Source organism: Massilimicrobiota sp. SW1139, from assembly GCF_012027715.1.
In the GTDB taxonomy this organism is placed as follows: domain Bacteria; phylum Bacillota_I; class Bacilli_A; order Erysipelotrichales; family Coprobacillaceae; genus Allocoprobacillus; species Allocoprobacillus merdigallinarum.
The window spans coordinates 1-108,834 of sequence record NZ_SJOR01000005.1 but is presented as its reverse complement, the minus strand read 5'-3'; the positions used below and the strand labels follow the sequence as shown (position 1 = coordinate 108,834).

112 protein-coding genes, 2 pseudogenes and 1 other annotated feature are annotated in these 108,834 nt (G+C 31.2%); of the genes and pseudogenes, 83 read left to right on the top strand and 31 right to left on the bottom strand.

Annotation, left to right across the window (positions count from 1 at the left end):
- Positions 1-451: pseudogene (locus E0K96_RS04850) on the top strand (M17 family metallopeptidase); the annotation flags it as partial.
- Between the two features lie 22 nt (positions 452-473).
- Here the strand turns inward: E0K96_RS04850 and E0K96_RS04845 are convergent.
- The 3 genes from E0K96_RS04845 to E0K96_RS04835 all read right to left on the bottom strand — a co-directional run bounded on the left by E0K96_RS04845 (position 474) and on the right by E0K96_RS04835 (position 2,754).
- On the bottom strand, positions 474-1,268 hold the full coding sequence (locus E0K96_RS04845) for a MurR/RpiR family transcriptional regulator (protein WP_168081597.1): 795 nt from the start codon (positions 1,266-1,268) through the stop codon (positions 474-476).
- Between the two features lie 58 nt (positions 1,269-1,326).
- The gene (locus E0K96_RS04840) at positions 1,327-1,905 is read right to left on the bottom strand and encodes an RDD family protein (RefSeq protein WP_087305200.1); all 579 of its coding nucleotides are present in this window, start codon (positions 1,903-1,905) and stop codon (positions 1,327-1,329) included.
- Positions 1,906-2,028: 123 nt separating this feature from the next.
- Positions 2,029-2,754, bottom strand: coding sequence for a glucosamine-6-phosphate deaminase (locus E0K96_RS04835; protein WP_168081595.1), 726 nt, complete (start codon positions 2,752-2,754; stop codon positions 2,029-2,031).
- A gap of 297 nt (positions 2,755-3,051) precedes the next feature.
- Between E0K96_RS04835 and E0K96_RS04830 the strand changes: the two genes are divergently transcribed.
- Both E0K96_RS04830 and E0K96_RS04825 read left to right on the top strand, forming a co-directional pair.
- On the top strand, positions 3,052-4,413 hold the full coding sequence (locus E0K96_RS04830; RefSeq protein ID WP_240924436.1) for a PTS sugar transporter subunit IIC: 1,362 nt from the start codon (positions 3,052-3,054) through the stop codon (positions 4,411-4,413).
- 218 nt (positions 4,414-4,631) lie between these two features.
- Positions 4,632-5,183, top strand: a complete 552-nt coding sequence (locus tag E0K96_RS04825; RefSeq protein ID WP_087305194.1) for a DUF5714 domain-containing protein — start codon at positions 4,632-4,634, stop codon at positions 5,181-5,183.
- A gap of 52 nt (positions 5,184-5,235) precedes the next feature.
- Here the strand turns inward: E0K96_RS04825 and E0K96_RS04820 are convergent, their stop codons facing one another.
- Positions 5,236-6,198 (bottom strand): alpha/beta hydrolase, encoded by a 963-nt coding sequence (locus E0K96_RS04820; protein WP_240924434.1) that lies wholly within the window; start codon positions 6,196-6,198, stop codon positions 5,236-5,238.
- A 66-nt stretch (positions 6,199-6,264) separates the two neighbouring features.
- On the opposite strand from E0K96_RS04820, the gene E0K96_RS04815 reads away from it, so the two are divergent.
- The 19 genes from E0K96_RS04815 to mscL all read left to right on the top strand — a co-directional run bounded on the left by E0K96_RS04815 (position 6,265) and on the right by mscL (position 20,234).
- Positions 6,265-6,831 carry a GNAT family N-acetyltransferase gene (locus tag E0K96_RS04815; protein WP_168081591.1) on the top strand — a complete coding sequence of 189 codons (567 nt, stop codon included), beginning with the start codon at positions 6,265-6,267 and terminating at the stop codon, positions 6,829-6,831.
- 46 nt (positions 6,832-6,877) lie between these two features.
- The gene (locus E0K96_RS04810; RefSeq protein ID WP_168081589.1) at positions 6,878-7,084 is read left to right on the top strand and encodes a hypothetical protein; all 207 of its coding nucleotides are present in this window, start codon (positions 6,878-6,880) and stop codon (positions 7,082-7,084) included.
- 109 nt (positions 7,085-7,193) lie between these two features.
- Positions 7,194-7,796 carry an L-threonylcarbamoyladenylate synthase gene (locus tag E0K96_RS04805; RefSeq protein WP_168081587.1) on the top strand — a complete coding sequence of 201 codons (603 nt, stop codon included), beginning with the start codon at positions 7,194-7,196 and terminating at the stop codon, positions 7,794-7,796.
- Complete coding sequence (gene rpiB / locus E0K96_RS04800) at positions 7,793-8,233, top strand: ribose 5-phosphate isomerase B (RefSeq protein ID WP_087245160.1); 441 nt, start codon at positions 7,793-7,795, stop codon at positions 8,231-8,233. The genes E0K96_RS04805 and rpiB overlap by 4 nt, the downstream gene beginning before the upstream one ends.
- 2 nt (positions 8,234-8,235) lie before the next feature.
- Complete coding sequence (locus tag E0K96_RS04795) at positions 8,236-9,477, top strand: serine hydroxymethyltransferase (protein WP_168081585.1); 1,242 nt, start codon at positions 8,236-8,238, stop codon at positions 9,475-9,477.
- A gap of 114 nt (positions 9,478-9,591) precedes the next feature.
- Positions 9,592-10,215, top strand: coding sequence for a uracil phosphoribosyltransferase (upp, locus tag E0K96_RS04790; protein ID WP_168081583.1), 624 nt, complete (start codon positions 9,592-9,594; stop codon positions 10,213-10,215).
- A 163-nt stretch (positions 10,216-10,378) separates the two neighbouring features.
- Positions 10,379-10,744, top strand: coding sequence for an ATP synthase subunit I (locus tag E0K96_RS04785; RefSeq protein ID WP_168081581.1), 366 nt, complete (start codon positions 10,379-10,381; stop codon positions 10,742-10,744).
- Positions 10,745-11,410, top strand: coding sequence for a F0F1 ATP synthase subunit A (locus E0K96_RS04780; RefSeq protein ID WP_087245156.1), 666 nt, complete (start codon positions 10,745-10,747; stop codon positions 11,408-11,410).
- 57 nt (positions 11,411-11,467) lie between these two features.
- The gene (gene atpE / locus E0K96_RS04775) at positions 11,468-11,710 is read left to right on the top strand and encodes an ATP synthase F0 subunit C (RefSeq protein WP_087296957.1); all 243 of its coding nucleotides are present in this window, start codon (positions 11,468-11,470) and stop codon (positions 11,708-11,710) included.
- A 37-nt stretch (positions 11,711-11,747) separates the two neighbouring features.
- Complete coding sequence (gene atpF, locus E0K96_RS04770; protein ID WP_129737553.1) at positions 11,748-12,251, top strand: F0F1 ATP synthase subunit B; 504 nt, start codon at positions 11,748-11,750, stop codon at positions 12,249-12,251.
- The gene (locus tag E0K96_RS04765) at positions 12,251-12,781 is read left to right on the top strand and encodes a F0F1 ATP synthase subunit delta (protein ID WP_168081579.1); all 531 of its coding nucleotides are present in this window, start codon (positions 12,251-12,253) and stop codon (positions 12,779-12,781) included. The genes atpF and E0K96_RS04765 overlap by 1 nt, the downstream gene beginning before the upstream one ends.
- Before the next feature lie 8 nt (positions 12,782-12,789).
- The gene (gene atpA, locus E0K96_RS04760; RefSeq protein WP_087245152.1) at positions 12,790-14,313 is read left to right on the top strand and encodes a F0F1 ATP synthase subunit alpha; all 1,524 of its coding nucleotides are present in this window, start codon (positions 12,790-12,792) and stop codon (positions 14,311-14,313) included.
- 3 nt (positions 14,314-14,316) lie between these two features.
- Positions 14,317-15,165, top strand: coding sequence for an ATP synthase F1 subunit gamma (gene atpG, locus E0K96_RS04755; protein WP_087296960.1), 849 nt, complete (start codon positions 14,317-14,319; stop codon positions 15,163-15,165).
- Between the two features lie 14 nt (positions 15,166-15,179).
- Positions 15,180-16,586: a F0F1 ATP synthase subunit beta gene (gene atpD / locus E0K96_RS04750; RefSeq protein WP_168081577.1), complete on the top strand. Its 1,407-nt coding sequence runs from the start codon at positions 15,180-15,182 to the stop codon at positions 16,584-16,586.
- Positions 16,573-16,980, top strand: coding sequence for an ATP synthase F1 subunit epsilon (gene atpC / locus E0K96_RS04745; protein WP_087296962.1), 408 nt, complete (start codon positions 16,573-16,575; stop codon positions 16,978-16,980). Before atpD ends, atpC begins: the two co-directional genes overlap by 14 nt.
- An 87-nt stretch (positions 16,981-17,067) precedes the next feature.
- Positions 17,068-17,376: a PTS sugar transporter subunit IIB gene (locus E0K96_RS04740; RefSeq protein WP_168081575.1), complete on the top strand. Its 309-nt coding sequence runs from the start codon at positions 17,068-17,070 to the stop codon at positions 17,374-17,376.
- Between the two features lie 98 nt (positions 17,377-17,474).
- Positions 17,475-18,254, top strand: a complete 780-nt coding sequence (locus E0K96_RS04735; protein WP_168081573.1) for an N-acetylmuramoyl-L-alanine amidase family protein — start codon at positions 17,475-17,477, stop codon at positions 18,252-18,254.
- 61 nt (positions 18,255-18,315) lie between these two features.
- Positions 18,316-19,746, top strand: a complete 1,431-nt coding sequence (locus tag E0K96_RS04730) for a polysaccharide deacetylase family protein (protein WP_168081571.1) — start codon at positions 18,316-18,318, stop codon at positions 19,744-19,746.
- 92 nt (positions 19,747-19,838) lie between these two features.
- Positions 19,839-20,234: a large conductance mechanosensitive channel protein MscL gene (mscL, locus tag E0K96_RS04725; protein ID WP_168081569.1), complete on the top strand. Its 396-nt coding sequence runs from the start codon at positions 19,839-19,841 to the stop codon at positions 20,232-20,234.
- A gap of 43 nt (positions 20,235-20,277) precedes the next feature.
- Here the strand turns inward: mscL and E0K96_RS04720 are convergent, their stop codons facing one another.
- The 5 genes from E0K96_RS04720 to E0K96_RS04700 form a co-directional block, all read right to left on the bottom strand.
- Positions 20,278-20,514: a TFIIB-type zinc ribbon-containing protein gene (locus E0K96_RS04720; RefSeq protein ID WP_087304435.1), complete on the bottom strand. Its 237-nt coding sequence runs from the start codon at positions 20,512-20,514 to the stop codon at positions 20,278-20,280.
- 75 nt (positions 20,515-20,589) lie between these two features.
- The gene (locus E0K96_RS04715) at positions 20,590-21,960 is read right to left on the bottom strand and encodes an aldehyde dehydrogenase (protein ID WP_168081567.1); all 1,371 of its coding nucleotides are present in this window, start codon (positions 21,958-21,960) and stop codon (positions 20,590-20,592) included.
- Positions 21,950-23,119, bottom strand: coding sequence for an iron-containing alcohol dehydrogenase (locus tag E0K96_RS04710; RefSeq protein WP_168081565.1), 1,170 nt, complete (start codon positions 23,117-23,119; stop codon positions 21,950-21,952). Before E0K96_RS04710 ends, E0K96_RS04715 begins: the two co-directional genes overlap by 11 nt.
- Before the next feature lie 11 nt (positions 23,120-23,130).
- Positions 23,131-23,589, bottom strand: coding sequence for a hypothetical protein (locus E0K96_RS04705; protein WP_087936134.1), 459 nt, complete (start codon positions 23,587-23,589; stop codon positions 23,131-23,133).
- Positions 23,590-24,025: 436 nt separating this feature from the next.
- Positions 24,026-24,367, bottom strand: a complete 342-nt coding sequence (locus E0K96_RS04700) for a DUF4299 family protein (RefSeq protein ID WP_165352240.1) — start codon at positions 24,365-24,367, stop codon at positions 24,026-24,028.
- Between the two features lie 163 nt (positions 24,368-24,530).
- Positions 24,531-24,729 (top strand) — a binding site (T-box leader).
- On the opposite strand from E0K96_RS04700, the gene metG reads away from it, so the two are divergent.
- Together metG and E0K96_RS04690 are read left to right on the top strand one after the other, a co-directional pair.
- Positions 24,692-26,686, top strand: a complete 1,995-nt coding sequence (gene metG, locus E0K96_RS04695; RefSeq protein WP_255374749.1) for a methionine--tRNA ligase — start codon at positions 24,692-24,694, stop codon at positions 26,684-26,686. (Overlaps the previous feature by 38 nt.)
- A gap of 85 nt (positions 26,687-26,771) precedes the next feature.
- Positions 26,772-29,177, top strand: a complete 2,406-nt coding sequence (locus E0K96_RS04690; RefSeq protein WP_168081563.1) for a YwqG family protein — start codon at positions 26,772-26,774, stop codon at positions 29,175-29,177.
- Between the two features lie 36 nt (positions 29,178-29,213).
- On the opposite strand, the gene E0K96_RS04685 is transcribed toward E0K96_RS04690, so the two are convergent.
- On the bottom strand, positions 29,214-30,170 hold the full coding sequence (locus E0K96_RS04685) for a hypothetical protein (RefSeq protein ID WP_087936136.1): 957 nt from the start codon (positions 30,168-30,170) through the stop codon (positions 29,214-29,216).
- A 125-nt stretch (positions 30,171-30,295) separates the two neighbouring features.
- Here E0K96_RS04685 and E0K96_RS04680 point away from each other — a divergent pair, with 125 nt between their 5' ends.
- From E0K96_RS04680 to E0K96_RS04670, 3 genes are all read left to right on the top strand, one after another.
- Entirely contained in the window at positions 30,296-30,940 is a 645-nt protein-coding gene (locus tag E0K96_RS04680; RefSeq protein WP_168081560.1) for a YggS family pyridoxal phosphate-dependent enzyme, read from the top strand.
- A gap of 114 nt (positions 30,941-31,054) precedes the next feature.
- Positions 31,055-31,531, top strand: a complete 477-nt coding sequence (locus E0K96_RS04675) for an HD domain-containing protein (protein ID WP_240924433.1) — start codon at positions 31,055-31,057, stop codon at positions 31,529-31,531.
- An 88-nt stretch (positions 31,532-31,619) separates the two neighbouring features.
- Positions 31,620-33,125, top strand: a complete 1,506-nt coding sequence (locus tag E0K96_RS04670; protein ID WP_168081558.1) for an RNA-binding domain-containing protein — start codon at positions 31,620-31,622, stop codon at positions 33,123-33,125.
- Positions 33,126-33,159: 34 nt separating this feature from the next.
- Here the strand turns inward: E0K96_RS04670 and E0K96_RS04665 are convergent, their stop codons facing one another.
- Positions 33,160-34,476: an amidohydrolase gene (locus tag E0K96_RS04665; protein ID WP_168081556.1), complete on the bottom strand. Its 1,317-nt coding sequence runs from the start codon at positions 34,474-34,476 to the stop codon at positions 33,160-33,162.
- 148 nt (positions 34,477-34,624) lie between these two features.
- Here E0K96_RS04665 and E0K96_RS04660 point away from each other — a divergent pair, with 148 nt between their 5' ends.
- From E0K96_RS04660 to E0K96_RS04635, 6 genes are all read left to right on the top strand, one after another.
- Positions 34,625-35,056, top strand: a complete 432-nt coding sequence (locus E0K96_RS04660; RefSeq protein WP_168081554.1) for a MarR family winged helix-turn-helix transcriptional regulator — start codon at positions 34,625-34,627, stop codon at positions 35,054-35,056.
- Positions 35,057-35,138: 82 nt separating this feature from the next.
- On the top strand, positions 35,139-39,359 hold the full coding sequence (locus E0K96_RS04655) for a 2-hydroxyacyl-CoA dehydratase (protein WP_168081552.1): 4,221 nt from the start codon (positions 35,139-35,141) through the stop codon (positions 39,357-39,359).
- Between the two features lie 165 nt (positions 39,360-39,524).
- Complete coding sequence (locus E0K96_RS04650) at positions 39,525-40,646, top strand: betaine/proline/choline family ABC transporter ATP-binding protein (protein ID WP_168081550.1); 1,122 nt, start codon at positions 39,525-39,527, stop codon at positions 40,644-40,646.
- Entirely contained in the window at positions 40,646-42,211 is a 1,566-nt protein-coding gene (locus E0K96_RS04645) for an ABC transporter permease/substrate-binding protein (protein WP_168081548.1), read from the top strand. Before E0K96_RS04650 ends, E0K96_RS04645 begins: the two co-directional genes overlap by 1 nt.
- Positions 42,212-42,415: 204 nt before the next feature.
- Entirely contained in the window at positions 42,416-43,030 is a 615-nt protein-coding gene (locus tag E0K96_RS04640; protein WP_168081545.1) for a cell division protein FtsQ/DivIB, read from the top strand.
- 77 nt (positions 43,031-43,107) lie between these two features.
- Complete coding sequence (locus tag E0K96_RS04635) at positions 43,108-44,073, top strand: alpha/beta hydrolase (RefSeq protein WP_240924432.1); 966 nt, start codon at positions 43,108-43,110, stop codon at positions 44,071-44,073.
- A gap of 55 nt (positions 44,074-44,128) precedes the next feature.
- Here E0K96_RS04635 and E0K96_RS04630 read toward each other — a convergent pair whose 3' ends face one another.
- From E0K96_RS04630 to E0K96_RS04620, 3 genes are read right to left on the bottom strand one after another with little or no spacing between them, the layout of a single operon-like run.
- Positions 44,129-44,941 (bottom strand): HAD family hydrolase, encoded by an 813-nt coding sequence (locus E0K96_RS04630; RefSeq protein ID WP_168081541.1) that lies wholly within the window; start codon positions 44,939-44,941, stop codon positions 44,129-44,131.
- Positions 44,934-45,968 (bottom strand): M42 family metallopeptidase, encoded by a 1,035-nt coding sequence (locus E0K96_RS04625; RefSeq protein ID WP_168081539.1) that lies wholly within the window; start codon positions 45,966-45,968, stop codon positions 44,934-44,936. Before E0K96_RS04625 ends, E0K96_RS04630 begins: the two co-directional genes overlap by 8 nt.
- Positions 45,969-45,980: 12 nt before the next feature.
- Positions 45,981-46,409, bottom strand: coding sequence for an Rrf2 family transcriptional regulator (locus E0K96_RS04620; RefSeq protein ID WP_087244651.1), 429 nt, complete (start codon positions 46,407-46,409; stop codon positions 45,981-45,983).
- A gap of 151 nt (positions 46,410-46,560) precedes the next feature.
- Here E0K96_RS04620 and E0K96_RS04615 point away from each other — a divergent pair, with 151 nt between their 5' ends.
- The 5 genes from E0K96_RS04615 (at position 46,561) to E0K96_RS04595 (ending at position 50,956) form a co-directional block, all read left to right on the top strand.
- Positions 46,561-49,008, top strand: coding sequence for a YhgE/Pip domain-containing protein (locus E0K96_RS04615; RefSeq protein WP_168081537.1), 2,448 nt, complete (start codon positions 46,561-46,563; stop codon positions 49,006-49,008).
- A 115-nt stretch (positions 49,009-49,123) separates the two neighbouring features.
- The gene (bilQ, locus tag E0K96_RS04610; protein WP_087244649.1) at positions 49,124-49,537 is read left to right on the top strand and encodes a bilirubin utilization transcriptional regulator BilQ; all 414 of its coding nucleotides are present in this window, start codon (positions 49,124-49,126) and stop codon (positions 49,535-49,537) included.
- Between the two features lie 2 nt (positions 49,538-49,539).
- Positions 49,540-49,866 carry a hypothetical protein gene (locus E0K96_RS04605; RefSeq protein ID WP_087244648.1) on the top strand — a complete coding sequence of 109 codons (327 nt, stop codon included), beginning with the start codon at positions 49,540-49,542 and terminating at the stop codon, positions 49,864-49,866.
- An 11-nt stretch (positions 49,867-49,877) separates the two neighbouring features.
- Positions 49,878-50,426: a hypothetical protein gene (locus tag E0K96_RS04600; RefSeq protein ID WP_087244647.1), complete on the top strand. Its 549-nt coding sequence runs from the start codon at positions 49,878-49,880 to the stop codon at positions 50,424-50,426.
- A gap of 83 nt (positions 50,427-50,509) precedes the next feature.
- Positions 50,510-50,956, top strand: a complete 447-nt coding sequence (locus tag E0K96_RS04595) for a hypothetical protein (protein WP_087304459.1) — start codon at positions 50,510-50,512, stop codon at positions 50,954-50,956.
- 98 nt (positions 50,957-51,054) lie between these two features.
- Here the strand turns inward: E0K96_RS04595 and E0K96_RS04590 are convergent, their stop codons facing one another.
- The gene (locus E0K96_RS04590; protein WP_087304460.1) at positions 51,055-51,738 is read right to left on the bottom strand and encodes a YjjG family noncanonical pyrimidine nucleotidase; all 684 of its coding nucleotides are present in this window, start codon (positions 51,736-51,738) and stop codon (positions 51,055-51,057) included.
- Positions 51,739-51,834: 96 nt separating this feature from the next.
- Between E0K96_RS04590 and rnmV the strand changes: the two genes are divergently transcribed.
- Positions 51,835-52,371 carry a ribonuclease M5 gene (gene rnmV / locus E0K96_RS04585; protein ID WP_168081535.1) on the top strand — a complete coding sequence of 179 codons (537 nt, stop codon included), beginning with the start codon at positions 51,835-51,837 and terminating at the stop codon, positions 52,369-52,371.
- Between the two features lie 14 nt (positions 52,372-52,385).
- On the opposite strand, the gene E0K96_RS04580 is transcribed toward rnmV, so the two are convergent.
- Both E0K96_RS04580 and E0K96_RS04575 read right to left on the bottom strand, forming a co-directional pair.
- Positions 52,386-52,961, bottom strand: a complete 576-nt coding sequence (locus E0K96_RS04580) for a hypothetical protein (RefSeq protein ID WP_087304461.1) — start codon at positions 52,959-52,961, stop codon at positions 52,386-52,388.
- A 92-nt stretch (positions 52,962-53,053) separates the two neighbouring features.
- Positions 53,054-53,563, bottom strand: coding sequence for a transcription repressor NadR (locus E0K96_RS04575; protein ID WP_087244642.1), 510 nt, complete (start codon positions 53,561-53,563; stop codon positions 53,054-53,056).
- 140 nt (positions 53,564-53,703) lie between these two features.
- On the opposite strand from E0K96_RS04575, the gene E0K96_RS04570 reads away from it, so the two are divergent.
- The 19 genes from E0K96_RS04570 to E0K96_RS04480 all read left to right on the top strand — a co-directional run bounded on the left by E0K96_RS04570 (position 53,704) and on the right by E0K96_RS04480 (position 69,720).
- Positions 53,704-53,997, top strand: a complete 294-nt coding sequence (locus tag E0K96_RS04570) for a hypothetical protein (RefSeq protein ID WP_168081533.1) — start codon at positions 53,704-53,706, stop codon at positions 53,995-53,997.
- A 27-nt stretch (positions 53,998-54,024) separates the two neighbouring features.
- Positions 54,025-54,612 (top strand): hypothetical protein, encoded by a 588-nt coding sequence (locus E0K96_RS04565; protein WP_168081531.1) that lies wholly within the window; start codon positions 54,025-54,027, stop codon positions 54,610-54,612.
- Positions 54,609-54,881, top strand: coding sequence for a hypothetical protein (locus tag E0K96_RS04560; RefSeq protein WP_168081529.1), 273 nt, complete (start codon positions 54,609-54,611; stop codon positions 54,879-54,881). The genes E0K96_RS04565 and E0K96_RS04560 overlap by 4 nt, the downstream gene beginning before the upstream one ends.
- A 42-nt stretch (positions 54,882-54,923) precedes the next feature.
- Entirely contained in the window at positions 54,924-55,250 is a 327-nt protein-coding gene (locus E0K96_RS04555) for a LytR/AlgR family response regulator transcription factor (RefSeq protein ID WP_168081527.1), read from the top strand.
- Positions 55,251-55,275: 25 nt separating this feature from the next.
- Entirely contained in the window at positions 55,276-55,830 is a 555-nt protein-coding gene (locus E0K96_RS04550) for a DUF2812 domain-containing protein (protein ID WP_168081525.1), read from the top strand.
- Between the two features lie 132 nt (positions 55,831-55,962).
- Positions 55,963-56,778: a 16S rRNA (adenine(1518)-N(6)/adenine(1519)-N(6))-dimethyltransferase RsmA gene (rsmA, locus tag E0K96_RS04545; protein WP_168081523.1), complete on the top strand. Its 816-nt coding sequence runs from the start codon at positions 55,963-55,965 to the stop codon at positions 56,776-56,778.
- Between the two features lie 26 nt (positions 56,779-56,804).
- A complete protein-coding gene (locus E0K96_RS04540) occupies positions 56,805-57,551 on the top strand; it encodes a sporulation peptidase YabG (protein WP_087244636.1) in 747 nt (248 codons plus the stop codon).
- A 5-nt stretch (positions 57,552-57,556) separates the two neighbouring features.
- Entirely contained in the window at positions 57,557-58,417 is an 861-nt protein-coding gene (gene ispE, locus E0K96_RS04535) for a 4-(cytidine 5'-diphospho)-2-C-methyl-D-erythritol kinase (protein WP_168081521.1), read from the top strand.
- A 125-nt stretch (positions 58,418-58,542) separates the two neighbouring features.
- Positions 58,543-59,943 carry a bifunctional UDP-N-acetylglucosamine diphosphorylase/glucosamine-1-phosphate N-acetyltransferase GlmU gene (gene glmU, locus E0K96_RS04530; RefSeq protein WP_168081519.1) on the top strand — a complete coding sequence of 467 codons (1,401 nt, stop codon included), beginning with the start codon at positions 58,543-58,545 and terminating at the stop codon, positions 59,941-59,943.
- Positions 59,944-59,961: 18 nt separating this feature from the next.
- Entirely contained in the window at positions 59,962-60,918 is a 957-nt protein-coding gene (locus E0K96_RS04525; RefSeq protein ID WP_087244634.1) for a ribose-phosphate diphosphokinase, read from the top strand.
- 570 nt (positions 60,919-61,488) lie between these two features.
- Positions 61,489-62,247 carry a TatD family hydrolase gene (locus E0K96_RS04520; protein ID WP_168081517.1) on the top strand — a complete coding sequence of 253 codons (759 nt, stop codon included), beginning with the start codon at positions 61,489-61,491 and terminating at the stop codon, positions 62,245-62,247.
- 12 nt (positions 62,248-62,259) lie between these two features.
- Complete coding sequence (locus E0K96_RS04515; protein ID WP_168081515.1) at positions 62,260-63,198, top strand: 3D domain-containing protein; 939 nt, start codon at positions 62,260-62,262, stop codon at positions 63,196-63,198.
- A 62-nt stretch (positions 63,199-63,260) separates the two neighbouring features.
- A complete protein-coding gene (gene deoC, locus E0K96_RS04510; RefSeq protein ID WP_168081513.1) occupies positions 63,261-63,929 on the top strand; it encodes a deoxyribose-phosphate aldolase in 669 nt (222 codons plus the stop codon).
- Positions 63,930-64,039: 110 nt separating this feature from the next.
- Positions 64,040-65,329, top strand: a complete 1,290-nt coding sequence (locus tag E0K96_RS04505) for a PepSY domain-containing protein (protein WP_168081511.1) — start codon at positions 64,040-64,042, stop codon at positions 65,327-65,329.
- Between the two features lie 89 nt (positions 65,330-65,418).
- A complete protein-coding gene (locus E0K96_RS04500; protein ID WP_168081509.1) occupies positions 65,419-65,934 on the top strand; it encodes an RNA polymerase sigma factor in 516 nt (171 codons plus the stop codon).
- 3 nt (positions 65,935-65,937) lie between these two features.
- Positions 65,938-66,900, top strand: coding sequence for a PepSY domain-containing protein (locus tag E0K96_RS04495; RefSeq protein ID WP_168081507.1), 963 nt, complete (start codon positions 65,938-65,940; stop codon positions 66,898-66,900).
- Between the two features lie 43 nt (positions 66,901-66,943).
- A complete protein-coding gene (locus E0K96_RS04490) occupies positions 66,944-67,636 on the top strand; it encodes a polyphosphate polymerase domain-containing protein (RefSeq protein ID WP_168081505.1) in 693 nt (230 codons plus the stop codon).
- 14 nt (positions 67,637-67,650) lie between these two features.
- Positions 67,651-68,322, top strand: a complete 672-nt coding sequence (locus tag E0K96_RS04485) for a DUF4956 domain-containing protein (protein ID WP_168081503.1) — start codon at positions 67,651-67,653, stop codon at positions 68,320-68,322.
- Positions 68,323-68,325: 3 nt separating this feature from the next.
- The gene (locus E0K96_RS04480; RefSeq protein ID WP_168081501.1) at positions 68,326-69,720 is read left to right on the top strand and encodes a CotH kinase family protein; all 1,395 of its coding nucleotides are present in this window, start codon (positions 68,326-68,328) and stop codon (positions 69,718-69,720) included.
- A gap of 35 nt (positions 69,721-69,755) precedes the next feature.
- Here E0K96_RS04480 and E0K96_RS04475 read toward each other — a convergent pair whose 3' ends face one another.
- Positions 69,756-71,225, bottom strand: coding sequence for a family 1 glycosylhydrolase (locus E0K96_RS04475; protein ID WP_168081499.1), 1,470 nt, complete (start codon positions 71,223-71,225; stop codon positions 69,756-69,758).
- 289 nt (positions 71,226-71,514) lie between these two features.
- Between E0K96_RS04475 and nagB the strand changes: the two genes are divergently transcribed.
- Positions 71,515-72,264, top strand: coding sequence for a glucosamine-6-phosphate deaminase (gene nagB, locus E0K96_RS04470; protein ID WP_168081497.1), 750 nt, complete (start codon positions 71,515-71,517; stop codon positions 72,262-72,264).
- A complete protein-coding gene (locus E0K96_RS04465) occupies positions 72,251-73,567 on the top strand; it encodes a 6-phospho-beta-glucosidase (RefSeq protein WP_168081495.1) in 1,317 nt (438 codons plus the stop codon). The genes nagB and E0K96_RS04465 overlap by 14 nt, the downstream gene beginning before the upstream one ends.
- 47 nt (positions 73,568-73,614) lie before the next feature.
- Here the strand turns inward: E0K96_RS04465 and E0K96_RS04460 are convergent, their stop codons facing one another.
- From E0K96_RS04460 to E0K96_RS04450, 3 genes are all read right to left on the bottom strand, one after another.
- Complete coding sequence (locus tag E0K96_RS04460) at positions 73,615-75,213, bottom strand: potassium/proton antiporter (protein ID WP_168081493.1); 1,599 nt, start codon at positions 75,211-75,213, stop codon at positions 73,615-73,617.
- Between the two features lie 148 nt (positions 75,214-75,361).
- Positions 75,362-75,898: a hypothetical protein gene (locus E0K96_RS04455; protein WP_168081492.1), complete on the bottom strand. Its 537-nt coding sequence runs from the start codon at positions 75,896-75,898 to the stop codon at positions 75,362-75,364.
- A 16-nt stretch (positions 75,899-75,914) separates the two neighbouring features.
- On the bottom strand, positions 75,915-77,372 hold the full coding sequence (locus E0K96_RS04450) for a PstS family phosphate ABC transporter substrate-binding protein (protein WP_240924430.1): 1,458 nt from the start codon (positions 77,370-77,372) through the stop codon (positions 75,915-75,917).
- A gap of 192 nt (positions 77,373-77,564) precedes the next feature.
- Here E0K96_RS04450 and E0K96_RS04445 point away from each other — a divergent pair, with 192 nt between their 5' ends.
- Entirely contained in the window at positions 77,565-78,098 is a 534-nt protein-coding gene (locus E0K96_RS04445) for a hypothetical protein (RefSeq protein WP_168081491.1), read from the top strand.
- 23 nt (positions 78,099-78,121) lie between these two features.
- Here the strand turns inward: E0K96_RS04445 and E0K96_RS04440 are convergent, their stop codons facing one another.
- Positions 78,122-78,499 (bottom strand): CoA-binding protein, encoded by a 378-nt coding sequence (locus tag E0K96_RS04440; protein ID WP_087244617.1) that lies wholly within the window; start codon positions 78,497-78,499, stop codon positions 78,122-78,124.
- Positions 78,500-78,661: 162 nt separating this feature from the next.
- Here E0K96_RS04440 and mnmG point away from each other — a divergent pair, with 162 nt between their 5' ends.
- Both mnmG and rsmG read left to right on the top strand, forming a co-directional pair.
- Positions 78,662-80,515 (top strand): tRNA uridine-5-carboxymethylaminomethyl(34) synthesis enzyme MnmG, encoded by a 1,854-nt coding sequence (gene mnmG, locus E0K96_RS04435; protein WP_168081489.1) that lies wholly within the window; start codon positions 78,662-78,664, stop codon positions 80,513-80,515.
- A 9-nt stretch (positions 80,516-80,524) separates the two neighbouring features.
- A complete protein-coding gene (gene rsmG, locus E0K96_RS04430) occupies positions 80,525-81,229 on the top strand; it encodes a 16S rRNA (guanine(527)-N(7))-methyltransferase RsmG (RefSeq protein WP_168081487.1) in 705 nt (234 codons plus the stop codon).
- A gap of 102 nt (positions 81,230-81,331) precedes the next feature.
- On the opposite strand, the gene E0K96_RS04425 is transcribed toward rsmG, so the two are convergent.
- Entirely contained in the window at positions 81,332-81,649 is a 318-nt protein-coding gene (locus tag E0K96_RS04425) for a type II toxin-antitoxin system RelE/ParE family toxin (RefSeq protein ID WP_168081485.1), read from the bottom strand.
- The gene (locus tag E0K96_RS04420; RefSeq protein ID WP_168081483.1) at positions 81,649-81,924 is read right to left on the bottom strand and encodes a type II toxin-antitoxin system Phd/YefM family antitoxin; all 276 of its coding nucleotides are present in this window, start codon (positions 81,922-81,924) and stop codon (positions 81,649-81,651) included. The genes E0K96_RS04425 and E0K96_RS04420 overlap by 1 nt, the downstream gene beginning before the upstream one ends.
- 287 nt (positions 81,925-82,211) lie before the next feature.
- On the opposite strand from E0K96_RS04420, the gene E0K96_RS04415 reads away from it, so the two are divergent.
- The 11 genes from E0K96_RS04415 to E0K96_RS04365 all read left to right on the top strand — a co-directional run bounded on the left by E0K96_RS04415 (position 82,212) and on the right by E0K96_RS04365 (position 93,296).
- Positions 82,212-83,066 (top strand): zinc ribbon domain-containing protein, encoded by an 855-nt coding sequence (locus E0K96_RS04415; RefSeq protein ID WP_168081481.1) that lies wholly within the window; start codon positions 82,212-82,214, stop codon positions 83,064-83,066.
- A 97-nt stretch (positions 83,067-83,163) separates the two neighbouring features.
- The gene (locus tag E0K96_RS04410; RefSeq protein WP_087936537.1) at positions 83,164-83,925 is read left to right on the top strand and encodes a DeoR/GlpR family DNA-binding transcription regulator; all 762 of its coding nucleotides are present in this window, start codon (positions 83,164-83,166) and stop codon (positions 83,923-83,925) included.
- Positions 83,926-83,934: 9 nt separating this feature from the next.
- Positions 83,935-86,283: a glycyl radical protein gene (locus tag E0K96_RS04405; protein ID WP_168081479.1), complete on the top strand. Its 2,349-nt coding sequence runs from the start codon at positions 83,935-83,937 to the stop codon at positions 86,281-86,283.
- Positions 86,246-87,187 (top strand): glycyl-radical enzyme activating protein, encoded by a 942-nt coding sequence (locus E0K96_RS04400; protein WP_224759503.1) that lies wholly within the window; start codon positions 86,246-86,248, stop codon positions 87,185-87,187. The genes E0K96_RS04405 and E0K96_RS04400 overlap by 38 nt, the downstream gene beginning before the upstream one ends.
- Positions 87,188-87,202: 15 nt before the next feature.
- Positions 87,203-87,883 (top strand): fructose-6-phosphate aldolase, encoded by a 681-nt coding sequence (locus E0K96_RS04395; RefSeq protein WP_087297917.1) that lies wholly within the window; start codon positions 87,203-87,205, stop codon positions 87,881-87,883.
- Positions 87,884-87,933: 50 nt separating this feature from the next.
- Positions 87,934-88,593, top strand: a complete 660-nt coding sequence (locus E0K96_RS04390; RefSeq protein WP_087936535.1) for a DNA alkylation repair protein — start codon at positions 87,934-87,936, stop codon at positions 88,591-88,593.
- Positions 88,594-88,651: 58 nt separating this feature from the next.
- Positions 88,652-88,870 carry a hypothetical protein gene (locus E0K96_RS04385; RefSeq protein ID WP_129738343.1) on the top strand — a complete coding sequence of 73 codons (219 nt, stop codon included), beginning with the start codon at positions 88,652-88,654 and terminating at the stop codon, positions 88,868-88,870.
- 39 nt (positions 88,871-88,909) lie between these two features.
- Positions 88,910-89,941 carry an aldo/keto reductase gene (locus E0K96_RS04380; protein ID WP_129738341.1) on the top strand — a complete coding sequence of 344 codons (1,032 nt, stop codon included), beginning with the start codon at positions 88,910-88,912 and terminating at the stop codon, positions 89,939-89,941.
- A gap of 72 nt (positions 89,942-90,013) precedes the next feature.
- Positions 90,014-90,856 carry a Cof-type HAD-IIB family hydrolase gene (locus E0K96_RS04375; RefSeq protein WP_087304715.1) on the top strand — a complete coding sequence of 281 codons (843 nt, stop codon included), beginning with the start codon at positions 90,014-90,016 and terminating at the stop codon, positions 90,854-90,856.
- Positions 90,857-90,991: 135 nt separating this feature from the next.
- The gene (locus E0K96_RS04370; protein WP_168081477.1) at positions 90,992-91,759 is read left to right on the top strand and encodes a ParB/RepB/Spo0J family partition protein; all 768 of its coding nucleotides are present in this window, start codon (positions 90,992-90,994) and stop codon (positions 91,757-91,759) included.
- A gap of 217 nt (positions 91,760-91,976) precedes the next feature.
- Positions 91,977-93,296, top strand: a complete 1,320-nt coding sequence (locus E0K96_RS04365; protein ID WP_168081475.1) for an MATE family efflux transporter — start codon at positions 91,977-91,979, stop codon at positions 93,294-93,296.
- A gap of 85 nt (positions 93,297-93,381) precedes the next feature.
- Here E0K96_RS04365 and E0K96_RS04360 read toward each other — a convergent pair whose 3' ends face one another.
- On the bottom strand, positions 93,382-94,413 hold the full coding sequence (locus tag E0K96_RS04360; protein WP_168081473.1) for a lactonase family protein: 1,032 nt from the start codon (positions 94,411-94,413) through the stop codon (positions 93,382-93,384).
- A 163-nt stretch (positions 94,414-94,576) separates the two neighbouring features.
- Between E0K96_RS04360 and E0K96_RS04355 the strand changes: the two genes are divergently transcribed.
- From E0K96_RS04355 to E0K96_RS04340, 4 genes are all read left to right on the top strand, one after another.
- Positions 94,577-95,068 (top strand): Lrp/AsnC family transcriptional regulator, encoded by a 492-nt coding sequence (locus E0K96_RS04355; RefSeq protein ID WP_087244899.1) that lies wholly within the window; start codon positions 94,577-94,579, stop codon positions 95,066-95,068.
- Positions 95,068-96,246 carry an aminotransferase class I/II-fold pyridoxal phosphate-dependent enzyme gene (locus E0K96_RS04350; RefSeq protein ID WP_168081471.1) on the top strand — a complete coding sequence of 393 codons (1,179 nt, stop codon included), beginning with the start codon at positions 95,068-95,070 and terminating at the stop codon, positions 96,244-96,246. The genes E0K96_RS04355 and E0K96_RS04350 overlap by 1 nt, the downstream gene beginning before the upstream one ends.
- A complete protein-coding gene (locus tag E0K96_RS04345) occupies positions 96,239-96,646 on the top strand; it encodes a PTS sugar transporter subunit IIB (RefSeq protein ID WP_087936529.1) in 408 nt (135 codons plus the stop codon). Before E0K96_RS04350 ends, E0K96_RS04345 begins: the two co-directional genes overlap by 8 nt.
- Positions 96,647-96,741: 95 nt before the next feature.
- Complete coding sequence (locus E0K96_RS04340; RefSeq protein WP_168081469.1) at positions 96,742-97,596, top strand: EamA family transporter; 855 nt, start codon at positions 96,742-96,744, stop codon at positions 97,594-97,596.
- Between the two features lie 19 nt (positions 97,597-97,615).
- Here the strand turns inward: E0K96_RS04340 and E0K96_RS04335 are convergent, their stop codons facing one another.
- The 3 genes from E0K96_RS04335 to tgt are packed head-to-tail and all read right to left on the bottom strand — an operon-like array spanning position 97,616 to position 100,425.
- Complete coding sequence (locus E0K96_RS04335) at positions 97,616-98,266, bottom strand: epoxyqueuosine reductase QueH (RefSeq protein ID WP_168081467.1); 651 nt, start codon at positions 98,264-98,266, stop codon at positions 97,616-97,618.
- Positions 98,266-99,291 (bottom strand): tRNA preQ1(34) S-adenosylmethionine ribosyltransferase-isomerase QueA, encoded by a 1,026-nt coding sequence (gene queA, locus E0K96_RS04330; protein ID WP_087244894.1) that lies wholly within the window; start codon positions 99,289-99,291, stop codon positions 98,266-98,268. Before queA ends, E0K96_RS04335 begins: the two co-directional genes overlap by 1 nt.
- On the bottom strand, positions 99,292-100,425 hold the full coding sequence (gene tgt, locus E0K96_RS04325) for a tRNA guanosine(34) transglycosylase Tgt (protein ID WP_087304722.1): 1,134 nt from the start codon (positions 100,423-100,425) through the stop codon (positions 99,292-99,294).
- Positions 100,426-100,549: 124 nt separating this feature from the next.
- Here tgt and E0K96_RS04320 point away from each other — a divergent pair, with 124 nt between their 5' ends.
- On the top strand, positions 100,550-100,747 hold the full coding sequence (locus E0K96_RS04320; RefSeq protein WP_087244892.1) for a DUF6199 family natural product biosynthesis protein: 198 nt from the start codon (positions 100,550-100,552) through the stop codon (positions 100,745-100,747).
- Between the two features lie 463 nt (positions 100,748-101,210).
- Positions 101,211-102,119, top strand: coding sequence for a phosphatase PAP2 family protein (locus E0K96_RS04315; RefSeq protein WP_206080592.1), 909 nt, complete (start codon positions 101,211-101,213; stop codon positions 102,117-102,119).
- A 19-nt stretch (positions 102,120-102,138) separates the two neighbouring features.
- On the opposite strand, the gene E0K96_RS04310 is transcribed toward E0K96_RS04315, so the two are convergent.
- Positions 102,139-103,080: a TIGR03943 family putative permease subunit gene (locus E0K96_RS04310; protein WP_168081465.1), complete on the bottom strand. Its 942-nt coding sequence runs from the start codon at positions 103,078-103,080 to the stop codon at positions 102,139-102,141.
- On the bottom strand, positions 103,080-104,192 hold the full coding sequence (locus E0K96_RS04305; protein ID WP_168081463.1) for a CobW family GTP-binding protein: 1,113 nt from the start codon (positions 104,190-104,192) through the stop codon (positions 103,080-103,082). Before E0K96_RS04305 ends, E0K96_RS04310 begins: the two co-directional genes overlap by 1 nt.
- A 152-nt stretch (positions 104,193-104,344) precedes the next feature.
- Between E0K96_RS04305 and E0K96_RS04300 the strand changes: the two genes are divergently transcribed.
- The 3 genes from E0K96_RS04300 to E0K96_RS04290 are packed head-to-tail and all read left to right on the top strand — an operon-like array spanning position 104,345 to position 108,367.
- Positions 104,345-104,773 (top strand): MarR family winged helix-turn-helix transcriptional regulator, encoded by a 429-nt coding sequence (locus tag E0K96_RS04300; RefSeq protein ID WP_168081461.1) that lies wholly within the window; start codon positions 104,345-104,347, stop codon positions 104,771-104,773.
- A 10-nt stretch (positions 104,774-104,783) separates the two neighbouring features.
- Positions 104,784-106,508, top strand: a complete 1,725-nt coding sequence (locus E0K96_RS04295; protein ID WP_168081459.1) for an ABC transporter ATP-binding protein — start codon at positions 104,784-104,786, stop codon at positions 106,506-106,508.
- Positions 106,508-108,367, top strand: a complete 1,860-nt coding sequence (locus tag E0K96_RS04290) for an ABC transporter ATP-binding protein (RefSeq protein ID WP_168081457.1) — start codon at positions 106,508-106,510, stop codon at positions 108,365-108,367. The genes E0K96_RS04295 and E0K96_RS04290 overlap by 1 nt, the downstream gene beginning before the upstream one ends.
- Positions 108,368-108,386: 19 nt before the next feature.
- Here the strand turns inward: E0K96_RS04290 and E0K96_RS04285 are convergent.
- A pseudogene (locus E0K96_RS04285) lies at positions 108,387-108,834 on the bottom strand (M17 family metallopeptidase); the annotation flags it as partial.

Genomic DNA, 108,834 nt, shown 5'->3' with positions numbered 1-108,834 from the left:
AGAGGTCGTAAGTACTGATGCAGAAGGACGACTGATCTTATGTGATGCTATCACGTATGCACAAAGACTAGGAGCTAGTCATCTTATTGATTTAGCGACTCTTACAGGAGCATGCGTAGCTGCTTTAGGAGATGTTTATACAGGTGTTTTCGCTAATGATGATGCCTATTATCAAGAATTTGAAGAAGCTATGAAAGCAGCGGATGAAAAGGGATGGCGATTACCAATGGATGATGAATATTTCGCAAAAATTAAATCAAATAGCGCAGATTTCAAAAATTCTATGGGAAAACCTGGTGCAGGAGCAAGCATTGCGGCTAATTTCTTGAATGCTTTTGTAGAAGAAGGTACAAAATGGATTCACCTAGATATTGCAGGAACAGCGGACAATGATGGTACTGGTGCAACAGGAGCTATGATAAGAAGTGTTGTTAATATGTTTAGTAAATAAAAACCGAGATTTTTCTCGGTTTTTAAGTATTCTTTTGTTGTATGTAGTTAGAATATTCTATACATATCATATCAGCAATCATAGTCAGCGCATAAGGGTGACTAGAATAATCTTTTCTCCTTTTATAACAAATATACTTATCTACATAAGGAAGATTAAGATTATCAGCAGATGTTATCATGACAATCTTAGGTTTAGATTTATTATTTTTAAAAGGTATTGTTCTAGAGAAAACACGATTAAAATATGTTCCTGTATCAGAAAAAATGATAATTAAAGTATCTTCATGAGAATGAGATATGTAATCTATTTGATCAGCAAATTTAATTCTTGTAAAAATCATTTTCTCACTTGTTTGAAGATCATATTGCATATTTAAGGCAACATTTTGAGAATGCATATATCCAAATGCAGCAACGTGTTTATATTGATATATATCAATAACGAGCTCTTTGATCTGTTTATCTAATTCTGTAGAATAAAGCATATTTAAATTATCTATAACTGATAAAGTATATGATTTAGATAAACTTTGTTCATCAAAACTTTTGAAATCAAATTTATGATGTGCATGCTGGTATTCAAGAGGAATTTTTGCTATTTGGGTTTTTAAAGAATTAAAATCATTAAGGCCAATCTCTCTACAGAAACGTGAAACACTAGAATTAGAAACATAACATGTTTTTGCAAGTTCAGATATAGAGAAATCCTCTAGATTCCTAATGTTTTCTATTAAGAATTTTGCTATTTTATAATTATTAGAATCTTTAGGTTCACTATTAATTGTTGATAAAAGTATGATAACGAGATTAAACATAAAAAATCCCTCCTTAATTTGACATGATTATATCATGTAGAAAAGGGATTTCACAACATTAATTTTTAATGACTATTGTTTTTGCTATCTTATCATGAAAAGATTGTGATTTTTTATTAAAATAAGCATAAATAATAGAAATAAGTGTTAAACCATAGGCAATATATTGAAGAATTTGAGCAACTTGCATAAATCCAAAAAATTCAATGAGCTTTCTAATATATGAACTTGTTACAACAATACCACCTTCTAAAAGAGTTGATCCAATCAGTTCTCTTTTTAACATACATGCTAAATTTATATCTTCTCTTTCTTCAGTAACAACTTTGACTTTGCATATTTTTTTACCAATTGTTTGACCTTTCCAAAGATATGTAGGAATAACTATATAATAGAAAACACCTACAAATATTCCAAATAGACCTAAAAATAAACCGATAGAGAAAGAATAGTGTGATAAATCAAACATATATGGCTTTAAATAATCACCATCTCTTAAATAAAATGTTATAGGTATAACAACAATCATATGGGTAATATACCAATCTATAATCATTGCAACACATCTTCTTACTCTTGTTTCTATAATATCCATCTTTGTTTCAGGTTTTATTTTTTGTTTTTTCTTTTTTGACATAATCATCACTCCATAACATGATTATATCAAATATAAATATATTATTTTTTATTTTTCCAAAATTTGGAAAGTATATACGTAAAAAATGACTATAAACTTTGCAGAGTTTATAGTCATCAATAATTACATTCTATGTTCTGGGTAATCTTTCATATCTAATAGAGAAGCAGCATCTTTATCACAAATAATAGTAAAGTTAGGATGAAGTTTTAAAATAGTAGATGGTAATTCATCAGAAATTGGCGAATCTAACATTTGTTTTAAAATTTCAGCTTTTTCTTTACCAGTTACAATCATAACAAGATGTTTAACTCTCATCAAACTTTTTGGTCCCATAGATAATGTGATAGGAAGATGTTCTTTTGCTGGATAAGTTGGATTTGCAGCATTTTTTGTTTTTCTATCCATAGGGTAAGTATAGCTATCCATTGGTGTACATCTTGGACAGTTACTACAGAAATGTCCATCCCAACCTAAACCAATTAACATCACATCTAAACCACCATGTTCTCTGATATCCCAATCATAAGTTTCCCAGTTTTCCATAGTCGTTGTATGAATATGATCTTCTGGAATATGTGCATCTTTGAAAAATAATTCTTGCATTTCATCCCAGTTAGGACCATATTTTTTATCTTGATATGGAGCTTCATCAAATAGATAATAATGAATATTTTTAAACTTATCTTGATCTTTAACTTCTGGAATCATCATTTGATAAAGCATTTTAGGAGAACGACCTGCTGTTAAAGAAATATTAACTCTCTTATCTTGCATCATAGCTCCTAATAAGATGTGCATTGCACTTTCACTCATTTTCTTTTCAGATTCTTCAATAATTAATTTCATATTTTTTCCTCCTTATGAATCTGTATATCATAAGAAGATAACACTAACACACACCACTCATTATAGATTATATATTTATTTTGTCAATCAACAATTTAAGAAAATAATACAAATTTTCGATTAAATTTGTTAAATATACAAAAACAATTATAATATTATATATGATTATAATTATAATAATCAATATATTTCCAAAAGTTGGAAATGTTTTCAATTATATGGAAAAATGGTGTCAAATTTTGTGTTTTTTTATATAATCAAAACAGTTAAATGAAAGGGGAGATTGATATGAATTTTATGGAAAAGTTTAATGAACTTGCGAATCGTACCTTAGTCCCTGTAGCTAATAAGTTGGGAAACCAAATTCATTTGGCTTCTATTCGTGATGGTATGGTTGTAGCAATTCCATTGTCTATTCTAGGTGGGGTTTGTTTAATTATTTCAACACCGCCATTTACTCCAGATACATTGCCAAACTGGGGATTTATTAGTGACATGTTGATGGGTTGGTATAATTGGGCTCAAACATATAAAGCAGCTTTACAAGTACCTTACAACATGACAATGGCGTTAATGGGGTTATTTGTATGTTTTGCAATTTCTTATAATCTTGCAAAAAGATACGATATGGCACCATTGAATGCATCTATTGTGACTACTGCAGTATTTTTAATTGTATCTGCACCTTCTATGTCTGCTGTTCCAGCTAGTGTGATTCAAGAAGGAACTGCTGTAACTGATATGTTAACTCAAGCAGGAAGTTATATTCCAACAACATTCTTGGATGCTAAAGGTATTTTTACAGGAATTATTTGTTCTATAGGCTGTGTAGAAATTATGCGCTTCTTACTTAATAAGAACATTAGATTCAAAATGCCTGAAGGGGTACCACCTGCAATTACATCATCATTTGATGCAATTATTCCTTTATTTGTATGTGTTATAATTTTCTATGTAATATCATTAATTGTACAAAACTTTAGTGGTGAATTATTACCAAGTATGATTATGACAATATTGGCACCTGCAGTATCAGGATTAGATTCATTAGTAGGTATTTGTTTAATTACTATTATTGCACAAGTATTCTGGTTCTTTGGTTTACATGGTGCAAGTATTACTCAACCAATTAGATTACCATTTATGCAAATGTATTTAATGGCTAATATTACTGCATTTAGTGCAGGTGAACCTATTGTACATTTCTTTACGCAACCATTCTGGTCTTATGTTATTACATTAGGTGGTGGAGGTGCCACTTTAGGATTATGTCTGTTGTTATTAAGATCTAAATCAGTAGAATTAAAGACATTAGGTAAATTATCTATAGGTCCAGCAATATTCAATATTAACGAACCAATTATCTTTGGTTTACCAATGGTATTAAATCCATTGATGATGATACCATTTATATTTGTACCAGTTGTTAACTCTATTATTGCTTATGGTTTAATGGCAGTTAATTGGGTAGGTAAAGGTGTTATTGAAACACCATGGACAACACCAGCACCATTAGGAGCTGCATTAGGATGTATGGATATTAAAGCGGCATTTATGGTTATTGGATTAATTATATTAGATATGGTTTTATATTATCCATTCTTTAAATTAATGGAAAAACAAAAATTAGAAGAAGAAGCTTCAAAAGCAAATTCATAATCAAAAGAAGATAAACGACTAACACACATTATAACCGTACTTTTTGTACGGTTTTTTAATTCAATAAAAGCTCTTCAGGTATTGTTTGTTTTTTGATATTCGTTTTAGAAATCGAACGATATTTATGATTTGTTTTACTGTACATATACAACTTTTTCTTTTTGAATTTATTGAATGTCTAAGAATGTTTATATACAATAAAGAGAGAGGTGAGATTTATGGATGAAAATATGCAAATAATCAAAGATATATGTTTAAAAGAAACAAGTCAAAATCCAATAAAAATTGTGAAGAAATTGATGAAAATTGAAAATATACCAATTCATGGACCTGTTCATCATATTATTGATGGATATGCTTTTTTGACTGCTATGCATAATGTAGGAGTTGAATTTGATTTTCCAAAAGCCTTAGATGAACTAGAAGTCAGAGGAAAGAAAATGCCAGGAGCAACTTGTGGACAATGGGGAATTTGTGGATCAAGTTCTTCTGTTGGTGCAGCTTTAGCGATTATTCATCAGACAACACCTTTATCAGATAATGAATATTATAAAGATAATTTAAAACTGACTTCATTAGCACTTGGCAACATAGCTGAAGTTGGAGGACCAAGATGTTGTAAAAGAAATGCTTATCTTTCGTTAAAAACAGCTATCAAATTCGTTGAAGAAACGTATGGTATTCTATTAGAAGATACTGATGAAAAATGTGAGTTTTCTCATTTGAATCAACAATGTATCAAAGAAAGATGTCCATTTTATCATCATTAACAGATATAAGAATTTATTATTAAAAGAAAAATGACTGAAAATCAGTCATTTTTTACTCTTTAACGTATTTATTCATAAATTCAATAATTGTGCTTTCACATAATTGAGGATCAACCAAATAGCTTTGCGCATGACCAGCACCCTCAACAATCAATAAATCTTTATCAGCACTACATGCATTATAAAGATCATAAACCATATAGGTTGGTACAAAATTATCACGATCACCATGTATAAATAAAGTTGGTGTTTTAGATTTTTTAACTTGTTCAATTGTTGAAGCTTCTTTGAAGCTATATCCTACACGTTTTTTACTTAATAAAGTTGCAGTTGGTAAGACAAGAGAAGCAGGAATATGTCTTTGATGAAGCTCATGTTTAAATTCATCAAGAACACTTGTAAATCCACAATCAGAAATAATACATTTGACATCATTAGGAAGTTCTTCACCACTAGCCATGAGAACAGTGGCACTTCCCATTGATATACCATGTAAAACAATTTGTAAATCTTTATGAAAATAATCTTTAACCTGATGAATCCATTGAATACAATCTAATCGATCTAACCATCCAAATCCAATATATGTTCCTTCGCTTTCTCCATGAGCACGATTATCTGGTAATAAAATATGGAATCCTAGATCATGATAAAATTTAATATAATAGGCATATTCTTTTAAATTATATGAACGATAACCATGAACAGCAATTAATACTTTATTTGTATCTCTATCAGCTTTTAAAAATTTGGCTTTGAGTTTTAAACCATCATTTGAAGTCATTTCCCATGTTTCAAAATGTTGTTGTTTTAACCAAGGAAGATATTTTTCAATACGTGGATCAACTTTTGGTTTCATTTTATTAAGTGGTGTGCTTTTATGACAGGCAAAATCAATTGCAGTGACACCTACAAAGCCAACAATAGCACCAGATAATAAAGCTGCACAAGCAAGAGTTTTCTTTTTCAATTTCATCATTCCTTTCCTAGTGATAATATCATACCATAAATTCATGAAAAAATAATGTTCTTTTTTCATATAATCATCATTTATTGTATACTTATAGAGGGAGTGAGACTTATGGAAAGAAAAATCATATATCAAAAAGATGGTTATATTTTAAGATTAACACAAAAAGAAGATGCTATGGAATATTATGAAAACAACTTTAATCCAATAGATCCAGATATAGTGAGATTGACAGGGAGTCAATCTTCTTATACTCAAGATGAAGTGGTCAACTTTTTTATAAGCTGTATAGATGCTAAGGATCGTTATGACTTTGTTTTAATTGATCCTGAGGGACATATTGTAGGGGAAAGTGTTATTAATGAGATTGATTATGAATTGAAGAGTGCTAATTTTAGAATTGCGATATTTCATCATCAAGCACGTGGACAGGGTATTGGAACATGGATGATTAATCAGACATTGTCATTTGCTTTTGATGTTTTAAAATTGCATCGTATCTCTTTAGATGTCTTTTCCTTCAACAAAAGAGCCATTCACACTTATGAAAAAGTAGGATTTAAACATGAGGGTGTTCTAAGAGATGCTATCAAAGATGGAGATCAATACGCTGATGATATTTTAATGTCTATTTTAGAGGATGAATGGAGAAAAATGAAATCTCAAAAACATTCATAAATTCTAGATATTTTTATGTTATGATATATAAGAGGAGAAGATTTTTATGAAAAAGTTAATAGAAATTTTTGGGCTAGGGGTTTTAATGATTTTAGGTGGTTCATTAGCTGAATATACGCTTTCTTCATTTTCAGTAGTTTTTATTTATAGTGGTGCGTTTGTTTTGATTTGGGGTTTAGGATTATTTTATTGGAAAGTGATTCAAAAAGGTATGGACTGGATTAAAGAACTTAAAAATATTTCAAAAGAATAATAATAAGGCGATAGAAAAATAAAGAATCTATCGCCTATTTTTTATTTTCAAGTGATATTTGTATAATTTTAAAGGCATTTGTGTTAGAATATCAGCTAAGGTGATGAAGATGACAAAAGTTGTATTAGAAAATCAAATGAATGAAATTTGTGATGTGATTCAAAAAGGTGGTATTGTTGCTTTTCCTACTGAAACAGTTTATGGCGTAGGTATTCATTTTAATGATGAAGAAGCATTAGAGCGTTTAATGGAAGCAAAAAATAGAGATTATTCTAAAGCGATTACTTTGATGGTTGTGGATAAAGCAGATATTTCTCAGTATGCTTACATTAGTCCACAGGCACAAAAGATGATTGATCAATTTATGCCTGGAATGATTACGTTGATTTTTAAGAAAAAAGAATCTGTTCGTGATATCATGACAAATGGAAAATCAACCATAGGAATACGTATTCCAGATAGTGAATTTGTTTTATCTTTATTAAAAAAGGTAGGACCTATGTTAGTCACAAGTGCGAATTTATCTCAACATTCAAATACAACTTCAACTCAAGAAGTATTGAATCAATTGGACGGACGTATTGATTTAGTCGTTGATGGTAAAACATCTGATAACATTGCCAGTACAGTTGTTGACGTGAGTCAAGATGAAATCAAAATATTAAGAGCTGGAAAAATAACAAAAGAACAGATAGAGGAGGCAATAAAATGAAAATAGCAGTTGCATGTGATCATGGGGGATATCGTTTAAAAAATGTATTAATGGAAGAAATGAAAAAACAAGGATATGAAGTTGTAGACTTTGGAACATATAATGAGGAAAGCTGTGATTATCCTGATTATGCTGCCAAAGCTGCCAAAGCTGTCGCAAATGGAGAATGTGAAAAAGGTGTTGTCGTTTGTGGAACAGGTATTGGTGTTTCTATTACATGTAATAAAGTCAAAGGTATTCGTTGTGCATTAGTTCATGATGTGTTCAGTGCCAAAGCAACAAGAGCTCATAATGATACAAATATGTTAGCAATGGGACAAAGAGTGATTGGAGAAGGTTTAGCATTAGAAATCTTAAATGCGTGGCTACATACTGATTATGAAGGTGGTAGACATGATCAAAGAATTGCCAAAATGATGGCTTTGGAGAGTGAGTAAAGATGAGAGATGAACAAGTCTTTGAAAGTGTTGAAAGAGAATTAAATAGACAAAGAAATAATATTGAGTTAATTGCTTCAGAAAACTTTGTATCAGAAGAAATATTAGAATTAGCTGGAAGTGTTTTAACAAATAAATATGCAGAAGGATATCCAGGTAAGAGATATTATGGGGGATGTCAATTTGTAGATGAAGTCGAAACTTTAGCAATCAATCGTTTAAAGGAATTATTTGGCTGTGAATATGCAAATGTTCAGCCTCATAGTGGGGCTCAAGCCAATACAGCTGTTTATTTGGCATTATTAAATCATGGGGATAAAGTGTTAGGAATGTCACTTGCTGATGGAGGACATTTAACACATGGACATCCACTCAATTATTCAGGAATCAATTATGAATTTTATAGTTATGGTGTTTCTCGTGATACAGAAACGATTGATTATGATGAATATAAGAGAAAAGTCGAAGAAATCAAACCTAAGTTAGTTGTTGCAGGAGCAAGTGCCTATTCAAGAATTATTGATTTTGAATATATGGCCAAGATTGCTCATGAAAATGGTGCTTTATTTATGGTAGATATGGCACATATTGCTGGTTTAGTTGCTGCTGGTTTACATCCTTCACCTTTCCCTTATGCTGATGTTGTCACAACAACAACACATAAAACTTTAAGGGGACCACGTGGTGGTGTCATTATGTGTAAAGAAGAATTAGGAAAAGCGATTGATAAAGCTGTTTTTCCTGGTATGCAGGGTGGTCCATTAATGCATATTATCGCAGCGAAAGCCGCATGTTTCTATGAAGCTTTACAACCAGAGTTTAAAGATTATGCGAAACAGATTATAAAAAATGCCAAAGCATTAGAACAATCTTTAAAAGAAGAAGGATTTAGATTAGTGGCTGATGGAACGGATAATCATTTAATTTTAATTGATGTTAAAGCAAGTTGTGGTATGAGTGGAAAAAAAGCGGAAAGATTGCTTGATGAAATTCATATTACAGCTAATAAAAATGCGATTCCATTTGACACTGAGAAACCTTTTAAAGCAAGTGGTATTCGTGTAGGAACACCAGCGATGACAACAAAAGGTTTTGATGAAAATGATTTTAGAGAAGTTGGTAAAATTATAGCGTATCGTTTAAAAAATGAAGAAACAGATAGTGTTAAAGAAGAATGTTTAAAAAGAGTAAAAGCATTAACTGATAAAGTGACAATGTATCAAGATAAAACATATTTGAAATAAGAGAAGTTTAATCTTCTCTTTTTTGATTATTGATCATGAAGATGGATAAAGATAGGCTTTATAGGGATAATTTGATATAATGATACTAGAAATGAAAGAAAGAAGGGATTAGAAATGGCAACAATTATTTTAAATCATCCTCTTATTGATCATAAGTTAACGATTATGAGAAATAAAGAAACAGGCACAAAAGAATTTAGACAGAACTTAGATGAAATTGCGATGTTAATGGCTTATGAAGTGACAAAGAGTTTACCATTACAAAATATTGAAATTGAAACACCAATATGTTCTATGACTGGTAAAAAATTAGTCCGTCCTATTGTTTTGGTTCCTATTTTAAGAGCAGGTCTTGGTTTAGTTGATGGTTTTAAAACAATTATACCAACAGCCAAAGTTGGACATATAGGAATGTCAAGAAATGAAGAAACCTTACAGCCAGAGGAATATTATGCTAAATTTCCTTCATGTTTAAAAGAAGCTGATGTGATTGTCCTCGATCCAATGTTAGCAACAGGTGGCAGTGCTTGTGCTGCTATTACAAACATTAAAAAAAGAGGCGCTAAAAATATTAAATTTGCTTGTCTTGTTGCTGCTCCAGAAGGTATTCAGGTGATTGAAACTGAGCATCCTGATGTGGATTTAATTGTTGGAGCACTAGATGAGAAACTGAACGATAAAGGCTATATTGTGCCAGGATTAGGAGATGCTGGAGATCGTTTGTTTGGAACAGATTAGCTATATGTCAAAATTGTATAGTGTGAATAATGGTATGATTTAAGTTATCTTGACAAATACTAAAAAAAAATGACTTTTGAACTATATCTTGTAATCAAAAGATTTGTTATTTTTGATTATCCACGGTATAATCAAGATAGTGTTAAAATAAGGAGTGAGCAATGTGAATGAAAAAGATGTTCAAACAGAGTCTAAAAAAATCTTTTTAATCATGTTGCTCTTTTTTTGTTTGATAGGTTTAATATTGAAGAATATAGCCTATCCTTTAGGAGTCATTATTGGATATATAATTTGTTATATCAATTTTATATTGACGATTAAATTTAGTCATACAATTTTACAGGAAGGACATCATATTTTATTAATTATATTGATGTTTATGTTAAAATTATTTTTGATGATTGTAGGATTTATGATAGCTGTTATATGGAAAGAATACGTTCATCTTTTGAGTGTGTTTTTTGGTTATTTGATTACACCTATCACAATTCATTGGTTAAATTTAAAAACAAGAAAGGAGATGAAATAGATGCATATAGTGATTCAGACAGAATTGATATTTTCTTTAATTATCATGGCCATGTTAGCAGTCTTTTTTATTTATGCAGGAAGAAAGATTGCATTAGCAGATGCAACCAAAAGACCTAAAGGTTTAGTTCTGGTCGTTGAAACAGGTGTAGAAATGATTTATAACTATTTTAAATCAATTATGCCTAGTCGCTTTGAAAAGAACTATTATCCTTATTTTGCAATGCTGTTTTGTTATCTGATCGTGGCTAATATTAGTGGATTAATTGGTTTTGATGCACCAACATCCAATTATTCTATTACGTTGGCTATGACAATTATTACATTTGTTTTGATACAGTTTAACGCAATTCGAAAAAAAGGAATTAAAGAATATATTAAGGGTAATGTTTGGCCACCAACGAATATCTTTGGAACAATAGCTCCCTTAATATCGTTATCATTCCGTATTTTTGGTAATATTTTAAGTGGTAGTATTTTAATGTCGTTGCTTTATCAGTTTACAGGTTGGTTATCAAGTTTAATTATTCCAACGACAGTTAATTTTTTAGGACCAGTTATTGCGCCAGTGTTCCATGTTTATTTTGATTTATTTGCTGGTGTTATTCAGACATTAGTGTTTGTAACAATTTCATCTATATTAATCATGATGGAAAATGAAGATTGATCTTAACTATAAATATAGTTTTGATAATTAAAAAAATATAATGGAGGTAAATAAAATATGACAGATTTAGGTTTAGTTGCAATCGCTGCAGGAATTGCAGTATGTGCAGGTTTAGGTACAGGTATTGGTGAAGGTATTGCTGCAAGTAAAGCAGTTGAAGCAGTCGGTAGAAATCCAGAAGCTGAAGGTAAAATCAGAACAATGATGATTTTAGGTATCGCATTAACTGAAACAGTTGCTATTTATGGATTATTGATTTCAATTATTTTAATTTTCGTATTCCCAGCTTTATATTTATAAAAAGGTGATTGGCTTTTTATAAGAAGGGAGGCATACAATGAGTATTGATGTTGCAGGGAAATTATTCCCTAATCTTGCGACAATCGTGATTCAATTATTATCCACAGCTGTTTTATTGATTATTTTTAGAAAGTTCTTTTGGGCTCCAACACAAAAGTATTTTCAAAAACGTGCTGATTTTATCGAATCACAAATTCAGGATGCAAAAACATCTCAGCAAAAAGCAAAGCAGCTTATGTTAGAAAGTGAAGAACAGGCACGTCAATCTGCCAAAGAGTATCATGATATTATTGAACAGGCTAAAAATGATGCTTTAAAAATTCATGAAGATTTAGTTGCAAAGGCAAAAGAAGAAGCTGCTCGTAAGCTAGAACAGGCAGAAAGAGAAATTGAAGTTGAAAAACAACAGGCTAGAGAAGACATGAAGAAAGAAATGGTTAATATAGCTATTGAGGCAGCAACAAAAGTAATGAGTAAAGAAATGAATTCAAAGGAAAATCAACAAATGGTAGAAGATTTTGTTGATCAGGTTGTTCATTAATGGATACCATTGCAAAAAGATATGCTGAAGCATTATTTGCTTTAGCAAAAGAGGAAAATGCTGTCAAAACATATCAAAAAGATATGGAGAAAGTTGAAGATATCTTTCATGATCAAAGTATTTTACAGTTTTTTAGTCATGTTGCGATTCATGATGAAGATAAATATCAGGTATTGAATCAATGCTTAAAAGGACAAATTGAAACATATGTTTATCAATTTCTTTTATTGCTGATTAAAAAAAGAAGAATCAAATATATTGTTTTGATTTGTCATCAATTTCAAAATTTATGTTATGAATACTTGGGTATTCAAGTTGGAAAAGTATGGAGTGCTTATGAACTTTCTCAAGCAGAAATAGAAAAAATTCAAGAAGCCATGTCTATGAAGACAAACAAGAAAGTCTTATTAAAACAAGCGATCGATCCATCTTTAATTGGTGGAATTAAAGTTGAGATTGATCATCATGTATATGATAATTCTATATCTTATAAGATGGGATTATTGAAACAGGAATTATTAAGAAAGTAGGTGAAAGTGTGGATTTAAGACCAGATGAGATTAGTTCGTTAATTAAGGAACAGATTAAACATTTTGCAGATCAAATAGAATCAAAAGATGTTGGAACTGTTATGACAGTAGGTGACGGTGTAACATTGATTCATGGTTTAGATAATGCCATGTTAGGAGAATTGTTGTTATTTCCTGGTGATGTTTATGGAATGGTTATGAATCTAGAAGAAGATGCTGTAGGTGCTGTTTTACTTGGTGATGAAGGTTCTATCAAAGAAGGCGATGAAGTCAAAAGAACAGGACGAATTATTGAAGTTCCTGTTGGTGATGGATTATTAGGGCGTGTTGTCAATCCATTAGGACAACCTATTGATGGACAAGGAGAAATTGTTTATCAGCATACACGTCCTATTGAAAAAATTGCACCAGGTGTTATGACAAGAAAATCTGTTGATCAGCCACTTCAGACAGGAATTACATGTATTGATGCAATTATTCCTATCGGTAGAGGTCAACGTGAGTTAATTATTGGTGATAGACAAACAGGAAAGACAGCTATTGCGATTGATACAATATTAAATCAAAAAGGACAGAATATTTATTGTATTTATGTTGCTATTGGGCAAAAGAATTCTACTGTTGCTCAAATTGTTGAAAAATTACGTCAAGGTGGAGCAATGGAATATACAACAGTTGTATCTGCTGGGGCCAGTGAATTAGCTCCTGTTCAATATATTGCACCTTATGCAGGATGTGCTATGGCAGAAGAATGGCTAGAAGAAGGTAAAGATGTCTTGATTGTTTATGATGATTTATCTAAACATGCGGTTGCTTATCGTACAGTCTCTTTATTATTAAAAAGACCACCAGGACGTGAAGCTTATCCAGGTGATGTATTCTACTTACATTCAAGATTACTGGAAAGAGCTTGTCGTTTAGATGATGAACATGGTGGAGGATCAATTACAGCTTTACCAATTATTGAAACACAGGCAGGGGATATTTCAGCATATATTCCAACAAATGTGATTTCTATTACAGATGGACAGATATTCTTACAACAGGATTTATTTAACTCAGGAATAAGACCAGCTATTGACACTGGATTATCTGTCAGCCGTGTTGGTTCATCAGCACAGATTAAGGCTATGAAACAAGTATCAAGCTCTTTAAAATTAGAACTTGCACAATATAGTGAAATGCAGGCATTTGCACAATTTGGTAGTGATTTGGATGCTGCGACAAAAGCAACTTTGGAACATGGACAAAGAGTGAGAGAAGTTTTAAAACAGGCTCAATATTCTCCACGTAGTGTAGATCAGCAGGTTATTACATTATTTGCTTTAAAATATGGTTATACAAAACAAATTCCAGTTGCTAAAATCAATCAATTCATGGATGAACTTTATCAAAATATTCAAAATCAACATCCTGAAATGATAACAGATATTCAACAACAAAAATCAATTAGCGATGAATTATCTTTAAAAATGAAAGATGTCATGAATGCTTTTGTAGAAAATTTCTTAAAAGTGAATAAGGAAGGTTAGTTTATGGCTAATGATATGCAGTCTATTAAAAGACGTATAAAATCCGTTGAATCAACAAAGAAAATTACAAAAGCAATGCAGCTTGTCGCAACTTCTAAGTTGAGAAAAGCAAGAAATCAGATGGATGAATTAAGACCTTACTATAGTAAAATTCAAGAAACAGTAGGACAAATCTTAGAAAGCAATAAAGGTATGGTGGAAAGTCCATATTTAATAGAAAATCAGGCAGGAAAACATATTTATATTATTGTAACGTCAAGTTTAGGATTATGTGGTGGTTATAATGCAAATGTTTTTAAAACCATGGTTGAATGTTTAAAGCCAGATGATGAAATTTATATGATTGGTAGTAAAGGTGCAAGCTATTTAGCACATCATCATATTGATTATCATTCACAATATGTAGAATTAAATTCAACATTAGATTTTAAAGATGTTATTAGACTTGTTCATGAATTAACAAAACGTTATCAAAATCAAGAGATTGCAAGTATTCAAATGATTTATACAAAGTTTGTTAATAACTTGACATTCCAGCCATGTGTGATGGATTTATTGCCTGTTCATACACAGGATTTTGAAAATATGACTTTAACCAAAAAAGCGACTTTATTTGAACCAAGTCCAGAAGCTGTTTTGAATGATTTGATACCTATGTATTTACAGTCAGTTATTTATGGATATTTGGTAGAATCAGTGACAAGTGAAAATGCTTCAAGAAGAACATCTATGGAAAATGCTACAGATAATGCAGAAGATTTAATAGAAGAATTATTATTGAAATATAATCAGGCAAGGCAAAGTGCTATTACGAATGAAATTAGTGAAATCGTAGCAGGAGCCAATGCTTAATAAGGAGGTGCAGCATGTCAAATATAGGAAAAATCGTACGTGCGGTAGGTCCAGTTGTTGATATTGCTTTTGATGATGGACATTTACCAGCATTAAATACTGCTATTGAAATTGATAATAATGGCGAATTATTGACAGTAGAAGTCGCACAACATATTGGTGATGATGTGGTTCGTTGTATTGCGATGGGGTCTACTGATGGTTTAAAAAGAGGTTTGGAAGCCAAAGATACACAACATCCTATTTGTGTACCAGTAGGAAATGAAACATTGGGAAGAATGTTTAATGTACTAGGGCAACCGATTGATGAAAAAGAGGCATTACCTTCAGATATTCAAAAAATGCCAATTCATCGTAATGCTCCAACATATGCTGATCAAAAAACAGAAACAGAAATCTTAGAAACAGGGATTAAAGTTATTGATTTAATTTGTCCTTATATCAAAGGTGGAAAGATTGGTTTATTTGGTGGTGCCGGTGTTGGAAAAACAGTTTTAATTCAAGAATTGATTAATAATATTGCTTCGCAACATGGTGGTTTATCTGTATTTGCAGGTGTTGGAGAACGTTCAAGAGAAGGTAATGATTTGTATTATGAAATGAAGGAAAGTGGCGTTTTAAATAAAACAACACTTGTCTTTGGACAAATGAATGAACCGCCAGGATCACGTTTAAGAGTAGGTTTAACTGGATTGACAATGGCAGAATATTTTAGAGATGAACAACATCAGGATGTCTTATTGTTTATTGATAATATTTTCCGTTTTACTCAGGCAGGTTCAGAAGTGTCAGCATTGTTAGGACGTGTTCCATCACAAGCAGGATATCAGCCTACTTTAGCTACAGAAATGGGACAATTACAGGAACGTATTACATCGACAAAGAAAGGGTCTATTACATCAGTTCAGGCTGTCTATGTTCCGGCAGATGATTTAACTGACCCTGCTCCAGCAACAACATTTGCTCACTTAGATGCAAAAGTTGTCTTAGATCGTTCTATTGCTGCGTTGGGTATTTATCCAGCCGTTGATCCATTGAATTCATCATCACGTGCATTGGATCCATTGATTGTCGGAAAAGAACATTATGAAGTTGCTCATGGTGTTCAACAGATTCTTCAAAGATTCCAGGATTTACAGGACATTATTGCCATTTTAGGTATGGATGAATTAAGTGAAGAAGATAAAGTCACAGTTGCTAGAGCAAGACGTGTTCGTAATTATTTATCACAACCATTTACTGTTGCTTCACAGTTTACGGGATTAGAAGGAAAATATGTTCGTGTACAAGATACAATTCAAGGATTTAAAGAAATTCTTGAAGGAAAATGGGATCATTTACCTGAACAGGCTTTCCATAATGTCGGATCTATTGAAGAAGCAGTTGAGAAAGCAAAAACTTTAACAGATGGCAACATTTAAATTAAAGATTGTAACACCTAAAGGTGTTTATCAGGAAGTAGATGTTGAAATGCTAAATCTACGAACAACAACAGGGCAAATTGGTATACTTGCCCATCATATTCCTCTAGCCAGTAGCATAGATATATCAGAAATGAACTATGTTGATTCTCATCATGATAAACATTATTTTGCGATTGCAGGTGGTTTTGTTTATGTGGGTGAAGAAGATACAACTATTATCACAAGTGCTATTGAATCAAGTGATGAAATTGATTTATTACGTGCTCAAAATTCTAAAAAGAGAGCAGAGGATCGTTTAAAAACACCACAGGATATTGATGTTTTACGTGCTGAAATTGCATTGAAAAAAGCAATAACAAGAATAAATGTGAAAACAACACATCAAACATAGAGTTAACTCTATGTTTTTTTCAAAAACTGATTAAAAAATTTTACAACTTCCTTTGAAATTGTTATCATAATACATGGAGGAATGTTTATGAAAATTTTATTAGTATGTTCAGCAGGAATGTCAACAAGTTTGTTAGTTGAAAGAATGTTAACTGCTGCTAAAGAAAGACAATTAAATGTTGATATTGAAGCCAGACCAATTGCAGATACAGTTCAATATGGTCAAGATGCTGATGCAATCATGTTAGGACCTCAAGTTCGTTTTCAGGAAGAACATATTCGTTCATTATTTGATGAAAATAAACCTATTGCCGTTATTGATATGAAAGATTATGGGATGATGAATGGGAAAAAGGTTCTTGATGAAGCTATTCAACTTATAGAATCAAAGAAATAAATCATATTGATGAGAGTCAGTATGATTTTTTTATGGAAAACATTTGATTATACGACAAAAAATGATAAAATAACAACGATTGTAAAGGAAGTGAAAAAGTGGTTAGAAAAAAGAAAAGAATTAGAAAAGATAGAGTGATTATTGTTTGTGTATTAGCATTAGTTATATGTTTTGGTATTTATAAAGGAGCATCTTGGATGATTCATACAATTTCTTCTTTATTAGAACCTGAAGTTCAACAAGAAGTTGTCCAAGAAAAAGAGGAAGAAAAAGTAAAAGAATATATAGCAACAGTTGTATTAGATGCTGGACATGGAGATTGGGATCCAGGCGCTAATGTCAATGATGTTTTAGAAAAGGATATAACATTAACAACTGCAAAAGCAATTGGTCAAGCCTTAGAAGAAGCAAATATTAAGGCTATATATACAAGAGAAAGTGATGTCTCTTTATCAAATAATAAAATAGAAGATTTAAAGAAAAGAGCAGCAACAAGTGCTGAAAATAATGCACACTATTTTGTATCTGTTCATGTGAATTCATTTGATGAATCTGATGAAGTTTCTGGATTTGAAATTTATAAAAAAAATAATGAGAGCGAATCATTAGCTCAAAATATTGGAAAACATATGGAAACATTAAATTATTCAAAAAACAGAGGTATTATAGATGGAGGGAAATCTCTACAAGTTTTAAGAGATAATACAGTACCTTCTGTTTTGATTGAAATGGGATATCTTAATAATAAAAATGACTATAGTTATTTAAGTGATAATGAAAAATTACAAAAAATGGGAGAAGCTATAGCAAATGGAATTATTGATGAAGTTCAAACTTATCTTTTAAAAGATTCAGCACAAAATAATACAAATAAGTAGAAATATCCACAAGAAATTCAAAACAATTTGATATCATGAAAAGCGTGGAAAGGTGTTGTATATGAGTCTAAAATTAAAAAAGGATATAAAGAAAAAAGCTATATTATTGGTTGGAATATTATGTATTATTACAGTTGTGTTTTTTATCTTTAAAATGTTTAATAAACCTTTGATTGCATTTAAGAAAAATCCAGTTGAAGTAGAAATAAATGAAAGTATTGATCCAACTTCTTATATAGAAGAGATACATGGAAAATATAAAAACAGCGATGTAAAAGTTGATGCAAGTCAAGTGGATACAAAAAAATTAGGTGAATATACCATCCAGTATGCATTAAATGATAAAAAATATGATTTAACTGTAAAAGTTGTAGATACACATGCACCTACTTTTAATGTTAAAAATTTAGATATAGATGTTGGTATGAAAGTAGATGTTAAAGATGTTGTTTCAGACATTAAAGATGCAACAAAAACAAAAGCATATTTTAAAAAAGATTATGATTTTACAAAAGAAGGTAAACAAAATGTCACTGTTGTTGTGGAAGATGAAGGTGGCAATAAAACAGAGAAAGAGATAGAAGTCAATATTGTCAAGGATACTGAAAAACCAGAATTAACAGGATTACATGATTTGACTGTAAAAGTCAATGGAGATGTTGATTATCTTTCAGGTTTAACTGCTAAAGATAATCGAGATCCTAATCCAAAAATTACTGTTGATTCCAGCGATGTTAATTTGAAAAAAACAGGAACATATACAGTTAAATATACTGTTAAAGATAGAAGTGGAAATGAAAATGTTTTTGCAAGACAAATTGAAGTACTTGAAAAGGTTGTATCAAAGGCTATTCCTTCTAATGAAGAAAAAATTATATATTTGACATTTGACGATGGGCCATCTGAAAATACAAAGAAAATCATTGATATATTGGAAAAATATGATGTGAAAGCAACATTCTTTGTGACTGGTAACAATAAAAAATGTAATAAGTATATTAAAGAAGCTTATGAAAAAGGACATACGATAGGATTACATACCTATAGTCATGATTATAAGGAAGTTTATTCATCAATGGATGCTTATTTTGATGATTTAAATAAAATTGGGCAAATGGTTAAAGAACAAATTGGGTTTGTACCTAAATATATTCGTTTCCCTGGTGGAAGTTCTAATACTAAATCGGCAACATACTGCAAAGGTCTGATGACAACATTAGTTACTGAAGTTCAAAACAGAGGATATCAATATTATGACTGGAATGCAGATTCAACAGATGCTGGTGGAAATAACAGACCTGTTTCTGTCATTGTGAAAAATGCAACCCAAAGTAAAGCTAAAAATATTAATTTATTAATGCATGATACAGCTGCGAAATCAACAACTGTAGAAGCTTTACCAAAAATTATAGAACATTATCAAAAATTAGGTTATACATTTAAAGGAATAGATGATACATCATTTACTCCACATCATGGGGTTAATAATTAAAGTCAGACATGATATTGTTTGACTTTTTTTCAATAAGATATTCTGTATTTTCTTGTTGGAATATGTTATTCTATGAAAAAGTAGGTGAAGATATGAAGAATTTTATAAATGAATTTAAGAAGTTTGCTTTACGTGGAAATATGCTGGATATGGCGATTGGGGTTATTATAGGGGGAGCTTTTACTGGCATTGTGACCTCTTTAACTGATAATTTTATTAACCCTATTTTAAATTTTGTCACTGGTGGAAAAATATATACTTTACAGGATATTGCAGGTTTTGCATCAGCATTTCTTTCATCATTAGTAAATTTCTTTATTATGGCTTTTGTTTTATTTTGTATTATGAAAGCTGTGAATAAATTGATGAGTATTGGTAAAAAAGAGGATGAAGTCATTCCTGATAAGAAAATTTGTCCGTTTTGTAAATCAGAAATTCATATTGAGGCATCACGTTGTCCTCATTGTACATCACAATTAGAAGACTAAAAAAAGCTGTCGGAATAAGCATTTCACTTATCCCTGACAGCTTTTATTCTCCACCAAAGATTTCAAGAATATCAATTAAAGTAGAACTTTTCTTCTTTTTGTGTGATTTTTCATAATCTTTAGATGAATGCTGTTTTTGTTCTCCTGAAGCTCGTTCAATAATTTTATCAAGTTCCCCACGATCCAACCAAATTCCACGACATTCAGGACAATAATCAATTTCAATACCATGCTTTTCAGCCATTAATAATGTAACATCTTTACATACGGGACATTTCATTATATTTCCTCCTTATATTTATCTATATTATATAATATAGATTGTATTTGAAATTTATATTAACAGTATGTTAAATTATTTAACAAACATTTTAATGAGTTTCTCTTTCATTGAATTATAAGGATAATAACGCATTGGTAAATCTATCCAAGTTGCTTTTTTAACAATACTTCTGGTATGAGAGAAAGTTTCAAAACTCTTTTTACCATGGTATGATCCCATACCACTATTTCCAACACCACCAAAACCTAATTCACTTGTCGCAAGATGAATAATTGTATCATTAATACATCCACCACCAAAGCTACAATGTTTTAATAATTTCTTTTGAATCGCCTTATTTTGAGAGAAGATATAGAAAGCCAGTGGCTTTTCTCTTTGATTAATAAAGGCTATAGCTTCATCAATGTTTTGATAAGTTAAGATAGGAAGAATAGGACCAAAGATTTCTTCTTGCATTAATGGATTGTTTCCATCAACATGATCAACAACCGTTGGTTCAATCTGTAAGGTTTCTGGATTTCCTTTTCCACCAATCACAATATCCTGATTTTCTAATAAATGTGATAATCTATCAAAGTGTTTTTGATTAATAATTTTAACAAGTTGAGGATTTTGTAAAGGTTGATCACCAAAGAATTCATGAATCACATCTTTCATATATTGAATGAACTGATCTTTATATTTGTCTTTGATTAATAAATAATCAGGAGCCACACATGTCTGACCAGCATTTAAAAACTTACCAAAAGCAATACGTTTAGCAGCCAGTTTTAAGCTCTTATCATCATCAACGATACAAGGACTTTTCCCACCTAATTCTAAAGTTACAGGTGTTAAATAACGACTCGCTTTTTCCATAACCAGTTTGCCAACATTCACACTACCTGTAAAGAAAATATAATCAAAACGTTGTTCCAAAAGTTCTGTATTCTCAGCTCTTCCACCTTCAACAACTGCCACATATCTTTCATCGCAGCTTTCACTCACCATTTGTTTAATCACATGTGAAACATTTGGAGCATAAGCACTCGGCTTGATAATGACAGTATTTCCAGCTGCAATAGCGCCAACTGCTGGTTCAATTGATAACATGAAAGGATAATTCCAAGGACTCATAATCAATGTCACACCATAAGGCTCATAAGATTCAAAGCTTGTTCCATAGAATTGAGAGATTGGCGTCCAGACATATTTATTACGACTCCATTTTTTAATATGTTTTAACTGATAGTTTAATTCACTTAAAACCAAACCAATTTCACACATATAAGATTCGACAGCATTTTTATTCAAATCTTTTTTCAAGGCTTCAATAATACGATTTTGATGTTCTAAAATCCAAGTTCTCAAAGCTTTTAAAGTCTGTATTCTATGATTAATATCTTTAGTATATTGTGTCTGATAAAATTCACGTTGAGTTTTCACTAATTCTTTAATATCCATAATGACCCTCCAATATATTGATAATATCTTGTTTATTTGCATATTTGTTATTGACTATTAAAGCTCCATCATTTAAAGCTTTCTCAGCCACTTCATTGATATTTTCAGGCAAACTTTCAACACTTTCCAGTGATACAGGAAGATTTGTCTTTTCATGTAGAGTTTGTAATAAACTTGCAATATAATCAATCGCCTTTTGTCCTAACTGATCTTTTGGTGTTTGACTATAAAGTTCTTTTTGTCCAAGATATAATAATAAATCCCCATATAAGTCTTTATTGACTTCAAGATTATAACGCATACAAGGGACAAGCAGCATACTCATGGCATCTCCATGAGCTACATGGCAGACAGCTCCTAAGGCATGTCCAATCGCATGAACAATACCAACCATTGAATTCGAAAAGGCACATCCAGCTTCATAAGAAGCTAAAGCAAGATTTAATCGGATGTTTTCATCTTTTGGATTGTCTATGACTTTTAAAATATTTTGTGAAATGGTTTGTATCGCTAAGATAGCATAAGCATCACTGATTGGATTTTTCTGTGAACATGTATAAGCTTCAATAGCATGTGTTAAAGCATCAATACCTGTGGAAGCTGTTGTCTTGAGAGGCAGGTTTTGAGTTAAGACAGGATCGAGGAAAGCAACATGACTTTGAATATGTTGTGAAATGATTTCCAGTTTGACTTGCTTTTCAGGATGACTGACTACGGCGACACATGTCGCTTCACTACCAGTCCCACTTGTTGTTGGAATCGCAAAGAATGGCACATCTTGACCAAGTTTTAAATCTTCAAATCCTAAAATATCTTCAATGGATTCACATTCCTGTGATAACATCAAATAAACACCTTTGGCTGTATCTAAAACACTACCACCACCTAAAGCAATCAATCCATCACAATTTTCTTTAATATAATAATCTTGAATATCTTCAATTGTATGAATAGAAGAATCAACAGGAATATCTGTATATAGACTATAATCTAATGATAAATGTTTGGTAAGAATATCAACATATTTGAGTTGATATAAAACATGGTCTGTTAAAATCAGAGGATGTTTCATATGATATTGTTGACATTCGTATTCAAGTTGGCTTAAAGCATTTTGCCCAGCACATACCTTTGTTTTATTGACAAATTCAAAATACATAATGATCCCTCCTAAGCAAATAAAGCTTTTATATAAATCAATAAAGTCGGTTTATATTTCTTTTCCTGATGATTTAAAATACGTTTTGTCATAAAACGAGGGAAAAGATAAGTTTCCACCAAATCAACACATCTGACAAATCTCATACTTTCAAAAACATCTCCTCTTAAAGAAAAACGATGTTCTAAATAAGCACTTTTGACACTCATCATACCTGTAAAAACAAGCAAAGCTGTCTGAATGCTTTTAAAGGTAATACAAATATCAGGTTTTACATTTTTGACTTTCTGTAATCCTTTTTGATATGTGTATTTGATTGTGATGGAAGGTCCATGCATGACTTGTAATGTTAAAAATTTATCTTGTTTCCATCCATCTAATTCTTCTTTCATACGTGGATCATCATGATAAAGAACTTTCATACCACGATATAAAAACTGCATCACAACCCAAATAATCAGCTTTTTCATATGCACTCACTCCTTATCAATATTATAACATTTAAAAAAGTGATAGTAAAAAGATAAAACTTGACCATTATTTTTTATACATTATCCTTTTCCCTTCATCGTGTTTATGGTTTCAATAATGATAAGAACAATATAAATAATCAAAGTTATGATATATATAATAGAATAAGAAGAAATAAAAGAGATGACACTATCTCTTTGCGTATTAATAATCAATAGATAAATCAATAACAAAGCGGTGAAAAGAGAATTGGCTTTTTTAAGATAACTTTGATTATGATACTTTATGTTTAAAATCTTTATTATGATACAAGAAACAACAATGAACTCTAAAATAATACCTAAAATCATTTTTTTACCTTCCTTTCATGTGTTCAATATTTGTATTTATAAGATTGCTCAAATAATCAAAATATTATAATTGTTATAAGTTATTTTATAGACTCTTCAATTCATCTAAAGTTAATCCTCTTACTAAAATAAAATTGCTATCTTCAGCAAGGATATAAGGCTGTAATTTTTTAAGACATGTTCCATAATCCATTTGACCTATCATCGAATCATTTGTCGTGCTGATAAGAGCGATTCTCCATTGTGATATACGCTGACCTTCAACCTCAAAATGTATTTGAGGCTGTTTTAAGAACATTGTTTTCACACCTTCAGTTAAACTCATTGCACCAAATACACTCCCATCAGATTGCTTATAAAAATGAGGTTTAGCTTTATAAGCATCATCCCAATTGACAGTTTTTTTCTTTTTGTTAAATAAACCCATAAAATCAGTCCTTTCTATTCTTATTAATTTCATTATATCATTAGAACTGTAATGAAATCATTGATTTCGCTTATTAAAAAAAAGATTGATTTCTATTTCGCAAAAAATAGTTATGAAACTTTATTGACTTTAAAAAAAATATTTGATAATGTTTAAGAGTATAAAAAAGGCAAAGAACAGCAGAGATTAAAAGGGCGTTGTAGAGAACTGATGGTTGGTGCAAATCAGGACATAACTTTTATGAAGATGGGCTGGGAGCTGTTATCTTGAATAGTGAGAGATAAACGTTAACTGCGTTAAAGTTTTGAGGGTATATCGACAGATATAAAAAAAGGTGGTACCGCGTATAATACGTCCTTTTATAAGGACGTTTTTTATTTTGAAGGAGGAGATATGATGAAAGATCCAAAAGATTATTATTTAACTACAGCGATTACTTATACTTCAGGAAAACCTCATATTGGAAATACATATGAAATTATTTTAGCTGATGCTATTGCAAGAAGTAAAAGACAGGAAGGATACAATGTTTATTTTCAGACTGGAACTGACGAACATGGACAAAAGATTGAGTTAAAAGCTCAAGAAGCTGGTATTCCACCTAAACAATTTGTTGATGAAAAAGCAGCTGTTGTCAAAGAAATTTGGGATATGATGGATACAACATATGATCGTTTCATGAGAACAACAGATGAATACCATGTGAAACAAGTGCAAAAAATCTTTAAGAAATTATATGATCAGGGAGATATTTATCTAGGACATTACGAAGGTAAATATTGTACAGCATGTGAATCATTCTTTACTGAATCTCAATTGGTTGATGGAAAATGTCCTGATTGTGGTGGAGAAGTTCATGATGCCAAAGAAGAAGCTTATTTCTTTAAGTTATCTAAATATGCTGATCGTTTAATTCAACATATTGAAGAACACCCTGAATTTATTCAACCTGTTTCAAGAAAGAATGAAATGATGAATAACTTCTTAAAACCAGGTTTACAGGATTTATGTGTTTCACGTACTTCATTCAAATGGTCTATCCCTGTAGACTTTGATCCTAAACATGTTGTGTATGTATGGATTGATGCTTTAACAAACTATATTACAGGACTTGGTTATGATGTTGATGGAAATCATGGTGAATTATATAAGAAATATTGGCCAGCAGATTTACACTTAATTGGTAAAGATATCGTGAGATTCCATACGATTTATTGGCCTATTATGTTGATGGCTTTAGATATTCCTTTACCAAAACAAGTTTTTGGACATCCTTGGTTATTACAAGGTGAAAGCAAAATGTCTAAATCTAAAGGAAATGTAATCTATGCAGATGATTTGGTTAAAATCTTTGGTGTCGATGCTGTCAGATACTATGTTTTACATGAAATTCCTTATGACAATGATGGAAGTATCACATGGGATTTATTAGTTGAACGTATTAATTCTGATTTAGCTAATATTTTAGGTAACTTAGTCAATAGAACAATTGCCATGACAAATAAATATTTTGATGGTATTGTGACAAATCCAGGTGTGAGTGAACCTGTTGATGATGAATTAAAAGAAATTGCTTTAGCTATGCCAAAGAAAGTTCAGGCTTACATGGATGAATTTAAAGCATCTAAAGCCTTAGATGAAATCTTTGTATTACTAAGAAGAACAAATAAATATATTGATGATACAATGCCTTGGGCACTTGCAAAAGATGAAAGCAAGAAAGATCGTCTCGCAACAGTTCTTTATAACTTAATTGAAGCCATCCGTTTTGCTGCTATTGCATTAGAACCATATATGCCTTCTACATCTACAAAGATTTTAGATCAAATCAATACAGATCAAAGAAACTTCTTAGACTTAAATACTTTTGGTTTATATCAAGAAGGAACAAAAGTCACTGAAAAACCTCAACAGTTATTTGCAAGATTAGATCCTAAAGAAGTAGAAAAGAAAGTAGCAGCTTTATATCCTCAAAAAGAAGAAAAACAAGAGGATGACAATCAAATTACAATTGATGATTTTGCGAAAATTGAATTGGTTGTAGGTACAGTTGAAAAATGTGAAAAACATCCTGATGCTGATAAGCTGTTAGTTTCTCAAATCAATATTGGTAAAGAAACAAGACAGATTGTCAGTGGTATTGCAGATTTCTATACACCAGAAGATATGATTGGTAAGAAAGTTATTGTTGTATCTAACTTGAAACCTGCAAAATTAAGAGGTGTTGAATCTCAAGGTATGATTCTTGCAGGATCTAAGAAAAAAATGTTAGAACTTGTGTCTGTAGAAAACTTACCAAATGGTACAAAAATAAGATAAAGAGAAGATCCGTCAAGGATCTTTTTTTGTTAAAGAATGATGATGGGATGTGATATAATAATAAAAATGGAAATGAGGGGAAAAAATGTATAATAATAAGGATCAATTTATTCAGAATGTTATGGATACATTTCAACAAACAACAGCTTTTTATTTAACAATTGTTTGTTGTCTGTTTTTTAGTATAGTAGGACTTTATTTTTCAATAACCATGTTTCCAAATGTGATTCCATATATTCATATCTATACAACATACATGACATTTTTTATATTATCATTACTTTGTTTATTGGCAGGTATAATGGGTTTATGGGTACTGTTCAAATATTATAATTCAAATTATCAAAATACAGAAAATGATTTATGTTTAAGATATTTACCCCAAATGTTTACAAGTATGATTCCTGGTTTTTTAATGTTAGTATATGTATCAATGGTATCGACAACGAAGTTATTTATGCCTATTCCACATATATGTTTATTATTATGTTTCTATGGCTGGTTTATTATGTTTATATTTTATTTGGCATTAAATTATAAAATAAATAAAGATAAAAAGGTTTACCAAAAACAAACTTATCGCTCATTTCAATGGGGATTAATCGGAAGTAGTATTTTCATCATAATATGTTTGTTGTTTTTTAGAGGTACAGATATAGAAGATCTCATTAAAGTTGTTTTTATAACTGCTATAGTGACTTTTATTGCCTATCAGGCAGGACGAACTTGGCTTGCTTATAAGTTTTATGAAGATATAAAAATCGAAGAAATGAGAGATAGAGATTTTTATATAGATGGAAGCTTGGGTAATGATATCCAATCTTTAAAAGCGCGTGTTTTTATTAATAATGATGGATATGTGAATAAAGCTTTAGATGTGTTAGAGGAATTTGGCTTTTCAAGAACAAAATGTATGGATGCAATCTTACATTATAAGCCTATATATACTTTTGATAATAAAATGTATTTTGATTTTGCTTATATGGAAAAGTTGTTAATGAGATTATCATATGAGGGTATTCCTTTTTCTGTTCAAGAAAGAACAAAGATGGGATGGATTCCAAGTCAAAAATATAATGAAATTGAAGGACGACGTTTTATAAGAAGAAAAAAAGAAATGATTGAAGATGAAGAAGAACCAGTTAAGAAAAACAGCTGGTTTACGACTATTACTGTAAGTTTTCTTTTTATCATAGGAGTGGTTATTTATGGAATATGGAATGCTATATTTCCTATTAATTATTTTAAACCAGTTCAATGGAGTAAAGCAGAACAAGTTAAAAAATATTATTATGCTTATACATATCCCAATGTCAGAACGATTTATCATATGATCTGTATATGGATTATATTTATGAGTTTTTTGTTGATTCCATCTATACAAAATTGGGTATTATCATCTTTAGAAATAACTTTATCAACATTAAGAGTTGTATCGGTTATTTTATTTGTTGGAGAACTGATCGTTTTTCCATTATATTTAAAAAAATTAAAAAATATTGTAGAACAATCTCAAAATTCTCATAATTATATTAGAAGAGCATTTTTGATGTTTGTATTATTAACGCTCATTCGTGCTGGATTTCAGGGATGGCAAAAATTTGTATGTCTATTTTTATTGTTAGTTGTTCCCATAGAGTTGGCAAAATCAATTGATGTGATTATAAGATATATTTTACACTTTCATGAAACGGCTATGGTTAATCAAAGTGAAGAATATGAAATTGTTGAATTTTATGATATAAGTGCTATTAAAAAGAGATTACAAAAAAGGAGTCAGTCAGTTATTCAATTGGATTATGATGATTTACCTATGACACCATATTCCAGTCAGTTGGGTGGAAAACCATATTGGATTATAGGAAAAGAATATCCAAGTTGTGATGGAAAACCTTTAATATTATTGGCACAAATCAATTTTGATGAGCTAGAACAAAGCATAGAAGGATATCCAGACAGAGGCATGTTGCAGTTCTTTATTAGTGATGATGATGTTTATGGATGTGATTTTGAAGAAACTGTTACTCAAAAATATAGAGTCATTTATCATGAAAAAATTGATTATAATGAAAAACATCTTCAAGACATTCCAATAAATAACATTAAAAATTCACCTATTGTCAAACCATCTAGAATAAAATTAAAAGTTGTTAAGGAAAAAGGAATCAGTAGTTCTGATTTTCAGTTTATACAAATATTAAATGATATGTGTAAAGATCTTCTGCCAACTCATTGGCAAAACAATTCCACTTTATTACAGGTGTTATATAATGAATGTCAAATAAAGTATATGCATAAAATGGGAGGACAAGGAACATTTGCACAAGAAGATCCAAGAACGAGTCAGTCTACGAAGATTCTTTTACAGCTCGTCAGTGATGAGGAACATATTCAATGGGGTGATTATGGAACATGTCATTTCTTTATTGAGCAAGATGATTTAGAAAACAAGCAGTTTGATCAAACGACCTATATATGGGATTGTTATTAAATAAATAGACCATAGAAATGGAGTCATTTCTATGGTCTATTTTTTGAATAAGAAACGATATGATTTTATGTTTCTCACTAATTTATATAATGAAATAAAGTAGATAAAGAATAAAGCTGTAATAATAAATGCATTAACAAGAATATATTGAAAGTTTGTATTTATAGGTAATAAATATTGACTTAAAAAATGAGAATTCACAACAAAGATTGTTAAAGAAACAATAGTAAATAAATTAATAATAAAGCTATATTTTAAATATTTCTTAGTATATATTTTTTTGGTCATATCTATAAAATAATCAAAAATAATGATCATAATAAATGGTTGAAAGAAATAGGTCATCATATGAATCATTTGATATGATTCATGTTGTATTTTAATAATAATATCACTAGAAAAGAAAAAACCATAACAAATAAAGAAAGTAATAAATATAATCATAAAGATGGTTTCAATAGTATGATTTGGATAATGGGATGGATGGGGTAAATGATCCAGGTCTTGTATATTCCAACGGAGATTTAAATCTTGAGGAATAGGCTCTTTTTTATCCAATATGATTAAAGCTAAGATTGCTATGGCAATGATACCAATCATTATAATGATTGGATAAGAAAGAAAAGCTTCAAAGATAGATGAAGTATTCATTGTTGTCACAACATTGTTTGTTGATTGAAATGATAAACAACCAAATTGTTCAAGATAATAAAGGGTTGATAAAAAAAGATAAATACCTGAAATTAAAAAAACAAGTTTTTCAATGAAATTAACTATTTTAGGATTAAAATGATGATAAATTGTAGGACGATAACCATATGAGTAAGCAACGCTTAGTGGATGTCCATAACTCATTAATAAGTCTTCCATATCTTCATATTGATGTACCGATTGACTGATTTGAGTTTTTAAATCATGATAAACATATTGGCGTTTTCTTCCAAAAAAATAAGAACACACTGCACCTAGATATCTTTCTAATAAATCATTCATTTGAATCACCTCATTATATGAAATATTATAGCACCTTTTTATGAATTCTTTTTGATAAATCTATGATTTTATGATTTAAGTTATGATGAAAAGATTATATAATAAAAAAATAAGGAGGAATGAGTATGATAGTCAATGAAGAAGCAGTCAAAAATATGTTAGAAAAGGTAAAACCTGCAACACTGGTTGCAGCAACGAAATATATAGATGAAAAAGAAATAGAAAAACTGGAAGCATGTGGTTGTTTATATTTTGGAGAAAATAGAGTTCAGGCTTTCTTAGATAAATATGAACAATATCATGGAAAAGGTCATTGGCATTTTATTGGAACTTTACAAAAGAATAAAGTGAAATATATCATTGATAAAGTAGAGTTAATTCATTCTGTGAATAGTTATCATTTGATTGATGAATTAGAAAAGCAAGCACAAAAACATCAGTTAAAAGTTCATATCTTATTACAGGTTAATATTGCTAAAGAAGAAAGTAAACATGGTTTTGATGAAGAAGAGATGGATCAGGTGATGACATATTTACAGAATTGTCCATCTTTGATTGTTGATGGACTTATGATGATGGCACCACATATTGAAAAAGAACAAACACGTATTTATTTTAAAAAGACAAAAGAGTTATTAGAACGATTAAAAAACGAATATCCTGAATATCCATTACATGAATTATCTATGGGAATGTCCCAAGATTATAATATAGCTTTGGAAGAAGGAGCAACAATTGTGAGAATTGGTAGAGCATTGTTTAAAGATTAAGTTTTAAATGTTGGTAAAGATATGATTGTTTATGATATTTATAGTGAATATATCCCAAATTATGTTCAAGACATTATTCAAACATCTTTTTTTCAAAGACTAAAAGATGTAAGTATGAACTGTGGAATGGAATATACTCAATTTGAATCTTTTAGAAACTGTAAAGGTGTTTCTAGATATAATCATAGTATTGGAGTGGCTTTAATTACATATCATTTCACTCATGATAAGCATCAGACAGTTGCTGCTTTATTACATAATATTTCTACACCTGTTTTTGCACATGTTATTGATTTTATGTATCATGATTATACAAATCATGAAGCAACAGAAAACTTAACAGAAATGATGATTAAAGAAAATAAAGAACTACATTCTATTTTTCATCAATATACACAATTAAATAAAATTCTGATTTCTAGATTACCTCAAGATGGTTATTGGAAAATTGTTTCTAAAAAGCGTTATATCAACCCACTTGTAAGTGAAAAACGTATTTTAGATATTTGTGAGGATTTACAAGAAAGTGTTCAGCTCTATTTAAATAATGATTTTGATTATTATGTTAAAGCGATAAGAGAAGATAAATAGATTTGTAATTGTATAAGATAGTATTTTAAGTCATCATAAAAACAGGTATAATATGAATCAAGGAATATTGTTAGGAGGAATGTCTAACGTGAATAATTTATTTGATATAACTGAGTTTGATTCATATAAAGAAGATAATCGTAGAGAAGTGAAGAAAGCTAAAGGAGGCTTACCTGTTTCATTATGGGAGTCTTATTCAGCTATGGCAAATACCTATGGTGGAATTATTATTCTTGGTATTCAAGAATTAAGTGATAGAAGTTGGAAAACAACAGGATTAAAAATATCTGATAAAGAAAAAATATTGGATAATTTTTGGAATCAAGCTCATAATTTACAAAAAGTCAGTATTAATCTTTTGAACGAAGATGATGTAAATGTATATGAAATACAAGATGATATAATCATCGTTATACATGTTCCTATGGCAAAACGAGAACAAAAACCTGTATATATTAATAATGATATGTTTAAAGGAACATATAAAAGAACACATACTGGAGATTATCGTTGTACTCCGTTACAGGTTAAAGCAATGCTTAGGGATCAAATTGAAGAAACAATGGATATGGCAATCATCGAGAGTATGGATTTATCAGTGTTTGATATAGAAACAATACATGCTTATCGAAATAGGCATCGTGCTTTTAGAGCTGCTCACCCTTGGATGAATTTAGATGATGATCAGTATTTATTAAAAATTGGTGCTGCAAAATTAGGAAAAGATGGCAAACTACACCCAACAGGAGCAGGATTACTCATGTTTGGTGAAGAATATAATATCGTTAATTACTATCCAGAATATTTCCTTGATTATAGGGAAATGTTAGACCCGACTATTAGATGGACAGATCGCTTGCAATCGACATCAGGTGAATGGACAGGTAATTTATTTGATTTCTATTTTAGGGTTTATAATAAAATTATACGTAATGTGAAAATACCATTTAAAATTGTTGGCGGAGATAGAATTGATGATACTCCTGTTCATAGAGCCTTGCGTGAAGTTTTGGCGAATTGTTTAGTTAATGCGGATTTTTATATTCCTAGAGGTATTGTGATTAAACAAGATAATGATATTTTAAAAATCGAAAATCCTGGTTCTATTCGTGTTGGGAAATATCAAATGAAATTAGGTGGAGAATCTGATCCAAGAAATAAAGCATTAATGAAAATGTTCAATCTCATTGGAATTGGAGAAAGAGCTGGAAGTGGAGTACCAGAGTTATTTTCTGTCTGGGAAGAAGAGGGATGGCAAGAACCCATTATAGAAGAGAAAATGAACCCAGATCGCACTATTTTAATACTTTCATTTCTAAAAAAAGTGCCAGAAAAAAGTGCCAGAAAAAAGTGCCAGAAAAAAGTGCCAGAAAAAAGTGCCAGAAAAAAAGTTACTCAAAAGACACTTATTCAATATGAAAAGATACTATCATATATGCAATTAAATAGATGGTATAAAGCTGCAGATTTTATAAATATTCTTGATGTTAAAGAACGCAGGATTAAAAATATATTACGTGAATTAGTAGATGATGGAAAACTTATTGATAATGGTGTAACCAAAGGAAAACGTTATAAGAAAGCTAATAAATAATGAAAAGGCATAAAAGATACTTGATTTGTATCTCTTATGCCTTGTTTTCATGAGACAGATAATAGATAAGACTTGCAAAGATGCGAGGTCCTAATGCTAGAACTTTTTCATCAAAATCAAAAGCATCATTATGTGGTGATGAAACAATAGGTGTTAAAAGTTTCATATAAGTTGCTTTCCCACCATGAGCTTGAACACGTTCCATGAAATATGAAAAATCATCACTACCTCCCAGTGGACTTAAATTATATGGAGGTAAGTTTAAATCAGGAAGGTATCGCTGACACATTGACCGAATCGTATTCATAAAGTCTTCATCACAATCTAATGCATAAGCTTTACCCATTTCTTTAATTTCAACAACAGTATCATGCATACGTGCTGAACCTTCAATAATATCTCTCGCATAAATTTCCATATAGCGATTTAATTCACTTGTAACACCACGGACTTCAATTTCAAGTTTAGCTGTTTCAGGTACAACGTTTCTTCCTGTACCAGCATGAACAGTTCCAACGTTCACACGTGTCTGACCATCACTGTTTCGAGGAATAGAGTGTAAATTTAAAATACAGTTAGCGGCAGATAGTAAAGCATTTTTTCCAAACTGTGGTGATTCAGCAGCGTGAGTAGATACACCATGATAAGTAATATCAAGTTTTGTTGTCGCAAAAGATTCATCCATACCAAAATACAAATCATAAGGTTGATCTTCTTGAGGCATAATATGAGCTGCACAAATATAATCAACATCATCTAAGAATCCACTTTCAGCAATACTTCTTGCTCCCATGACACCTTCTTCAGCAGGCTGAAATATAAGTTTGATTGTTCCATGTAAATGTTCTTTGATTTTCATAAGTATTCTCGCTGTGGTTAAACCAATTGCAGTATGACCATCATGACCACAGGCATGCATTGTTCCACGATGTACAGATGCAAAACCATTCGTAAAAGGAAAATGACTTGATGATGATTCTTCAATGAGGCCTAAAGCATCAATATCAAATCTTAAAGCAAGTGTTGGACCTTCGCCACATTTTAAAACGCCTGCCACGGCAGTCATTCCCATTTTGACTTTTTCTAGATATTTAGGCTTAGCTCCTTGTTTTTGTGCACGATGATAATTTAAGTGAAGAACAGTTTCTGGTGGCACACCCATACGTGCTTCTTTTTTCATAATATCTTCACCAACAAGCACTTCGTATCCTAATTCCTCTAATGTAGAAGCAATATAACAGGCTGTTCGCATTTCTAACCAGCCTTTTTCAGCATACTTATGTAAATCACGACGACAATTTACAGTATCAGGATAATATAACTTTGCAAGTTCTTTTATTTTTTCATACATATGTATCTCCCCCTCTTTTCTTTATTGTATCAACATCAAATTTGAACATCAAACAATATCGCTTATTTTTCACAAATAGACAAATAAACAAAAAAATTGACAAAAGTGATAAAGTTGTATAAAATGCTCATAGTGTGAGGTAAATAAAATGGATTATCGTAAATATGCTAGAGAATTAATAGGTTATATGATAGAAAATGAACAGGCATTTAAGTTTTGTCATCGTGATATCAGTGAAATTGCCAGAGGAGAAGGTGCTGTCCTCATTTACTTGATGGATGGGCACGATGGTGTGAATGCATCTGAAATTAGCCAACGTTTTGATATTAATACCTCTAGGGTAGCCGCTGTATTAAATGCTTTATCTAAAAAAGGATATATAGAGCGTGTCGTTGATTTACAGGACAAACGTAAGATTAAGGTATTTATTACAGACAAAGGAAGAATTTTTGCACAACAAAGAAGAGCAGAAATAGAGGATTATTTTAAAAAGATGTTGGAGATGTTAGGTGAAGAAGATACAAAGGAATATCTACGTTTATATCGTAAAGTGAATCAAATTATTAAGACTTTAAAATAAAGCATAAAGATTGAAAAAGATGTCGAAAATCGTTAAGATTGAAAATTATAAAATAAGTTGTAATGTTTAAAGGAGAAGTGTTATGAGTCAATATTATTTAGGAATTGATGTGGGATCTACAACAGTTAAAGCTTATTTAACAGATGAAAAGGATGTCTGTTTATTTTCACGTTATGTCAGACATAACTCAGATGTCAGAAATACAATTCTTACCTTGTTAGAAGAAATTCATCAAGAATATCCAGGAATCAATATTTATCCAGTTATTACAGGATCAGGAGGATTGTCAATTTCTCAATCATTGAATGTCAAATTTGTACAGGAAGTGATTGCATGTACCAAAACAATAGAAACTTATATTCCGCAAACAGATGTTGCCATTGAATTAGGTGGAGAAGATGCGAAAATTACATACTTTGAAGGTTCATTAGAACAACGTATGAATGGAACTTGTGCGGGTGGAACAGGTGCATTTATTGATCAGATGGCCACTTTATTACAGACTGATGCTTCAGGGTTGAATGAATTGGCCAAAAATCATCAGCGTATTTATCCAATTGCTTCTCGTTGTGGGGTTTTTGCGAAAACCGATGTTCAGCCTTTAATCAATGAAGGCGCAAGAAAAGAAGATATCGCTGCTTCTATTTTTCAGGCGGTTGTGAATCAGACTATCAGTGGGTTAGCCTGTGGAAAACCGATTAAAGGAAAAGTCGCTTTTTTAGGAGGACCTCTATACTTCTTAAGTGAACTGAGACAACGTTTTATTGAAACATTAGAGCTTCAAGATGATGATATTATTTTCCCAGATAATTCCCAATTGTTTGTAGCTATGGGAGCTGCATTAAATGCAAAAGATGTTGAAGAATCACTTTCATTAGAAAAATTGATTCGTGATTTAAAAACATTAAAAGATAATGGAACTGAAGCAGCTCATACATTAGAACCTTTATTTCATAATGAAGATGAGTTAAGAGGATTTAGAGATCGTCATCTTCAGGCAATGACAAAAAAGAGAAACATAAAAAAATATCAAGGCAATATTTATGTTGGTATTGATGTTGGTTCAACAACATCTAAAGTTGTATTAATTGATGATGAAGGATCAATATTATATTCTTTCTACAATTCTAACGAAGGAAATCCTTTAGATTTAATTATTAGAATTATGAAGGAAATCTATGATTTAATTCCTGAAGGATGTCATATTCAAAAAACTGGTGTCACTGGATATGGTGAAGCTTTAATTAAAGCAGCATTAAAAGTGGATTATGGTGAAGTAGAAACAATTGCTCATTACACAGCAGCTAAACATTTTGAACCTGATGTTGACTTTATTTTAGATATTGGTGGACAGGATATGAAGGCTATCACCATTAAGGATGATGTCATTCAAGATATTACATTGAATGAAGCATGTTCATCTGGATGTGGGTCTTTCCTTGAAACATTTGCTCATTCTTTAGGATATGAAATTGATGAATTTGCCCAGATGGCATTGATGTCAAAACATCCACTTGATTTAGGAAGTCGTTGTACAGTTTTCATGAATTCAAAAGTGAAACAGGCTCAAAAAGAAGGTGCATCTTTAGCAGATATTTCAGCAGGATTATCATATTCCGTTATTAAGAATGCCTTATATAAAGTTATTAAGTTAAGAAGTAAAGACCAAATCGGTAAAAATGTTGTTGTACAAGGTGGAACATTCTATAATGAAGCCGTTTTACGTGCTTTTGAAAAAGAAGCAGGTATTGAAGTCATTAGACCTGATATTGCAGGATTGATGGGTGCTTATGGTATGGCAACAATTGCGAAAGAAAAAGATGATGATAAGGGAACAACTTTATTAACACGTGAAGAATTGGAAAACTTAACATATCAAAATAGTATGAAAAATTGTGGTAAATGTACAAATAACTGTATGTTGACAATTACTTCATTTAATGATGGAAGAGAGTTTATTAGTGGAAATAGATGTGAAAGAGGAGCTAATTTACCATTAAAATCTAAATCATTACCAAACTTATTTGATTATAAATATCGTCGTGTCTTTAATTATCATTCTTTACCAATAGAAGATGCTCCTAGAGGTATTGTTGGTATCCCTAGAGCTTTAAATATGTATGAAAATTATCCTTTCTGGCATACATTCTTTACACAATTGAAGTTTAGGGTCATTCTTTCTTCACGTTCATCTAAAGCCATCTATGAAAAAGGAATTGAATCTATTCCAAGTGAAAGTGCTTGTTACCCTGCTAAAATTACACATGGACATATTGAAAATCTGATTGCTAGAGGAGTTCCATTTATTTTCTATCCATCAGTAGCCTATGAACGTTTAGAAAATGAAGATGCCGGAAATCATTACAATTGTCCTGTGGTGGCTTCTTATCCAGAAGTGATTAGAAATAATGTTGATAATCTTGAGCAGAAAAATATAAAATTTAAAAATCCATTTATTTCTTTAAATAATAAGAAAACATTGTTCCATGTTTTAAAAGAAGAATTAAGTGAATTTCATATTACAGATCAGGAATTACATCATGCCATTGATAAGGCGTATGAAGAATTGGATCACTGTCAGCAGGATATTCGTGCAGAAGGAAAACGTGCCATGGAATATATGCGTGAAAACCATATGCAAGGTATTGTTTTGGCAGGTCGTCCTTATCATGTGGATCCTGAAATTAATCATGGAATTCCAGATTTAATTACGAGTGAAGGATTTGTTGTCTTAAGTGAGGATAGTGTTTGTTATTTAGATGAAGAACATTTAAAATTACGTGTTGTTGATCAATGGACTTATCACTCTCGTTTATATAAAGCCGCATCTTTTGTATCATCACAAAAAGATTTACAGTTGATTCAATTAACATCATTTGGTTGTGGTTTGGATGCTGTAACTGCTGATCAGGTAGCTGAAATTTTAAAAGCAAGAAATAAAATATATACTTTAATTAAAATTGATGAAGGAAGCAATTTAGGAGCTATTCGTATCCGTATTCGTTCTTTAAAAGCTACAATTGAAAAGAAAGAAGATATTATTGATTTATCTAAGAAGTATGAACAGGTGAAAGTACCTTTTACAAAACAGATGAAAGAAGATCGTTATACGATTCTTTGTCCACAGATGTCACCGATTCATTTCCAGTTTGTTGAAACCGCAATGAATTCGGAAGGCTATAACTTTGAAGTGTTGCCTTCAGTTGATAAAGATGCAGTAGAACAGGGATTAAAATATGTCAACAATGATGCATGTTATCCAAGTATTTTGGTTGTAGGACAAATGATGAATGCTTTAAATAGTGGAAAATATGACTTAAATAAAGTGGCATTGATTATCTCTCAAACAGGTGGAGGATGTCGTGCAACGAACTATATTGCATTTATCAGAAAAGCTCTTAAAGATGCAGGTATGGAACAAATTCCAGTTATCTCTGCAAACTTATCTGGATTAGAAAGTAATCCTGGATTTAAGATTACATATAAGATTGCCAAAAAAGTAATCATTGGTGCTATGTATGGGGACTTATTTATGCGCGTTCTTTATCGTGTACGTCCTTATGAAAAAGTCAAAGGTTCAGCCAATAAACTTTATGAATCATGGGTTGCAAAATGTCAGGAAAATGTGAAAAATGGCAGCATGAAAGAATTTAAAAAGAATGTTTATCAAATTGTCAAAGATTTTGATGAATTGCCATTATTAGATATTAAAAAACCAAGAGTTGGATTGGTTGGAGAAATCTTAGTTAAATTCCATCCTACTGCCAATAATGAAATTGTGAAAATCATTGAATCAGAAGGTGGAGAAGCCGTTATGCCTGATTTAATTGATTTCTTCCAGTATTGTTTCTATAACACTTGGTATGAACATGAACATTTTGATGCTTCACAATCTTCAGTATGGTTATGTAATTTTGCCATCTGGTTTGTTGATTTCTTAAGAAAAGATATGATTAAGGCATTAAGAGATTCAAAACGTTTTGATCCACCAACACCTATTGATCAAATTGCGAAAAAAGCAAGTGAAGTTGTCTCTATTGGAAATCAGACAGGTGAAGGATGGTTCTTAACTGGAGAAATGATTGAATTAATTGAAGAAGGTGCACCAAATATTGTGTGTATGCAGCCATTTGCCTGCTTACCAAATCATGTAACAGGTAAAGGTGTTATTAAAGCCTTACGTAAAAAATATCCACAAAGTAACATTGTGGCTGTGGATTATGATCCAGGTGCGAGTGAAGTTAACCAATTAAATAGAATTAAGTTGATGCTTTCAACTGCATTTAAGAATATGAAGTCATAATTCATATTCTTTTTTTCGTCAAAATTCAAATGATATCTATGTTATTATTTAGGATATAAATAAAAAAACTGTATATTTTAAGGATATAAAGATATAGATAATTAAAGAATTCACATAAGAGTCACATCTAAGATATAAAATGTATTTAAGTGAGGTGTTTTGCTTATGATAGAATTTCAAAATGTTTACAAGTCATTTAAAGATAAACATGTATTGGAAGATATCAATTTTACAGTGAATGATGGTGAATTTGTTTGTTTGATTGGACCCAGTGGGTGCGGAAAAACGACTGCTTTAAAGATGATTAATCGGTTGATTAAACCAAGCCAGGGGACAATTTATGTAAATGGAAAGGATATTAGTGAGGAAAATGAAATTGAATTAAGACGTAATATTGGTTATGTTATTCAACAAACAGGATTATTTCCTCATATGACAGTGAAAGAAAATATTGAACTGATTCCAAAGTTAAAAAATAAAAATGATAAATATCTTTTGGAAAAAGTGAAAGATGTTTTAAATATGGTTGGTTTAGATCCAGATGAATATTTAGATAAGTATCCTGTTCAGATGAGTGGTGGTCAACAACAACGTGTAGGTGTTGCAAGAGCTTTTGCAAGTGAACCAGATATTATTTTAATGGATGAACCTTTTAGTGCATTAGATCCTATTACGAGAAATCAATTACAGGATGAGCTGTTGACATTACAAAATAGTGTTCAAAAGACGATTGTGTTTGTGACACATGATATGGCAGAAGCAATCAAATTGGCAGATCGCATATGTATTATGAGTGGTGGAAAAATTCAACAGTACGATACACCTGAACAAATCTTAAAACATCCTGCTAATGACTTTGTTTTAAACTTTGTTGGGAAAAAGCGTATCTGGGATTCACCAGAATTAATCAAAGCAGCAGACATTATGATAGATCGACCAATGACCTGTTATGATCGCTTAAAATGTGTAAAAGCTTTAAATATGATGTTTAATTCAAGCGTTGATAGTTTGATGGTAATAGATCGTCAGGGACATTTTAAAGGTGTTATTCATGCGGCTGATGCAGCTGATGAAAAAAATAAAGATGAAATTGTGGGTCATGTTATGCAAAAGGAATGTATCACAGTTTCTTCACAGGAATCAATTGTTGATGTTTTAAATATCACCAAAGAGAAGAATATGTATACAATTCCTGTTGTAGATGATGGAATCTTAAAAGGTTTAATTACCAAGAGTACCCTGGTTACAACTCTTTCTAAAAAATATGATGAAAGTGAGGGAGAATAATGCAAGCATTTATAGATTATTGTTCCCAAAACTATATGCAGATTTTTGATTTGTTAATAGGTCATGTTCAATTGACTGTTATGGCTATTTTGATTGCGATTATTATAGGTGTCCCTTTAGGTATTTTTATTACTTATTTTAAGCCATCTAAAAAACCAATTATGGCATTAGCAAATATTATTCAGGCTATTCCATCAATGGCCTTATTAGGTTTTATGATTCCTCTTTTAGGCATTGGAACAAAACCAGCCATTGTCATGGTGATACTTTACTCTTTATTACCTATTATTAAAAATACAGTCACAGGACTGGACAATATTAACGGAGAAACTTTAGAAGCCGCTAAGGGTATTGGTTTAAATAAATTTCAGGTTTTATATAAAGTTCAGATTCCATTAGCTGCACCTGTTATCATGGCTGGTGTCAGAGTCAGTGCAGTTAGTTCGGTTGGTTTGATGACTTTGGCAGCTTTTATTGGCGCTGATGGTTTAGGATATCTGGTTTATGCGGGTATTCGAACTGTCAATAATGCTCAAATCTTAGCTGGAGCTATACCTGCCTGCTTACTGGCATTACTTATAGATTATATATTTTCTATTTTAGAGAGATTAGTCACACCAAAGAGTTTCCAATTATCAAAACCAAGATCCAAAATGAAAGGCATATTGGATAAAGTTGTCATTGTTATTTCATGCCTTGCTTTAGCAGCCAGCTTTGTTTATACAGGCTTAGCAAAGACAAATGGCAGTCAAGTCATTAGAATTGGAAGCATGGATTTTACAGAACAAGAAATATTAAATTATATGCTGAAATATTATATAGAGGATCATACTGATATTGAGGTAGAACAGTCATTATCACTAGGTTCAAGTTCTATTGTCTTAGATGCTCTGCGTACGGGATCCATTGATATGTATGTAGAATATACAGGAACAATTTATGGTAATGTCTTAGGTAACGAACCTAATGGAAATGTTGATGAAGTCTATAACACTGTCAAAGAACAGATGAAAGAACAATATGATTTAAATGTTTTAGATTCTCTAGGCTTCAACAATACTTATACACTTGCGATTAGAAAAGATACAGCTGAGCAGTATCATATCAAAACAATAAGTGATTTATGTAAAGTTTCTCGACAACTCACATTTTCACCAACATTAATGTTTATGGAAAGAGAAGATTGCTGGGTAGGATTACAAAAAGCATATCCTATTCATTTCAAACAGACTGTTCCTATTGATGGAGCACCACGATATACTGCTTTAATGAACAATGAATGTGATGTCATTGATGCTTATTCAACAGATGGCCTATTAAAGAAGTTTGATTTACAGGTTTTAGAAGACGATAAAAATTTCTTCCTGCCATATCATGCTATACCAATTGTGAATAATACAGTTGTCGAAGAGTATCCTGAAGTTGTTGAACTGATCAATCAGCTTCAAAATTATCTCAGTGATGAAGTTATGGTAGAATTGAATTATAAAGTGGATGAGTTGAATGAAAAGACAAGTGATGTCGCAAGGGAATTCTTAATTGAAAATGATTTAATCAGTGAGTAGGCAAGACCTACTCATTTTTATTTATTTTTATAGATATTATTTATATAATGAAAGATATGGAGGTAAGATGATGGATGAATATAGGGATAATCAGGTTAAAAAATTAATGATGAAAAGAAGAAAAAAGAAAAGAATAAAAGTGATAAGATTATTCTTTGTGTTAGGAATCATAGGATTTGTTTTTTTATTTTATTGTCTGATATTATGAAAATTAAAACAATTCATGTCATAGGTGTCAATGATGCAGAATTGGAACAACAAATAAGTGAACAGCTATCAGGATATATGGGAGATTATACGTGGATAGATATGTTGTTTTCTAAAGACAATATAGTTCAGGATATAGAAGAAATGAAACGTTTTGAAAATATTCTTGTTGATATTGATTTTATGGGAAATATACAAGTGCATGTTCAAGAGGTTCAGCCATTATGTTATGCTAAGATTCAAAATAAAAATTACCTTATTAATAAATTAGGTGGAGTTTATCAAACCAAACAAATACCATCATTATTGATTCAATGTAGTGATTTTCAAAGTACAGAGATGTTAAGTCAATTGGGTCATTCATTACATAATGTTTCTGATATAGTTTTAAATGAAACAAGTGAAATTCACTATTGTGGAGATCGTTATGATAAAGATTTAATAGAGTTTTATATGTATGATCATAATTTCATTAAAATAAATATTTCTCAAATAGATCAAAGATTGTCTGAAGATTCTTTTCATTATGCCGCATATAAATTGAAAAATCCTCAAAATACAATATATAGCTTTGAAGGCAAGTATATGTATATAAAAAAATATGAAAAATAAAATATAATATTGGTGGTTTTCTTGAAGAGTCCATATTTTTTCAGTACAATAAAGCCAATATGAAGGGAATGAAGATAATGAAAAAAAGAGGATTTATCATTGCTTTTATCATTATAGCTATTTTATTAAGTGGAGCTTATGGTGTAGGAACGTATTTTGTGAATTATGCTTTATCACCAGCAAGTGAATCTGATCAAAGAGTGGTTGATGAGGAAGATGAAATCAAATTAACAGGAGATGTTCAACAGCAGATTGATGACAATGCTGATGCTGAATTTATAAAAGGTGTGGATTTTGAAAATAAAACAAGACCGATGATTGTAAGTCAAGATGATTCATTAAGATTGAAAGGACAGTATCTAGATCATGATAATGTTCATCAGTGGGTTATCTTGATTCATGGTTATAAATCAAGCAATGAAGAAATGATGTCCTATGGAGCTACTTATTACGAAAATGGATATAATGTTGTCTTGCCAGATAATCGTGCTCATGGAAAAAGTGAAGGCGAATATATTGGAATGGGATGGTTAGATAAAGATGATATTGCCTGTTGGGTAGATTGGATTAATAATAGAGATTCGCAGGCACAGATTCTTTTACATGGTGTATCTATGGGTGGAGCCACTGTTATGATGGCTTCAGGAGATCGTCTTTTAAATGTCGTTGGTTATATTGAAGACTGTGGTTATACAAGTGTATGGGATATTTTTGCAAGTGAACTTGATAAACGCTTTTCTTTACCAACATTCCCTGTTTTAGATATTTCTAATTTTATGGCTAAAATAAAAACTGGATATAATTTTAAAGAAGCATCGAGTGTAGAACAGGTTAAAAAAGCCAATCAGCCAATGTTGTTTATTCATGGTGGAAAAGATGATTTTGTTCCAGTTGAGATGGTATATGAAGTTTACGATGCTTGTGCATCTCAAAAAGAGTTATATATTGTTGAAGAAGCTGGTCACGCTCAATCAAAAGATTATGATGTCAAAGCTTATTGGAATAAAGTCTTTGATTTTATTGAAAAAAATATATGGAACTAAAAAATTCATTGGGTTATCCCAATGAATTTTTGTTTAGATATGAAAATAAATTTTATTAGATAATTTTAAAATATTTTAAAGCTTCAAAAATACCATCATCTTGGACATCTTTTGTGATATAATTCGCAGCTTTTTTTGCTGCTTCTCTACCATTTCCCATACAGATGCTTGTTCCAGCACATTGAAACATCGGAATATCAACTTCGGCATCTCCAAAAGCATAAATATCTTTTTGATCGATGTCTAGATAATCAATTAATTGTTCAATAGCTGATTTTTTATCAATATGAGGCAATGCACAATCACCAAATAAAGCATCTTCACCTTGACCACCCCAAGTTAAACATTGGAATTGGGGAAAATGTTCTTTAAAATCAAGATAATCCTGATATGTATTTAAAATATAATTGATTTTGGTAATATTTTTTTGATACATGCTTTGAGGAAATTCCATCATTGGATAGATGTCACGAATTTTAGGTGTACCTGAATGACCATATTTTTGGTAAGTTGGTACAGCTCTTGTTTCAAAATCGTGAGAACCATATAATCCATCATTACCTTCCATAAAATAACAAATATCATGATGATCTAAATAATCTGTAATGTCTTTAACATCTTCTAAAGAAAGCTTTTGGTCTTTTAAAACTTTTCCTTCACATTCAATATATGCGCCATTACCACAAATCATGCCACTCACTTTAATCTGATCAACGACTGCACGATTACGTGTTCTACCAGTCACAACAAAGACATAGTGTCCATTATCTTTTGCTTGTTTTAGTGCATCAACGCAACTTTGTGGCACAATGCCTTGATAACTTACAAGTGTTCCATCAACATCAAATAATAACAATTTTTTATTCATGATCTTTTCCTTTGCAAATATAAGCCAACACCAATTGATAAGTGTTTTCTACAGCTTGTATATGTGTTCTTTCCATACCATGAGAAGCATGAACACCAGGTCCAATTAATGCACCTTTGATATTTTGTCCACCTCTTAAAGCAGCAGACACATCACTGCTGTAAAATGGATAAATATCAACAGCATATTGTAAATCCTTTTCTTTAGCAAGTTCTATAAAAGTTGAAGTCAAATCATAATCATAAGGACCACTAGAATCTTTAGCGCAAATGCTGACATCATATTCGCTGCAAGATAAGTCTTTGCCAATACATCCCATGTCTACTGCAATCAATTCATCAACCTGATGGTCAACATAACTGCTTCCATGTCCGACTTCTTCAAATGTAGAAATCATAAAATAAAGATTATGTAATGGTTGGATATGATTTTGTGAAAGATGTTTCAAAATTCCAAACAAAATAGCAACGCTCATTTTATCATCTAAAAAGCGTGATTTGATGAAACCAGAATCGGTAATTGTTGTTTTTGGATCAATCGCAATATAATCTCCATTATTAATACCAAGTTTTTGAACATCTGCTTTTGATTTTACCATTTCATCAATACGTACATGCATTGTATCACAAGTTCTCTCTTTCTCTTTTGAATCACTATAAACATGAGCTGCTGGTGAATCAGATAAAATAGTACCTGTATAGATTTGATGATCTCTTGTGATGATACGACAATATTCACCATCTAAAGTTGGGATGATTGGGCCACCTACATTAGTAAAAGCTATTGTCCCATCATCTTTAATACTTCTCACCATTAATCCTAATGTATCGACATGGGCACAAAATCCAATCGTATAATCATCTTTTCCTTTGACAAATATCTGTAAGTTCCCTTTATTTGTCAGGCTTGTTTCAAAGCCTAAATTTTCTGCTTCTTTTTGACAGTATTGAATAACTTCTTTAGTGTAACCAGAAGGACTATCAATAGCCATAATATCTTTTAAAATAGAAAGTATGTATGCATTCATAAAATAATCTCCTTATTCCTTTTGATGTGCAGCATCCACAATTTGAGCTAAAGTGATTTCTCTTAATTTTTCTTTGTATTGCCATTCTGCTGCATTTAAATAATCAACAATAAAGTCTTCAGTTTCTTTGACTCTCAATTGAGAATCAAAAACCTTTTCTACCAGATGTGTTGTCTTGACAAAAGCTTCTTTGCCTTCCATAGCTTCAAAGATATCTAATAAAGAAATGCAATCCAATGATTTGGTTAACACAAATCCCCCACGTTTATTTGCCATAGATGAAATTAAGCCAGAAACAACAAGTTGTCTGGTGATTTTTTTGAGATAAGAATCTGATACAAGTAGTTTTTCACTCAATTCATGACTTTTAATAGGTTTATCCTGTGCCCCAATTAAAAGTAATATACAAATAGCCTGTTCAAAACTTTTTCTAATCTTCATATCCTTATCACCTTCTTTTTTATTTTAACAGAAAAATAACACTTTGTATCTAAAAGAGTTGACAAATATGTATAAATTTATATAATACTTCATAGATATTATATATCTATGGATAATAAATATCTAAAGATGAGAAGAAAGAAGGAATTTTATGCTTAAGCAAGAATGGAAAAATATTTTTCATCACACTTGGATAAAAGTTGTACTGGTTGCAATCATTTTGATTCCAAGTTTATATGCGTGTATCTTTTTAGGGTCTATGTGGGATCCTTACGGAAATACGGATAAAATACCAGTTGCTGTAGTCAACCATGATCAAGCGGTTGATTATGGGAATTCAACTTTGAATGTAGGAGGAGAATTGGTTGATCGTCTGCAAGAGAATCAAAGTATGAATTTTCAATGTGTAGATGAAGGAAAAGCACAGGATGGTTTAAAGAACGGTCAATATTATATGATTATAAGTATTCCTGAAGATTTTTCAAAAAATGCAACGACGCTTTTAGATCAACAACCACAAAAGATGAAACTTCAATATATAACAAATCCAGGAAGTAATTATATTGCTTCAAAGATGGATGATTCAGCTATTGAAAAAATAAAAGAAGAAGTTTCTCAAACAGTAACGAAAACATATGCGAAAACTATCTTTGAACAAGTGGGAACATTAACAGATGGATTGAAAGAAGCACAGGATGGAACGAGTCAATTAGTAGATGGTTCGCAACAATTAACAGATGGAAATCAACTTATTTCGGATAATCTTCAAGTTTTAGCAAGCAGTTCATTAACATTTGATGATGGTGTTCAAACACTTAGCCAGGGGTTAAAAGATTATACAGATAGTGTATTGACTGTTCATGATGGCGTTTATTCCTTAAAAACAGGTTTAGATACATTCAATGATTCAACAAAACCATTAAATGATGGTGTTCAACAGCTTGCAACGGGTTCTTCTTCATTGAATGAAGGTCTCCAAAAATATACAAATGGTGTTTTACAAACTTATCAGGGGACACAGAAACTTATTGAAAACAATGAAGCATTAAATAATGGAATAGATAGCCTCAATCAAGGTGTTCATCAGCTTGTTGATGGAAATAAGCAAGTCTTACAAGGCTTAACACAGTTGGATCAACAATTAAAAAATAATTTATCATCTGATAATATGAATAAAATATCTTCAGCAAATCAAGCAAATGATTCTTTGAATCAGGCAACAACATTATTAAATCAAATACTTACTACAAATCCAACCATTGCTCAGACATGGATGAATAGGTCATTGAGCATGGATGAAGCTAATCTTATTGCTAAGGATAATCAAACTGCTCAATATTTATTAACGCATTATTCATATACAGAATTGGTAAAAACTGTCACAAGTGGAAATCAAGAAGCAATCAATCAATTAAGTTCAGGATTAACACAAGTTTATGGGAATACACAGAAATTAGAAGCAGGAAGTCAAAAAGTACAAACAGGATTAGAATCTTTAAATAATTCAGTAGAAGAAACATTGAAACCTGGTTTTGAAACTTATATGAACGGTGTAACACAAGTCTATGGTGGCTTAGAAACATTGAATAGTCAAAGTCAAGTGTTACTAGATGGTAGTCAACAAATGAATGATGGGCTATCAGCTCTTCAAAAACAGACACCAGCACTTATTGATGGCATTCAACAATTAGATCAAGGAGCAAAAGCATTATATGAAGGAACTTCAAAAATCGTATCAAATAATGATGCATTAATAAGCGGCTCTGCTAAGTTAAGTGACGGTTCTACCCAAATCAAAGATGGATCACAACAGTTAAGTGATGGCTCTCAAACATTGGGTTCAGGTTTACAGACATTACAAAATGGACTCGAAACTTTAGATGAAAGTTTAGCTGATGGTGTAAAAAAAGCAAGTCTTGATATCGATGATAAGACTTTAGATATGATGTCAGCTCCTGTAGAGACATCACATCAAGAAATTTCAGTTGTAGAAAATAATGGGCATGCGATGGCACCCTATATGATGAGCGTAGCATTATATGTTGCTGCACTGGCTTTGACATTGATGTATCCAATCAGAGAAGGTATAAAACAAGCTTCATCACCTGTCAAATATTGGTTATCAAAAGCCTCTGTTATGTATAGTATTTCTACATTAGCAGCAATCGTTTTAATTACAAGTTTAAGGTGGATATGTGGTTTTGAACCTCAACAATTATTGATGACATATCTTTTCGCAATTATTGTTTCAGCTGCATTTATGTCACTTGTGATGTTGTTATCACTCACAACTGGGTATATTGGAGAATTCTTACTACTCATTTTTATGATTATCAATCTTGGTGGATCAGCAGGAACATATCCATTAGAAACATCAAGTCTCTTTTATCAAGTGATTCATCCATTTGTCCCTTATACTTATAGTGTGAATGGATTTAGAAAAGTCATTAGTATGGCTAATGCATCAATATCAACAGAAATGATTGTTTTTGTAGGTATATTTATCATTTGTTCATTATTAACAATTCTTTATTATCGTTTTAAAAATAAAGAAGATAAACATCTTATACCTGAAGCTTTTGAAAAAGTGAATGAATAAGAAAGGAAAGACTTACATGAATATTTAACAATGTAAGTCTTTTATATTATAAAATACTTGACTAAGTCAATTAAATGGTATATATTTGACTTAGTCAAGTAAACAGGAGGGATTTATGACTGATTCATTTGCATTTTATATAACGCTTTTAAGAAAGCAATTTACAAAATATTGTAGTGAGCGATTAAATGAAATAGGTGTAAGTTATGGTCAATTATATATCATTATTTATATTGGTAAAAAAGGGTCATGTTCGCCTAGTGAAATCTCGCAGGCTTTAAAATTAGATGCTGGTCATTTGAATCGTACAATCAATAAACTTGTAGATAATGGTTTTTTAATACAAAAACCAAATGAAAAAGACAAACGTGCAAAAATATTATGTTTGACTTTGGAAGGTGAAAATGTTTTTCATTTTAGCCAAGATTTATTTCATGAATGGGATGAACAAATATTAAAGTCATTAAGTTATGATGAACGCCAACAGATGATCAACATATTAAAGAAAATCACAAGAGAAGGAGAATAGATTTGGAAAAGAAGACAAAGATATGGTTGCTTGTTGCAATAGCCATCTGTGCACTTACAACATGTATAAATGTTGTTGAAGCAAGATGGATAAGTGTTGTTTTAGCAATAGTTGCTATTATAGGATTAATTGAGCTACTGTTGAGAAATGACAAACGTGGATTTTATTTAACATGTATATGTTATGTATTTTCATTTATATATAGTGTTATTAGTAGTATAGGAAGTTCACAAATGATTATTTATATAGTGATGTCATTTGTGGGTAGTGTTTTTATTCCAGGTATTACAGCTATGTTTTTAGTTAAAGATAAAATATTAAGGAGATAAGGAGAAACAATATGAAAGAATTAAATCATTTTATGAGTGTATTAACAGGAAATTTTGATAATCAGGAACAATTTGAACAAAAAGAAAAAGCAGGAATTGCTTATCCATATGCGCGTCATGTCAATACGATCTGTAATGATAAGATAACAGATCTTCCAGATGATTTTCAGGGAATTTTTATGGTTGAAGAAAGTTATTATACGATGGATGGACAAACACGTGCGACACCACATTTGTTTTTATTCACTCAAGAAGGACAAGATGTTCAATTAACATCTTATGAATTACCTGATGGATATGATAAAGATAGTTTTACGTATCAGCAAATGAAAGAAGTATCTTATAAAAGATTAAATTTATCAGAAAAATTTACACCAGCGATTTATCATTACACTGGGAAAGTATGGGAAGGTGGAAGTGACAGTATGTTTTCACCGGTATTAAAATTTCATTTATTTGAAAGATTTTGTGAAGATTATTTAGAAGTTGATGAATCAATGGAAGTTCGTGGAAAAAAAGTATTTGGATTTGACGAACCGATAATTTACAAGAGAAAATAAATATCTCTATATATATGATTATTTCTATAAATTCTGTATATTCTTAGAATCTTTGTCCATGCTATGTATGTGGAGGTAAGAATATGAAGAAAATTTTAGTTTTGCTTTTATGTATGTCATTCTTTACTGGATGTAGCAGTCAGACAGATACACCAAACGATACAGCAAATAACAATCGTTCAACTGAAAATGTTACAGAAAATGAAAACAACAACAATAATACGACAATGAATCAAACAGATGATTGGTATACGCGATTTGAAAATGGACTTAAGGAAGGAAATATTACTTATTCATCTAAGAATGTATTAGATGCAACAAGTGTTGGTGGTGTAGAAGGATATCGCTATGTAACAGATAATGGAAACATTGATGTGTATCGTTATGAAGATGGTGATGAATTCAATCGTATTATGAGTGAAAAGACAATTGGTGATGATAAGAAAAAAGTAGAAGTGAATGATCATATGGTTATTGTGTCAGATGGTCTATCAGAAGATGTATTAGATGTTTTTAGAAATTTAAAATAAATGTATGAGTCTTGTAGAAATACAGGACTTTTTATATGGCATTATGATATGACGATTTGATGATAAAAAAGCTTACAGCATCACGCTGTAAGCTTCAACTATAATAAGTCCAGCAATTCTCTTAAATCCTGAATGATATAGGTGATATTCATATCCTGAGGCTCTTCAATGCAATGAGGATTATACCAGCAAGTATCAATACCTACATTGATACCACCTTGGATATCACTAGATAGAGAATCGCCAATAATTAAAGTTTGATCTAAATCTATGTTTTTCATCTTTTTAAAGCAGTAATCAAAGTATTCTCGAGTTGGTTTTTGATAACCAATATCTTCTGATACAAAAATATCTTGAAAATATTGATCAATATGTGTTCCTTTTAAACGACTATATTGAGTTTTAGATACACCATTTGTTACAACGTATAATGGATATTTTTGATAAAGCTTTTCAAGTATATCTCTAGCATGAGGCAAAAGAAAATATCCTTCACCTAAAGCATCCTGATAATCATCTTCAAAAACAATGCCATCTTCATCAATACCAAATTCTTGAAATAATTGAACAAAACGTGTATAAACAATTGTTTTTTTATCAATGAGTCCATTCTCAAAATCTTTCCATAACTGTTTATTGATTTGTTCATATCTTTGATTCATCTGTTCAGTGAGGACAATATTATATTTTTGAAATGTATTGATAAGTGCCTGTTCTTCTGCTTTGTTGAAATCTAACAAAGTTCCATCTACATCAAATAACAAATATTTATATTTTTTCATGATATCAACCCCTTGTCACCATATTATACTGATAAAAGTGCTTTATTGACAATGAAAAATGATAAAAATATAGTATAATGAATATGGTGAAGAAGAATGAAGAAAAAAATCAAAGAAGTGATTGTTGTAGAAGGAAAAACAGACACAGCAGTGATTCAAAAATTATTTGATGCAGATACAATAGAAACACATGGTTTAGCTTTAGATGAAGCAACATTGGAATTGATTGAGGAATTAGAAAAAACAAGAGGAGTTATTATTTTGACTGATCCTGATTATCCTGGTATGCGTATTCGAAATATGATTATGGAAAGAGTTCCTCATGTTAAGCAGGCTTTTGTAGATAAAAAAGATGCTATTGGAAAAAAGAAATTAGGGATTGCTGAAGCAAGAGAAGAAGCCATTATACAGGCATTAGAAAATGTTGTGAGCTTTTCTAAAGAAAGTCAGTCATTGACATGGGAAGAATTTATTTCTTTAGATATTATTGGTGATAAACAAAAAAGATTGGCTATTTATGATTTGTTTCATTTAGGTTATGGAAATGCGAAAACATTATTCAAAAGATTAAATATGGCATCCATTACAAAACAAGATATTCTTAATAAATTAAAAGCATATAACCTTCAATGATTATATGCTTATTTTTATGCGTTTTTAATGAGATTGATTTTTTTCACTTGTGAAACACCAGTGATAACTCTGCTTTGACTTAAAGCCTTCCATACAGGAAGAGTGATACAAAAATCAATAGAGCTGTGAATAATAGTTCCTAAGCCTACTAAACCAAAAATCATATAACAGAACATTTGGATATCCATTCCATTTCCATAATAGAAAGGAATCACAATAATCATTTCTCCAATGGCATGAATCAATGCAATCACAATATTAAACTGTAATGTTTTGATTGGTTTTTCAAAGATTTGTGGATTCTTTTGCGCATATTTTGCACCTAAATAAGCCCAAATGACATGAGTAAGAGCTCTCATGACAACAACAAATGGAAAACCTGCCATAAAGAAACCAAGTGTTGTTCCTAAAGCAACAGCAATGGCTACTGCTGGACTAATAAAGATGGCTATCATGACCGCAACATGTGAAGCTAAGGTAAAAGACATTGGTCCAACAATAATTTTAGGCATTAACATAGGAATGACTGTTCCTACAGCAATTAATAATGAAGCTAAAACGAGTACTTGCATATGTTTATGTGATTTCATATTTCTACATCTCCTTGTCAATTAATGTGTCAAGACACATGTTATGACCTATTATATTCAAAAAAGAAAATGTGTCAATAAAAAAAGAAGAATTAAATCTCCTTCTTAAATAAATATCCTTTTTCATCTAATGCACTGACAATACGTTGATATGTGTCTTCATTTGGACATTGAATCGTGTGTAAATGTAAACCATCAGTTAATTGACTTAAAGGTTTAGCCTGATTGTTATTGACTTTTTTTATAAATTGATCAACATCATAACGAGATGATAAATGTAATTTACCAGTGAGTTGTCCATAGACAGGATGATCCACAATAACATCAATAGCACATCCACCCAAATCCACAATCGTATATAATTCATCAGCCATTTGTTCTTGAGAGTGATTGACCGCAATGGTATAAGTTTGATTTTGTTGTTTGGAATCTAATATATAACCTCTTGGTGTCGCAATAATATTGGTTCCACTGGCACGTATTAATGCCACATCACCGACAATGATTTGTCTGGAAACGCCAAGTTTTTTGGCCAGTGTAGATGCTGATATAGGCTTATCGCTTTTTTTGATTTCTTCAATAATTTTCTCTTTTCTATCCATAATGTTTTACCTCACAACAAATTATAAATGATTTCAACCATAAAATAAAGTAGAATAAGTCTATAAGATGTCGTTGGTGTCATATCTATTTACAATGGTATAAAAAGGCATAAAATGAAAAGTGAAAGGAGAGGGGAAATATGAAAAAAACATTTCTATCCAAATTAAAACCGTTTCTTGGCACTTTTCAATTGCATTTAGATGAAAACACAGAATTTGATTATTTTATTGTTTTTAAAAATGCAGATAATATTTCTCTGAAAGTATTCAATCAAATGGGAAGATGGACTCATTATGGTCAAAAATCAGTGAGAGGTTGGTTCTCTTTATCTAAAGAACAAATCAAAGCATTTGTTGTGGAGCATTTGAACTGTCAAGATGATGAATTTGAAGTTTTCAATGCTCATAATGAATTATTTAGAATGAGATTTTAAATTGATATGGAAAAGGAGAGATGACTTATGAAATATGTTGTTGGTAAACCTAAGTTAAAAACAGCTTTTACAGCATTAGTGGCTATTTGTTTTGTTGGATTGACATTATGTATGAGTACAGCTTGGCAAGGTATGAATATTGTGGGAGTTATCATTATTTTGATAGGTGTATTTATTGTTTTTCCAGGTATCAGTTATTGTGAACTGATGTGGAAAGTTAATCAAAAGACACTACAATATACTTATCATGATAATATGTTGATGAAGATTTCGTCTTTCTTTAAACATCTTTTGCATACGCATCGTTTAGAATATCAAATGACAATAGAACTCAGTCAGATTGATTATATCGCTATCACATATGCGAAAGTTCCACGTTTACCTTATGGAGCCATTGGTTATGATGTCTGGTTTCATGTGCATATGTATGATGGCTCTATATATAGCTTTATAGCTTTAACATTATCAGGCAGAAAGGATTTTAATCAGGCTGTTGATTTCATGAAAGAACAGGGTATTCATTTCAAAGACGGTTATCATATCTTGGATGCGTTACATTCTCATGAACATCTTTCTTATTACTTAGAAAGAATAGATAAGGAGCAATCAAAATGATTAGAGTCAGCATTTCTTCAAAAAATAATCAAGTGATTCAACAATCATTTGAAAAGTTCTTTCAAAAAGAACAGTTAGAATATCAAATTGTTCCTTATTCAAAAAATACGCATCAGGATATTTATATTTTTGAAATTCACCAAAGAGAAGATTTAAAACTGATTGAAGATCAACCGCATTTTGATTATGCATTGTACTATGTGATTGGTCCTAAAGACTATGATTTGATTAGTGAATGTATGAGATTAAAAGTGAATCTTTATTTTTAAAAAGAGTCATTAACAGAAGACTTCAAAAAGTATGAAGCGACTATGCTTCATGATATTCAGGATAAATTTCAATACTATCAATACCAGAGAAATGGAATTATATCTCAAATTCGTTTATCACATATCTATTATGTAGAATCATTAAGACATTCTATTATTATTCATTCTATTAATGGCACAATGGTAGAAAGAAAAAACTTAAAAGCTTTTCTAGATACAATTCAATCATCACAGTTTATCCAAATTCATAAATCATTTATTGTCAATAAACAATGGATTCAAAATATTTTTACTGATCATGTTTTATTAAAGAATGATGAAACATTACAAATTGGTAGAGCCTATAAAAGTCATATTCAATTATTATAAATTATAAAGACAAGGAGGGATTGATATGTTTTGTATAAAAACGGATATGGGCATGACTGCTATTCAAAGATATATCAATAAAAAAGCAACAAAAGGCTATTGTTTAAAATCAATCGTTCCATTTATATTATTTCCACCATTACATTTTCTGGTGTTTACTTTTAAAAAATCAGATAAAAAACAGATTGGATATCTTGTTGAATATCAAAGATTCGAAGATGATTCTTTAGAAAAGACATATATTCAAGATATGAAAGATCAGGGATGGACATTATTTACAAATGTGCCTGTCAGTTTTAGAAATAGTGGTGAATTTATTTTTTATACAGATCAAGCTTCATTAATATCACAGATCAAAGTCACAAGAGAAGATTTGATAAGAGATGCACAATTACAATTTCAACATGGTTGTATTTTAGCTTGTTTATTTGTTATCTTTTTTTCAATCTTTCCCCTTTCAAATTATACAAATACTTTTCTAGGATTTGTATCTTATTATTTCTTTTTGATTATAGCATTAGCGACAATTCTATATGCATCTATTAAATATATTTTAATCAAAAAATCAATTCTCAAATAATGTGGAGTTGAAGTCAGTTTTAAAAATGTATCATTCAAAACTTTGGGTTAAGATTGATACTTTTTTGATTGCTTGAAATAGGTTGCTTTTCTTTTAGATGAAATTAGATTATAATAAGTTTTAGGTGAGAGAATGAAAGATATAGCAAAAAAAGCGAATACAATGTATTTATTAGAAAAATACAATATGAAAGCCACAAAGAAGTTTGGACAAAATTTCTTAATAGATTTAAATGTCATTCAAAAAATTGTGGCTTGTACGCCTATTGATCAACAAACTTGTGTTATTGAAATTGGTCCAGGAATAGGAGCTTTAACAGAACAATTGTCTTATCAGGCGGGACATGTTGTGAGCTATGAAATTGATACAAGATTAAAGGCTGTTTTAGAAGAATCATTAAATGAATGTTTAAATGTAGAGATTATTTTTCAAGATTTTTTAACAGTTGATTTAAAACAAATAGTTAATCATTATAGACAACAATATTCAAAGATTTGTATTGTAGCAAATCTACCATACTATATTACATCAGATATTTTAGAACATATTATCACTTCTCAGGCTGATGTTGATAGTATACATGTTATGGTTCAAAAAGAAGTGGCACTGAAATTAACAGATGCTTCTTATCATAGTCCATTGACTTTTATGATAGAAAGTATTGGTCAAGCTTCTTTAGATATGACAGTTTCTAAAAATGTATTTTCACCTGCTCCAAGAGTAGATAGTGCAATTTTATCTATTATGATGGAAAAGACATATAACCCACTTTTAACACAGATTTTAAAACAGGCTTTTACACAAAAAAGAAAAACAATCTATAATAATTTAAAAGGATTGTTTTTAGAAAATACAGAAAACATATTAAATGAATGTGGTATTGATTTGAAAAAAAGACCAGAACAATTAAGTGTTGAAGATTATATAAAACTCACACATTATTTATAAATTCATATGATATATGGGTGAGGTTTATGAAAATTGGAGATTATGTTGTCAGGAAAAAATATAATCGCGATATCTTATTTGAGATTTTTGATATTAAAGATAATATTTATTATTTAAGAGGTGTAGAACTGAGATTGATTGCAGATAGTGAGTTGGATGATTTAGAGTTGAGTGAAGTTCAGCCACAGCTAGAAGATGGTTTTGTGATGGAAAGACATCCTGTGATCAGAGGAAAAGTTTTACATCTTGATGGTGATGAAAAATATTTGAAGATGTGTCAAAAGAAATATGAGGAATTAAAGATTAGGGCTGATTGTTATTATATGAAAGAAAGTGAGATGCCTGATCGAGTGATAGAATTATTAGAGAAACACAAGCCTCAGATTTTAGTCATTACTGGACATGATGCGTTAAGAAAAAATGCTGATAAAAGTATTGGACAGAATTATCAACATTCATTAGATTATATGGCAGCAGTGAAAAAAGCACGTTTATATCAAAGTGACAAAGATGCCTTAATTATTATTGCTGGGGCATGTCAATCTTATTATGAAATGTTACTGGCGAGTGGAGCTAACTTTGCTTCCAGTCCTAAACGTATGAATATTCATGCTTTAGATCCTGTTTATATTGCCAGTCTGGTTGCTAATGAGAGTGTGAGAAATTATTGTGATATTGAAGATATTATCAATCATACATCGCATAAACAAAGTGGTATGGGTGGTATTGATACAAGAGGTGTCGCAAGAAAAATATATCCAACGAGAGGATGAGAGAAATGAAAATAAGAGCTTATGCAAAGGTCAATTTAGCATTAGATGTTGTCAGAAAAAGAGAAGATGGGTATCATGATTTAGAGATGATCATGGCACCTATTACATTACATGATTTAATTTATATTGAAAAGATTGATCATGGTATTCAAATTACTGCAAATACCAATCGTATGCCAACTGATCAAAGAAATATCATGTATAAAGTTGCACAGTTACTCATAGAACGTTATCAAATTCCTTATGGAGTCAAGATTCATATTTATAAACATATTCCTACACAAGCAGGACTCGCTGGAGGAAGTGGGGATGGTGCAGCTGTTTTAAAAGCGATGAACCAAATCTTTCAATTAAATTTATCATTGGAAACATTAGCTGATATTGGTAAAGAAGTAGGAGCAGATATACCATTTTGTATTTATGAAAAAACAGCTTTAGTGAAAGGAATTGGAGAAAAGCTTGAATTTATTTCAAGGGATTTTCATTGTTATGTACTGTTGGTTAAACCTAAAAAAGGAGTATCCACAAAAAAATCATTTGGTATGTTAGATTTAAAAAATGCTGAGCATCCTCCAATCATGGATATGAAAGAAGCTATTGAAAATAATGACTATCAGGGGGTTGTCAAATGTTTAGGAAACACTCTAGAAGAACCATCTTTAAAGATAGTCCCTGATATATTAAAAATTAAAGAAGAAATGAAAGAATTAGGGTTTGATGGCGCTTTAATGTCTGGAAGTGGTTCTTGTGTATTTGGTTTAACTCAAGATCAGGAGTTGTTAGAAAAAGGGTATCAGTTCTTTTTGAATAGATATGCTTTTGTCAGAAAAACAGAGATTTTAAATAAGGATTCACTGAAGTTATAAACAACTAACTTTTGTTTTTGTAAAAAAGTATGGAAAAATATGGGTATGAACATAAGTATTTCCCTGTTTCCTCTTTTTTTTTATATATTTTTTTGTTAGAATAGTGGCGATAAGGAGAGAAAAAAATGAAAGTATATGCTATTGTATTGGCTGCTGGTAAAGGCACAAGAATGAAGTCTGATAAACCAAAAGTAGTACATGAAGTATTATATAAGCCAATGATTAATCATGTTGTAGATGAATTAAAGGCTTTAGGTGTAGATGAAACAATTGTGATTGTTGGTCACGAAGCTGATCAAGTCAAAGCAATTGTGGATGATGTCACTTTTGTTGATCAAACAGAACAACTTGGTACAGGTCATGCTGTATTGCAGGCTAAAGATATTTTAGCTAATCGAGATGGAATGACTCTTGTTTTATGTGGTGATGCACCATTGATTCGTAAAGAAACATTAAAAGAATTGATTGCGTATCATCAAGAACATCATAATCAGGCAACAATTATGAGTGCTGATTGTGATCCAAGTACGCATTATGGAAGAATTATTAAAGAAAATGGTCAAGTCACAGGAATTGTGGAATTTAAAGATTTATTAGAAAGTCAAAAAGATATTACAGAAATGAATACTGGAGAATATTGTTTTGACAATAAAGCATTATTTGAAGCATTAAGTCAAGTGACAAATGATAATGCACAAAATGAGTATTATTTGACTGATGTTATTGGAATCATGAATCATCAAGGTTTAAAAGTAGATGCTTATAAGATTGATGATTTTGATGAAGTTGGTGGTATTAATGATCGCGTAGCATTAGCTCAGTCAACACAATTTTTAAGAGATCGTATTAATCGTGAACATCTTTTAAATGGAGTGACTATTGTTGATCCATCTAATACGTATATTGGTAGAGATGTTGTGATTGGACACGATACAATTATTGAACCAGGATGTATTATAAAAGGGAAAACAGTGATTGGAAGTCATTGTCATATTGGACCATATTGTGAATTTACAAATATGGAAATTAAAGATAATGTTGAAATTAAATTCTCTGTTTTAAGTGATTCAATTATTGAAAGTGGTGTAGATATTGGACCATATGCAAGATTGAGAACAAATTGTCATATTCATGAGAATGCACATTTAGGTAACTTTGTAGAAATGAAAAAAGCTGACTTTGGTGCAGGAAGCAAGGCTTCACATTTAACTTATGTAGGAGATGCTCAGGTTGGTCAAGATGTTAACTTTGGTTGTGGAACAATTACATCTAACTATGATGGTAAAAATAAATCACTCACAAAGATTGAAGATAATGTCTTTATTGGATGTAATACCAATTTAGTAGCTCCTGTCACAGTGAGAAAGAATGCTTATATTGCAGCAGGATCAACAATTACTAAAGAAGTTGATGAAGATGCGATGGCAATTGCGAGAGCTAGACAAGAAAATAAACAAGGTTATAGTAAGATATTAAAAGAAATACGTGAAAAAGAATACGAAAGACGAAATAAAAATAAAAAATAAGGAGAATATGGGGTAAAAATGAAAAATAACATAACAATATTTGCTTTATCATCTAATCAGGAATTAGCTCATTCAATGGCTGATATTTTAGGGACAGAAGTTGGGAAAAGTAAAGTTCATCATTTTGCAGATGGTGAAATCTTAGTTGAAATTGAAGAATCAGTACGTGGAAAAGATGTCTTTATTGTACAATCAACATCAAATCCAGTTACTGAAAACTTAATGGAAATTTTAGTTTTAACTGATGCTTTAAAACGTGCATCAGCAAAAGAAATTACAGCAGTTATACCATACTTTGGTTATGCTAGACAAGATCGTAAGGCAAAGCCAAGACAACCAATTACATCACGTTTAGTTGCTGACTTATTAACAGTAGCTGGGGTTGATAGAGTTGTGACAGTAGACTTACATGCACGTCAAATTCAGGGATTCTTTGATATTCCAGTTGATGAAATGGAAGCTTTACCTCTTATTTGTAGATATATTAAAAATAAAAATATTGAAGATTTATGTGTTGTATCACCAGATCATGGAGGAGCAACGCGTGCTAGAAAAATGTCAGAAGCATTGGATTGTCCAATTGCTATTATTGACAAAAGACGTCCTAAACCAAACGTTGCTGAAGTTATGGGTATTATTGGGGATGTTGCAGGTAAGAATTGTGTCTTAATTGATGATATGATTGACACAGCTGGTACAATTGTAGCTGGAGCACAAATCTTAAAAGAAAAAGGTGCTAAAGATGTTTATATTGCTTGTACTCATGGTGTATTATCAGGACCAGCAGTAGATAGATTAAAAGATTGTGTCGCAAAAGAAGTTATTATTACAGATACAATTGCTATTCCAGAAGAAAAACGTTTTGATAAATTAGTACAAATTAGTGTAGCTGAGTTATTAGCATATACAATTGAAAGTATTGAAAATGATTTACCTGTTAGTGATGTATTCCAACATTTTGATTTTAAAGGATAATTATTAAATATGTTTAAAAGCTGTAATGAAACAATTATGATAAAGTTTCACTACAGCTTTTTATATCTAAAATATTGTCTGATAAATATTGAAAATTTTCAATAACAATTTTATAGATATCTTTTGATACTTGATGTGTTTATCAGCTTATTTAATTTGAAAGAGTTCTTTAAATTAATTGTGAGCGGTGAAGAAATCAGTACCTCATATATATACTGGTGGAGGTTTTGTAGTTTATAATATTTAGTAACAAAATATGATAATAAATATTTTATCAAGGATAACATAATATATTTTGTGAAATGAATTTTAGATAAAACGATTAAATCATTGAGAAATAGACATACTATAAATATGATGTCTGTGATTTCAACGTTTTTTGACATGATAAGAGCATAATTGATAACTTGGAATATTTCAAAAGTAAAGTTTTATCTATTTGTTATATTAACAAATGAGGATACTTTGTAATAAGAAAAATGTCGATAAAATGGGAATAATTGTATATTTGTGTTTTTAGAAATTTGACAAAGCTTTAAATATTTGTTATTATGCCTCAGGGTGATGGAGATGTATTTCAATACACATACACATTTAAATAGTGAACAATTGTATCCTGATAGAGATCAATTTATTCAAAATGCTTTAGATCATCAAGTCGAAAATATGGTTGTTGTAGGATATGATTTAGAGTCATCAAAGAAGGCTGTTGAGATAGCTCATGAGTATTCATTTATTTATGCAGCAGTCGGAATAAGTCCTAATGATTGTAAGGATACAACTGATGAAGATTTAAATGAAATTGAAAAATTGCTTCAGGACCCATGTGTAGTGGCTTTAGGAGAAATAGGTTTAGATTATTATTGGGAAGAAGTCCCTCATGAAAAGCAAAAAGATATTTTTATAAAGCAAATTGAAATTGCTAAAAAATATCAAAAGCCCATTGTGATTCATGCTAGAGATGCCTATGAAGATACTTACAATATCTTAAAACAAACTGCACATTATGGCATTATGCATTGTTATAGTGGATCGGCTGAAATGGCAAAACGCTATGTTGATATAGGTTTTGAAATATCGTTAGCTGGACCCGTGACATTTAAGAATGCAAAAGTCCCTAAGGAAGTTGCGAAATCAATTGATATAAATCATTTGATGATTGAAACGGACTGCCCTTATTTAACACCTCACCCATTTCGAGGAAAGTTGAATGAGCCAGCAAATGTTGTGTATATTGCCCAGGAAATAGCAAAGCTTAAGAACATGGAGATAGAAGACGTTGCTAGAATCACAACATTTAATGCCAAAAAAATGTTTGGGATTAAATAAGGAGGATATTTTATGTTAAACAAAGCTAAAGAGGCGATTGTCTCGGCTGATAGCCGAACAAAAGGAATTTTAGCAATGGCGGTTGTATACGTTGTTATTATGTTAGCAACTGTATCATCTGGAGCCGTCAATCAGATTACGAATTTTATTCCAACTGTAGACATTACATTAAAAGATGGATTGCAGGAGGAAAAGGATTATTTGGTCAAGCAGGATACAGTATCAAATGTCTTAAATGAATTGAATGTTGAGTTAGATACAAAAGATACTTTAAATAAAGATAAAGAAGAGATTGTTCAACAAGATGATTATATTGAAATCACAAGAGTTGAAACAAAAACAGTAGAAAAAATAGAGAAAATACCATACTCAACAAAAACAAAAGGTAGTGGAAGCTGGACAAAAACAGTTGTTCAAGAAGGAAAAGATGGAAAAGCAAAAAGAACTTATCTTTTCACTTATGCCAATGGAAAAGAAACAAATAAACAAATGATTAAAGAAGAAATTATTGAAAAACCAGTGGATAAAATTATTCAATATGGTGGTGTCCTTGAAGGAACAACATTTACTGGTCGTTTAACTCTATATGGTGGAGATTGTACAGGATGTGGAGGTACTTCATCATCAGGGGTTAAGCTATCACCTACAAGTGGTGTCAATAATACAAATTCGCCATATTTATATTATAATGGAAAGAAATATTATTGTTTAGCGGCAGATCGTTCTATTCCATTTGGAACTGTGATTAAAATTTCAAATCATAATTTGAATACAGAAGGAACTATTTATGGAATTGTTGTGGATCGTGGTGGAGCTATTAAGGGAAATAAGATAGATATTTTTAATGGTAGTGAAGGTTCTGGAAATAAATATTTTGGTGGAGGAACTTCATATAATACCAAATTTGAAGTTATTTCTCTTGGTAGTGGAAATGCTAATTTTTGGAGATAGGAATGAAACTATCTCTTTTTTTATGTCTCATGATATAATAGAATCAATAGGAGGTATACATCATGACAAAAGAAGAACTTGCGCGTATATTTGATCATACATTTTTAAAGGCTTATGCCTCAAGAGATGATTTTATTCAATTATGTAATGAAGCAAAAAGTATTGGAGCGGCAATGGTAGCCATTAACAGTGAACCTGTGAAGTTATGTAAAGAGTTATTAAAAGGAACAAATATTCATGTGGGAGCAGCTATTTCTTTTCCTTTAGGACAAACAACACTAGATATCAAATTGGCTGAAACAAAGCAGGCTATTGATGATGGTGCAGATGAGATAGATTATGTCATAAACATTGGTAAAGCAAAGATGCATGATTGGAATTATATTGAACAGGAAATGAGAAGCATTGTTGAACTGTGTCATGAAAATCATGTGATTTGTAAGGTAATTTTTGAAAATTGTTATTTAACAAAGGAAGAGATTGTAAAAATGGCTGAAATTGCTAAAGAGGTTAAACCGGATTACATTAAAACAAGTACAGGTTTTGGCACTTCAGGAGCAACTGTGGAAGATGTGCGTTTAATGAAAGAAATAGTAGGTAATGAAGTGAAAGTCAAAGCTGCTGGAGGAATACGTGATTGGAAAACTTGTCAAGCTATGATTGAAGCTGGAGCCAGTCGTATAGGAACAAGCAGTTCATTAAAAATATTGGAAGAATTTCAACAGGAATAAGGCATAAAAGATGGTTTCAAATCAATTTTGAAATCATTTTTTTATTTTTTCATATTTTATGTGATAAAAAAGGATTCTTATGCATTGATAGGGTAAAGGAGTTGAAAAAAATGAAAAAATTAAAATTATGGGGAATAAGTTTATTAGCAATGTTTTTAATGACAGGATGTGGAAGTGGTCAAAATGTACAAAAATATACGAGTCTTGTCACTTTGGATATCAATCCAAGTATTCAATTACAATTAGATGATGATCATAAAGTTGTAGATGCTATTGCGGTTAATGATGATGCTAAAAAGGTTTTACAGGATATGGATTTAAAACAGGCAGATGCCAATGTTGCATTAAATGCATTATTAGGATCGTTAGTTAAAAATGGTTATTTAAATGCTAATCAAAATACAGTTTTATTATCAGTGGAAAATGATAATGAAACAAAACGTACAGCTTTAGAAGAAGAATTAAGTCAATATATTTATACAACATTACAGAATTATTCTATTGAAGGAGCTATATATTCACAAAATATTGATATTGATGATGATATAGAAAATTTAATGAAGAAATATAGTATTTCTTATGGTAAGGCTAATCTGATAGAAGATATTATGGATGATGATCAGACACAAAAACAATATACTGTAGAAGACTTAGTGAAATTGAATGCACAGGATCTTATTTTAATTCATCAATCAATAGATGATGATCAAAATAATCAAAATATGGTAGGGACAGTCAGTACAAAACAATATATTAGTCGTGATGAAGCTTTAAATATTGCACTAAAAAATGCGTCATTAACTCAAGATCAGATAAAAAATCTAGAAATTGATTATGATACAGAAAATGGTGTCCTGACTTATGATATTGAATTTCAGTATAATCAAAGTGAATATGAATATGAAGTCAGTGCTACAAAAGGTGTCGTAGAAAGAGAAGTAGAACCTGAAAAATCAAAGGCATCTACAAGTACAAATTCAAAACCAAAGACAAATGATGACAATACAAATTACGATACATCAAATTATGGAACAAGTAAACCGGCAAGCACAAATCAGTCATCTAGCTCAAGCCAGTCATCAAGTTCAAGTAAGCCATCAAGCCCAAGCAAGCCAGCAACTTCAAATTCATCATCAAATAAGAATACAAATTATGATAATACAAATTATGATAATTCGAACTATAATTCAAATCAATCATCAAATTCGTCAACAAACACAAGTTCTGGATCACAAAATACGAATACAGGTTCACAAAATTCTAACTATGATCAGAATTCAAACTATAATCAAAGTTCAAACAATAACCAGTCTTCAAATTATGACCAAAACTCTAATTATGATTCACAACAGAATTCTAATTATGACGATACAAATGATAATTCTAATTACGATGATTAATTAACATAAAATTAATATAAACTTTACAAAGATAGAAAGACATAACTATCTATTTAATGTGATATTAACATCATGGGAGAGATAAAGTGATGTTAAAAGAGAACAATCTGGAAAACTTATTAATAGCATTAAAAGATGATAATCGTGTGATTGGGGATATTTATGATCTTATGTATAATGAAGTCTATCGTTATATCTATAGTATTGTTCATGCAAAAGAATATGCCCAAGATCTGACCCATGATACTTTTATTCAAATCTATAAAAATGCACATTTATATAAAGGGAACGGACATGCGAAAGCCTGGATCATAACAATCTCTAGAAATATCACTTATATGTCATTAAGAAAATCAAGCAGAGAACAAGTTGTAGATTATCATATTGATTCCGTAGATGAAAGTATAAATGATATACATGATAAGATGATGATTGAAAAAATGATGGATGTTTTGTATCAGGAAGAAAGAGAAATCATCATCTTACATGTTGTAGAGGGTTTAACATTTAAAGAAATATCACAAGTGATGGATTTAAAATTGTCAACTGTTCTTAATAAATATCACCGTTCTTTGAAGAAGATTAGAAAAAGTCTGGAGGAATGAGCCTTGAAAAATAAAGATATAAAAAGAAAAATAAGAGAAGAATTTCAAGATATTCATATGCCTTCAAAGAAAGAAAAACTGCTAGAAGATATTCAATTTGTTCAACCTATTCAAGAAGACAAACATAAAAATAAACATTTCAATATCAAATGGCAATTATCAATATTAACCATTGCTTGTATATGCATCTTTTCATTTATAACTTTACAAACTCCAGATGCATATTCAGTATCGTTTGAAGTCAATCCAAGTATTGAACTTAAAGTCAATAATCAAAGACGTGTTGATGATGTAATTTGTCATAATGATGATGCTGTACTTGTTTTAGATGACATGGATTTAAAAAATACGGATTTGGATGTCGCTGTCAATGCTGTGATTGGAAGTATGTTTAAACATGGCTATATTAGCGAAGCTAAGAATTCAGTCTTGGTCAGTGTACAGGGAAGTGATCAAGAAAAAAGAAATGCATTAAAGCAAGATGTCGCAACGGATGTGAAAGATATATTATCTGGTTATTCATTAGAAGCTTCAGTTGTTTCTCAGGATTATGACTTTTCTAAAGAAAGAGAAGCACTTGCAAAGCAATATGGAATCTCTGTTGGAAAAGTTACATTAATACAAAAATTAATTAATGTCAGTCCTGATTATGATTTTGAAGATTTAATTCATTTATCTATTAACGATTTAAATACATTGATACATTACAAACATTTGAATTTTAAGTCTATTACAATTGATGGTGTGGAAAGTCATAGTGGTTATTTAACAAATGAACAGGTGAAATCAAAAGTTTTACAACATGCACAGGTCACTGAAGAAAATGTTTATGAATATCGTGATGATTTGGATGTTCAGGATAACCAGCTTATATATATTGTTGAATTTACAGATGAATTTGCTAAGTATCATTATAAAGTGAATGCGATTAGTGGAGAGATTGTATCATTTGAAAGTGAAATGTAGAAAGTTTATCAGTTCCATTTTATCAGCTAGGGGAGGATAAAATATGATTTTTGAGTATCAGCCAGTCACTTATCGACATGAAATGAAACATAGAATCAATCCACTGGAAGCTCAAATATTAACGAGTCGCTTTGATGTCTTATTTCAACAAGACAAATATAGTCAAAAAGATGGCTTTTATCATGTGCATAGTCTCTATTTTGATACACCTTATGACCAGGCTTTAAAAGAAAAACTGGCTGGTGTGTCTCAAAGAGAGAAATTTCGCATTCGTTATTATAATCATGATTTAAGTTTTATACGTTTAGAAAAGAAAATCAAACATAATGGATTATGTGCCAAACAAACAGCACGTCTATCTGTTGAACAGGTTCAAGATATTTTAAATGGAGAAGTTGATTTTCTATTGAAAAGTGAAAATCCGTTAATGATAGACTTTTACAGTCAAATCAAAGGAAAATTATTACAGCCAAGTGTAATTGTTTCTTATCAAAGACAGGCATATGTCTATGAAATATCACGTGTTCGATTAACCATTGACCATCATCTTTGTACATATCAAAATAAAAAGGATTTCTTAAATCTTAAACATGGAATACCAATTGACAATCATTATATCTTAGAAGTGAAATATAATGAATTTTTACCTGAAATTGTGAAAATGTCAGTACAAGGTATTTCACAAAAAACATCATCATATTCAAAATTTGCGCAATGTCGCATGATGGATTGGTAGAAAGAAGGGGAAGGATGAGTTTTCAGGATATTTTTAAATCAAATTTTTTAGAAAATGTCAATGCAGTGACATTATTAGATATGGGTATTGCACTTGTTTTAGCTTTTACATTGGGATTGTTTATTTTCTTTGTTTATAAGAAAAGTTATAGTGGATTGATGTATTCGTCAAGCTTTGCGACAACGCTTATTGCATTGACAATGATTACAACACTTGTTATTTTAGCAATCACAAGTAATATTATTTTATCTTTAGGAATGGTTGGGGCACTTTCTATTGTCAGATTTCGTACAGCCATTAAAGAACCTATGGATATAGCTTTTCTCTTCTGGAGTATTGCGGTGGGAATTGTTTTGGCAGCAGGACTTATTCCACTAGCAGTCATTGGAAGTCTTTTTATAGGAATCATACTGATTGTTTTTTCAAATCAAAAGAATATTCAAAAGCCCTATATTTTAGTTGTCCATTGTGATAATACAGATCACGAACAGATGGCTATGGAATTTATTCAAAGACATGTAGATGCCTGTTCTTTGAAAAGTAAAAGTATAAAGCCAGATTGTATAGAATTAAATTATGAAGTGAGACTTAAGCAGCAGGAAACACTTTTTATCAATGAATTATCCAAGAAGGAAGGCATTCTTTATACTGTGATGGTTTCTTATAATGGAGATTATATGAATTAGATTATGATAAAAAGTAAGTATATTGATGGCATTGTCATTGTTTGTATCTGTATATCACTTATATTTACGATTGGCTTTATGTTTTTTGATCATTGGGGAATTGAACCAGCCCACACATCTCCACCATATATGAATAAGCTATTTGATAATCAACGTGTTCATACGATTGATATTGAATTAGATAATCCGGAATCTTTTTTTGATCAGGCAGCAAATAAAGACTATCATGTCTGTACCATAACGATTGATGGAGAAAAATTTGATATGGTTGGATTAAGGGTTAAGGGGCATAATTCATTAGAACTGATTGACAGGTATCAATTAGATCGTTTTAGTCTTAAAATAGAGTTTGATCATTATGATGAAAATTATCATTATTATGGATTAGATAAGTTTACTTTAGACTGTTCTTTTCAAGATAATGCCTATCTTAAAAATTATATGACTTATGATATGATGTCTTTTATGGGAGTTCCCACACCATTAACAAGTTATGTTTGGGTGACAATCAATCAACAGGATTGGGGCCTCTTTCTAGCAATCGAAGAGCCAGAAGAAGCTTTCGCAAGAAGACATTTTGGAAAAGATTATGGCATATTATATAAACCTGGATATACAGATGTTTATGCAGCTAATAAGGATTTAGCACTTCAATATATTGATGACCGTATTGAATCTTATCCTAACCTTTTTGATAATGCGAAATTTGATATTGATAGAGAAGATAAAGAAAGATTAATTCAATCACTTAAAATATTAGATGAAAATAAAGATTTAACCAAAGCTGTCAATATTGATGAAGTATTAAGATATTTTGTTGTACAGGTCTTTGTGGTAAATTTAGATAGCTATCTGGGTCCAACAGGACATAATTATTTCTTATATGAAGAAGATGGCATGATTTCAATGCTTCCTTGGGATTATAATTTGGCTTATGGAACTTATGCATTAGGAATGCCAAATCCCAGCAATGATACAACGCAATATGTGAATTTTCCAATAAATACGCCATATACCAAAGAAGTCATGTTAAACAGACCATTGTATCATCATGTGATGCTACATGATGAATATTATCAACAGTACCACGAATACTTTGATCAATTCATAAGTGAATATTTTGAAAGTGGGTATTTTGAAAAGAAAGTTAAAGATACAACAAAAATGATTGATTCTTATATTCAAAAAGATCCGACTGCATTTTGTTCGTATCAGGATTATCTTTTAGGGGTAGAAACATTTCAAGAGTTCTGTCAGTTAAGAGCGCAAAGTGTGAGAGGACAACTCAATGGAACATTACCTTCCACAATTGCCCAACAGGATGAATCTATTGTAAGAATTGATGCTTCTCATATTCATTTGGAAGATATGGGAGAAATTCCAGATTTATATACATAAAAGGTGTACTCTTTGTTTTGAGTACACCCTTTTGTTTAATCTAAATCCTGACCATGACTTTCAATGACTTTTTTATACCAATAGAAAGAATCTTTTCTATAGCGATTATAAGTGCCTTGACCTTGATCATCTTTATCTACATAAATAAATCCATAACGTTTTCTCATTTCACCAGTTCCAGCACTGACAAGATCAATACATCCCCAAGTTGTATATCCAATCAAATTCACACCATTATCAATAGCTTTACCCATTTCTTTGATATGATCTCTTAAATAATCAATGCGGTAATCATCATGAATACTTCCATCTTCTTCTAATGTATCATAAGCACCTAATCCATTTTCGACAACCATGATTGGTTTTTCATAACGGTCATAAATCATTTCAAGATAATAACGTAAACCTAAAGGATCTTGTGCCCAACCCCAATCAGAATATGTTAAATAAGGATTTCTAGCTCCCGCAGCAAAGTTACCAGAAACCATATCATCTGTTTCATGTGTTGTTTCAATAGAAGACATATAATAAGAGAATGTATACATATCTACACAACCATTTCTTAAATCTTCTAAATCTTGTTCAGTGATATCTAATTGAACATGATGTTCATTCCATAATCTTTTCGCAAAAGTTGGATATTTTCCTTTACATTGAACATCTCCACAATAGAAAATACTCTTTTCCCACATATGGCGATTCGCCATAATATCTTGAGGATCACATGTTCCTGGATAAAATGTAATGCCACAAATCATACATCCAATCATATTGTTTGGATCAATTTCATGACCAATCTGAACCGCTTTTGCACTTGCAACAAATTGATAATGAAGTTGTTGATAACCTTGTTGATGTTCTTTATCTCCAGCATGATTTCCAAAAAGATTTAACATCATAATTGTGTTATTGATTTCATTAAATGTGAGCCAGTATTTCACTAACCCTTGATATTCTTTAAAACAAGTTGTCGCAAAACGCACATAGAAATCAATAAGCTGACGATTGTTCCATCCACCATAATGTTCTTCTAAATATAATGGTGTATCAAAATGCCAGATTGTCACTAATGGTTCAATACTATGTTTTTTACATTCCATAAAAACAGAACGATAGAATTCAACACCTTTTGGATTAGGTTGATCTTCATCACCATGAGAATATAAACGTGACCATGAAATAGAAAGTCTAAACATTTTAAAGCCCATCTCAGCCAACATTGCAATATCTTCTTTATAATGATGATAAAAATCTACACCATCATGATTAGGGTAATAATAATCATCTAAAACAGCATACTTTGCTCCTTCAGGGATAGGTTGACCATTGATGACTTTACCAGGTTTTCCATCCTTATCAATAAATGTCACATATCTTGGTTCTTTCACAGAGCCACCTGTTGTGACATCTGTTTTGGCTGGTCCACGGCCATCTTCGTTCCATGCACCTTCAGCCTGATTAGCAGCAATCGCACCACCCCATAAAAAATTCTCCTGAAAACTCATATCTCATATTCCTCCTTATACTTTATATTGTAATAGTGAATGATGAAAAAAACAAATACTTAAAAAGAATGTATATATATGCCTTTTACAATATTAAACTTCATAAATAAGTCATAAAGTCAATTTATATAGAAAAGGTATTTAGGTTTTTTTATTAAAAGTTGTCTAAGAATATGCTTTAAAAGATATGGGATTAAGAATTAATTAAAATTTGTTTTTTTGTATATTCTCGTCTTTAATCATGTTACTATTAATGTGAGAAGAGAGTTATAAAATAGGAGGATTTAAAATGAAAATTCTTGTCTTTGAAAAAGAGGAGCATCTTGATGCTTATGTAGGAGAGACAATATGTGATTTTATTCGACAACATGATCAAGCAACAATTGGTTTTGCGACTGGTTCAACACCATTAGGTGTTTATCAATATTTTATTGATAGCTACCAAAATAAAAAAGTAAGTTTTCAAAATGTACAAGCCTTTAATCTAGATGAGTATGTTGGATTGAAACCTGAACATCCACGTAGTTTTGCTTTAGCAATGAAAAATGAACTTTTTTCTCACATTGATATCTTGCCAGAAAATATCCACGCATTAAATGGTTCAAAAGAAGATATGGATGAGGAATGTCAAAGATATGAAACATTGATTGAACAAAATCCTATTGATATTCAAATATTGGGTATAGGTATGGATGGACACATTGCTTATAATGAGCCAGGAAGTCCACTTGATGGAGCATGTCATGTTGTGGATTTACATCAGGAATCTATAGAAAGTTCACTTGATTATGGATTTGATCATATTGAAGAGGTTCCTACACAAGGTGTCACACAGGGAATTGGTACAATCATGAAAGCAAAACAACTGATCATGATGGCTAAGGGACAAAAGAAAGCTGATTTAGTGAAAAGAATGATTTATGGTGAAGTGACTTCAGATTTCCCTAGCTCTATTATTCAAAGACATCCAAATGTGATTGTCTGCCTTGATAGAAGTGCAGCGAGTCAATTGAAGGAGGAAGATTATGAAAAGCGTTAAAATTGTAACAATTGGTGGAGGTTCTTCATATACACCTGAACTGATTGAAGGATTTATCAAAAGATATGATGAATTACCTGTTAGAGAATTATGGCTTGTTGATATTGAAGAAGGAAAACATAAGTTGGAAATTGTAGGAAATCTTGCAAAAAGAATGGTGAAAAAAGCAGGAATCCCTATGAAGATTTATATGACTCTTGATCGTCAGGAAGCTTTGAAAGGTGCTGATTTTGTTACAACTCAATTTAGAGTTGGGCAATTAGATGCGAGAGAAAAAGATGAACTGATTCCTTTAAAATATGGTGTCATTGGACAAGAAACAAATGGTCCAGGAGGTATGTTTAAAGCTTTAAGAACAATACCTGTTATCTTTGATATTATTAAAGATTGTGAAAAATTATGTCCAAATGCATGGATTATTTCATTTACGAATCCATCAGGAATTAATGCTGAAGCAGTCTTTAGACATACAGGATGGAAGAAATTTATTGGTTTATGTAATGGACCAGTGAATATGATTAAAGATATTGAACATATTTTAAATGTTCAAGACAATGATGAATTAGATGTTAAAATCGGTGGTATCAATCATATGATTTATGCATTAGATATTACATTGAATGGAGAAAATGCGAATCGAAAATTGATTGAAACAATGATTGATCAGGGAAATAGTGAATCTTTGAAAAATATTGTAGATATACCTTGGTCAAATGAATTTTTAAATAGTTATGGATATTTAGGTATTGGATATTTACGCTATTACTTACAAAAACAACAAATGTTAGAACATTGTCAGGAAGATGCTGCAAAAGGACAATGTCGAGCACAAGTTGTTAAAAAGGTTGAAAAAGAATTATTTGAAAAATATAAAGATGAAAATCTTGATGTGAAACCAAAAGAATTGGAACAACGTGGTGGAGCATATTATAGTGATGCAGCCTGCAACTTGATTTCGTCATTATATAATGATAAAGGTGATATACAAGTTGTTGATACATTAAATAAAGGTGCTATTTCTAATATGCCTGATGATGTTGTGGTAGAAGTGAGCTGTAAAATCACAAAAGATGGACCTGTTCCTATCCCAGTCGGAGAGCTTCCTTTACAAACAGTTGGTTTAATTCATCAGTTAAAAGCTTTTGAAATTTTAACAACAAATGTTGCACTAAGTGGAAATTATGATGATGCTTTAGTTGCGATGACAATTAACCCTCTTATTCAAAGTGAAATCACTGCTAAAAAGATATTAGATGAAATGCTAGAAGCCCATAAAAAATACCTACCTCAATTTTATAAATAATAATAAAAAGACTTCAAACAATTGAATTTTGAAGTCTTTTTCTATGTTTATATTTCATCCTGTGTTTCAATTGTCACAAGAATATCATTTTCTAAGATAGGCGTTGTTCCATTAGGGATAATAGATTGATGATTTCTTTGAATCATGATAATTAACTGTTTAGCAGGTAAAGAAATATCCTTAACAAGCTTGTCTTTCCATTTATGTGATGAATGAATATGGGTTTCATCTAAACGAATGTTTTCTCTGTTTTCAAATTGCTTTGCGGCTAAAACAAGTAAATCTCCTTCTAATATTTCTGTATCACCATTAGGAATCAAAGTTTGGTGATCTCTTGCGATTAAAATAACTAACAAATCATCAGCATTAATATCTTTAAGCTTCAGGTTTTTAAAATGATGATTATGACCTATTTTCATTTTCACAAAACACATATCATTATCTTCCTGATAATCATTAAATGTACGTAATATATCAACTTGTGGGTTAATCATATGACATTTCTTTGAAATCCATGGTAGAAGTGAGCCCTGAATAGAAAGTGAAAATAAGACAATACAAAAGACAAGATTAAATAAATCAAATGGTAAATCAACTTGATAAAGCACAGTGTATATCGCAAAGACGATTGATGCAACACCTCTTAATCCTGCCCATGATACAACGGCCATTTGTCGCAATGGTGAACGAAACATACCAAGGAGTACAGAAATAGATAAAGGACGAGCTACAAATGTTAAGAAAATCATAATCAAAATGGCAGGAATAATAACTTCTGGAAGTTCGGATGGTGTGACAAGTAATCCTAATAAAAAGAAGATTAAGACTTGTGCCATTTTTGTAAGAGTTTCATAAAAATGAACCATGTCTTTTTTATGGGGAATATAACTATTACCTAAAATGATGCCACAAATATAAACACTTAAATATCCATTTCCACCAATCAGATTAGAAAAAGCATAAGTGATAATACTACTCGCAAAAATAATAACTGTATTTTCATAGCTTTCATTGACATGAACTTCATTTAAAATTTTCACTATGATTTTTCCAATACAAAAACCACATAATAAACCAAAGATAATTTGTTGAAAAATCATAACTGGTAAAGATATGTTTTGTCCTGTCATAATCATAATCACAGATATTGTTAACATATATGAAACTGGGTCATTCGATCCTGATTCAATTTCTAATAATGAGTCTGTTCCATACTTTAAAGATAAATGACGAGAACGTAAAATATTAAAGACAGATGTTGCATCAGTAGAAGAAATGACGGATCCAATTAATAAACTCTGTAACCATGATAAATCTAAAACATAATAAACAAATCCCGCAACCAGCAATGCTGTTAATAAGACACCCAGTGTTGATAAGACAATAGATTTGACAATTACTGGTTTGGCTACTTTCAAATTGGTTCCAAAACCACCAAAGAACATGATGAATATCAAACTGGTTGAACAAATCATTTCGGCAATCTGATAATCATTAAAAACAACACCTAAAATACCATTTTCACCTAAAAGCATTCCTAAAAGAATAAAAAATAAAAGAGAAGGAATAGCCAATTTATCTAAAAAACGATTTAATAAAATACATATAAGAATAACACATCCAACTAATACAAAATATAAATCCATCGCATCATCTCCTTTTTCCAAACTATATCATATATTTGTGTATCCCATAATAACAAAAGATGGGAAAACGAAAATCTTTGTATAGAGAATAAATACTATACAAAGATTTTATTCATCAATAAGTTTTAAACTGTTCGTTATAGTAAGCTTAATAACAGACAGTATGAGCTATATCTGGTGAAGGAAGATAAGCATAGTGTTCTTGAATTTGTTGACTTAAATCAAATGAATGGGATGAGTGATTTAAGATATGATTTTGTATTTGAGGTGGAAATAGCCTTTGAATAGAATCAATATAAAGATTTCCGCTTTCAGGCGTTTCACATTGAATGACCTGGTTATCTTTGTAAGTGATTTTATAAGGAATAGAAAAGCTTTCATCTTGAATAAGTTCATCATTCAAAACATAGAAACTTTCTAAATGTATCCACATAAAGATATGTTGATAATGACCTGTTTCTTCAATACCATAAGGAATATAATCTGTAAAAATATGATAGTCTTCCTTATCTTTATTATAAGAAGCATTCTTTTGTTTGGATATGACATAGTCTAAGGCGTTGGAATATAGTGTGTCTTCTTTTGCAACATGTGTCATCGAATCCTTTGTTATTGGACTTAAACAAAATAGAAAGATGATTATCATAATGATGACCAAAAGTGATAAACTGATTACTTTTTTCATGAATGGAACTCCTTTTCTAATTTAATGCACAATAACCTGTTTTTTCAATAATATATTGTCCCTGTGAAGAGAGAAGATAGTCTTTTAATTTTTTAACATTTTCTTTTTGATTTGATTTTAAAGTCACACAATATAAATAAGTAGATATAGGATATGTCTGATTTTTAATATTTTCAGTCGTTGGCTCAACACCATCAACAGATAATATTTTTACATTTTGTTCTTGATGAAGCCCTTCTAAAAAGTATCTAAATGTATATCCAATGGCATCTTTTTCACCATTATATTGGGCTGTATCAGTAATAATACCAGTCATTGCTGAAACATATTCATATTGAAGAGGTTCCTTTAATGAAACATCTCCCATGAAATGGGTCATCATAGATTGACTGCCAGATCTTTCAGGTCTTTGAAAAGCGAGAATGTCTTTGTTTTGTCCACCAACTTCCTGCCAGTTTGTAATATCGCCATGATAGATATCTTTAATCTGTTGAGTTGATAAATGAGAGACAGGATTATCCTCATTAACAAAGAATACAAAAGCTTCCTGACCAATAGGTGTATATTCAAATTCAACACCAGCCTCTCTAGCCTCGTCTAATTGTGACTTTGATGGTTTGGCTCCAAAGAACATATCAACTTCACCATTGATTAAACGTGTATAACCTACAGATGTATTGGTGAATGTGACAATTTTGCCATTGGTATTATAATAATTGTAGTTTTCTGTTTCACTATAGGCCTTTTCTATCTGATCAATATCTTTATAGACAGCTTTCGCAATGGCACTGTAGACAGGATAACAGGCTTCAGCCCCATCAAGAATAGGCATATCTTTTTCATTTTCAATAGTAAAAGTACTTGGTTCTTGAAGCTCTACAAGCTGGCTATTTTCTGTGTAAGGATAGAATTGAGATAAATCAGTGCTGGAATAACCATTCATGTAGTCAAAATCATGTCCGCCCTTAAATTTTTGAGAAGGGCTATTCTGGTAAATGTACAGACTGGTCGTTGTTGTTATTATCATGACTAATGACCATATAGTGATACGACGTGTTTGGATTTGAGGTTTTGTCATAGCGTAAATGAAAATGAAATGGGCAAGAAGAATGATAATAGGACTGATAAAAACAACGGAGTAATTTCCAAAAGTCGTAGAGGATAAAATCAATGGACTAAAAGGAAGGGTAATAATATAGAAGATATTCCAGTAGGGAGAAGATAAATAACCTTGAGAAAGAATAAAAGAAATACATAGAGCTATTGAAATCAATAGAACAAGGAAAGCTTGAAAAAGAAAATAGTCTTTTTGAAGATTGTTTTTTCTTTTGAGCATAAATGTGTAAATCCATAAAAAGAGAATCATGATAGGAGGATAAAGTTCAGGTGCATACATAAATCCAATAGCAGCTATAGAGAGAAAAAAATAAAGTAAGATGTAACGTGAAAAAAAGTAATATAAATATTGTTTCATAAGACTCACCTTCCTACTTTTATTATAATATAAAGATGTGTACGATTAATGGAAATATGATGATGAAAACATATTTTTTATTTTACATAAAATTAACTTAAACTTCATATTAACAAATCGCAAAGCCAGGTGGATTATGACATGATATAAAATGAATAAGAATGGAAAGGTTTTTTATAAGGAGATTTACACATGTTTATGAATCATTTGAAAAAGTATTTGAATATGTATATTTTTTTATTATTGCTTATCATTATTGGATGTCTTGTCATGATTATGCGACATCAGCCACAAGATTTTTATAGTTATCTTATTCAAGATATATCAAAAAGAGATCGTCATTTTGAAACAATTGAAAAAGTAAAATATCAGGATAATTTGTATTTTATAGTTTATCAAGATGATCAAGCTCAAAGCCATTTGCTTATTTATGAAAGTGTTCAGAATTTATGGATGAATAACTATCAATTATGGGGAGAGAGTTCTTCTTTCAAGGACATAGATACTTTCAATTATGCAGATTCTAATCAGGCTATTATTGTTGTTTATGGGAAGAATAAACAAAATGCTTCTCAATATTCTTTTGTGAATGATGGAAAGATTTATGAAAAAGAAATCAATGATTCCCATATCCTTGACATTTATATGTTAGATGGGTCTTCCTGTCATATAGATGATTGGACTTTATATGACCAAAATCATCAAGTTATACAAAATGAGTTATAAAAAAAATCAGTTTTTAAACTGATTTACTCTGTTTCAACTAAGATACAGGCAAGAATAGGTGTAATGCCTTGATCTTTCATATATTGTAATAATTGATCATCATATGTTCCTGGTTGCATCCATGCATAACGAATACCAATGCCAGACATTTCATCAATGTAATCATAGGCATATTTTGGATTGACCACAAAAACCACAACATCAATAGGGTGATCAATAGCCTCTAAATGAGGATAAATATGATAATCATCTATATTTTGATAGATAGGGGATACACCATAAGTCTGATATCCCTTTTCTAATAAACGCTTAAAGATTTTATAACCGTATTTTTCTTGATTAGGAGTGACTCCTACAACTGCAAAATGATAATATTTTTCTAATATGTCTTTAGGATTCATAAGTTTTCACCTCAAAAGTATTATAGCATATGCTTCATTTTATGCGCAACAAAACTTCAAGATACCTAAAAGTTTTATCTATTAAGAATGTATGAATAATTCAATTTGATAATATGAATATTTTGTGCTAAGATGAAACAGATTAAAGGAGTGTGAGGGAAAATGTATGATGTCATTGTTGTAGGAGGAGGACATGCAGGAATTGAAGCATGTTTAGCTACGTCAAGAATAGGGAAGAAAACATTGTTAGTGACATCGAATTTTGAAAATGTCGGATCTATGCCTTGTAATACTTCTATCGGTGGACCAGCAAAAGGAATTATTGTCAGAGAGATAGATGCTTTAGGTGGTCAGATGGGGAAAACAACGGATGCGACATACTTGCAAATGAAGATGTTAAATACGGCCAAAGGACCAGGAGTCCAATCATTACGTGCTCAGGCAGATAAAAAAGCCTATCCACGTTATATGCAAAATGTCTTAAAACAACAGGAAAACTTAGATATCATAGAAGCTATGGTTGAAGGATTAATCATTGAAAATCAGACAGTCAAAGGAGTGACTTTAGCTGATGGCACAGCTTATGAGGGACAAACTGTCATTTTAACAACAGGAACTTATTTAAAAGCTGAAGTCATGGTTGGAGATCAAAAGACACCAAGTGGACCTGATCAGGAAAAGCCATCATTGTATTTATCTGATCAACTGAGAGATTTAGGCTTCCGTATTCAAAGACTGAAAACAGGAACACCTCCAAGAGTAGAAATCAACAGTGTGGATTATTCAAAAACACAATTACAGCCAGGCACTGACGAACCTCTTGCATTTAGTTATGAAACAACAACATTTGTTCCTATTGAAAAACAAACTCCTTGTTATTTAACATATACAAATGAAACAACACATCAAATTATTAAAGATAATTTATCAAGATGTAGTATGTATTCTGGGATTGTCAAAGGAATAGGACCAAGATATTGTCCTTCTATTGAAGATAAAGTTGTGAAATTTTCTGATAAACCACAACATCAGATTTTCTTAGAACCAGAATCCAAAGAAATGAATACCATTTATGTTCAAGGTTTTTCAACATCCATGCCTCATGATATTCAAGAACAAATGATACGTACGATTCCAGGATTGGAAAACTGTCAGATTTTAAAATATGCTTATGCGATAGAATATGATGCAATTGATCCATTACAATTATGGCCATCATTAGAAACAAAAGTGATTAAAAATCTTTTTACAGCAGGACAAATCAATGGAACAAGTGGTTATGAAGAAGCAGCAGCTCAAGGATTAATGGCAGGTATTAATGCTGTTAAGACAATCAATCATGAAGAACCATTAATTTTAAAAAGAAATGAGGCTTATATTGGTGTTATGATTGATGATTTGGTTACAAAAGGAACAAAAGAACCCTATCGTATGTTAACATCACGTGCTGAATATCGTTTATTATTAAGACATGATAATGCGGATGAAAGATTAAGACAATATGGATATGATGCAGGTCTTGTTAGAGAGGAAGTTTATCAGGCTTATTTGGAAAAGATGAATCATATTCATACTGAAATTGAAAGACTAGATACTATTCGTTTTACACCAAAACATGACATTAATGAATTATTGGTTGCATTAGGTTCAACACCTTTAAAAGAAGGAATTAGTGCAAAAGTTTTACTCCAAAGACCTGAGATGGATTATCAGAAATTAAAACCCTATATAGAAGATGCACATTTAACTTTAGAAGAAGAAAAAAGAGTGACTATTTTAATTAAATATAAGGGATATATTGATAAGACTTTAAGACAAGTAGAAAAACAACGAAAAATGGAAGAAAAACATATTCCTCAAGATATTGATTATGAAGATGTTTTAAATCTTTCTTTAGAAGCTAAACAAAAATTATCTGAAATTCGACCAGTCACAATTGCTCAGGCATCACGTATTTCAGGAATCAATCCAGCTGATATTTCAGTCTTGTTGATCTATTTAAAACAACATTATTAAGAGGTATATATGAATCAGGAACAATTTATACAAGCCCTTTTAGATAAAGGTATCACTTTAACATCAAAACAACTTGAACAGTTTGAACTTTATTATCAAACATTAGTTGAATGGAATCAAAAAATGAATTTAACTGCCATTACTCAAAAAGAAGATGTTTATTTGAAACATTTCTATGATTCATTAACGATTTCATTTGATTATGCTTTGTCCAATCAATCTTTATGTGATGTAGGAGCAGGCGCAGGTTTCCCCTCTATTCCTTTAAAGATTGTCTATCCAGAATTAAAAGTCACTATAGTTGATTCGCTTTCAAAGCGTATTACATTTTTAAAACATTTAATCCAAGTTTTAGATTTAAAAGATGTTAATGCTATAAGTGCGAGAGCTGAAGAATATGCAGTTAAACATCGTGAAGCATTTGATATTGTGACAGCAAGAGCAGTCGCTAGATTAAATATTTTAGATGAATTATGCTTACCTTTAGTGAAAGTTGATGGAGATTTTATAACTTTAAAAGGATTAAAAGCTCAAGAAGAACTACAGGAAGCTATGCAGGGTATAGAAAAATTAGGTGGAAAAGTCATGAGGCAGGAAAGCTTCACATTAACAGATGAAAACGATCATCGTTGTAACATCTATATACATAAAGTGAAGAATACTCCATCCAAATACCCTAGAGATTTTAGTAGAATTAAAAAGAAACCATTATAACGCATCAGTTGATGCGTTTTTTCGTACATGATGATTTGATAAGCTTTTATATAATAAAAATCAGCTTTATATGATATAAAGCTGATTGAGGGGATATATGAACTATTTTATAGCATTATTCATATTTGTCTTATTGTATAAGATTCTATATATAGATACAACCTTCGTTTTTTTATCTACACCATAAAATACAATATAATTCCCTACTATAAAATATCTATATTGTTTTTTGAGTGGTTTTATAAAATCGTAATATTGATAAATTTCTGGATTTGTTTTTAATAGTTCTATTTTCTTTTGTATTTCATTGACTAATTTATGAGCTGCAGGTTTATTATCAAGTTTTAATGTGATATATTTTACAATATCATTCAAATCGTCTTTAAATAATTGTAAATATTCTATTTTGTATTCATTCATTAAAGACTATCAATGAATTCATGCAAGTTATTAAATACTTCTTCATGGCTTAATCGTTTAGTATTTAATTCAGCATAAATTTCCGCTTCTTTCATTTTTAAATATATTTCATTGTTTTCAATCATTTCTTGATAAGCCTCCATACTCATGAGAACCATGTCTCCATATCCATTCTTTGTTAGATAAATAGGCTGGTTGCTTTCATGTATCTCTTTTGATATTTCAGTTAATTTCGTTCTCAAATCAGATATTGGTCTAATTGTAATATGTCCCATAATAAATCACCTCATTTATAATATATCATATTTATATATATATTTATACATAAATATATATATAAATATAAAATGATAGAGAAAATAGTGTTGTTTATCATGGTTATGATTTATTGATGTGATTGTTTCATTGATTTGGATAGATCGTGAGAAGAAAAGATTTAATATTTACAAATAACAACTTCATAGATGATTAATTATCTAAATATGTAAACTTTTCTTCTATTTTGACTTATAAACAATTATAATAAAAGTATAGAAATCTAAAGGGGAAAGGGGAAATCATTATGCGTTGTGATGTATGTGATACAAAAATACCACCGGGAGCAGATAGGTGTCCAAATTGTGGCTATCGTGTTAGACACAGTTCAACAGCGACTCATACGCAGGCAACATCTGCAAATTATCCAGAGCCAGAAGTTTTTAAACCAAAACGTAATAAAAATTTTTATATACCACGTAGAGAAAAATCACGTGATCGTTCTCAACGAACAAAAGCATCTACTTTTAGAAAATACATTATTTTTATAGTGGCATTGATTGTTATTGGTCAGGTAGCAGCTGTTTTTATTGGGAATATCGTAAGTGATTATAATAGCCATAATTATACAGAGTTTAGTGGAGAATCTTTACAGGAAGGTATTGATAATGGAGATGATGATGGAACTTTGCAGTTGGCACTGGATTATGAAAATGATTTAAAGTCTTTCTTTAGTGATGATTTATTGATGGATGTTGATGTTTCTGAAAGTTATGATATATATGAAGACAATTATAGTGCCTATGTTAATGTATATGGAACAGATAATGTGATAAGTTTAACAGCTTCTATTAATTTTCAAAATCAGGAACCTTATCATCAATCTATAACATTATCATGGAATAATCAAGGAACGATTAGAGAAAATGACCTCAATTTAGATCAAGCACAGATAGAAAAGATTAATGAAAAGTTTAATATTGATATTTTTGGAGCTATTGAGGAATATAAATCAAAATTAAAAGTTGATGAAGATGATAATACACGTTTTGTTGTGAGTGATTATAAGGATGATGAAAGCATTTATTTGAGTGAATCTTATGGAATTGATGATGAATATTTCATTTATTTATCTTTAGGACAGGACATTGGTGATAACTAATGTCTTTTTTATTTTCACAATGAGAAAATGTATTGAAAACAATAAAAAATAATATATAATAAGATTAAACAATAAATACTAATAAAGGAGGATGAGAATGTTTGCGAAGGAAAGACAGGATGATATTGTTGAACAGGTGAATCAATCAGGCAGTGTTAAAGTCAAAGATTTAAGTTTGAAATATCAGGTTACAGAAGATTGTATACGTAAAGATTTGGCGGTCTTAGAGAAAAAAGGATTATTAAAAAAGACATATGGTGGAGCCATGAGTATTCGTACGAATCCTCATTTGTATAGCAGTTTACAACGTAAAGATATGAATAATGAAGAACGTATAGTCATTGCTGATAAAGTCATTTCATTATTAAAAAATCAGGATACTATTTTTCTGGATATCTCAAGAACGCATGTAGAGGTCGCTAAACTGTTAAATCAGTCGACATTAACGCTTAATGTCATCACCAATATGATAGAGATTTTAGATATTTTAAGACATAATAAAAACATATCTGTTATTTTTATTGGCGGTGAACTGAATAAGGAAAGAGATGGTTTCTGGGGAGGATTATCTGTGCAGATGATTCAAAATTTTAAGATTGATAAGGCGTTTCTAGGTGTTGTAGGTGTTGATATGAATCATGGAAAGATTTCTACTTATTATGTGGAAGATGGTTTGATGAAACAGGCTGTTATGAAACAAAGTCAAATGAATTATATTGTATGTGAAGAAAGAAAACGAAGAGAAGATGGTCAATTTATCTATGGAAACTTAGAAGATTTAGATGGCATGATTGTAGCGGGTTCTTTAAATAAAGATGATCAAAAATATATCAAAGAGTATGACATAGATATCATATAGGAGGAAGCTATGGAAAAATTAATGAGTCAAAGAATTCAAATCTTAAAAGATAAAATGTTATCAGCACCACGTTATGCATCTATTGAACAGGCACGTATTATTACACGTGTTTATCAGGAAAATGAACATTTATCTATTCCTAAAAAAAGAGCCTTATCTTTAAAAGCAGCTATGGAAGAATTGGAAATAGGCTTTGAAAAAGAAGAGTTAATTGTTGGTAATCGTACAAAGGGTGTAAGATATGGTGTTGTTTTTCCAGAAAGTGGATGTTCATGGGTCAACAACGAATTTGAAACATTACCAACTCGACCACAAGATCAGTTTCATGTAAAAGAAGAAGATATTCAAGAATTTAGGGAAAAGATTTATCCTTATTGGAAAGGAAAATCAATGGAAGATGTCATTAAACATCATGGCGGTCAGGAAATTCAAAGTATTGCTAAGGTTGTAAAAATCAATCAAAAAGATCATGCTCAAGGTCATATTTGTCCTGACAGCGCATTATGGTTAAAGATGGGACCATTAGGAATCATGAATCAGGCTCAAGAAAAATTAAAGACATGTGAGGAATCACAAAAAGAGTTTTATGAATGTGTTGTTCTGGTTATGCAGGGTGCCTGTACATTTATGAAAAGATATCATGATATGATTATGGAAAATATTGATGAAGTGGAAGAACCTTATCAACAATCTTTAAGAACAGTCGCAAACAATTGTTTAAATCTCACAAAACGTCCACCTGAAACATTCCATGAAGCTGTGCAATCCTTATGGTTTTTATTCGTCCTATTGCATATGGAATCTAATGCGTCTTCTTTTTCTCCAGGAAGAATGGATCAATACTTATATCCTTATTATCAAAAAGATATAGAATCAGGAAAGATATCTATGGAAGATGCTTTAGACATCTTAGAATGTTTATGGTTAAAATTTAATCAGATCGTTTATTTACGTAATCAAAATAGTGCCAAATATTTTGCAGGATTCCCCATTGGATTTAATATTGCGATTGGGGGCGAGGATGAAAATGGTAATGACACCTATAATGAGCTTTCTTTACTTTGTTTACAGTGCCAATATGATTTAGGACTACCACAACCGAATTTATCAGTACGTTTAAATCGCAATAGTTCTCATGAGCTGATGCAAAAAGCCATTGAGGTTGTATCCAAAGGAAGTGGTATGCCACAATTCTTTAATGATGAAGCCATTGTTCATGCGTTAATGGAACTAGGTATTGAAAAGAAAGATGCTTTAAATTATGCAATTGTAGGTTGTGTAGAATTAACAACACATGGCAACAATTTAGGTTGGTCTGATGCAGCTATGTTTAATTTGAATAAAGCTTTGGAATTGACATTGAATCATGGCAAGTGTTTATTGACAGATGAACAGATTGGATTGAATCTAGGAGGATTGGATACTTATCAGACATTTGAAGATTTAGAAAAAGCCTTTCAACAACAAATTGATTACTTTATAGACAAGATGATGCAATGTGAAGTCATCGTTGAAAAAGCTCATCAAGATTGTTTACCAACAGCTTTCTTATCATCAGTTATTGACGATTGTCTAGAAAATGGTTTAGATGTCACAAAAGGTGGAGCTAAATATAATCTATCTGGTATTCAAATGATTCAAATCGCAAATTTGGCGGATTCTTTGGCTGCCATGAAACAATTGGTTTATGATGATCAGGTTATTGATGCTAAGGAATTACTAGCAGCCTTACAATCAGATTTTAAAGGATATGAAATCATTCAGACAATGTTGTTAAATAAAGTGCCTAAATATGGAAATGATGTAGAATGGGTTGATCGTTTAGGAGCTAAATGGGCTGAGTATTTTAGATCAAGAATGAAAGATTATACGAATTATCGTGGTGGCCCATATCATACAGGTATGTATACAGTTTCAGCTCATGTTCCAATGGGAGAAAATGTTGGTGCTTCTCCTGATGGAAGAAATGCTTTAACGCCATTAGCTGATGGGGGTATGTCACCTGTTTATGGACGTGATTTGAAAGGGCCAACAGCAGTTTTAAAATCAGTATCACGTTTAAACAATAGTTTGACAACAAATGGTGGCTTATTGAATATGAAGTTTTTACCAGAGTTTTTTGAAACAAAAAATGGAATGAACAAATTTGAAAACTTTTTAAGAGCTTTTGTTGATTTAAAAGTTCCACATATTCAGTTCAATGTTGTCAGACGTGAAGATCTCGAAGATGCCCAGGTTCGTCCTCAACTTCATAAATCATTAACAATACGCGTGGCAGGATATACAGCTTATTTTGTAGAGTTAGCGCATAAATTACAGGATGAAATCATTGAAAGGACAACATATGACAACATCTAAAGCATTAGTGTTTGATATTAAAAGATTTGCTGTACATGATGGGGATGGTATTAGAACAACCATTTTCTTTAAAGGCTGTCCCCTTCATTGTATATGGTGTCAAAATCCCGAGGGTATATCACCACAAAGACAACCTGTTTATTTTCAAAACAATTGTATACATTGTCGCTGTTGTGAAAAGTATGCAAAAGCAGGACAAATGATTTATCAAAATGATAGACCTTATTTTAATAAAGATTATCAAGGAAATTTTGATCAATTAATTCATGTCTGTCCATCGGCTGCAATTCGTTATGACAGTCAATATTATGATGTTGATATGCTGATGAAAGAAATTGAGTCTGATCGTGTTTTTTATCGTGATAGTGGTGGAGTAACTTTTTCTGGTGGAGAACCATTTATGCAGGGAGAGTTCTTAATTGATATTTTGAAACGTTGTCACCAACAACATATTCACACTGCCATTGAAACAACACTTTATACGTCATTAGATTTCATTCAAAAAGCATTACCATATCTTGATCAGATTTATATTGATTTAAAAATCAATGATGAAGATATGCATCAAAAGTATGTTGGAGGTTCATTATCAACAATCAAAAAACATATTCAATATGTCTTAGAAAGTGAACATAGACATAAAGTGATTATCAGGACACCATTGATTCCTCAAATCACTGCGACAGAACAAAATATTCAATCTATTAGTCAATTTTTATCGCATATTTATCCAGATGTCCAATATGAATTACTCAATTATAATCCCTTGGCATCTGCTAAATATGAGTGGGTTGATTTTGATTATGGGATTGATTCAAAATATAAGAAATTAACAGATGAAGAAATGGAAACATTTTATCAAATTGTTTATCAAAATGGTATCAAAAATTTAATCAAAGAATAACAGGAGGAGAAGATTATGGAATTTATTATTGATACAGTTGATTTAGAAGAAATTAAGGAAGCCGTTGCTTATATGCCTATCGTAGGTGTTACAAGCAATCCTTCTATTGTCAAGAAGACAAGCCCAGAGGATTTCTTTGCACATATGCGAGCAATCAGAGATATTATTGGAAAGGATAGAAGTCTTCATATTCAGGTGATTTCTAAGGATTGTCAAAGCATGGTCAAGGAAGCACATAGAATTCTTGAAGAAATAGACAGACAGGTCTATATCAAAGTACCCGTATCTTATGAAGGAATCAAAGCGATTAAGATGTTGAAGGAAGAAAACATTCATGTCACAGCGACAGCAGTCTATGATTTGATGCAGGCTTATATGGCACTGGCAGCAGGGGCAGACTATATTGCACCCTATGTCAATAGAATTGGAAATCTAGGAGCAGATCCAATGGAGCTCATCAATGAATTATCAAATCGTATTGTCATGGATGGATATGATACAAAGATAGTCGCAGCATCATTCAAGGGAGTGCAACAGATTAGAGATGCCTTCAATTATGGAGCGCAGTCCATTACAGCACCAGTAGAGATCTTGAAACAGATTTTCAAGAATCCAAGCATAGAAAAAGCAGTAGATGATTTCAATGCCGACTGGTATAGCATGTATGGTGAAGGTAAAGGAATATGTGATTTATAAGACGAGGAAACTCGTCTTTTATGTTATAATGAAACTAAGGATGTGGAATGATGGATAAGTATTTATATATCAAACAGTTATTTGAAAATATGCAAGATCAAAATCAAGCATTATCTATGGCCCAATATATGAAAAATCAGTTTGTTTTCTATGGAATACCAACCCCTCAAAGAAGAAAGCTTTATAAAGATTTTTTGAAGCAGGAAAAGAAACACAAACAAATTGATTGGGATTTTTTAGATTTATGTTATCAGGATTCTCATAGAGAATTTCAATATTTTGTCTGTGATTATTTAAAGATGTTTCAAAATCAATTGGTTTATGAAGATATTCAACATATGAAAGTTTATATAAAAGATAAACAATGGTGGGATTCTATTGATAATTTTGATACGATTATTGGTCAAATTGGATTAACAGATCAACGTGTTGATGATTTAATGCTGGAATGGTCATTAGATGATGACTTTTGGCTAAGAAGATTAGCTATTGATCATCAGTTAGGACGAAAAGAAAAAACAAATACCATCTTGTTAGAAAAGATTCTTGTGAATAATTTGAATAGTCATGAGTTTTTTATCAATAAAGCAATAGGCTGGATATTAAGAGATTATTCTAAAACAAATCCACAATGGGTTCGTGATTTTATTCAACAATATCATGAAAAAATGGCTAAACTTTCCATTAAAGAAGGCAGTAAGTATATATGATAGAATCTGATAGAGATTATTTTTTGAAGAAAATCAATAAAGAAAGGAAGTATTGAAAATGATAATGATAGGTGTTCTAGGCATTGTTTCATGTATGATTATTTTATATGTCATAGTAAGTCAAAATCGTTATTTTCAATGTCAACATTGTCATCGAACATGGAAACCTCACTTTTTTCAGGTTATAGGCAATGTGAATCGTCAGGTTCAAGATTATCATGTTCAATGTCCTTATTGTCATACGATTCAAAATATCAAGCTTTCAAAAAAGAAATAAGTTGTGTTAGAATAAAAAGTAAGAAAAGAGGTTAGGCGTATGAAGGAAATCATTTTAGGAAGTACAGGTATTCAAGTTGTACAAAATGGGTTTGGAGCATTACCCGTTCAAAGAGTTTCTAAAGAAGAAGGGGTCACTATTATAAGAAAAGCCTATGATGGAGGAATGCGTTTTTTTGACACAGCAAGAGCTTATAGCGACAGTGAAGAAAAATTAGGAGAAGCATTACATATTTATCCGCGTAGTAGCTATTATATTGCAACAAAGACAATGGCAACGACACCTGAGGAATTCTGGAAGCAATTGGACACATCATTATCGTTATTGAAAACGGATTATGTGGATATTTATCAGTTTCATTGTGCTTCACAAGTTTATGCACCAAATGATGGAACAGGTATGTATGAATGTATGTTAGAAGCTAAAAAACAAGGGAAAATCAGACATATTGGAATCACTGCTCATCAGTTACAAGTTGCATTAGATGCTGTTGATTCTCATCTCTATGAAACAATTCAATTTCCTTTTAGTTATTTATCATCTCAAAAAGAAATAGAACTGGTTCAAAAGAGCCAAGAAGCTAATATGGGATTCATTGCGATGAAAGGGTTAGCTGGAGGATTAATTAATCAGTCACGTCCAGCAATGGCTTATATGAGTCAATTTGATAATGTTTTACCTATTTGGGGAATTCAAAAAGAAAGTGAATTAGATGAATGGTTATCCTATATGCAGGATACACCGGTTCTTGATGATGAAATGAAGGCATTTATAGAAAAAGAAAAAATAGAATTATCAGGTGATTTCTGTCGAGGATGTGGATATTGTATGCCATGTCCAGCAGGTATTATGATTAATCAATGTGCCCGTATGTCATTGATGTTAAGAAGAGCACCATCACAAAACTGGTTGACTGAAGATATGCAGGCAGAAATGAAAAAGATTGAAGGTTGTTTGCATTGTGGTCAATGTTCAAGTCGATGTCCTTATGAATTAGATACCCCAGCACTGCTTCAAAAGAATTATGAAGATTATCAGAAAGTCTTATCTGGTGAAGTGAAAGTTCAATAACAGCATGATTTCATGCTGTTATTTTTTTGAAACATGTTATAATAAAAATAATAGTGGAAAAGGAGAGACAATATGAGCAAGATTATATTTTTAGATGTTGATGGAACATTAATTGATTATGAGGCTAAATTACCAGCTTCAGCTGCTCAGGCAGTGAATCAGGCACGTGCAAATGGACATAAAGTTTATATTTGTACAGGTTGTTCAAAAGCTGAAATTGAACAGAGAAACCTTTGTGAATTAGATGGTATGATTGGTGGGAATGGAGCTTATGTAGAAGATCATGGACATGTTGTGATGCATCAGGGATTATCAAAGGAAGATGTCAAACATATTGTAGACTGGTGTAATGAAAGACATTTAGGATTTTATTTAGAAGCCAATAGTGGTATGTATTGTAATGATTATATGTTGGAACAGGGACCAGAAACAATGGTGAAATATGCACAGGGTAAAGGTGCGGATTTAACGAAAGCTAAAGAATCTTCAAAGAAGTTTATGGATGGTTTTATTCATTTGCAGGGAGAAGATTTATATCGAGATGATGTGAATAAAATTAGTTTTATTTTAAGTCGTTATCAAGATCATTTAGATTCTCAAAAAGAATTTCCTCATTTGATTGCGAATACATGGGGAGGTAAGGGAGAAGTGGCCTTGTATGGTGATTTAGGTCCAACTGGTATTACAAAGAGACATGCTATTGAAGTTTTATTGGATTATTTAGGTGCTGACCAAAAAGATACGATTTCTTTTGGAGATGCTAAAATTGATTTATCTATGTTTGAATGTTGTGATTATAATGTGGCTATGGGAAATGGTGGCGAAGAAATTAAAGCTGCTGCTGATTATATTACAACAGATGTTAATGATGATGGGTTATATAATGCTTTTCGTTATTTAAAATTAATTGATTAGGGATTGATGTTAAAATTATCAACAGAGACTCTTTATAAAGAGGTCTGTTGATAATTGTTTTTTTGTGTTATTGATTTCTTTTGTTTTTTGAATAAAAATGCTATAATAAGGAACGGATTATAAGGAGAGGATTTTGTGAAAGAGCCGAAATATAAATTTATAGATATACATAAAATTGAAGCTAATGGGAATCAGCCAAGAACACATTTTGAAAATGAAAAAATTCAGGAATTAGCTGTATCTATTCAACAAAATGGATTATTACAACCTATTGTGGTCAGACCTTATCATGGGAAGTATCAGATTGTTGTTGGGGAAAGACGTTATCGTGCATGTCTTTTGGCAGGTATAGAAGAAGTTCCATGTCTTGTTCAAAATTATGATGAACAACAGACTGCCACAGCTGCAATTGTTGAAAATATTCAACGAGAGAATTTATCAGCCATTGAAGAAGCATTAGCATATCAACAAATCTTAGATACACAAAATATAACACAGGAAGAATTAGCTCAAAAAGTTGGTAAAAAGCAATCAACTATTGCAAATAAGTTAAGGTTATTACAACTTCCGATGACTGTTCAAGAAGCAGTACGAAGAAAAGATATCACAGAAAGACACGCCAGAGCTTTATTAAAGTTAGATACAACAGCAAAACAAAATAATATGTTAAGAGAAATTATGGATAAGGGTTTAAATGTTGAACAGACAGAAGAAAAAATCAAAAAGAAAATTGAACCCAAAAAGCCAAAACCTAAAACAAAAAGTATTTCACAAAATTTAAAAATTGCTATGAATACATTAGATCAGGCTGCCATGATGGTACAGCAGGCAGGAGTGGAAACAACAGTAGATATTTCTGAAACAGATGAAGAAGTTGTTTATGTGATTAAGATGAAAAAATAATGAGATGTATTGATATATATTATGTCTTGTGATAGAATGCATAGCAGATATATGATTGTTTGCCGCCGGGTAAATTTTAAGCATTGGTTTCGTATCGATAGGCCATTGAAGATACGACAATCAGTGCTTTTCTTTTGTAAAGATAGAAAAGGTGACAAAAGTCAATAAAATGTTTAATATATCTATTCAATTGATAAAATGAAAGGATAAAGAAAACATGAAGAAATTAGAGAGTTTACAGGAATTTTTTAGGTATACATCTTTAAATGTGTTAGGTATGATTGGTTTATCGTGCTATATTTTAGCAGACACATTTTTTGTTTCTAAAGGACTTGGTACAGATGGATTGACAGCTTTAAATTTGGCTATTCCTATTTATAGTTTTATTCATGGAAGTGGCTTGATGATTGGTATGGGTGGTGGAACAAAATATTCCATATTAAAAAGCCAGGAACATCATCAAGATGCAAACAAGACATTCACTCATGCTGTTTTATTAGCTATATGTTTTGCGATTATTTTTGTTTTGATAGGTTTCTTATTTTCTGGAACAATTATTTCATTATTTGTTGAGCAGGGGAATGTTTTTGATATGTCAAAAACATATTTACAAGTGATATTATTGTTTGCGCCAGCTTTTTTAATGAATAATGTTTTTCTTTGTTTTGTACGTAATGATGGGGCACCACAGCTTTCCATGGCTGCAATGCTAGGAGGAAGTTTTTCTAATATTGTTTTAGATTATATCTTTATTTTTCCTTGTCAAATGGGCATTTTTGGAGCTGTCTTTGCGACAGGATTAGCTCCTATTATCAGCATGTGCATTTTATCACCACATTTTTTCAAAAAGAAAAATCAATTTCATTTTATAAAAAGTACAATTTCATTAAAAACAATCACTGGTATTTTCTCAAGTGGTGTACCCTCTTTGGTTACAGAAGTTTCTTCTGGAATTGTCATGATTGTTTTTAATACCATTATTTTAAATCTTGAAGGGAATGTGGGTGTTGCTGCATATGGTGTTATTGCTAATTTATCATTAGTTGTCATGGCTATATATACTGGGATTGCTCAAGGTATACAGCCATTAATGAGTCGAGATTATGGCTTGAATCATTTAGATAACATTTATAGAGTATTGAAATATGCATTATTAACTATGTTAATAATTTCAGCTGTTATTTATACAACTGTTTTCTTTGGTGCATCTTCCATCACACAAATATTTAATAGTGAGAATAATGCAATGTTGCAGACAATTGCAGCACAAGGGTTGAAGTTATATTTCATTGCTTGTCCATTTGCTGGATTTAATATTATTTTATCAATGTATTTTACTTCTGTTGAACATCCTTTGCCTGCACATATTATTTCTTTATTAAGGGGATTTATCATTATCATTCCAATGGCTTTTCTTCTCTCCACAATAGCAAAGATGAATGGTGTCTGGAGTGCATTTCCAGTGACTGAACTGATTGTGGCTGTTGTTGGACTGGGATGCTTTGAATGGTTAAAACATCATCATTATAGTGAATAAATAAAACACTATGTTTGAATGAACCTGATTGCTTGGTTAACAAACATAGTGCTTTTTATAATAAATCAAAGTGATATGAGAGAGTCTATTCAAAAGCTACACAAACAGGTGCAGGTATTTCAATTGAAGAGTCACTTAAAACAAGTTCTTCTGTATCTTCATTGAATGTCATCACCTGTAACAGATTGCTACCTTGACATGCAACAATTAAATAACGATCATCAACAATTTGGAAATCTCGAGGATCTTTTTTTGTATGAACCATATAGAGTAAAGAAATTTTACCACTTTCTTTATTGACGCGGTACATAGCTATACTGTCATGCCCTCTATTTGATACAAAAAGATGATTTCCACTATGACTTAAGCGAATAGCAGCTGCACTTGAAAAACCTTTAAAATGTCTTGGTATACAGTGAATAGCCTGTATTAATTGGAAATGTCCCTGATAATATTTAAAGACCATAATATTATTAGCAATCTCATTGACAAGATAGGCAAAACGACCATCATGAGAAAAAATCATATGACGTGGACCAGAACCAGGAACAATATTTAAAGTATAATGAGGATCTTCTAATAAAACACCCTGAGAGTAACGATACATAACGACTTTATCAGCACCTAAATCAACAGAATAAACAAATTCCTGATCAGGAGTGATGCCAACATAATGTGCATGTGGACCTGTTTGACGTTTTAAAAGATCGGGACCTAAACCGACATGATGAACTGCACAAATTTTTTGAGTAATAATACTATTTTCTAATTGGTAAGAAGCAGTTGCGCCAACATGATAATTCGCCGCAAAAAGATAGCGATTATTTTGATCAACGCATAAATGTGTATAAGAACGACCACTGGAATGATAATTATTATTTAAAATCAGTTCATCTTTATAGATTGAAAAACTTCCTAAACCCCCTCCATAACTATGAGAATTGGCATTTTTATAAGCAACATATAATGTATGATCATTACATATCATATAAGCAGGGTAGTCTTGAGTTTCGATTTGTTGAATACGTTTCATTTCTAATGTTTTTTCATCAAATTTCATGATATAAATACCTTTATCATGATGTTTTCCATAACTTGATACATAAAAGATTTTCATGTTAAAGCTCCTTTCGCTATATAAAATATTTTATCATAATATTTTATGAAATGAATAAAAAAAGGTATAAAAACATAGAAATAATAAAAAGAAAATTATAAAATTCTTTCATAATACACAAAAGTGTAATACAATAGATACTATATTGAAGGAGGAAGCGAATATGGAAGAGAAGTTAATGTTAAGTTTATTACAAAAAAATGCGAGGATGAAGATTACTGATTTAGCGGCCGCCTTAGATGAATCTAAAGATAATGTCATTCAAAAATTAACGGAATTAGAACAGAAGAAAGTGATCTGTGGTTATCATACAATTGTCAACTGGGATTTAACAAATACAGAAATTGTAACAGCATTGATTCAAGTCAATGCAAGTCCAGAAAGAGAATATGGCTATGATCGTATTGCGAGTCATATTTATAAATTTGATGAAGTTGATACAATGTATTTATTGAGTGGAAGTTTTGAATTTGTATGTATTGTTAAAGGAAAGACAATGCAGGAAGTTGCTCATTTTGTGGCTAGTAAACTGGCATGTGTAGATGGAGTGACAGGAACATCAACTTATTTTGTATTAAAACAATATAAAAATAATGGTGTTGTTTTAATTGAAGATGAAGATGGAAAAAATGATAGATTGGTGGTGACTCCATAATGGATTATAATGATATTTTAAGTGATAGAGTCAAAACAATTAAACCAAGTGGAATTAGAAAATTCTTTGATTTAGCTTCACAAATGGAAGATGTCATATCTTTAGGAGTTGGGGAACCGGATTTTACAACACCTTGGGCTATTCGAGAAGCTGCGATTTATTCCATTGAAAAAGGAAGAACATTTTATACAGCCAATCAGGGATTGCAGGAATTAAGAGAAGGAATCTGTCGATATTATCGTGATCGTTTTCATGTGGATTATAATGCCAAAGAGAACTGTATTGTGACTGTTGGTGGGTCAGAAGGTATTGATATTGCGATTCGTGCTATATTAAATCCTGGGGAAGAAATGATTGTTTTGGATCCTGGATATGTAGCTTATACACCTGGTGTTGAGCTTGCAGGAGGGGTTCCTGTCACAATTAATTTACGTCAGGAAGATGAGTTTAAATTAACACCAGAGCTTTTAAAAGCTGCGATTACACCCAAAACAAAAGCATTATTGATTAATTATCCATCAAATCCAACAGGTGGATTTATGACAAAGAGTGATTATGAAAAGATTGTTCCTATTATTAAGGAATCAGGTCTTATTGTGATTTCTGATGAAATTTATGCAGAATTGAGTTATGAAGAAGAATTTTGTTCAATTGCTTCATTTGATGAAATCAAAGATCAGGTGATTGTTGTGAGTGGTTTTTCTAAAGCCTTTGCGATGACAGGATGGCGTTTAGGTTATGTTCTCGCTAATTCTGTATTTACAAAAGCTATGAATAAAATTCATCAATATATTATCATGTCTGCTCCTTCTGCTGCCCAATATGGAGCTATTGAAGGATTAAGACATTGTTATGATGAAGTCTTGAAAATGCGAGATTCTTATAAGGCTAGACGAAACTTTTTAGTGAAAACATTTAATGATATGGGACTGGAAACATTTAAACCTCAAGGCGCTTTCTATGTTTTTCCATGTATTCGTTCAACTGGACTCACATCTGATGAATTCTGTGAAAAACTGTTAGAAGATCAAAAAGTAGCTTGTGTTCCAGGAACTGCTTTTGGACCAGCAGGAGAAGGATTTATCCGTGTTTCTTATGCTTACAGTCTTGAAGAATTAAAGATTGCAACTCAAAAAATAAAAATCTTTGTAGAGAAATGTAAGGCAGCACATGATTAGAGTCTTATTATGTTGTGGTGGAGGCTTTTCATCAAGTTATGTCGCTGAAAGAATGAAAAAGGAGATTATTGCCAAGAACTTATCGAATCAACTTGAAATGGAGTTTTCTCCTTTTTCTCTTGTTTTAGAAAAGATAGATAACTTTGATATTATTATTTGTTGTCCACATTTAAATATTTATGTCAAACAGTTGCTTGAAAAGACTGATGTTCAAGTCCCTATTTATATTTTACCACCAAGAATGTATGGAAATATGGAGATTGAAGAAATCTATCAGGATGTTATAGATTTGTTGGAGATTTATCAGCAGACACATATGAATCCTGTTCATTTTCCTGGTGAAGAAAATGTATTAAAAATAACAAGACAAAAAGCCTATAAACATGTTTATCAAAAGTAAGAACGTTGATTCTTGCTTTTTTTATAATGAAAATCGTTATAAAATAGAGTTATGAGAATGAAAAAAGAAGAAATACCAGAAAAGAGGTCAAAGAGATGTGGATTTTATATGCATTTGGTTCAGCATTTTTTGCAGGTATAACAGCTGTTTTAGCAAAATGTGGTATACATGATACAAATTCACATGTAGCGACAGCTCTCAGAACAATTGTTGTTTTGATTTTTTCATGGATTATGGTTTTTATTGTAGGTTCTTTTCATGAAATAGCGAACTTATCTTATCAGACAATACTTTTTTTGGTGTTATCAGGTCTTTCGACAGGTGCATCCTGGTTGTGTTATTTTAGAGCCTTACAATTAGGAAATATTAATAAAGTGGCTGCAATAGATAAGACAAGTGTTGTTTTAACAATGATTTTAAGTTTTATCTTATTTCATGAAACAGTCGATATTTATAAAATTATCGGGATGATTTTGATGATGACGGGAACTTTTTTGATGTTGGAGAAAAAAGAAACAAGTCAGAAAGAAGACAATCATTGGTTCATTTATGCTGTGTTATCAGTTGTCTTTGCCAGTTTAACAACCATCTTAGGAAAGGTAGGAATCAGTCATATTGAAAGCAATTTAGGAACTGCCATTCGTACAAGTGTTGTCTTGGTGATGGCATGGGTTGTTGTGGTTGCGACAAATGCGCAAAATAGCGTTAAAGAAGTTCCCAAACATGAACTCATTTATATTTTTTTATCAGGTATAGCGACTGGAACTTCATGGTTATGTTTTTATAGAGCATTACAGATTGGACCAGCCAGTCTTGTCACACCGATTGATAAATTGAGTATCTTAGTCACAGTGCTTTTCTCTTATATTGTCTTTCATGAAAAACTGAATTTAAAATCTTTTATTGGATTAATGATGATTGTGGCAGGAACGCTTATTATGTTACTTTAATCACAAAAAACAGGATGCATTAGGCATCCTGCTTTTGTTCATCTTTATGTTCTTCTCTTTTTAACATTTCTTCATAACTGAACATACAGCCACAATAATTTTGACGATACATTCCATATTCTTTTGTCATTTGTGTTGATTTTAAATAACCATTATTTTTCTTAAAATCAGCATATAAGAATTTTGGTGATTCACTTTGCCATTGATCTCCAATCTCATTAATCCATTGACTATTTTTATGTGGTGATACACTTAAAACAGTTGTCCAATAATCATAATGATTGATCTTTGCATAATCAAATGTTTTACGCATTCTCAAGCTATAACAAAGACGACATCTTACACTTCCTTCTGGATAATCTTTTAAAGGATAAAGATGAGAAATCCATTCACTATTATTATAAGGATCTTCAATGACTTGAATGTTTTGATTGAAATCATGATTAAATCTTTCAATAAAAGATAATAATTCATGGAAACGTCTTTGATATTCATCAGATGGATAAATGTTGGAATTGGAATAATAGATTGTGATTTCAAAATGTTCGCATAATTCTTTAATCACATTGCTAGAACATGGTCCACAACAGACATGAAGTAATAATGTTGGTTTCTGATTGCCAATTTTTTGAAGTTCTTCCTGTAATTTAAGATCATAATTGATTTTCATTATTGAATAAACATACAATCACCAAATGAGAAGAAACGATATTTTTCTTCCACAGCATGATGATAAGCTTTCATAATATAATCTTTATCAGCAAATGCACTCACAAGCATCACTAATGTTGATTTAGGAAGATGGAAATTGGTAATCAAAGCATCAATAGCTTCAAACTGATAACCTGGATAAATAAAGATATCAGTACTTTCCTGTGTAGCTTGAAATTTTCCATATTTTTTAAAGTTGGCTTCAAGTGTTCTTGTTGAAGTTGTTCCAACACTGATAATGCGTTGTCCATTGGCTTTGGCTTGATTAAGCTTTTGGGCAGTATCTTCATCAATCATATAAAATTCACTATGCATATGATGTTCTAATACATCATCAACCTTCACTGGTCTAAAAGTGCCTAGCCCTACATGTAAAGTGACATCTAGGATTTCAACACCTTTGTCTTGAGCTTTCTTTAAAATATCTTCAGTAAAATGTAAGCCAGCGGTAGGTGCGGCGGCACTACCTTCGACTTTAGCATAAACAGTCTGATAACGATGAGGATCATCAAGCTTTTCCTTGATATAAGGAGGAAGTGGCATTGTGCCAAGATGATCTAAGACTTCATAGAAAATACCTTCATACATCATTTGAAAATGACGAATACCTTCTTCTCCAATATGTACACATTTGGCTTTTAAAGAACCATCTCCAAAAGTAATGATAGTATCCATTTTCACAATACGTGCATTTCCCACAAGACATTCCCATACATCTTCACCTAAATCTTTAAGAAGCAAGACTTCAACATGACCACCAGTTTCTTCTTTTATTCCATAAAGTCTGGCAGGAATGACTTTTGTATTGTTTCTGACTAAAATATCCCCAGCATGTAGATAGTCTAAAATATCATAAAAATGCTTGTCTTCAATCGTTTTTGTTTTTCTATCTAAGACCATTAAACGTGAAGTATCTCTTTTTTGTAGAGGAGTTTGCGCAATCAATTCCTCTGGTAAATCATAATCAAATTCACTAATTTTCATTTAAAACGCCCTTTCATAAACATCTCTACCATAACTATTTAAAAATTCTTCTTTAAAATCTAATAAACGATCTTCCTGAATGGCTTTTCTTATATCTTCACTTAATTGAAGTAAGAAAGCAACATTATGAATAGATAATAAACTTTTTCCAAATAATTCATCACATTTATGTAAATGTCTTAAATAAGCACGTGTATAGTTTTGACATGTATAACAATGACATTTGTCATCAATAGGCGTAAAGTCATATTTATATTTTTCATTATTAATATTCATACGTCCATGATGTGTCATTAATGCTCCATGTCTTGCAACTCTTGTTGGTAAAACACAGTCAAACATATCAATACCACGAATAGCCCCTTCAATTAAATCAATAGGATTCCCAACACCCATTAAGTAACGTGGCTTATCCTGAGGGAGCCATTTCACTGCATCATCAATCATTTTATACATGACATCCTTAGGTTCACCAACACTTGTTCCTCCTATAGAATAGCCAGGGAAATCCATTTTCACTAATTCTTTAGCTGACAGTTCTCTTAAATCCTCAAATTCTCCACCTTGTACAATCCCAAATAAAGCCTGATCTTTTCTTTTATGAGCATCTTTACCACGTTTTGCCCAACGCAGAGTTCTTTCCACACTTTTTTTCATATATTCATGTGTTGAAGGATATGGAGCACATTCATCAAAGCTCATGATAATATCAGCACCTAAATCATTTTGAATTTGAATAGATTTTTCAGGAGATAAAAATAATTTCTTTCCATCAACAATACTTTTAAAAGTCACGCCTTCTTCTTCAATCTTTCTTGTCTTTCCTAAAGAGAAGACTTGAAAACCACCACTATCAGTTAAAATAGGACCATCATAATTCATAAATTGATGTAATCCGCCAGCCATTTTAACAACATCTTCACCAGGTCTTAACCATAAATGATAAGTGTTTGCTAAAATGACTTGAGAATGCATTTCTTTTAATTGTTCTGGAGAAATACCTTTCACTGTAGCAAGTGTTCCTACTGGCATAAACATAGGTGTTTCAACATCGCCATGTGGTGTATGTAAAATCCCATATCTTGCACCAGATTGTTTACAAACATGTTTTAATTCATACCAAAAACCTTCCATTTTTTCACCTCTTTTTTAGCATACTCATTATACATGAAAGGATGTATAAGTTCAAATTTTATTGATTGAAATTCTATGAAAAAGAAAAGAGTATGTTAAAATAAAGATAAGGGATGTGACTGTTATGGAGTATGTTTGGATAGTGGTATTGTTGTTATTGGGGATTGCTATGGTAGGAAGACCTGATCTGTTATGGAAAATAGAACATTTCTGGGATGTGAAGAATGGAGAACCTTCAGAGTTGTATATCGCTTTGATGCGTGTTATGGGAACGTTTTGTATTATTGGCTCTATTATATTTTTAATTGCTCTTTTTATTTAAAATCATTCGATCATCTATATGTCAATATAATATGACTAAATCTAGATTTAGTATAAATGGTTTATGAGATATATGTATTGAATTTATGATAGTTTTACAAAAGAAAAGGATAGTATCAGAAGTTTAGAAAACTGAAAATATGAAGCTTTATGAACTCAATAATATAGTCAATATTGATTTGGAAAGTAGCCATAAATAGGTGGCTTTTTGTTTATGATCAGCTTTGTTGGTATTTTGGATTACCATTACACATAAAAGGGTGTATAAGTTTAAATTTTATCAATATTCATCCATAAACATATCAATAAAAAGTAATATTTTCATATTGTTTGTTATCATATACATAAAATGATTCATATTATGTTTATCAATTTCAGATATAGTTTATAAAGTGTAAGTTTAAATGTTAAAAAAGATAGAGTTGTATTTTTTATAATATTATCAAATAAAGGGTTGAGAAAATATGGATATACAAATATATAAGAAGAAGTATTGCATAGTTATAGGTGTTATTTTACTTGTTTTAATGGGGATAGGTTCTATTTGGGATTATCAGATTTCACAGTTTTTTTATAATTCGTCTAATATTTTTGGTGTTTTTTTGGCTGGCTATGGTCAAATACCTGCCTTGTTATGTATGGCTGCAATTGGAACATTATTATTACGTATGATAGATAAGGATAAGCAAATAAAGACGATGCTATATTGTTGTTTGTCACTACTTTTTAATTTTATTGCTGTTATAGGGATCACAATAGGAGCTTTATTATATATTTCTAGAATGACAACATTATTAAGCTTAGTGATAGCTATTGGCATTGTAGGAATTGTTGATGTATTGATTTATCGACTTAGTAGCCATGCATCTCAGGATACAATAAAAAAGATAGTGATTTTTATTTTATTAATAGTTTTAATTGAAGTTTTTGTTGTTAATATTGTGAAAATGACATGGGAACGCCCCCGTATGCGAATGATTAGTAGTCGTCATGATGTCAGTTTTCAGCCTTGGTGGGTTATAGGAAATACAATGAAAGATCAGCTGATGGCTTTAGGTGTAGCAAGTGAAGAATTTAAATCCTTTCCATCTGGACATACAGCGAATGCGGCTTGTGCGATGTTGTTATGTGTATTGCCTTTGTTGAATAGTCACTTAGAAGGAAAAGAAAATTTATTATTTTTTATAGGGGTTTGCTTTACTTTTTTGGTTGCATTATCAAGAATCATTATGGGAGCTCATTTTTTAACAGATGTTGTGACTGGAATGGCAATAAGTCTTGTGATACAAATGATTATGGCTCGAGTCATATTCAAAAATTATAGCAAGGATAAGGTTGATTGTAATGGTGACATAGGAATAAGATATAAATAAAAAAGAGGATATGCATCCTCTAATCAAAAGTGACATATTCATTTTTTAATGGTGGAATGACTTTTAAGTCATCCACTTTTAATAAACAGAAATTTCCGTTGATATCTGGATCATACTGGACATCAATTGTACCAGTGACTTCAACCCATTCATTAGGAATCAGTTGTTTAGCAGCAGGGTGTTCACAGACCATACCAATTAAAGACGTATCTTCTTCACAACAAACCATAGCTAAACGTCCTAATACAAAGCCATCTTCTAATTGCTTATCACGACCAATGAATTTTCCTCTGAGAGTGATTTTCTTATGATCGTATTTATCAGGATGATCCAAGGCATCCATACAGAAAAGACCAAAATCATGATCTAAAACATTGATATAATCCTGTTGAATATCAAATGGTAATTCATCATCTTCTAGAGTGTTGACAGTGCCATCTTCTTTTTCATAAATAATCTGACATGTAGAATTAATGGCTTTAATATTATTTCTTAAGAATGATTTTTTAATAGAATCATCAATTCTATTAAAAATCAATAAATCACTATGAACAACATGTTGATATAATAAAGAACGCATGTTTTGAATATACAAAGCAAAAGTCTTAGCATTGATGGTTGTTAAAACTTGGACAACTTCCCATCCTTCAGGTTTTTCACATTCAATAAGATGATCAACATTAAACATTCCATTCACTTCCATGAGGACTTGAGTTGGATGATATTTGTTTTCAAGTTCGGTTAAAAATTCAAGATTGAATTCATCTTCTTTATGAATATAAACCAAATCACAATTAAATGATTCAATATCTTCCTGATTATATTCTTTTTCACCTTGTTCACTGATAATTAATAAAGTTTTTTCATTATTGCAGAAATCTGTTGTTGTAATGGTATCAATAATAAATGAAGATTTTCCGCTATCTAAAAATCCTGTAAATAAATAGATTCTTGTATTCATTATTCTACTCCAAATAATTCATAAATTTTGTCTTCTAATAAATCTTTACCAATAACACAGATACGACCAGTGTAATCAGCACTACCAAAACGAATTTCATATTCTCCAGGTACTAAATCAAAGTGTAACCATTTCTTATCTGGTGTAGGTAAAATACCTTTTGCACGCAAGATATCTCCATATTCATGAGATGAAGATAAAGTCTGAAGAATTTGATCTAACTGTTCCTGTGTATAAGTATGAATTGTTTCTTTTCCTAAGCTTGTAAAGACTTCATCAGCATGATGATGGTGGTGGTGATGACCACATCCACATTCATGGTCATGATGATGTCCATGATGACATTCTTCGTTTTCGTGGTGGTGATGGTGACAACATTCATGATGTTCATCATGATGATGACAATGTTCGCCATGTCCATGATGATGTTCGTGATGGTGGCAATGTTCACCATGTTTATGATGATGGCCGCATTCTGGACAAATATCTGCTTCTTTCATTAAGATGTCCTGTAAAGAATTTTCATTTTCCATTGTCTGTAAAATTGTTTCACCACTTAATTCATCCCAAGGTGTTGTAATGATAGAAGCTGTTGTATTCATAGATTTAATGATATCAATAGCTTCCTGAATCTTATCTTGTGGTACATCCTGAGTACGACTTAAAATAATAGTAGAAGCATATTCAATCTGATTATTAAAGAATTCTCCAAAGTTTAGTGAATATGTTTTACACTTTTTCACATCAATAACACTACAGAAACTATTCAATTGAAGTTCATCACTGTGAACATCCCTAACTGCTTTAATGACATCAGAAAGTTTACCAACTCCAGATGGTTCAATCATAATACGATCAGGATGATACTTAGCTACGACTTGTTTTAAAGCTTCGCTAAAATCACCGACTAATGAACAACAAATGCATCCAGAGTTCATTTCTGTAATTTCAATTCCAGCTTCTTTTAAGAAGCTTCCATCTATACCAATTTCACCAAATTCATTTTCAATTAAAACAACTTTTTCATTTCCTAAACAATCCTGAATAAGTTTTTTGATTAATGTTGTTTTTCCAGCTCCTAAAAAACCAGAAATAATATCTACTTTACTCATTTATTCGACCTTCTTTCTTTTTTTGTATTATAGCACTCGTATTTTTAACAAGCAAATGAAATAACATACATTTTCTCTTGATAAAAAAATGAACAGGTCTATAATTGTTAGTATACTAATAGTTAGTAAGCTAATGAAAGGAGGGCTTTTTTATGGAAACGCCTTTACATACGTTATTGTTTAAGACTTTTCATGCACAACGACAAAAAAATCGAGCGAATATGAATGCATTTCAATTGTCGCCAGGACAACCTAAAGTTTTGCGTTATATTCAAAGTCATGAGAATTGTAAATTAAAAGACATCGCAAAAGAATGTGATGTAGAATGTGCCACAGTCAGTAAAATGCTAGATAATCTTGAAGAAAAAGGGATGATTATACGTAATATCAATCCACAAAATAAACGAGCTTATCAGGTGAATTTAACGGATAAGGGAAGAAGGGCTTTACAGAAGTGGGAGGAACACTGTATGGAAGTGGAACAGATTTCTTTACAGGGTTTTACTCCTGAAGAAAAAGAACAGTTTCAAAATTATTTATCAAGAATGTATACGAATTTAACTGGGAAAAAGATTTTATAGGAGGAGTCATATGATTAAGCGTTTATGGCCATATGCTAAAAAATATCGTAAATATTTTATTTTGGCATGTGTTTGTATTATTAGTGAAACAGTATTTGAACTTGTGATTCCTATGTTGATGGCCAATATCATTGATGTAGGGGTTACAAATAAGGATACCAATTATATTGTTATACAAGGAATCCTTATGATGATTTGTGCAGTCATTGCTTATATTTTAGGTGTTTTGTATGCTCGTTTTGCAGCAATTGCCGGACAAGGATTTGGAGCAGAAATTAGAAAAGATGAATTTGAAAAAGTTCAGAATTTTTCATTTGCGAATACTGATCATTTTTCAACATCATCTTTAATCACCCGTTTAACAAGTGATGTTATTATCATTCAAAATGCGATATGTAATGGAATTAGACCATTGGTCAGAGCGCCTTTTATGCTTTTGTTGGCATTGTTTTTTACATTCACGATCAATGCCAAGCTAGCGTTGATATTCTTAGTTGCGACACCTATTTTAGGTATTGGTTTATTTGTCATTGTGAAAAAGGTAGGACCATTATATAAACTGATGCAATCCAGTGTTGATAATATCAATACCGTCGTTCAAGAGAATTTAAATGCTATGCGAGTTGTCAAATCTTATGTAAGAGAAGGATATGAATCTGAGAAGTTTGAAAAAATGAATGAAGGATTAAAGGAAAACAGTGAAAAAGCTTTTCGAACTTCAGTTTGGAATATGCCATTATTTCAATATGTGATGTATCTGACAATTGTTTCTATTCTTTTCTTTGGTGGACGAATGATTTTAAATGGAACAATGCAGGTAGGAGAATTGACTGGATTCTTAAGTTATGTTTTACAGATTTTAAATGCCTTAATGATGATTTCGAATGTCTTTTTAATGCTGACACGTTCTATTGCCAGTTGTGAACGTATTATTGAAGTTTTAGATGAAGTTCCTGATATTCATGATCCACAAAATACATCTTTAACAGTTGAACAGGGTTGTATTGATTTTCAGCATGTTTATTTTAAATATAAGTCTACAGCTAAAGAATATGTTTTAACTGATATTGATTTGCATATTCCTAGTGGTTCAACAATTGGTATTTTGGGAGGAACAGGAGCGGCGAAAACGAGTCTTGTTCAACTGATCCCTAGACTTTATGATGTCAGTGAAGGAGAAGTATTGGTAGATGGTCATAATGTGAAAGATTATTCTGTAGAACATTTAAGAGATAGTGTAGGAATGGTTTTACAAAAGAATACATTATTCAGTGGTACAATTAGAGAAAATCTACTTTGGGGGAATAAAGAAGCCACTGATGAAGATATACAATGGGCATGTCATATTGCCTGTGTTGATGAATTTATCAATCAATTCCCTGATGGATATGAAACAGACCTGGGGCAAGGTGGTGTCAATGTTTCTGGTGGACAGAAACAAAGATTATGTATTGCCAGAGCGTTATTGAAAAGACCAAAGGTATTAATTCTCGATGATTCAACGAGTGCCGTTGATACTGCCACTGAAGCAAGTATTCGAGAAGGTTTGGCCTCTTTAAAAGATACAACAAAAATTATTATAGCTCAAAGAGTATCAAGTGTTCAGCATGCAGATCAGATTGTCATTTTAGAAGATGGACATATTCATGCTGTGGGAACACATGATGAGTTGTTGGTACATGATCACATTTATCAGGATATTTATTATTCTCAATTGGAAGGAGCTGGTTTATAATGGCAAGACAAATAACGAATGCAAAGCCTCAAGATATGGTCAAGACATTAAGTTCCTTTAAAAAGTATATAGGATATCATAAATATGCTTTATCATGTGTTGCTGTATTGGTTGTTTTAAGTACAGGGATTAATCTTTGGGGAACTTTTCAAATTCGTACGATTATTAATCGTTATCTATTGCCTGGGGATTATCAGGGATTAGTTTCGTTTATTATATTTATGATTGTTGTCTATATGATAGGTGCCACTGCGACAGCCATATATAAACAATTGATGGTGCATACTTCTCAAAAGATTGTCAAAGAGATGCGACAGGATTTATTTGAAAAGACACAAAAGTTACCAATTCGCTATTTTGATAGTCATACTCATGGTGAAATAATGAGTCATTTTACTAATGATTTGGATACTGTTCAGGATGCATTGAATAACTGTTTTGATAATTTGATTCAAAGTTTTATTATGATTGTCGGAACCTTAGTGCTGATCTTTGTATTAAGCTGGCAATTATCTTTGATTGTTTTTGCTTGTATGTTGATTATGTATTTTTTGATTCAATATCTGACAAAACGCAGTAAATATTATTTTTCTAAGCAACAGGCTGCTTTAGGAGACTTAAATGGTTTTATTGAAGAGATGGTTGATGGTGTCAAAGTTGTCAAAGTTTTTAATCATGAACAAGATAATATTGAGGAATTTAATCGTCGTAATGAAATCTTACAACTGGCAGCAACGAATGCTTTGACCTATTCAGGACGTACTATTCCTTCTGTTGTGAGTATTTCATATTTGAATTATGCTATTGTTGCCTGTGTAGGAGGATTTTTAACAATTTCTGGTTTTATGGATTTAGGAAGTTTGTCTTCTTATCTGGTTTTTGTCAGACAGACTGCACAACCAGTCAATCAATTTACACAACAATTGAATTTCATTTTAGCAGCTATGGCAGGGGCTGAAAGAATATTTGATATGATGTCAGAAAAACCAGAAATTGATGATGGTCAAGTTACATTAACAAGAGTGCGTAAACATAAAGATGGTCATTTAAGTGAATGTCAGGAACATACAGGATATTGGGCATGGCGTCATCCTAGACCAGATGGAAGTATTGAGCTTGTCGAATTAAAGGGTGATGTGCGTTTCCATGATGTGGTGTTTGGCTATGAAGACAATGTTCCTATTTTAAAAAATATTAATTTGTTTGCGAAACCGGGACAAAAAATTGCATTTGTTGGAAGTACAGGTGCAGGAAAAACAACCATTACAAATCTGATTAATCGTTTCTATGATATTCATAGCGGTAGTATTACTTATGATGGCATTGATGTCAAATTAATTAAAAAAGATGATTTAAGACATTCGATTTCTATTGTTTTACAAGATACACATTTATTTACTGGAACGATTGCTGATAATATTCGTTATGGAAAACTGGATGCGACAATGGACGAAGTGATAGAAGCAGCAAAATTGGCTAATGCCCATAGTTTTATCAAACGTTTACCAAATGGTTATGAAACCATGTTGAGTGGGGATGGGGCCAATCTTTCACAAGGACAGCGTCAGTTACTAGCCATTGCCAGAGCAGCAATTGCTGATCCACCTGTTTTGATATTAGATGAAGCAACAAGTTCGATTGATACCCGTACTGAAAAATTAATTGAAAAAGGTATGGATCGTTTAATGGAAAATCGTACAGTTTTTGTGATTGCTCATAGATTATCAACAGTCAGAAATTCAGATGCGATTATGGTGTTAGATCATGGTCAAATTATTGAACGTGGTAGTCATGATGAATTGATTGCACAAAAAGGACGTTATTATCAGTTATATACAGGACAATTTGAATTGGATTAAAAAATAGCACTTGATTGTGCTATTTTTCTTTCCCTAAAAATGTTGCGATACTTCTGACCATTGCTCCAGTTGCTCCAATATTTGGTTTTTTCGCAGTAGAAGCAATATCCAAATGAATCCATTGTATGTCTTTTTCAACAAATGCTTCTAAAAAGTTAGCCGCAACACTGGCATCACCACCAAATGTCATTGAACAATTTGTCATATCAGCACTATTTGATTTTAATTTATCAAAATATTCCTGATCTAATGGTAATCGCCATCCTTTTTCATCTGCTGCTTTCATAGCTTCTTCAAATTCTTGATAATAGGCATCATCATTAGCGAAAACAGCAGTATAAACATCTCCCAAGGCTGGACCAGTCAAAGTTCCTAAATCAATAAGGTGACTAGCTCCTAGTCTTTGTGCATATGTGATAGCATCACATAAGATCAGTCGTCCTTCTGCATCTGTGCTTACGACCTCG

Excerpts from the sequence above, each read along its gene's own strand:
- E0K96_RS04845 (WP_168081597.1), bottom strand. The coding sequence starts at position 1,268 with ATGTTTAATCTCGTTATCATACTTTTATCAACAATTAATAGTGAACCT.
- E0K96_RS04840 (WP_087305200.1), bottom strand. The coding sequence starts at position 1,905 with ATGTCAAAAAAGAAAAAACAAAAAATAAAACCTGAAACAAAGATGGAT.
- E0K96_RS04835 (WP_168081595.1), bottom strand. The coding sequence starts at position 2,754 with ATGAAATTAATTATTGAAGAATCTGAAAAGAAAATGAGTGAAAGTGCA.
- E0K96_RS04830 (WP_240924436.1), top strand. The coding sequence starts at position 3,052 with ATGGAAAAGTTTAATGAACTTGCGAATCGTACCTTAGTCCCTGTAGCT.
- E0K96_RS04825 (WP_087305194.1), top strand. The coding sequence starts at position 4,632 with ATGGATGAAAATATGCAAATAATCAAAGATATATGTTTAAAAGAAACA.
- E0K96_RS04820 (WP_240924434.1), bottom strand. The coding sequence starts at position 6,198 with ATGAATTTATGGTATGATATTATCACTAGGAAAGGAATGATGAAATTG.
- E0K96_RS04815 (WP_168081591.1), top strand. The coding sequence starts at position 6,265 with ATGGAAAGAAAAATCATATATCAAAAAGATGGTTATATTTTAAGATTA.
- E0K96_RS04810 (WP_168081589.1), top strand. The coding sequence starts at position 6,878 with ATGAAAAAGTTAATAGAAATTTTTGGGCTAGGGGTTTTAATGATTTTA.
- E0K96_RS04805 (WP_168081587.1), top strand. The coding sequence starts at position 7,194 with ATGACAAAAGTTGTATTAGAAAATCAAATGAATGAAATTTGTGATGTG.
- rpiB (WP_087245160.1), top strand. The coding sequence starts at position 7,793 with ATGAAAATAGCAGTTGCATGTGATCATGGGGGATATCGTTTAAAAAAT.
- E0K96_RS04795 (WP_168081585.1), top strand. The coding sequence starts at position 8,236 with ATGAGAGATGAACAAGTCTTTGAAAGTGTTGAAAGAGAATTAAATAGA.
- upp (WP_168081583.1), top strand. The coding sequence starts at position 9,592 with ATGGCAACAATTATTTTAAATCATCCTCTTATTGATCATAAGTTAACG.
- E0K96_RS04780 (WP_087245156.1), top strand. The coding sequence starts at position 10,745 with ATGCATATAGTGATTCAGACAGAATTGATATTTTCTTTAATTATCATG.
- atpE (WP_087296957.1), top strand. The coding sequence starts at position 11,468 with ATGACAGATTTAGGTTTAGTTGCAATCGCTGCAGGAATTGCAGTATGT.
- atpF (WP_129737553.1), top strand. The coding sequence starts at position 11,748 with ATGAGTATTGATGTTGCAGGGAAATTATTCCCTAATCTTGCGACAATC.
- E0K96_RS04765 (WP_168081579.1), top strand. The coding sequence starts at position 12,251 with ATGGATACCATTGCAAAAAGATATGCTGAAGCATTATTTGCTTTAGCA.
- atpG (WP_087296960.1), top strand. The coding sequence starts at position 14,317 with ATGGCTAATGATATGCAGTCTATTAAAAGACGTATAAAATCCGTTGAA.
- atpD (WP_168081577.1), top strand. The coding sequence starts at position 15,180 with ATGTCAAATATAGGAAAAATCGTACGTGCGGTAGGTCCAGTTGTTGAT.
- atpC (WP_087296962.1), top strand. The coding sequence starts at position 16,573 with ATGGCAACATTTAAATTAAAGATTGTAACACCTAAAGGTGTTTATCAG.
- E0K96_RS04740 (WP_168081575.1), top strand. The coding sequence starts at position 17,068 with ATGAAAATTTTATTAGTATGTTCAGCAGGAATGTCAACAAGTTTGTTA.
- E0K96_RS04730 (WP_168081571.1), top strand. The coding sequence starts at position 18,316 with ATGAGTCTAAAATTAAAAAAGGATATAAAGAAAAAAGCTATATTATTG.
- mscL (WP_168081569.1), top strand. The coding sequence starts at position 19,839 with ATGAAGAATTTTATAAATGAATTTAAGAAGTTTGCTTTACGTGGAAAT.
- E0K96_RS04720 (WP_087304435.1), bottom strand. The coding sequence starts at position 20,514 with ATGAAATGTCCCGTATGTAAAGATGTTACATTATTAATGGCTGAAAAG.
- E0K96_RS04715 (WP_168081567.1), bottom strand. The coding sequence starts at position 21,960 with ATGGATATTAAAGAATTAGTGAAAACTCAACGTGAATTTTATCAGACA.
- E0K96_RS04710 (WP_168081565.1), bottom strand. The coding sequence starts at position 23,119 with ATGTATTTTGAATTTGTCAATAAAACAAAGGTATGTGCTGGGCAAAAT.
- E0K96_RS04705 (WP_087936134.1), bottom strand. The coding sequence starts at position 23,589 with ATGAAAAAGCTGATTATTTGGGTTGTGATGCAGTTTTTATATCGTGGT.
- E0K96_RS04700 (WP_165352240.1), bottom strand. The coding sequence starts at position 24,367 with ATGGGTTTATTTAACAAAAAGAAAAAAACTGTCAATTGGGATGATGCT.
- E0K96_RS04690 (WP_168081563.1), top strand. The coding sequence starts at position 26,772 with ATGTATAATAATAAGGATCAATTTATTCAGAATGTTATGGATACATTT.
- E0K96_RS04685 (WP_087936136.1), bottom strand. The coding sequence starts at position 30,170 with ATGAATGATTTATTAGAAAGATATCTAGGTGCAGTGTGTTCTTATTTT.
- E0K96_RS04680 (WP_168081560.1), top strand. The coding sequence starts at position 30,296 with ATGATAGTCAATGAAGAAGCAGTCAAAAATATGTTAGAAAAGGTAAAA.
- E0K96_RS04675 (WP_240924433.1), top strand. The coding sequence starts at position 31,055 with ATGAACTGTGGAATGGAATATACTCAATTTGAATCTTTTAGAAACTGT.
- E0K96_RS04665 (WP_168081556.1), bottom strand. The coding sequence starts at position 34,476 with ATGTATGAAAAAATAAAAGAACTTGCAAAGTTATATTATCCTGATACT.
- E0K96_RS04660 (WP_168081554.1), top strand. The coding sequence starts at position 34,625 with ATGGATTATCGTAAATATGCTAGAGAATTAATAGGTTATATGATAGAA.
- E0K96_RS04655 (WP_168081552.1), top strand. The coding sequence starts at position 35,139 with ATGAGTCAATATTATTTAGGAATTGATGTGGGATCTACAACAGTTAAA.
- E0K96_RS04650 (WP_168081550.1), top strand. The coding sequence starts at position 39,525 with ATGATAGAATTTCAAAATGTTTACAAGTCATTTAAAGATAAACATGTA.
- E0K96_RS04645 (WP_168081548.1), top strand. The coding sequence starts at position 40,646 with ATGCAAGCATTTATAGATTATTGTTCCCAAAACTATATGCAGATTTTT.
- E0K96_RS04640 (WP_168081545.1), top strand. The coding sequence starts at position 42,416 with ATGAAAATTAAAACAATTCATGTCATAGGTGTCAATGATGCAGAATTG.
- E0K96_RS04635 (WP_240924432.1), top strand. The coding sequence starts at position 43,108 with ATGAAAAAAAGAGGATTTATCATTGCTTTTATCATTATAGCTATTTTA.
- E0K96_RS04630 (WP_168081541.1), bottom strand. The coding sequence starts at position 44,941 with ATGAATAAAAAATTGTTATTATTTGATGTTGATGGAACACTTGTAAGT.
- E0K96_RS04625 (WP_168081539.1), bottom strand. The coding sequence starts at position 45,968 with ATGAATGCATACATACTTTCTATTTTAAAAGATATTATGGCTATTGAT.
- E0K96_RS04620 (WP_087244651.1), bottom strand. The coding sequence starts at position 46,409 with ATGAAGATTAGAAAAAGTTTTGAACAGGCTATTTGTATATTACTTTTA.
- E0K96_RS04615 (WP_168081537.1), top strand. The coding sequence starts at position 46,561 with ATGCTTAAGCAAGAATGGAAAAATATTTTTCATCACACTTGGATAAAA.
- bilQ (WP_087244649.1), top strand. The coding sequence starts at position 49,124 with ATGACTGATTCATTTGCATTTTATATAACGCTTTTAAGAAAGCAATTT.
- E0K96_RS04600 (WP_087244647.1), top strand. The coding sequence starts at position 49,878 with ATGAAAGAATTAAATCATTTTATGAGTGTATTAACAGGAAATTTTGAT.
- E0K96_RS04595 (WP_087304459.1), top strand. The coding sequence starts at position 50,510 with ATGAAGAAAATTTTAGTTTTGCTTTTATGTATGTCATTCTTTACTGGA.
- E0K96_RS04590 (WP_087304460.1), bottom strand. The coding sequence starts at position 51,738 with ATGAAAAAATATAAATATTTGTTATTTGATGTAGATGGAACTTTGTTA.
- rnmV (WP_168081535.1), top strand. The coding sequence starts at position 51,835 with ATGAAGAAAAAAATCAAAGAAGTGATTGTTGTAGAAGGAAAAACAGAC.
- E0K96_RS04580 (WP_087304461.1), bottom strand. The coding sequence starts at position 52,961 with ATGAAATCACATAAACATATGCAAGTACTCGTTTTAGCTTCATTATTA.
- E0K96_RS04575 (WP_087244642.1), bottom strand. The coding sequence starts at position 53,563 with ATGGATAGAAAAGAGAAAATTATTGAAGAAATCAAAAAAAGCGATAAG.
- E0K96_RS04570 (WP_168081533.1), top strand. The coding sequence starts at position 53,704 with ATGAAAAAAACATTTCTATCCAAATTAAAACCGTTTCTTGGCACTTTT.
- E0K96_RS04565 (WP_168081531.1), top strand. The coding sequence starts at position 54,025 with ATGAAATATGTTGTTGGTAAACCTAAGTTAAAAACAGCTTTTACAGCA.
- E0K96_RS04560 (WP_168081529.1), top strand. The coding sequence starts at position 54,609 with ATGATTAGAGTCAGCATTTCTTCAAAAAATAATCAAGTGATTCAACAA.
- E0K96_RS04555 (WP_168081527.1), top strand. The coding sequence starts at position 54,924 with ATGCTTCATGATATTCAGGATAAATTTCAATACTATCAATACCAGAGA.
- E0K96_RS04550 (WP_168081525.1), top strand. The coding sequence starts at position 55,276 with ATGTTTTGTATAAAAACGGATATGGGCATGACTGCTATTCAAAGATAT.
- rsmA (WP_168081523.1), top strand. The coding sequence starts at position 55,963 with ATGAAAGATATAGCAAAAAAAGCGAATACAATGTATTTATTAGAAAAA.
- E0K96_RS04540 (WP_087244636.1), top strand. The coding sequence starts at position 56,805 with ATGAAAATTGGAGATTATGTTGTCAGGAAAAAATATAATCGCGATATC.
- ispE (WP_168081521.1), top strand. The coding sequence starts at position 57,557 with ATGAAAATAAGAGCTTATGCAAAGGTCAATTTAGCATTAGATGTTGTC.
- glmU (WP_168081519.1), top strand. The coding sequence starts at position 58,543 with ATGAAAGTATATGCTATTGTATTGGCTGCTGGTAAAGGCACAAGAATG.
- E0K96_RS04525 (WP_087244634.1), top strand. The coding sequence starts at position 59,962 with ATGAAAAATAACATAACAATATTTGCTTTATCATCTAATCAGGAATTA.
- E0K96_RS04520 (WP_168081517.1), top strand. The coding sequence starts at position 61,489 with ATGTATTTCAATACACATACACATTTAAATAGTGAACAATTGTATCCT.
- E0K96_RS04515 (WP_168081515.1), top strand. The coding sequence starts at position 62,260 with ATGTTAAACAAAGCTAAAGAGGCGATTGTCTCGGCTGATAGCCGAACA.
- deoC (WP_168081513.1), top strand. The coding sequence starts at position 63,261 with ATGACAAAAGAAGAACTTGCGCGTATATTTGATCATACATTTTTAAAG.
- E0K96_RS04505 (WP_168081511.1), top strand. The coding sequence starts at position 64,040 with ATGAAAAAATTAAAATTATGGGGAATAAGTTTATTAGCAATGTTTTTA.
- E0K96_RS04500 (WP_168081509.1), top strand. The coding sequence starts at position 65,419 with ATGTTAAAAGAGAACAATCTGGAAAACTTATTAATAGCATTAAAAGAT.
- E0K96_RS04490 (WP_168081505.1), top strand. The coding sequence starts at position 66,944 with ATGATTTTTGAGTATCAGCCAGTCACTTATCGACATGAAATGAAACAT.
- E0K96_RS04485 (WP_168081503.1), top strand. The coding sequence starts at position 67,651 with ATGAGTTTTCAGGATATTTTTAAATCAAATTTTTTAGAAAATGTCAAT.
- E0K96_RS04480 (WP_168081501.1), top strand. The coding sequence starts at position 68,326 with ATGATAAAAAGTAAGTATATTGATGGCATTGTCATTGTTTGTATCTGT.
- E0K96_RS04475 (WP_168081499.1), bottom strand. The coding sequence starts at position 71,225 with ATGAGTTTTCAGGAGAATTTTTTATGGGGTGGTGCGATTGCTGCTAAT.
- nagB (WP_168081497.1), top strand. The coding sequence starts at position 71,515 with ATGAAAATTCTTGTCTTTGAAAAAGAGGAGCATCTTGATGCTTATGTA.
- E0K96_RS04465 (WP_168081495.1), top strand. The coding sequence starts at position 72,251 with ATGAAAAGCGTTAAAATTGTAACAATTGGTGGAGGTTCTTCATATACA.
- E0K96_RS04460 (WP_168081493.1), bottom strand. The coding sequence starts at position 75,213 with ATGGATTTATATTTTGTATTAGTTGGATGTGTTATTCTTATATGTATT.
- E0K96_RS04455 (WP_168081492.1), bottom strand. The coding sequence starts at position 75,898 with ATGAAAAAAGTAATCAGTTTATCACTTTTGGTCATCATTATGATAATC.
- E0K96_RS04450 (WP_240924430.1), bottom strand. The coding sequence starts at position 77,372 with ATGAAACAATATTTATATTACTTTTTTTCACGTTACATCTTACTTTAT.
- E0K96_RS04445 (WP_168081491.1), top strand. The coding sequence starts at position 77,565 with ATGTTTATGAATCATTTGAAAAAGTATTTGAATATGTATATTTTTTTA.
- E0K96_RS04440 (WP_087244617.1), bottom strand. The coding sequence starts at position 78,499 with ATGAATCCTAAAGACATATTAGAAAAATATTATCATTTTGCAGTTGTA.
- mnmG (WP_168081489.1), top strand. The coding sequence starts at position 78,662 with ATGTATGATGTCATTGTTGTAGGAGGAGGACATGCAGGAATTGAAGCA.
- rsmG (WP_168081487.1), top strand. The coding sequence starts at position 80,525 with ATGAATCAGGAACAATTTATACAAGCCCTTTTAGATAAAGGTATCACT.
- E0K96_RS04425 (WP_168081485.1), bottom strand. The coding sequence starts at position 81,649 with ATGAATGAATACAAAATAGAATATTTACAATTATTTAAAGACGATTTG.
- E0K96_RS04420 (WP_168081483.1), bottom strand. The coding sequence starts at position 81,924 with ATGGGACATATTACAATTAGACCAATATCTGATTTGAGAACGAAATTA.
- E0K96_RS04415 (WP_168081481.1), top strand. The coding sequence starts at position 82,212 with ATGCGTTGTGATGTATGTGATACAAAAATACCACCGGGAGCAGATAGG.
- E0K96_RS04410 (WP_087936537.1), top strand. The coding sequence starts at position 83,164 with ATGTTTGCGAAGGAAAGACAGGATGATATTGTTGAACAGGTGAATCAA.
- E0K96_RS04405 (WP_168081479.1), top strand. The coding sequence starts at position 83,935 with ATGGAAAAATTAATGAGTCAAAGAATTCAAATCTTAAAAGATAAAATG.
- E0K96_RS04400 (WP_224759503.1), top strand. The coding sequence starts at position 86,246 with ATGAAATCATTGAAAGGACAACATATGACAACATCTAAAGCATTAGTG.
- E0K96_RS04395 (WP_087297917.1), top strand. The coding sequence starts at position 87,203 with ATGGAATTTATTATTGATACAGTTGATTTAGAAGAAATTAAGGAAGCC.
- E0K96_RS04390 (WP_087936535.1), top strand. The coding sequence starts at position 87,934 with ATGGATAAGTATTTATATATCAAACAGTTATTTGAAAATATGCAAGAT.
- E0K96_RS04385 (WP_129738343.1), top strand. The coding sequence starts at position 88,652 with ATGATAATGATAGGTGTTCTAGGCATTGTTTCATGTATGATTATTTTA.
- E0K96_RS04380 (WP_129738341.1), top strand. The coding sequence starts at position 88,910 with ATGAAGGAAATCATTTTAGGAAGTACAGGTATTCAAGTTGTACAAAAT.
- E0K96_RS04375 (WP_087304715.1), top strand. The coding sequence starts at position 90,014 with ATGAGCAAGATTATATTTTTAGATGTTGATGGAACATTAATTGATTAT.
- E0K96_RS04365 (WP_168081475.1), top strand. The coding sequence starts at position 91,977 with ATGAAGAAATTAGAGAGTTTACAGGAATTTTTTAGGTATACATCTTTA.
- E0K96_RS04360 (WP_168081473.1), bottom strand. The coding sequence starts at position 94,413 with ATGAAAATCTTTTATGTATCAAGTTATGGAAAACATCATGATAAAGGT.
- E0K96_RS04355 (WP_087244899.1), top strand. The coding sequence starts at position 94,577 with ATGGAAGAGAAGTTAATGTTAAGTTTATTACAAAAAAATGCGAGGATG.
- E0K96_RS04350 (WP_168081471.1), top strand. The coding sequence starts at position 95,068 with ATGGATTATAATGATATTTTAAGTGATAGAGTCAAAACAATTAAACCA.
- E0K96_RS04345 (WP_087936529.1), top strand. The coding sequence starts at position 96,239 with ATGATTAGAGTCTTATTATGTTGTGGTGGAGGCTTTTCATCAAGTTAT.
- E0K96_RS04340 (WP_168081469.1), top strand. The coding sequence starts at position 96,742 with ATGTGGATTTTATATGCATTTGGTTCAGCATTTTTTGCAGGTATAACA.
- E0K96_RS04335 (WP_168081467.1), bottom strand. The coding sequence starts at position 98,266 with ATGAAAATCAATTATGATCTTAAATTACAGGAAGAACTTCAAAAAATT.
- queA (WP_087244894.1), bottom strand. The coding sequence starts at position 99,291 with ATGAAAATTAGTGAATTTGATTATGATTTACCAGAGGAATTGATTGCG.
- tgt (WP_087304722.1), bottom strand. The coding sequence starts at position 100,425 with ATGGAAGGTTTTTGGTATGAATTAAAACATGTTTGTAAACAATCTGGT.
- E0K96_RS04320 (WP_087244892.1), top strand. The coding sequence starts at position 100,550 with ATGGAGTATGTTTGGATAGTGGTATTGTTGTTATTGGGGATTGCTATG.
- E0K96_RS04315 (WP_206080592.1), top strand. The coding sequence starts at position 101,211 with ATGGATATACAAATATATAAGAAGAAGTATTGCATAGTTATAGGTGTT.
- E0K96_RS04310 (WP_168081465.1), bottom strand. The coding sequence starts at position 103,080 with ATGAATACAAGAATCTATTTATTTACAGGATTTTTAGATAGCGGAAAA.
- E0K96_RS04305 (WP_168081463.1), bottom strand. The coding sequence starts at position 104,192 with ATGAGTAAAGTAGATATTATTTCTGGTTTTTTAGGAGCTGGAAAAACA.
- E0K96_RS04300 (WP_168081461.1), top strand. The coding sequence starts at position 104,345 with ATGGAAACGCCTTTACATACGTTATTGTTTAAGACTTTTCATGCACAA.
- E0K96_RS04295 (WP_168081459.1), top strand. The coding sequence starts at position 104,784 with ATGATTAAGCGTTTATGGCCATATGCTAAAAAATATCGTAAATATTTT.
- E0K96_RS04290 (WP_168081457.1), top strand. The coding sequence starts at position 106,508 with ATGGCAAGACAAATAACGAATGCAAAGCCTCAAGATATGGTCAAGACA.